Genomic DNA, 115343 nt, shown 5'->3' on the forward strand with positions numbered 1-115343 from the left:
CGTTCTTGGGCTTCTTCGGTCGACCCTCCAATATGCGGGGTCAGAATGACATTATCCAAACCTTGCAGCGGTGTTTCAAAACGCTCTTTGTTTGATGCCGGTTCCCTCGGGAATACGTCCACAGCCGCGCCTGCGAGATGTCCTTCTTTCAAAACCTTCGCGAGCGCTTCAAGATCCACCACGGTTCCGCGGGCATTATTGATGAAAATGGCTCCCTTTTTCATCCTGCGCAGTTCAGYTTCRGWTATCATGTTTTGCGTCGAGCTGGTCTCTGGAACATGCATCGTCACAAAATCTGAGATTTCGAGGAGCTCGCCAAGCGTTGCCATCGATTCTGAATTGCCGTGGCGAAGCTTGTCCGAAGGATCAAAATAGCGAACGTTCATACCCATGCTTTCGGCAAGAACGCTTAGCTGCGAACCGATATTGCCATAGCCCACGATGCCCAGCGTTTTCCCGCGCACCTCACGACTACCTTCGGCGGTTTTGTCCCATCCGCCGTCATGAGCGGAAGCCGAACGCGGGAAAATCCGCCTGGTCAGCATTATGATCTCGCCGATCACAAGCTCGGCGACCGAGCGCGTATTCGAATAAGGGGCGTTGAATACCGGGATCCCGCGTCGACGGGCCGCATCCAGGTCGACCTGATTTGTCCCCACAGAGAAACAACCGACGGCCATCAGCTTCTTGGCGGAGCTGAAAATCTCCTCAGTCAGCTGCGTGCGTGAACGAATTCCGACAATRTGGGCCTCGGCTATATGACTTTTGAGATCTTTGTCATCCAGAGCCTTCGGCAAATGGGTCAGGTTGACGTAGCCGGATAAAGCGAAGTAGTCCACCGCGCTCTGACTGATCCCTTCCATCAGAAGCACGGAAATTCGATCGCGAGGAAGAGAAAGGTCGGCAGGCATAAGGCTCCGTTGCCGCAATTCAGCATATGCCGACAGTCATGACGAGCGAACGGCGGGCTGTCAAAAAACAGCGGTCGCCGTTTCTCTACAATGATCTGCACATCTTTGATCATCAAAGGCCGGCTCGTCTTTGGTCCGCAAGCCGCGAGTATGAGCTCTCCATCTGAAGAGCCGTCTTCAGCATCTGCTACCGAGCACTTGCAATCGAAAGAAGGTTGGCAAATGGGGCCGTCTTCGATGATTATTCTCAAGTCAATTGATTGACGAGGTCATTGAGCAGCCGGCCAGAATGATCTCCCGCGACTGCGGCACAGGGACCGTTTTTCGAAGGCGGGCCCATCCGTCTAAGCGGATGGTCGGGGTGTTTCCAGGATGGCCGTCGGATTTGACCGAAGGATGGGGTGAAGATGCAAGGCTCTTTGTCGCAAAAGTCTGAGAAGTCAGCGGTTCGATTCCAGTCAAGGCGATCACCTTTCAGTCGGTAGACCTACACGTGATTTGCCTTCCGATCAGAGCGGGATAGCAAGCGCTCGACTTGATGTCTCGTTTCCGAATGACCGCCGCTCACGCCGTGATCTGATTTCGCAGCCGGCCCTCGTCGAGCAGGATCTTGACGGTCTGTGCTGCGTTGTGGCGCATCTCGATGGCTGCATGATCGGAGTAGAAGGCATTGTGCGGCGTTATCACCAGCCGCCCCTCAAGCCAGTCACTCCTATCGCGCCATGCTGTCAGCAGCGGATGATCGCGCGGCGGTTCCTGCGCCAGTGTGTCGATTGCCGCCGCCGCGAGATGGCCATTTCGCAGTGAGGCTTCGAGGGCATCGAGATCGTCGAGCAGTTCTCCGCGCGCGGTATTGACCAGGATGGCTCCGGGCTTCAGCCGGGAAAGTCCATCCGAGTCAAGAATACCGCGCGTGTCGTCGTTTGCCGGGCAATGCAGGGTGACGATATCCGCCTGGGCGAAGAGGTCATCTAGCCGGTCGGTGCGTTCATAGCCGACCGCCTTCTCATGGCCGGGCGGCTGGCCCGGATCATAGCCCAGGATGCGGAAGCCGAAGGGCTTCAGGCGGTTGACCACAGCCGTCCCGATCCGTCCGACACCTATCACGCCCACCGTGGTCCGGTTCGAGCGGGCAAGTGGCTTGAGGCTATGGACCTGCCATCCTGTCGTATAGCCACGGGCACGGGCATCATGCTCCCAGAGTCGCCGGTGCAGCGACAGCATCATCGCGAGCGCATGGTCGGCGACTTCCTCCGCGCCGTAATCGGGATTGTTGGCGAACGGGATGCCTGCATCAGCCAGAGCCGAAAGATCGATCTTCTCGTAGCCGACACCATAGCGGACGACGCCCCTGCAGCGTGAAAGATGGGCGATACTTTTCGGCCCGAGCCGTGCGCCCCAGACCATCAGGGCATCAAGCCGAGCCAAGCGCTCGGGCGAGAAAAGCGTTTCGTCGGTGGTGGCGAAGAAATCGATCTCGACATCGTCGCCGAGCACCTCGGCCTCGAGATCGGGCGCGCCGAACATGTGATCGGTGATGCCGACGACATATTTCTTTTGTGCTGTCATTTTGCCAGTCGACTACTTATTCCGCGGCAATTGCGTCTGCCGTCGAGCGGGCTTTCACAAGGACGGAGGCCTCAGCCAGCGCCTGGTTCACCCGACCGAGAATGGCCGTTGACGGAATGCCATCAGTGAAATCGCGGCTCGAGGCATAGATTGCCGTCGGCAGCACAAAAGCCTCGAAAAAAGCAAACAGCGGGCGAAGCTGATGCTCGACAACGAGGGAGTGTCGATCGCCACCGCCGGTTGCCGTCAGGATGACGGGTTTGCCGCGCAAGTCTGCCGGATCGAGTAGATCGAAGACGTGCTTGAACAGGCCCGTGTAGCTCCCTTTGTAGGTTGGCGAACCGATGACGAGCGCTTCTGCGTCGATGATTGTTTGGATCACCGCTCTTGCTGCCGGATCGAGGTCCGCGACCGATCTTGCGGCCGCCAGTGAGGTGCCGAGGTCTTCGACGTCGAACACCGCATGCTGCAGGCCGGCCTGCCTCGCTAGCGATTCCGTGACGCTCTCCACGAAACGCCTGGTGCTGGACGGGCGGGAGAGATTGCCCGAAAAGCCGACGATCAGATCGTTGCTCATCTAAATTCCTTTCGCGAGTTCGCCTCGATCATGCGAGGGAGGAGGGAGGCCATCGGACGAGGCGCTCTGTTTGCTATGCTGTTTTGAGGACCGTCAGCCCAGCCGGATAGCTCGAGCGGACACTTTCCTCTCTATTCCATCGATCAAAGGCAGCGCGGCCCAATATCGAAATAGAAGTATCTTCCTGCGGCGCGTGGACGAGCACGGATTGGATATCCCTGAAATGCCGTTCAAGTCCCAGGTCGGCACTAAGTCCCGGATTGCCGATGCCACGTACCGCGATCTGCACGGCTTCGCGCAGTTGTCGGCCTGCGATCAGCCGAGCCCTTATCATCTTTTCCGCGTCGCCATGGTTGGCGTCGAGCGCGCCGAAAATGATCTGCCGGGCGCCGGAGACAAGCAGGTCGATCTCACCTGAGAGCGTCACGAACCGCTCCGTGCGGGCGATGGGATGGCCCAGATTGGCGGGCACGCGCTCATGGGCGAAGCGGATGAAGGCAGCCTGGGCAGCCTCAGCCGCGCCGAGATAGATCGCGGTCAGCGCCAGCGTGATCGCCGCATGGGCGCGATTGTCCTGCTGAGCCACCGACGGATCAACGAGTTCCAACACGTTTTCCGTTGGGATCTCGACGTCGGTATATTCGACGTCGTGCGAACCTGTGGCGCGCATGCCCAGGCTGTTCCAGTTCTCGATCACGTGGATGCCGGGCAATCCATTCGGCACGACGAACGTTCCGACGCGCGCGGGCGTTTCGTCGGTATGCGCCCAGACAAGGAAATGCGTCAGACCGTATGCGCCGGTCACGAAGCGCTTGCGACCGGTGATCGACCAGCCGCTTGCCGTGCGGCGGGCGACAGTCGCGGGCAGGCCGCCGCGGGCCGGAGACCCCAGTTCCGGCTCGACGCGTGCGGCGTTGAGCAATAGCGGTCTCTGCTTAGCCTCTGCCAGCAGGCGCCGGTACAGATCATCAGGCCAATGGTTCTTTGCGGCTTGGCCGAGATGATTGAAGATCGTCATGGCGCTGATGAGCGCCACCGAGGGATCACCCCGCCCCAACGCCGCCAGAATGTGGGCCGCATCAGCGAGCGTCGCGCCTTGACCGCCATAGCGGATCGCAACGGTGCTCTCCAGGAGACCGCTCTGATGAACGGCCCGGATACCGATCCAGGGAAATTGACCGGTTCGATCCGCATCCGGTGCGGCGTCCGCGATAACGCGCACGGTTTCATCTGGAACGATTGTATCATGGGACATGCGGGTCGACGCTTTCTGGCTGTTAAGGCAGTCCTATCCCTAGGCAAAGGACGAGCAGATCCGGCTGCGTTGAGAAAAAGGGGACGTGCAGTCCGGCGCTCGGGCCAGACTGCACGCATCACGCAGCACTCTTCTTCTTGTTCGCCTCTTCCCGTTCGCGAATGCCTTCACGCACGAGCGGCAGGATGTAGCGGCCGTAGTCGACCGCATCATTGTAATTGTCATAGCCGCGGATCGAGATCAGATCGCAGCCGAGATCGATGTAGTCGAGGATGGAATCTGCAATGGTGCGCGGCGAACCGACAAGCGCAGTGGTGGCGCCGCCAGCATTGGTCGCGGTCACCGTCGGATACCATAGAGCGCGGTCATGGACATCGCCGCGTGCTGCGATGTCCAGAAGCCGCTGCGAGCCGACATTGGCCGGGCGTGCAGCATTGAGCGGCGCACGGGCCAAGCCTTTCTGGCGGTTTTCGTTCAGCTGGTCGAGAACTCTATGCGCCTTTTCCCATGCCAACTCGTCAGTTTCCGCCACGATCGGCCGGAAGGTAACCCATATGCGAGGGCGATCCGTCCGGCCTGCCCTTGCCGCTTCCGCGTAGATCCGTTCGATCTGCTGCTTTGTTTCTGCAAGCGGCTCGCCCCAGAGCCCGAAAATGTCGCCCAGCGAACCCCCGATGCGATACGCGGCATCCGACGAACCACCGACCGAAATCGGGATCACGCCACTGGTTGGGCGCACCGCGCTGCGGAATTGCTTGAACTGGTAGTATTTCCCATCGAAGTCGAAGGGTTCCTTGGACGTCCAGGCCAGACGAAGGATCCGGATATATTCTTCCTGGCGCTCGTAGCGCTCCTCTTTGTTGAGGAAGTCGCCTTCGCGGGCCTGCTCTTCGTCGCTGCCGCCTGCAATGAAGTGAACGACAACACGCCCGCCGCTCAATTGATCGAGGGTTGCAAGCGATTTGGCTGCGACCGTCGGATAGACGGTGTTCGGGCGCAAGGCGACGATGATCTTGATGTGCTTCGTGTGTGCCAGGACCGTGGCGCCGAGCGTGAAGGGATCGAAGGAGGCGGAGGAGTAGGGGATCAGCGTGTAGTTGAAACCATAGTCATCGAGGGCGCGTGCGTACCGCTCCAGGAAACGAGGATCCACAGGCGCGTCGGGAATGGGGTTGAGGTCGTTCGACGCGTTGGGAAAGCTTACGCTAATGAATTCCGCGGACATGTGAGCTCCTTCAGGTTGCAGACCATTGCATTGACGTTAAGGCGCGGCAGCGCCGCGAGGAAGACAGGTCATTCTCTTTCTATCGATTTTATAGAAAATATTCGCTATCGCGGCGGATGGAGTAGGACCCGCTCCCGGCCATGGCGTTGACACTTGATGTCTTCAACTGTCCTGGCATCGAGCCGTGTAGCCTGTGCATGGGTTACGAGGCAGGTGACCAGCCAAGTCCTGGAGCGACTGTCTCGGCCAGATCGGTCAGCAACCGTATATTCTCGGCGAGGCCGAAGGCGGGAGGCAGGAAGAGCACGACCTCGTCTGCGGCTGCGAGGCCCGGGTCGTTGAGCACTGCCTCAATCACTTGATCGGGCGTGCCTTGGAAGACAGGTGAAATCTGAGCGCCGGCTGGTTGGCTGGCGGGCGCGAGGGCACCTTTGGGACGCGACGCGGCAATTCCGATGGTGCGACGCTCGAGGTCATAGGCAGCATATTTCTCTCGAAGTTCGGCGGTGGTCCCGACCAGGATGGAGGCGGCGACTGCGACCGATGGCGGCTCCGTTCCCCAGGTCGTGCGCCAGGTGGCGCGGAACGCCTCGATAATGCGAGCCTGATACTGCCCGAAAGTCTCGCCCTCGGCATGGTCGTGCTGCACGGTTCCCGAGATAAGCCCGATCCCGAGCTCGGCCGCCTGCACCGCCGAGTTCAGGCTGGCTGACCCTTGTCGAATGCGCGAGCGCAGGGTCGGGCTATGCGGCGTTACGCGCAATTCGGCGCCTTGCGGGGCACCCTGGCCCGGCGAAACGACCGTATGGAGGACTTCGCCTGCGATCGCTGAGAGGAAGCGCGCCTGGCGCCGTTTCGCTTCCGTGCGAGCGTCGGTGTCGACTGCACCGAACACAGCGTCGAAGGCCGCGTTGGCACCAGTCGAGATGGCCAGCTCCAGCCGGCCATCGATGAGCAAGTCTGTCGTACCGGCCGCTTCGGCGAGCAGGATCGGGTCCTGATAGCGCATTGGGATGACCGCCGATCCCAGGTTGATGCGCTTGGTGTGCTGACCGGCCGCGGCAAAGAACGGAAGCGGCGAGGAGAGGTAATGGTCGAAGTGTCGCTGATAGGCCCATCCCGACTGGTAACCCAGCCGCTCGGCTTCCTTGAATAGTTCGATCCCGTCGCGCAGACCTTGCGCCGGTCCGGCCTCGTCATTGAACGATACCCGGGTGTTGAAGCCAAGCCGCTGCTTTGGTCGGAACGACGCGGGCTGAGGATTTACAGGCGCAGCGATGGTCATGCGATCTTTTCCTCGTTGAAGATCCGCCGAGGTTGCGGGTGTGGTGCACGGGCGATACCAGCGCCGCCCGATGGGATCGATTCCAGCAGCGACCGCGTATAGGGCTGCTGGGGGTTTCCGAAGATGTCGGTGACGCTCCCATGTTCGACGATGCGCCCGCGCTGCATCACCGAGACGGTGTGCGCGAGTTGGCGCACCAGAGCCAGATCGTGGGAGACGAATACATAGGTCAGGCCAAGCCTGGCTTGTAGCGAAAGCAGCACCTCGACGATGTCGGCCTGAACGCTGACGTCGAGCGCGGAAGTCGGCTCGTCGAGCACGATCACATCAGGCTTGAGGACCAGAGACCGAGCGATGGCCACGCGCTGGCGCTGTCCACCTGACAAGGCTTCCGGCTTACGCAAGAGCAGGTGCTCGCCGAGCCCGACATTGGCCAGCGCTTCGCGGACCCGCGCGGAGCGCTCCTCGCGGGTTCCGATCTTGAACCGGTCGAGCGGTTCTCGTACCAGCTGCTCGACTTTCCAGGTCGGGTCCAGCGACGTGAACGGGTTCTGGTAGACGAGCTGCAGGTGGCGCCATACCGCGCGCAGCGACTCGGGCGAGCGACCGTTGAGCTGCTCGCCGGCGACCGCAATGTTCCCGATGTCGGGTTGTTCGAGCCCAAGCAGCAGCCGGATTGCCGTCGTCTTGCCCGAACCGGATTCGCCGACCAGCGCGTGTGTGGTGCCAGCCTGGACGGCAAACGACACGTCGTTGACGGCCGTCAGAACCTTGCCGTCGACCGTGAAAGTCTTCGTGACGCCGCTAACCTCGATCTTCGGTGCCTTGTCGGTCTTGGTCCCGAGGAGATGGAAGGCGGGGTCTCGTAGCTTACGGTAACGATCGGGGTTGAGGGCTGGGACGTCGGCATGCAACTTCCTAGCGTATGCCGAAGCGGGCGCGGAGAAGACAGCCGTAGTGCTGCCGGCTTCCTGGACGATGCCGTCCTTGAGCACCACCAGAGAGTCCGCCCGCTCGGCGGCGATCGCCAGATCGTGGGTGATGAGGAGCAGGCTGATATCCAGTTCGTGCTGCAACTTGGAAAGCAAGTCGAGGATGCGCTTCTGGATCGTGACGTCGAGCGCTGACGTCGGCTCGTCTGCGACCAGCAGCAACGGCCGGGGGAGGACAGCAAGGCCGATCAGCACGCGCTGCAGCATGCCGCCGGACAGCTGGTGCGGGTAAGAGTCATAGACCCGCTGGGGGTTGTCGAGGCCGACCTGGGCGAAGGTCTCCAGGATGAGCGCCTTGCGGATTGCCTTATTGGGCTCGTCGACGAGTGCTGCCGCCTCCATCGCCTGGGCGCCGATCGTCCGCACCGGGTTGAGCGAGTTGCCGGGGTCCTGCGGGACAAACCCGATCGCACGTCCCCGCAAGGGCCGGAAACGACGCTCCGAGAGGCCCAATACCTCCTGGCCGTCGAACTCGACGCGGCCGTTAGCGCGTCCACCAGTGGCGAGCAGTCGCAACACCGCGCGAGCGATGGTCGACTTGCCCGAGCCCGACTCTCCGATGAGGGCGAGGCTCTTACCGCGGCCGAGTTCAAAGCCAACGTCACTGACGACTTGCTGCGGTCCGTAGGAAACCGACAGCCCGTCGATCCGGAGCAGGGGGGACGATCGCCGGAGCGCCGACCCGGTGACGTCAGTACGGGCGAAAAGCTCAGTCAGTCTGTCTTGCGAAGCCATCGGCTGATCCTGTTCACGGAGAGGACGGTTGCGATCGTGACGAATGCGGGCGCGTAAACCAGCCACGGCCATTTGAGGTAGTCCTTGCCGATCGAGATCAGCAGGCCCCAGTCGGAGGCCGGTGGAGGGTCGCCGTAGCCGAGAAAAGCGAGACTGGCGATCACCAGGATCGAGTCGCCGAACTGCAGCACCGCAAGCGGCAGCACCGAGCGCGAGGCGTTCGGCAGCACGTGGCGCCAAAGGATGTGCCAGCGCGATCCACCCAGTAGAAAGGAAGATTCGACGAATGTCGCTTGCCGGGTCTTGATGACCTCCGAGCGCATCACCCGGGCGAAGAGGGCCACCGCCGAGACGCCGGTTGCGATGGCGGCGTTCGTGGTGTCGAAGCCGATCGCGGTGACGACGATGACGGCCAGCAGGAATTTTGGAATTGCAAGCAGCACGTCGACCAGGCGGGCAAACAGGGTATCCACCCACCCGCCGAAGAAGCCGGCCAGCAGGCCGATGAAGCCACCGGCGAAAACGCCGATGACGACGGCGATCAGCGCGCTGGCGACCGAGGAAGATGTGCCATAGACGACACGGGTATAAAGGTCGCGGCCGAGGTGATCGGTGCCGAACCAGTGCGCCGCACTGGGGCCCAGCAGCTTTTGAGCGGGAACGCCGTTGACCGGGTCATAGCTCGTGAACAGGTTCGGGGCGAGCGACCAGGCGATCGCCAGCGCGACGATAGCGAAAGAGAGCGCGACGACCGGCGGTACGCGCAGCGCCGTCAGCCACCCGATCGCGGTGACGCGCGAGGTAGAGTAGGTGGAGGCGAGGGTCATGAGGTCACCACCTTGGAAATGCCGACGGAACCTTCGTCGGCTGTAGTTGGACGACGCTGGGGAGTGCCAAGCAGCTTCACGCGCGGGTCGAGCAGCGGGTAGGCAAGATCGGCGATCAGGTTGACGACCACGAAGACCACCGCTGCCAGAGAGACGACCGCCTGAAGCACCGGCAGGTCCTGAGTGCTCACCGACCGCTGTACCAGGCTGCCGAGACCGGTGCGTCCGAATACCGTCTCGGTGATCAGCGAGCCGCCGAGCAGTTCGCCGATGGTAAGCGCAATGACGGTAATGACCGGCAGCGAAGACGGCTTGAGCAGGTGCTTGGCGAACAGGCGCATTTGCCCGAGGCCGCGGCCCCGCGCGACGGCAGCGTATTCCTGCCCGGACTCATGATCGAGATTGGCGATGAGCACTTCGGCGATTTGCGCGGAGATGGGGATGCCGAGCGCGATGGCCGCGAAAAGGGTCGCCCAGAAGCTGTCGGGCTCGATCACGCGGAAGACGCCGAGCTGGAAACCGAAGAGGTGGATCAGCACCAGGCCGATCACGAAGTTGGGCACCGACAGGAACAATGACGGGAAGCCCCGCAGCAAGCCTTGGCCAAAGTGTTTTGGAAGAAACTGCGTGCCATAGGCGATCACCGCCGCGAGCAGCAGCGCGACGACGAGGCCTGCAGAAGCAAGGACCAACGTCGATGGGAGCACCTCGGCGATCAGCGTCGTGACGGGCCGGTTGGTCCGCATCGACAGGCCGAGATCGCCGGTCACGAAGCCGGAAAAGGATGTCCACAACTGGACCGGGATCGGCTTATCCAGGCCCTGGGCAGCGATGATCTCCTTGATCTCATCCGGTGTGAACCCATTCTGGGGGTTGTTCAGGACATTGGTGATCGGGTCGCCGGGCAGGATGCTGACGACGACGAAGGTGAAGACATAGGCCAATAGGATCACGACGATCGCCTGTACGAGGCGTTTTGCGGCGTAGTTTAGGTAGGCTTTGCTCATGCCGTCACCTTCTTACGTTGCTCGGTTGAATTGCGGGTTATTCGCTTTTCGTCGCCGTGTAGTAGCTGGCATAGGCGACGCCGTTATAGACTTCGCCCTTGAGCTTCGGGGATTGGACGTAGATCCGCTGGACGATTTGCGTGCGCGGGATGAAGTAGCCCTGATCGAGAATGTACTTCTGCAGTTCGTCGAGGAGCGGCTTGCGGCCTTCGATGGAACCGGCGCTGGCGATCTTGTCGCGGAGTTCGTTGAGCGTCTTGTCGCTCTCGTCGAGGGCGAACCAGTTCTCGCCGTTGTTGGCGTTCGTCAGGATACTGGCGACGGTGCCGGCGTCGATGAAGCTGCGCGTCACCTCATAGGCCGGCACTGCCGGACCGCCGTATTTGACCTTTTGGCCGAAGGTGACGACATCGTAGGCACGGATAGCGACTTTCCAGCCGATCTTGCCGAGTTGCTGGGCGATGAGTTCGTCGACCGATTTCGAGGTTGCGAGGTAGGGGTTGGAATGCAGCGTCAGCACGAGCGGCTGGCCGTTCTTGGTGCGGATGCCGTCTGCGCCCTTGACCCAACCCGCCTCGTCGAGAAGCTTCTCGGCCTTGTCGGGGTTGTAGGCCAAAAGCGCGCTTTGATCGGTCGCTCCCGGCACGTTGCTCTGGATGAAGGACGTCGCGAGCTTCCAGTCGGGTGTGTAGACGGTGTCGATGATCTCCTGGCGGTTGATGCCGGCCTGCAGGGCCTGGCGGACTTTCACGTCGTCATATGGTGCAAGCTTGGTGTTGATTGCCCAACCGTTCACGAAGCCGAGGTAGCGCGGTGTCGCGGTGGTGAATCCCTCTGCCTTCAAAGACTCCAGCTCCTGCGGCGAGGCGTTGTAGGCTACGTCGGCCTGGCCGGACTGGACAGCGGCCACGCGCAGCGAGGGCTCGGACACCAGCTTGTAGGTGATCGTGTCGAGATAGGCCGGACCGGTATGACCGACTGCCGCGGGCCCCCAGTTGTAGTCCTTGCGCTTGACCAGCTTGACGAAGTCGCCCTCCTTCCAGGAGTCGACCACGTAGGGGCCGCTGCCGGAGGTCTTACTGAGGTCGGCCTGCTGGGCGGCGGGCTGAGCGAGGGTCTTCGGGGAAATGAGGATCGAGCCGTGATAGCCGAGGGTCGGGATGAAACCGAGCGTCGGCGCCTTGAAGAAGACCTTCACTGTGGTCGCGTTCACCGCCTCGGCGTGGTCGTAGGTCTTCGGGAAGAGACCAATCGGGTTGATGCCTTCGCTCTTGCGGCCGGCGTACCAGATGTCGAGGTTGGCGACGACGGCCGACGCATCGAGCGCCGTGCCGTCGGAGAAAGTGACGCCGCTCTTCAGGTGCAGGGTGAACTCGGTGGCCTTGTCGTTCTGCTCCCAGCGTTCGGCGATCCAGGGGCTGACCTTGCCGTCAGCATCGACGTAAAGGAGCTTATCGGTCACATGGCCCCAGATGTGGCCCTGGAAGCTGGAAATGGCGCTGTTGTTCGGGATCCAGGTATCACCCAGCGAGTCAATCAGGAAGGTGATGTCACCGCCGTTGTGTGGGCTATCGGCACTCAGAGCCGGATTGAACTCAGCCGTTACCACCAAGGCGGCGATTGCCAACGCAGAGGTGGCGATCAGCAGACGCCGGGAAAGGGAGAACGGGGAAGAGCGTTCGATCATAATGCGGTCCTGTATTGTTTGCCAAGTAGATCACGACGCATAGCCTAAGCAGGGCAACAGGAGGGAGAAAGACCAGTTGTTCTTTTTCTACTAATTTTATGGATTATTTTGTTCGGTTTCTGGGTGTGTGAGGATCAGCTTTTCCGGGCGCAGTGCATCCTTCGCCGTGGTTGATGAAGCCGATCTACTGGTTGCTGGCCTTCGTGCTGGACCTCTCAGCCTCGTCTAAGAACGTCATCCCCTCGAATATCCGCACCGGAGGCAGTTCGCCGACGAACCGCTCTACCTCCACCCTGGTAAGCTGTCCGGTCGAGCCCTGGGCCAATTGCGAGGTTCCGACATCGCGGGTGAGGATGTTCGGATTGCCGTGGATGCACATGGCTTTGTCGGAGGCCGCATTGTCGGGTTCGAACCACGCACCCGTCGCAAGCTGCATCACGCTCTTTCGGACGTCCTCGCTGATCACCGCGGCTGCAAGGCAACTGCCGCGGGCGTTGAACAGCCTCACAATGTCGCCATCGGAAATGCCGCGTTCAGCCGCGTCAGCCGGGTTTATACGAACCGGTTCCCGCCCCTTTATCTTGGTGGAGCGGCTGAAATCGCCGTAGTCCAGCTGACTGTGCAGCCGCTGATGCGGCTGGTTGCAGACCAGATGGAGCGGGAAGCGGCTTTTATCGTCCTCCGCCTCCGCCCTTGGCGGATACCATCGCGGATGGCCGCGGCAGTCGTCGTAGCCGAAGCTCTCGATCGTCTGCGAAAAGATCTCGATTTTTCCGGATGGCGTTTGCAGCGGAGATGCAAACGGATCATGGCGAAAGGCACGCGCCGGTCCGCCATCGTCGGGTTTGAGCGGCAGGCGTATCTCTCCACGTTCCCAGAACGTCTCGAAGTCGGGAGCTTCGTGTCCACCGGCTACGAGCGCCTTGCGCGTTGTTTCGAAGAGGAAGGTTAGCCATTCCCGGCTGGTGCGGTTTTCGGTGAACTCTTCGAATTTGCCGAGACGGCACGCGATCTCAGAGAAGATCTCATAATCGTCCCGTGCTTCGCCGACCGGCTCGATCAGCTTCTTCATGGCGACCATCAGCGGATCGCGGTCCGCCGCACCGATATCGTCACGCTCGAGCGTGGTCGTCGCCGGCAGCACGATATCGGCGTGGCGCGCAGACGACGTCCAGGCCGTCTCATGCACGATGATGGTCTCCGGTTTCTTGAATGCCGCCCGCAGCCTGTTGAGATCCTGATGGTGATGGAACGGGTTGCCTCCCGCCCAATAGACGAGGCGGATATCGGGATAACGCATCGCGTGGCCGTTGTAGTTGTACTCGTGGCCCGGATTGAGGAGCATGTCGGCGATGCGCGCGACGGGAATGAAATCCGACACGGCATTCTTGAATTGGCTGAACGTCGGCAGCGGGACGGCGAGCTGGTGTTTGCCGATGTTGCCCAACGCTCCAAGGGAATAGGAATAGCCGCCGCCATCCAGCCCAATCTGCCCGAGCATTGCGGCGAGCACGATGCCCATCCAGACCGGCTGCTCGCCATGGTCGGCACGCTGCAAGGAATGGCTGACGGTGATCAACGTCCTGGCGCGCGCCATGGAGAGCGCGAGGGTCTTGATGGTGTCGACGCCGATGCCGCAGATGTGGGACGCCCAATCCGGGCCCTTTTCGACACCATCGATCCGGCCAAGCAGGTAGTCTTCAAAACGTTCGTAGCCGACCGTATATCGGTCGAGAAATTGGCGATCGTGCAATCCCTCGCTGACGAGCACATGCGCGAGGCCGAGCATCAGCGCGATGTCGGTGCCGGGTAAGATGGGCAGCCATTCGGCATTCACCTCAGCAGGAAAATCGTCTTTCAGGGGGCTCACGAGGACAAAACGCGCACCTCGCGCGTGCGCGCCGTTCAGCGTCCGGGGCACGATATGCGCGCTGATGCCGCCGCCATGCACATCGGTGTTCTTGATCGCCATCCCGCCGAAGGCGACGACCAGCTCGCTGCTCCGTTCGATGGCATCCCAGGTGACGCTCTTGCGGTCGAAATGATCGTATGGTCCCAACACGTGCGGGAGGATGACCATTGCCGCACCGGAGCTGTAGGTGTTGACGGAACCGACGTAACCACCCAGCACGTTGAGAAACCGGTGGATCTGGCTTTGTGCATGGTGGAAGCGTCCGGCACTCGACCAGCCGTAGGATCCCCCGAACACGGCTTCCGGGCCAAAGTTTCCGTAAACGCGCTGCAGCTCTTTTGCGACGAGGTCGGCTGCGCGCGGCCAACTGACCTCGACATAGTCGTCCGACCCGCGATTCTGCGCGTGATCCGGCGCGCCTTCGAGCCAGCCGCGCCTGATCGCCGGCCGCCTGATGCGCATAGGGCTATGGGCGATCGCCGGAATGTTGCCCAGCAATGGCGACGGATGCGGATCGCCCGGATGAGGCCGGACCTCAAGACCTCCGTTTTCGTATCGGCCTGAAAATGCCCCCCAATGGGAACTGTGGGTCTTGAAGCTATTCATTTGACAGTATCCTCGGCGATCAAGCCGTTTTCAGAGTACAGCGCCGCGCGTCTTTTAAGACGCGCCAAGGACGCTGTAACGCTTTGAAATGCTGCATAATTCCTTAAATCGATTCCGATTTAAGGAATTATGCAGTAGCCGGCGAAACATGGTCTGGAAGGACTTTGCCGGGATTCATGATGCCTTTCGGATCGATGGCATTTTTGATGACCGCCATGAGATCCACGGCATCTCCGTGTTCCTGACGCAAATATTTGATCTTGCCTGTGCCCACCCCATGTTCGCCCGTCGATGTGCCATCGACCGAAATCGCGTATTCCACCATCTTCTTGTTGATGGCGGCGACCTCGTCGAGTTCTGCCTGGCTCGTCGGATCGACGGCGAAGACAACATGGTAGTTGCCGTCGCCGACATGGCCGAGAATGGCGGCCGGCACGCTGCAGCTACGCAGCAGTTCGCGCGTGTCGAGAATGCAGGCACTGAGCTGCGATACCGGCACGCAGACGTCGGAAGACCAGCCCTTGGCATTCGCACGCTGGGAAACGACGGCATAAAACGCATTGTGACGCGCCTTCCACAGGCGGTTGCGTTCTTCCGGCGTATTGGCCCATTCGAAGTCCTTGCCGCCGTTGTCCCCGACGATGCCGGCGACCATCTCGACCTGTTCCTGCACGCTGGCCGGAGAGCCGTGGAACTCGAAGGCCAGTGTGTCCTCGATCTTCAAGGACAGGTTCGAATAAGCGTTGACGGCTTCAATCAGACCGCGGTCCATCAACTCCATCCGCGCGACCGGAATGCCGAGCTGCACGACTGCGATGGCCGCAGCAACCGCCTGTTCGACATTCTCGAACGAGCAAAGCGCGGCCGAGGTCGTTTCCGGAATGCCATAAAGCCGAAGCGTCACCTCGGTGATGATGCCGAGGGTCCCTTCGGAGCCCACGAACAGCCGCGTCAGATCGTATCCGGCCGACGACTTTCGTGCCCGCCCACCGGTTCGGATGATCTGACCGCTCGGCAGAACGACGGTTAGAGACAAGACGTTTTCGCGCATGGTTCCGTAGCGCACGGCATTCGTGCCTGATGCGCGGGTCGATGCCATACCGCCGATCGAGGCATTGGCGCCCGGATCGATCGGGAAGAACAGGCCCATGTCACGCAGATGAGCGTTCAACTGCTCGCGGGTCACGCCGGCCTCAACCGTGCAATCCAAATCCTCGGCGCTGATGCGGACGATCTGCGACATGCGGGAGAGATCGATGGAAACACCACCCCGTACCGCGCTCAGATGGCCCTCGAGGGAGGTACCGGCGCCGAATGCGATGACCGGCACGCCTTCGGCCGCGCAGAGCCGCACGGTTTCCGCTACGTCCTCCGTGTTTTCCGCAAAGACGATTGCATCCGGAATCGCGGCGATGTGGTGGGATTCACCGCGGCCATGCTGCTCCCGCAAGGGCTGCGATGTGGAGAAGCGGTCACCGAAACGGTCGTATAGCGCCTCGATAAGAGCAGGGGAGAGCGCGCTCACTTGTCCGCTCCGCGCGACATCGGTGTCGTGAAAGAGCCGTCAAGAATGACGTGGCCAGGATGATCGAGATGCGCCGCCAGCCATTCGGTGAAGACCAGGGAACCCGGCGAGCAAAGAGACATGAGAAACCCCGGAATTGCGATCTGAGGTTTGCGGCCCGGCTGCGTTCGAGCGGGCGCGCACCTCGACTTTACGACAGGATCAGGCGACCAGTTTTGCGCCCTTGAGATGACGTTCGAGGAAGGGCAGGCTGTCCTGCCCCCAGTAAAGCTCGTCCTCATAACGGAATGTCGGCAGCCCAAACACACCGGCGTCCTTGGCGGTCTTGTAATTGGCCTTCCATATCGACAACACGGCGTCGCTCTGGGCACGCTCATCCAGCGCTGCGCCATCGAAGCCCGCGGCATCCGCGATTGCGCGACGCACCTGTGCGTCACCGATATTTTCTCCGCGCAACCAGAAGGCCTCCTGCAGCGCTTTCGTCAGCTTGAACCAGTCTTTGCCCGCATCGATGGCGGCAAGGATCATGAAACCCGCCGGCGTTGGATCCGACAAGGCCGCGCGATTTTCGAAGTTCAGCGTTTTGCCCCGGACGGCCGCCCAACGCTTGAGATCCTTCGTCCAATAAGCTCGACGGGCCTCCGGTCGGTTACGAGAATAGATGGCGCCGTTATCCTCAATCAGGGGGATGACATAGGGGCGGATCGTAGCGTTTTGTTCGGAAGCCAGTGCCGCGAACGCGTCCAGACCGATGAAAGCCCATGGCGAGCCAATGCCGAAGAAATAGTCGATGATCTTTGTCATATTATAGTGCTCTCAAGATGTCCGGTCGCGTAGGATTGCGGCGTCGAATACAGAAAGTGCGCAGTCTCGGGCGACGAGAACCGCTGTTGGATCACGTCCGACTGCCACCGTCGCAAGCGCGCCTTCATAGAGAAGCGATAGATGAGCAGCCGTCTGGTCGGGCCCTAATTCGGCTTTGGAGATAATGGCACGGAAGATGTCGCTCACGGCCTTCTTATGCGTTCGGGCGACGGACACGACGCGTTCTGAGTCGCCATGCTCGGCCACCGCAAGAGCAAATGCGCAGCCCCGGAACTCCGGGCTGTCGGCCTTTTCATACAGGCGCTCGAAAATAACTCTCACCTGGTCTCTCGGAGCAGCCGTCGCGTCCAAGGCCTCCCGCAAGGAGCGAACAACACGTTCGTGGCGATCCTGGAGATAGGCCGCAACAAGATGATCCTTGGACGGGAAGTGTCGATATAGCGTTGCCTTTGCAACTTTCGCTTCTTCGATAATGCGATCTATCCCAACAGCCCGAATACCTTCGCTGTAAAATAGCCCGCCGGCTGCGGCGAGGATCTGATCTGATATGGGTTCTCTCATTGGATCGCTTCAGGTTGGTGGTTGCATCGTTGAACAATTAGACGGCGACAATCAGTTCGTTGCGGCGAGATCGGTGTTGCTCGCCCGATAGGGCCTGTCGACAAGTGATTGAATCGCGTCAAGCGCCAGTGCTTTGGTGAAGCCGCCTTGATGCTCCAATCTGCCAGCAAGATTCTGGACAACCTCATTGTAGGGTGTCGGAATATTGTGCAAACGACCCAGCAAGACGATTTCGCCGTTGAGAAAATCGACTTCACTCGAAGCGCCTCTGGTAAAACTCTGCCAGGTCGATTGTTGACCGGGATGGATGCCACTGTCCTGAGCTATACGCCACCCTGAAAGATCTGTGGTCCGTTCAGAGGGTGAGGCGAGGTTATAACCGGCAGCCTCGAGAGCCTGGCGAGCTTCATTGACCAGCGCCTCGGCGATGGAGACGCGGAGATCCTCGGCCCCAACGAACAATTCCAAGACGTTTCTGACGTTGTGAAGAAGTTTGGCTGATTTCCAACGGCGGATATCATTGCTGGTTTCCGCCAGATAATTAGCGCGGGTGAGGTCCGCCGCAATCTGCTCGGCTGTTTCATCAGAACCCGACGGGAAACGCCCTATGGTGACCACGCCGACCTGCGGATCACCCGCCACTGCAACGGAGCCGGTTTCGGTAAACCGTGCTGGCGTCAGAATACTAGCTCCGTAAACCCTGGCGAAAGTTCTGAGCGCAATCGCTTCTGTCGCCAAGCCATTTTGAAAGGTGACGACGGGGAGACTGGCAGCCGTTGCACCTCCCGAATCCGACACAGGACGCCATGACCAGGAGGCCAGGGAGCTTGCCGCGTCCTGAGTTTTGACCGTCAACATCAGGATATCATCGAGGGTCAATTTGGGCGGGTCGCTGAGGTCGAAAGCGTTAAGCCCGGTCTGTCGCTTGCCAGAGGGACGTTGGTAGCTCAAACCATACCTCTTTATATGGCCGATCTGTGCGCCACGTCCGACGAGCGCATATGTGATGCCGGAAAGTTCGAACTGCGCAGCGAGGCTCGCACCAACCGCGCCTGCCCCCACGATAACGTATCGTGTCATCTCTCTTCCCAAATCTGATTTATGACCAAGGCGGACTAGCGTGTGGCGTCAGCGAGAAGGTCGACAAGCCCACGTTTGAAACATAGGCATGTAAATGGGCCGAAGAAAGACAGGTCGTTCTCTTTCTACTGATTTCGTAGAAAATAGTTTGGAATTTGGACGTTTTACGGCCACCTTAATCTCCGCCGGCCATGGATCAAATAAGAAGCAAATTCTGGAAAATGCCTTCGGTAGATCCTGTAACGAGGGCGACTTTACCTGAAAGGTTGATGTTCAACTTGCTTCTCCTGGAAGGTTGGCCGGGCGGCGCATTCATCGCGCCGCCATCAGCTTGTGGACGGAGCCGGCGTTTCAGACCCGGTGATGCCGATGCTCGTCGGGCCGCGCCAGAGCGGCTTACGCCGCCGCGTTCAGGGTATTGAAGGCGGCCCGGTGCGAGGTGACGAAGTCCTGAACGGTCATCGGCGGCACGCCTGTCACTTCGGCGATGATCTTGTCGGCGCCCGAGAAGATGCCATTCTGGTAATCGAGGGCGATCGCGCAGAAATGCTGGATCAGAAATTCCGGCAGGCCGAACTTTTCCAGGCGATCGCGATAGGCGGGGATGGTCAGCGGCTGGTAGCTGATCTTGCGGCCGAGCACCTCGCTGATGGCCGCGGCGATGCCCGGCTGGTCAAGCTCGGTCGACCCATGAAGCGTGTAGGTCTTGCCGATATGGGCGGCCGGATCGGCCAGCAGCGAGGCGATCAGGCGGGCCTGGTCCTCGGCGGCGATCGGCGCATGACGGCCAGCGCCGTAGGGCAGATCAATGATGCTCTGCTCGACGATCGTCTTGCGTGCAAACGGGTAGAGCAGCCATTGCGAGAAGAAGGTCGGCCGCAGGTGGATGGTGGGAACACCCGACCAGTCGAAGACCCGCTCGGCGATCCAGTGATCGCGCGCCGCATGGCTCTTGGAGTCCTCGCGCGCGGAGATCTGCGACATGTTGATTACGGCCTTCAGCCCGGCGCGCCTGGCCGCATCGGCGAAATATGCCGTCGTCTGGATGATGCCGGGACGGACCGGATAGCAGAAATAGGCGGCAGTGGTGCCGGCGGCAGCGCGGATAACGTCGTCATGCTCGAAGAGGTCGCCAACCACGACCTCGGCGCCTTCGTTGCGAAGCGCGTCGGCGCGCTCGTCTTGCCTGTGGACCATAGCGCGGACGGAGTGGCCTTTTTCGAGCAGGCGTTGGACGGTGTAGCGGCCGGTCTCACCGGTTGCGCCGGTAACGAGGAACTTGTCAGTCATTTCTATCTCCTTGTGTTTGGCTGCATCATAAAGTGTGTAATTACACAGTTTTGGGTAAAAAGGGGAGCTACCCGCCGAGGTTCAGCTCCAGGATTTCATCGCGCATGCGCACGGCGCGGTCCTGTCCGACCTCCCGCTCAAACGCGGCCTGGGCGTTTTCCCAAAGGGGGACAGCCTCCGCCACCTTTGCGACGCCGGAGGGGGAGAGGGTGACATCGAAGGCGCGGCCGCTGTCGGCTCTCCCGGCGACAACCCATCCGGCTGCCTGCAGCGGCTTCAGCGCGCGGACGAGCGTCGTACGCTCCATGCTCAGCATATGGGCCAGACTGGTGATCTTGAGGCTCTGGTAGGCTTCTAGCAGCGACAGGATGGAGAACTGCGAGACCGACAGTCCGGCAGGCGCCAGATGATTGTCGTAAAGACGGCTCAGATGGCGCGCGTTCTGGCGGGCGGCGAGGGCGTAACAGAGATGGGGACCAGTGGGTGTCGGCATGGGGCACATCTAAATGTGCAATTGCACAGTGTCAAGCGCGAATCTCGGCGTTCGACGGACAAAGTAGAATGCTCGCCACATCCCGATTCCAAGGCTCATTGCTTGACGTGCAATTACACACTATATCCCGCAAGGTCGATGTTGAGTTTGGATCGCGCTCACGCGGCCACCCCAGAAATCACGCCTTCCGGAGAAACGTCATGACGGGCAGCAACGGAGAAAAGCACCCATTCCTCGATGATCTTGCCGATGACGCCGAACTGAGAGGGACGGTCCTGCGCCGTCCGGTTTCCGGCCGTGACAATATCAAGCGCCTGGTCGAGGCCGTCGGCACGCTCTATGCCTCGCAGACGCCGACCTTCTATGGGGCGATCGATCAGCGCCATTTCCTGCAATACAAGGCAACACTTCGCACCGGCCTCGATCTGGAAGCGGTAGGTGTCATCGAGCGCGACGAGACCGGGCTCGTTCGGCGCGTGACGATGACGTTTTTGCCTTTGGACGCTGCGCTGTCGCTGTCGGCAGGACTGGGCGGCATTGTCGGGGAGGAGTTTGGTGACGATCTCTTTTACGACGCGTCGGTCAACGAGATCACGGCGTCCTGATTGCCAGACTCGCATACGATCGCGCGCAATGGCGCCGGAGGCTGGGCTACAGCCAGCCCCCGGCCTTTTCCACGCCATCAGCCGCGAAGGAACGCCAGCAGATCGGCGTTCAATCGGTCCTTGTCGACATGCAGCAGCCCATGGGAGCCGCCTTCGTAGACAATGAGCTTGGCATGTGGAACGAGCCCGGCGGTCAGTTTCGCGGAGATTTCCAGCGGGACGATCTGGTCGTCGCTGCCGTGGACCACCAGCGCGGGAACGGTGATCTTCTTGAGGTCGTCGCGGAAATCGGTTTCGGAGAAGGCGCCAAGCGCGTGATAGGCGGCAAGAAACCCGGTTGCCTGTCCCTGACGCCAGTAGCTCTCCCTAAGACCTTCCGAGACGTGCGAGCCCGGACGGTTGAAGCTGTAGTACGGCATGGTGACGTCGAGATTCCACTGCGACCGGTTTGCCTGCACAGCGGCGCGGAACGTATCGAACAGCTCCTTTGGCGCTCCGTTTGGATTGGTCGCGGTCTTGAGCAGGAAGGGTGTCACCGAGGAGACGAAGGCGACCTTGGCGACGCGGCTCTGGCCGTGACGCGCGACATAACGCGCGACCTCGCCACCGCCCATCGAGTGGCCGACGAACGTTGCCTCGCGCAGATCGAGCGCTTCGACCAGTTGCGCCAGGTCGTCGGCGAAGGTGTCGTAGTCGTAACCGCCGGACGGCTGGCTCGACCGGCCAAAGCCCCGACGGTCATGGGCGATGACGCGATAGCCGTTCTGCAACAGGAAGAACATCTGGTCCTCCCAGGCGTCGGACGAGAGCGGATAGCCATGGCTAAATACCACGGCCGGACCGGTGCCCCAGTCCTTGAAGTAGAGGTCGGTGCCGTCTTTCGTGACCAGGCGGTCGCCTGTGAGCTTCCCGGCATGGACTGACGCGGGCGTTTTTGCTGCCGCCAAGTTCGCACTGGCACCGGCCGCCGCCAGTCCGACGCCGGCGATGGCAGCCCCTTTCAGCAGGTTGCGCCGGGAAGCGCTGTCGGGTGTTGAGATCGTAGACATGAGGAAACTCCGTGAGATTATGCCGCCTGGGCGGCGCGAGTGGGTAATGTGGTTGGACGTATCGGCGCGATGTTCAGGCCGGGTGCGGGGATCAGAAGCCGAGCCTGCGCAGATCCTCCGCGACGAACATCTGGCCGCTGCGATTCTTGACGCTCGGCAGCTCGGAGACTTTTGCGCGCCAGGACTTCAGCGCGGAATGATCTTCAGGGATGGCAATGCCGGCGGCGTCGGCAAACATCAGCCCGGCAAACACCGTGATGTCGGCCATCGAGAATGCATCGCCGGCGACGAACGACTGGTCCTGCAACAATCTGTCGAAATATGTCATGCCGGCGAGCGCCTTGTCGCGCTGGCGGTTGCCCCAGTCCTGGCGGCCAGCCCATTCCGGGCTCTTGAACACTTGTAGCTCGCCGCCGAGGCCGGGGGTCGCGTGGTGGAAATAGTTGCCGACCGCATCGAGCAGCTCGGTCTCGGCCCGCTTCTGCATCATGTGGATGACGGCCTTTTCCTTTGGCGTCTTGCCGGTGAGCCGCGGATCGCCGTCGAGATTGTCGAGGTATTCGGTGATGGCAGTGGCCTCCGCGATGTAGGTGCCGTCCTCGAGCTGGAGCACCGGCAGCACGCCCGAGGGGTTCTTTTGGAGGAAGGCGGGTTGCTTGTGTTCGGCACCGATAAGATCGACGGAAACAAACTCGACCTGCGGTTCGAGATCCTTCTCGGCGAGCACGATGCGGATGCGGGCCGGATTGGGAAACCCGGGGCGATCGAAGATTTTCATGGGAGACTCCTTTATCTGTCTATCGATAGATAGATTGCAGTCGTCGTTTATCCCTTCCCTTTTCCGGCGTCAACAACTATCTATCGAGTGATAGGTAAGGATCGATGATGGCCAAAACCAAAACGGATATGCGCGAGGCGGTCATGAGCGCCGCAAGAGCGACGGTGCAGGCGCACGGTTATAATGCGCTTAGCTTTCGTGAGCTCGCGAAAGAAGTGGGGATCAAGAGTGCCAGCGTGCACTACCACTTCCCGACCAAGGGCGCCCTCGGCGCCGCATTGGCGCGTCGCTACACCGAGGACGGAGCAGCCTATCTGACGGAGCTGCTGGCGACGTCCGAAAACGCGACCTGGTGCATGGACAGATATACTGAGATCTTTCGCTCAGCTCTGGCAAACGACAATCGCATGTGCCTGTGCGGAATCATGAGCGCCGAACTTGACGACCTTCCCACGGAGGTTCGGACCGAGGTCGATAAATTCGCCGCTATGAACGTCGGTTGGCTATCCAAGGTGCTCTCGCGGGCCAAGCCTTCCGCAAGCGACCAAGACCTGCAGGAGCACGCGATGGCGATCTTCGCAGCCATCGAGGGGGCCCAGCTGGTCGCGCGGGGCTGCCAGGACATCGGCATCTATGACCGGACGATCCGGGCTTACCGAGCGACAGGTCTCTTCCCGTAATTGGCCGGCGGCTCAAATGGGGGTGGCAGTTGACTCAAGTGAGGCGATGGTGTTTTGCGCAAGTCCGCCGGCCGACCTATCCGGCGAGCCACTTCAGCGGCATCTGCGGTCGAAATACCCCTCCTACTCAGTCAGTTGATACTGCTGGCCGCGGGCGTGGTTCAAAATCAGCAGCAATACAAGATCGTCGGGTCCATCCCCGTCAAGACCGGCAGGTTGGCAGTCGTCTCGGTGCGCACTTGGTCTCGCGCGCGGCAGAACCGCCTCCGTTGGCAATTTACCCGCACAGAAAGTTACGAGGCCTCGATTCTACGTGCAACCTGTTCGGGAGTGTTGAAGGCGTGGATTTATCGATTTAAAGGTGACTAAAATAATCATCTTATGTTGACAAGGCCAATTTCGCTCCATAGGTTCCGCCCGCATCCGTGGCGTAGGGACCAAGCAATGGCACGTGTTTTTTTGAATGTTTCTAATAATGTATCGCGAATTTATAGAGATAGCCTATTTGTCACGACAGCGATCGTCCTGATCGGCATTGCGGCATCGCCGGCTGCAGGCCAGAGCGCCACCGATGCCAGTGCGACAGCGCTGGAGCCGATCGTCATTCAAGGCGGCGCAGCCTCTGATAGCAAGGCTGACCGGACGTCCGTTGCCGCTAAGAACAGCTCGGCGGCGACCAAAATCAACACGCCGCTCGTCGAGACGCCGCGTTCGGTCTCGGTGACCACCGAGAAGGAAATCGAGCAGCGGGGCGCCCAGAGCATCATCGAGGCCGTGCGCTATTCGGCCGGCGTGACGACAGGACCGAACGGCTTCGATCCGCGCTTCGACCAAATCTTCATTCGCGGCTTCAACATCACGACGGTTGGCGACTATCGGGACAGCCTGCGCCAGCCCTATATCAATTACGGCATGTTCCGCACCGATCCCTATCAGCTGCAACGCGTCGAGGTGATCAAGGGACCGGTATCCGTTCTCTACGGCTCGGGATCGCCGGGCGGCCTCGTCAACAAGATATCGAAGCTTCCGACCGAAGAGCCGATCCACGAAGTCGGCATCTCCTACAGCACCAAGGATCGGGCTCAGGCGATGTTCGACTTCGGTGGACCTATCAGCGAAGGAAATGATGATTTCCTCTATCGCATCGTCGGCCTTGCCCGTCACGGCGACAACAATTTCGATATTGCCGACGATCGCTATTTCCTGGCGCCGTCCTTCACCTGGAAGCCCGACGAAGGCACGTCCTTCACGCTGTACGGCCTGGCGCAGTCCGACGAGACCGATGCCAATGTCGGCGCGATCACGACCGTCGACGGCAAAATTCTCGACATAAGGCAGAGCGATCCCGACTACGACTACCAGAAGGTCAAGCAGCAGCAGATCGGATATCAGTTCGAGCACGAATTCGACAACGGCCTGACGTTCCGCCAGAACCTGCGCTATTCGCATCTCGATCTCAGGGCTCGTTACCTCGGCGTTTCCAGCTGGACCGGGACTGTCGCTCATCGTAACGCGAGTTCGATCCGCGACGAGATGAACGTCTTCCAGGTCGACAACCAGCTCGAGGCGAAGTTCGATACGGGTCCCCTTGCACACACGATGCTGTTCGGCCTCGATTACACCAATCTCCAGTCGAACTGGGGCTACGGTATCGGCGCCGTCAACTCGGCCTTCGATTTCGATATCGCCAATCCGACCTATGGTGTCTCGGGCGCCACGCCGGACTATAACTTCATCGTTGCCGATGCCGATATGCGCCAAGTCGGCGTTTACGCCCTTGACCAGATCGAGGCTGGAAACTGGCGTTTCAACCTCGGCGGCCGCCAGACCTGGGTGAACCAGACGCGTGACACGACCTATCCCTCCTTCGGGTTGAACGACTCGGAAGACGTCAACAAGAACGCCTTCTCCTGGCAAGCCGGCGCGCTTTACCTCTTCGACAACGGCATTGCACCCTTCGTCTCCTATGCGACCTCGTTCGACCCGGTCACCAACCGGTCGGCATCCGGCAAGATCCTGGAGCCGACCGAGGGTGAACAGTACGAACTCGGCGTGAAGTACCAGCCGCCGGGCACCGACATCCTGCTGTCGGCGGTCGCCTATCACATCGTCGAAAAGAACAAGCCGGTGCTGGTCAATCCGCTGACCCTTGCCTACGACTCGCTTGGCGAAGTGACGGGAAAGGGCATCGAGCTTGAAGCGCGCGCGGCAATCGCCGACGGCCTCGACATCATTGCGGCCTACACCTACAACCATTCCGAGGTGACCGGAGGCGACAATGAGGGCAACACGCCGGCCTTCACGCCCGCGCATGTCGCAAGCCTCTGGGCAAACTATACTTTCCAGGAAACCAATCCGTTCAACGGCCTGTCGGTCGGCGCGGGCGTCCGTTATGTCAGCGAGAATTGGACGGATACCGCCAATACCTCGAAGAACCCGTCGAGCTTCTATGTCGATGCATCTGCCGCTTATGATTTCGGCGCGATCGACAAGAACTACGAGGGCCTGACGGCTGCCTTCAATATCCGCAACATTGCCGACCAGCGCGACACCGTGTGCAACGAGGGCTTCTGCTATCTCGGCCAAGGCCGCAACATGACGGCGACCCTGAAATACCGGTGGTAATAGATGGCGCCGGAGACGACCCGAGCGCTCCTGCCCGCGACGTTGGTCGCTGATCATCCCGTCGCCCACCAGGCCGTCGACGACGAAATCATTGGCCGATATGCGCAAAAGTTTCCGGACAGCGACCGTCGTGCGATCGTCTCCATGTGGACGCTCTACTATTTCAGCATGCTGACGATCGCCCCCAGCCTCCACATGTTCGTGCACCGGATCGGGCTGCCGTTGGAGATCGACGGGCTTTCGCTCGTCTGCAACGAGCATACGGGCGAGCCGGAAGCATTCGTGATGTCCGAAAGACCAGACGTTACCACCGAGCCCGCCGGCGAGCTTCACCGGCTGATGCGCCGCCACGCCGAACCGGTGATCGCGGCGATCGCCGTCAATGCCGGCGTCGCTCCGAAGCTTCTCTGGAACAATGTCGCGGCATATCTCTCCTGGATTCTCAAGGAGATCGCCCATCGTCACGAGCCCGGCCTCGTCGAAGGCGGCCTGGCGCCGCTTGAAGAAGCTGCATGGCCATGCGGCGGGCGCAATCCGATGTTCGGCATGATCCGCATTGCACGACAGCAATGCGGACTGGAGTTCGCTCGCCGAAAGGTCTGCTGCCTGCGTTACAATCTGCCGGGCGTGGGTGGCTGCGGCGAAGCCTGTCCGCTGCCGGACGGGCGCCATTAGCTCCTGTCGGCTCGCCAAGGTCCTGAAGAGACGATGGATGGCAGTCGGCGATGACGAGAAGGGCCGCTCCAATGTAGCGCGCTGGTCATTGCCAACGCGCCAGGCAGAAATTCCTGTCGCCTCAAAACACGGCTTCACCTGCCTCGACGTCGGCGAGCGGCTTGACCATGAACAGGCATGGATGATCCTCGTGCCAGAGCTTTGCAAAGACCTCCGCCCGCACAAAGCCGTTCCGGTCATAGAAGCGCCGCGTCGCCTCGAACTGCGGTTCGTCGCGGTCGCGCGGGGCGAGAGTCTTGACGGTCAGAAGTCGGGCACCCGATTCATGGCCGAAACGTTCGGCCGCATCGATGAGATGGCGTCCGGCGCCGCGACCGTGATGTTCGGGTCGTGTCGCAATCAGCGCGATCTCGACGGCGCCGGGCGGGTGGGGCTTCAAGGCCATCAACGCTGTCACGACGTCGGCTTCGACATAGCCGAACACCGGCAGGTCTTCGATCGCCTGGGCGCTCGCTTCGATGATCTCAGGTTCTGAAAACCAGTCGGGCAAAGCCCCCATGATCGATCGGCAGAGCTCCGCCTTGCCCGTCAGGATCTCCACTGTCCTTCCCATTTTTTCTCGCTTTCATCAGGTCGATTTAAACTTGACTCTTGTTATCACCTTAAAATAGACACTGCAATCAAATCGTGTACTTTCCTCGGAGAAGGAACGCCAAAACCGCATCGACCAGCAACGACAGAGCCTGATTTTCCATTTGTAAAAAGGGTACAGGACAATGCACACATTGCATCGTGATGTGAACGGAAATGCCGTGGTCAACGCCATGATCGAAAACAAGGAAAAACTCCTCAAAACGATTGAAAGCGTTGTCAAATCAAAGTCATATTCCGAGGATATATTTCAGGATGGAGTCATTAAAGCCTATGGGGTCAAAACTGACGGCATTCGTTGCCCGATCGGTTACGCCTTCCGGATGGTCTATAATCTCGCACTCGACGAGAGCCGCCGGCGACGTCAGCAGATGAACAACTATAGGTCGATCGACCAGGTTCAGGAGATCACGGCTCCCATCCCCACCGTGCTCGACCAGCTTGTCGCCGCCGAGACTTTGCGCAATGTGCTTGCCTCGCTCGAGGCGTTGCCGAAGCGAACCAACGATGCCTTCATTCGCCATCGCCTCAACGGCGTGCCGCAGAAGGATATTGCAGCCGAACTCGGCGTCTCAAGGACCCTCGTCAACTTCATGATCAAGGCGGCAGAGGAGCATTGCCATCTGGCAATTACTGAGCCTGCTTCCCGCCCCGACCATGCGCACCGACAGGACCCTACCGCTTCGCGGCGTGCAGCGCCTGCTGCAAATCACTCCACAACAATTCCGGCTCTTCCAGGCCAACGGCGAAACGAACCGTCTGCTCGCTCACACCGAACCGGATGAAGGAGGTCATCCGGTCGGGGATCTGCAACGCGACCTTGGCGGGGACCACCAGCGTTTCTGGTCCCCCCCAGCTGACACCGAGGCGGATATCGCGAAGGCTATTCACAAAACGGGCGACATCGATATCGGGATTGAGGTCGAAGGCGAACAGCCCGGCATAACCCGTGAGCGTTGCCCGTCCGGAATGCTCCTGGAATGCCGGGTGACGAACGCGTGCGATCGCAGAATGCTCCTTCAGCCGCCCGGCCAGCAAAAGCCCGCTGCGCTCGTGCTCCTTGAGACGGACACGCAGCGTGCGCATGCCGCGCAGCAGCAGCCAGGCCTCGAACGGTGACAGTTTGGCGCCGACATAGGGGTAGGATGTTGAATTGATCCTGGCGATGGCCTCCTTCGAGCCGACGACGACGCCGGCGACCGTATCGCTGTGACCGCCGAGATATTTCGAGGCGGCGTGAATGACGATATCGACGCCATGCTGGATCGGTTTTTGAAAGAGCGGCGTTGCCCAGGAATTGTCGATGATTGTGGTAACACCGGCCTCCTTTGCCATGGCCGACAGCGCCGCAATGTCCTGAAGCTCGAAGACGAAGGATGTGGGGTTTTCGAGGTAGAGCAGCTTGGCGCCCGACAGGGCCTTGCGGACCTCGTCGTGGTCGGCGGGATCGACGAAATCCACCGCGACACCGAGCCTGCCGAGCAGCTTCACCAGAAGGCGGTAGACATCGTTGTAGAGATGGCGAACGGCAACGACCCGGTCTCCCGCCTCAACGAGACTGAGAATTGTCGAAGTAATGGCGGCCGTTCCGCTCGAGAAAGCGCGCCCATCCTCTGCGCCCTCGAGGCGGGCGACCAGGAGTTCGAATTCGCGGACCGTCGGATTGTCGCCGCGCGAATAGATATAGTTGCGAGTGCGGCCGGCGAAGACATCCTCCATCGCCTCGTAACTGTCGTAGGTGAACAGCGACGTCTGGAAGATCGGCGGAGACACGGCGTTGAATGCCGCCGGATCGACAGGCGTAAAGAGATCGTCAGCGGCCGCATGGGCGCCAAGGTCGTGCGGGTTGATCGACTGGTTCATGGTCATCCTCTCATGGACAAAAGCTGGGATATGGACGGATGGAGGTCAGATGATCGGCAGCGCGCTGCCGGAGCGCGCGTAGCGTCCTCATCAGGCAGACGGCCGACAGCAGGCCGGTCAGGGCAGAGGCCAGGAACATTGCTGCCAGCAAGCCTGAAAAACCGAAGAACGGCGGCAGGAGAGCCAGCAGCGGAAACAGAGGATAGCCATTCTGCGCCAGACCGATGGCAACCGCCGCTTTCGCTCTGCCCTGAGCCTGGAAGAGGATCAGCACCGTTTGCCGCAGGCCGAACAGCAGAAGCGGAAGGTGGGTTGCGACGATCGCTTGCGCCGCGATCCCGATCACCGTCGCATCGTCGGTGAAAAACGAGGAAAGCTCTTCGGAGAAGGCGAGCGCGGCCAGCCCGTAAGTGCCACTCACCGCAGTTGTGACCGCTGTCAGGATGCGGGCGGCCGATAGCACTCGGGCCGTATCGCCTCGACCCCAGGCAAAGCTCAGGATCGACTGGGCCCCGAGTGAAATGCCGATGACCGGGAGCGTTCCCACCGCAAGCAGCCGCAAGGCAATCCCGACACCGGCAATGCCGGCTTCTCCGTGATATGTGCCGGCGAGCGACACCATTGCCGCAATCGCGCCTGCGGTCGCGAGACTGGTCAGCGTCGTCGGCGCGCCCACAGCAAGCACAGGCCTGAGATAGCCGATATCTCTCCACTGCCAGCCAAACGCCAGCCGGACCGTCCCAAGCCGCCTGGCGTGGTAAGCAGCATAAATGCAAAGTGCCACCAGTTGGGACAGGATGGTTGCGATCGCAACGCCCTGCAGGCCGAGGCCGAAGCCAAAGATCATGATTGGGTCGAGGATCATGTTCAGCGCAAAGCAGGCGACCAGCGTCCACATGCTGAAGCGGGCATTGCCCTCTGCAATCGCCAGGAAATCGAGAATGATCTGCGCCATCGTAAGCGGCACCGAGACCGCAATGATCATCAGATATTGCTGCGCGAGCGGCTGAAGGGCAGGCGTGGCGCCGAACAGCAGCAAATCTGGAAATGCGAGGATTGCGATGGCGCTTGCCGCGCCGAAGGCGACGCCGGCAGCAAGGCTGACGGAGGCAATGGCGCCAGCCCGGGATCGGTTGCCGGCTCCGAGCGTCCGCCCGACCTCGGTTGCGACACCGACGCCGATCCCTTCCCCGAAGGCCGCGACGAGCATGAGGACCGGCAGGACGATCATGATCGCCGCGATCTGATCTTCACCGATCATTCCGATGAAGATCATGTTGATCGTGTGATGGGCGGCGTTGATCGACAGGCCGAACATCGCCGGCAGTCCAAGCCGAAGCAGCAGCCTGAAAAGCTGGGGACTGGCAAGGTCCTCCGGTGCGAGGCGCTGCCGTCTCCGGAAGCTGCCGCTTGCGTCGCTCATGTCGTTCATGACGCGGGCACCCAGAGACGATCACCGAAGAAGCGCTCGCGGCCGAGCACTACGAGGAGCGCCCGCTTGTGCGGAAAATCGAAATGCTTGACCTTGGCAAAACCCGAGCGGTCGAGGTTGCGGATCTGCTGCTCGTGACTGGCGCGCGGCTCGCCGACGATACGCTTCGTGCGCGGATCGTCGAGGAAGATGAAATGCATCAGCGAAGGAAGCCATGCGCTGATCCATTTCTTGCCGCGATAATCGGGCTCGCCGATCGCCACATGCCATCCACGATCATAGTCGTCGGCGTCGTAAAAGGGACCGAGACGGTTCTCCTTTGCCCAGTAGACTTCGAAATAGCCGAAGGGGATATCCGCGAAACTGCCGATCAGCGGCAGGACATGCGGATCGGCGATCCTCTCCTCCAGAATCTCCCGATGTTTGTCGATCGAGCCTGCATCCTCCCAGATCATGTTGACCTGTTCGTCGTTCATCCAGCGATGAAAGACGGCAAGATCGGTCTCGGCATCGGCCACGGTGAAGGCGATTTCCCGTTCCAGCCAGGGGATGAAACGCTGGTAGACCGTGCCCTTCGGCTTTGCGGGTCGGCGCGGATGATACCGGCCCGCGGTCATCTCCTGCACGGGCGGCAGCGGATAGGACAGCTGCGGCAGCCAGAGCGATGGCCATTGCCATAGGATCGCCGAATCGAGCCTTCCGCCTGTGCCGGCAATGTGTCTGGGAAGGCTTGTCTGATGCCCTTCGAAGACGACTGATGTAATCGAGCGATCTTGTGCCGTCACCGCTTCGGCGGCCGCCATCAGAAGCTCCGGCGATTGCACCGGATCTCCATGGTAGAAGGTCACCGACGTTATGCCGGCTTCGACCTCGAATGCGGCTTCGTGGTGGCCGTAGGCGGTCTTGAGGTGAATGAGATTGGGTGCGAGGCTGATGTAGCTGCGCGACTGCAAAGCGCGCCTTTGTTTGACGGCGTCGAAATCCATGATGTTCTCCTTGGCCGGTTCGCGGGCCGGTCGGGCTCTCGGCGCTGCGAGCATGAAGCGTGCTCCTGTGCCGATTTAGTAGAATGACGATCCATCTCCCGCTGGGTTTAGGGGTAAGCGAAGAAAAAAATTCTCATCAATTTTCTAAACTGCAGCCTGCCGGATCCGTCACTTGCGCATGACCATCATCACCGCAGGAGCTGCGAATGGATAATCTTGAGCCTCACGACGATCTTTGGATCGCCGTCATCGACACCGAGCGTCGCTACTCGGTCTGGCCGCAGGACAAGCGGATTCCCTTGGGCTGGGAGCCGGCGGGCTTTGCCGGCTCGCGCCAGCAATGCCTGGCGCATATCCGTGACGTCTGGGCGGACCCGCGCCCTCTCTCTTTGCGCTCGGCAATCGCCGGCGACGCGCGTCTCTGAAAACGGCTGGATGGCACGGATGAACAAGCAGATCACAAACTTCGCAGATGCCTACCCGACCGATGTCGCAACGGACGCGGTCTTCGAGAGCTTTCCGCTGACGATCGCGCAGAAGCGTATCTGGTCGCTGGAGCAGATCGGCAACTACACGGTCTTTCCCGACCAGGTCATTTCGCTGCGATTGAGCCCGGCGGTCGACGTCAAGACGATTGCCGGCGCCTGCCGGACGCTGGTGGCGCAACATCCCTCCCTTGCCACCCGATTCCGACGGCTGGCGGGCGGTCGCGTCGAACAGTACTGCGGCACACTAAATGCTGTGCCGATCGAGATTGTCGGTGAAGGTGCTGCTCTTGCCGAGCCGGATGCTTGGGCCGAACAGAAAGCCTTCCGCGACAGACGCTTCGATCTCCTCAGCGGTCCGCCGGCACGTGTTCAGATTGTCTTGCTTGCCGACGGACAGTCGCTTCTGACGATCGTGCTTCATCCAATCATCTCAGACGATCGCGAGAAGTCCGTTCTCGCCGGCTCCCTAACGCGAATTCTCGATGGCGGACCCGCCGGCGACACGCAGCTGACAGATATATTGGCCGGAACACGAGAGGCCGAGTGGCTGCAGACAGAGCAGGCGCAGCAATCCCTCTCCTACTGGCGGCAAACGATCGGCCTCGACTACGCGGCCACGACCTTTCCCACCCGCTTCAACAGTGGCGGGCTGGCAGGCGTGGCACGCGCTCAGCATCGATTTTCGATCGAACCCGGTCTCTGGGAAAAGCTCGATCGACATGCGCAGCAAAAGGGATATCAAGTCGAGCGCGTGTTGCATGCCGCCTTTTGCGCGCTCCTGGCACGCTACAGCGGCAACTACGCCTTGCTGACCGGGCTCCTGATCGCGCGGCCGCAGAAGGAGCACCTTGCGATCCGCGGCCGTGCCGAACAGATCCTTCCCCTCACCCTATCGCTAACATCCAGAAATTCGCTCGACGATGTCATCACTGCGATCACTTCGGTAACGCAGGAGGGGCTTGCCCGGCTGGTTCCGCTGGAGCGCATCACCCAGGAACTGGTCGTCGACGAAGCGGCGGCCCAGGAAGCGGTGGTCAAGGCCCTGTTCGAATTCCGCGAGCCGTATGCGATCCCCAGGCACGCAACAAATCTGGCGCCCCTGGGCGCGCGCGCCGACAGCGAGCTTTCCCTGGTGATCGAAGCAGGTCTGGATGGTGCTGCATCCGGGCTGATCGATTATGCACACGATCTCTATGACAGCGCCCTGATTGCCCGTGTCTCCCGGCATTTCATCCTTGTGCTCGAGCAGATCGTTGCGCGGCCGAACGTGCGGATCAAGGACATCGAACTTGTGGGCAGCGACGAGCTCGACCAGTTGTCGGCGCCCTACGAAGATGAGGTGGTCAACGATGACAGGCCGGTCCACGAGCTGATATCAGCCCATTCGCGCCAGACGCCGGAGAAGACGGCGATTGTCTACGGTGACGAGGAATGGAGCCATGGCTGGCTGGAGGCCGGCACCAACCGTCTCGCACATCGGTTGCGTCAGCTGGGCGTTCGCGCCGAGGTGACGGTCGCCATCTTCATCAAGCGCTCGCCAGAGGCAATCGTCGGGATCCTCGCGACGCTGAAGGCGGGCGGCGCCTATATCCCGGTCGAGCCCGACCATCCGCCGGTACGCAACCATCACATTCTGCGCGATGGCGGTGTCAAAATCGTTCTGACCCACAGCTGGCTTCGCCATCGGCTGCCGGAAGAGCTCGACGCCATTATCCTCGACCTCGACAAGATCGACCTCGACGGCGAGCCGGATACGCCGCTCGATATTCCCACTCACAAGGATCAGCTGGCCTATGTCATGTATACCTCCGGATCGACCGGATTGCCGAAGGGCGTGGCCGTCGAGCACGGCCCGCTGACGCACCATCTGCAGAACACCTCGCGTGTCTATGGCATGAGCTCGGCGTCCCGTGAGCTGCCGTTCCTGCCTTTCAGTTCGGACGGCGGGCACGAGCGATGGATGAACCCGCTGATGGAGGGCGGCAGTATCATTCTTCCCGATCAGCCGCTGTGGACGCCGGAAGAGACATTGACGGCCATGCGCAAGCACGGCGCCAACAATGCCAGCATTCCCACAACCTATCTGCAGCAGCTGGCGGAATGGGCTGATATTTCAGACGGCGCGCCCCCAATGCGCCTTTATTCCTTCGGCGGCGAGGGGCTGGCGCAACCGACCTTCGATCTGCTGTCGCGGGCGCTGAAATCGGAATGGCTGATCAACGGCTACGGGCCGACCGAAACCATCATGACGCCGATGGTCTGGAAGGTGAGGGCGGGCACGAAGTTCCAGGGGGTCTATGCTCCCCTCGGTCGCGCTGTCGGGTTAAGGCGCGTCTATGTGCTCGACCCTGACCTCAATCCGTGCCCGATCGGCGTGACGGGCGAACTCTATATCGGTGGTGAGGGTATCGCACGCGGCTATCTCGGCAAGCCGGATACGACGGCGGACCGCTTCATCCCCGATCCGTTCTTCACGGAGGGCGGCCGGCTTTATCGTTCCGGCGATCTGACGCGTTGGCGTGATGACGGAACCGTCGAATTCGTCGGTCGTGTCGACCATCAGGTGAAGCTTCGTGGCTACCGGATCGAGCTCGGCGAGATCGAAGCGGCTCTCCTCCAGCAGCCGGGTGTCGGCGAGGCTCTGGTCGTCCTGCGCGATGACGATCCCGGCGGTGAAAAGGCGCTCGTTGCCTACGTCGTCCCGAAGAAAGACGAGACGCTTGACGTCGAGACGACCCGCGCCGGCCTCGAGCGCAGTCTGCCGTCCTATATGGTGCCGGCTGCCGTGGTAGAACTGGAAAAAATGCCGACCAATCCGAACAGCAAGCTCGATCGATTTGCGCTGCCGGCGCCGCAACCGGTTAAGCGCGCAATCGTCGAGCCGGCAACCGTGCTCGAAGAAGAGGTGCTGGATGTCTGGCGGCAGGTACTCAAGTTGGAAGCAATCAGCGTCGAGGACAATTTCTTCGCGATCGGCGGCAATTCGCTCGGAGCGATCCGTATTCTTTCCTTGCTCCGGCAGCGCCGACCGAAAACCCCGCTCATCGTCGCCGATATCTTCAACAACCCGACCATTCGCTCGTTTGCCGGCGTGATGGAGCAGGGGGATCAACGGGATCTCTCCGAGGTGATCGTGCTGCGCGCTTCCGGCGCCAAGCCGCGGCTCTACTGCTTCCCGGGGCTTCTCGTCAGCACCCGCGAATATGTCAAGCTCGTCGACTATCTCGGAGCCGATCAGCCGGCGACCGGCTTCATCTGCCACTCGCTCTCCGAGAAAAAGGCAGTCGGCGCTCCGGTCGAAGAGATCATCGAGAGCTATGTCGATTATATCAGGACACATAGTCAGGGCGCGCCCTGCTATTTCCTCGGCTGGTCCTGGGGCGGGCTTCTGGCCTACGAGGCTGCCCGCGCCCTCGGTGATCAAGTCGACGTCAGGATGATGGCGATGGTCGACGTTTGCGATCTCGGATCGGAATTCGCGATCGGCGCAAAGCCGAGGTTCCGGCCCGGCGAGCGCGATGAACTTCATCGAGACGTGCAGGCGTGGCTTGGAAGAACGGCGATGCGTCCCGAATGGGATCGGCTGCTGTCGACGATGGACGCGGATACCTACGACCAGTTCCTGCGTTTTGTCGGCGACGAAAAGGACCCGCTTCCAAACGACGGGCCTGATATCAGCAGTCGTGAGCATACGTTTTGGGTGCTTATCGACAATGCCCTGATCTTCCGCAAGCACCAGCTCGTTCCTCACGATGTACCGATCTATCCCTGGGCTGCCGACGACAGCCTCAACCGCGGCCTCAACCTGATCGACTGGCGCCGCCTGTCGCCGCGGGCGCATGCGGCCGAAATCATCACCGGCACCAACCATCTGCACATGATCGGGTCTCCCGCCTTCCACTCAAGGCTTGCCCTGCGTCTCAAGGAAACAGAGAAGGATATCGCATGACCGTCGCTTTCGCCCGCAGGGATGCCGAGCCGCTGGATATTGCCGGCATCGGCATCGGCCCCTCCAATCTGAGCCTCGCCTGCCTGTTCGAGTCGGTGCCCGAGATCAGAAGCCGCTTCTTCGAGCGACGAGACTCCTTCGACTGGCATCCCGGCATGATGATGCCCGGCGTCGAGCTGCAATCGTCCTTTCTGAAAGACCTCGTCACCCCGGTCCTGCCGACCAGCCGCTGGTCATTCGTCTCCTATCTGGTTGCCCATAAGAGGCTCTACGCTTTCCTTAACGCCAATTATGAGGCCGTTCCCCGGCAGGAATTTGCACGTTATCTCGCCTGGGTCGCCAACGGCGTGGACGGCCTGCGCTTTGGCACGGAGATCCGCGACGTCGAGCACCGCGACGACCGCTTCTTCCTGCGGTTCGACAACGGACAGGAAGAAGCGCGAAACCTGGTGATCGGCACGGGATCTTCACCCTTCGTGCCCGACTGGGCAAAACCGTTTCTAGGGGCCGATTGCTTTCATAACAGCGAGGCCAAATCGCGTCTCGGCGATCTCGGCACCGCCCGCATCGTCGTGGTCGGCGGCGGTCAAAGCGGCGGCGAGGTCGTCGAAGCCTTGCTTGGCGATCCCGGTTCCATGACGGAGCTGACATGGATCAGCCGGCGTCATAATTTCGAGCCGATCAACGATACGCCGTTTTCGAACCAGGTCTTCTCACCGGAATACGTCCAGGCCTATCTGAAGCTCGGCGGCGAGCAGAAGCAGGCCGCTTTGAAGAACTCGATCCTGACCAGCGACGGCCTGTCGATTTCGACGATTCACTCGATCTACCGCCGCCTCTATGCGTTGCGTTATCTGGAACCGAGCACGCTCAATGCCTCTCTGGCGCCCAATCGCGATGTGATTCAGATGGAGCGGAACGGCAATGCCTACCGGCTCATCGTCAGGAACCAATTCGACGGCGGGATCGAGGTGCTGCATGCAGATGCGGTGGTGCTCGCCACCGGCTACCGGTTCCGACTGCCGGATGCTCTCGGCTCGCTGGGCGAAAGGATAACGCTCGACAGAAACGGCTATCCGCTTCTCAATGACGACTACACGATGCAGTGGACGGGTCCGCGGACCAACCGGCTGTTTGCGCAGAATGCGGGGCGATATTCGCACGGTATCGCCGACTCTCAGCTCAGCCTCATGGCCTGGCGCAGCGCAACCATCGTCAATACGCTTCTCGGCCGGCAACATTTCGATGCTGAACCCGACAATGGGCAACTGGCCTGGGCGACGGAGACCGCTGCCGCAATGCCTCATCAGCTCCGAGCCGGCTATTCGGACGGCATGTTATCGTCCTGAAATAGGCGTGTCGAAATGCCGGGGAGCCCGGACTGAGAGCAAGCAGCCAGCGCGACGACGTGCTGGCTGCCGCTTTCGACCAGACGGTGATGCCATCGTCGATCGCGATCGCCGCCTTCGACCATGACGGGGATGCCATCCCTCCAGGAAAAGGCGACGTTGCGGGGATCCTCGCGTAGCCCGACGCCGAGTGCCTTTAGATGGCTCTCCTTAAGGGTCCAAAGTGCAATGGCCGCGCGCGCGCGTTCGGACGCAGGCAATTCCACGAGCCAGCGCCGTTCATCTGCGCTGCAATAGCTATCCATTGCCGCCTCTTCGATCTCGGCGTCGACGCGCTCGCAATCTATTCCCACGTAATCACATCCTGAAGCGACAGCGACGGCGACAAGCCCGTCAGCATTGGCGAGGCTGAATTGCGGCCTATCAGGACCCTCAAGCCTCAGCTTGCCGTGCCTGTCTGGAGACAATGGGACCTTGCTCGGCGATATCCCGGTCTGCAGGCTCAACAGTTGCCGCAAGAGATACCGGCCGGCAATGAACGATGCCCGATCTCGTTCAAACCGATAGCTCGCGGCGCGACCCCGTTCATCCGATGAAAGCGACTGCATCCAGCGGTTCCAGTCGCCTCCGCTCTCGGAATACTGCCAGAGCGCTATTTCAATGTCGGCAGGTTGGTTTTCTGATTGCTGCATGGACCCAGTATGTGTTCCGTGGATCGATTGGCAAGCATGCAGGTACTTGCCGCCGTTGCAGACAGCAGGAGAGTTGCGTGAACGGATCGGCGTTTCCCGTCTTGAAGGCGATCGGACATTCCAACGTTCGTTCTCCGTGGCGAAGATGACCAGATCGTGCCGATCCGAATCAATGTCGATCGATCCTCTTCTTGGTATCGAGACCTGATGTGGTGAGATTTTCGCTCGCCATGGCTGCTATTTCCTTGGATTTCCAGGAACTTTAAGTCGCAGGGCGCTGAATTGATCGCGGAAGTATGGATCTGCTTAGAAGATCTGAGGAAATAAAGCGGGATCATTGTTTAGTTAACACTAAATTATTGAATCTGGCGCGAGATCTTGCATCAACCGGCACGCCGGTCGTCCCACTACCTTCGAGGAGACCCGCATGAAGCGCCCGAGTATCAAGCAAGCCCTGATCTTAAAGCTGTCGATCATCAGTCTGTTCATGGTTGGCCTGTCCTATGTCTCGCTGAGCACGATTTCCACACTTCGTGCCAATACTGAGCAGATCGGGACCTTCTGGATGCAGCGGCTTGTGACGGCTCGCGAGATCAAGGATGACTTCCTCGACCTGAAATTGGTCTATGCCCAGTATCTCCTGGAGGATACAGCGGAGGAGCGGAAGGTCGGACAGCAAAAAATCGATGCCGCCGGCACAGCGGTCGAGAAAGTTGTCAGCGAATACGAAAAGGGCGTGCGCACCGAGCGTGGGCGGGAACTGATCAATCAGATCAAGCCGGAACTCGCCAAATATCGCGCGCTGTCAGAGCAAATGATCGCGTTTGAAAATGACGGGAAGACGCCTGAAGCAATCCGCCTCTTCAAGGAAAATATGGAGCCGCAAGCCGAGTTGGTGAACAAGGCGGTGGCGGATCTGGTCGCTTTCATTCTCAGCCAGGCCGAAGGCTTTGTGACCGCAAGCGGTGATTCTGCGCAATCCGCTTTCATGCTGACGGCCGCGATCGCAGGGCTGGCCGTGCTTCTTGCCATTGCCGGCATCTTCTTTGCGATATCGGGCATCGCCAACCCGATCCGAAGCATCGCTTCCGCCATGAGGCGCTTGTCGGATGGCGATCTTGACAGTGATATTCCCTATGCCGGTCGCGCCGATGAAGTCGGCGAAATGGCCGGCGCGGTCGAAATCTTTCGCCAGAATGCCCTCAACGTCGTCAGGCTCGAGAAGGAAGCCGCCGAATCTCGCAGCGAGAGCGAGGCAGCGCGCGCCGCCGCCCAGCAGCGCGCCGAACGCGAGGCGGAACAATTGCGCTTCGCGACCACGACATTGGGCGGAGGCCTCCGGCGGCTTGCAGCAGGCGACATATCCTTCCAGCTTTCGGAGCAATTTGCGGCCGAATACGAAGCCTTGCGCGAAGACTTCAACGCTTCGCTCCGGCAATTGGGCGCGACGATCGGCGCAGTGCTCCAGACGGTACACAGCATAGACAACGGTACCGGGGAGATTGCATCGGCGGCGCAGGATCTTTCCAAGCGTACCGAGCAACAAGCAGCCTCTCTCGAGGAGACGGCCGCAGCGTTGGACCAGATCACGTCGAATGTGACGATGGCGACCAAACGCACCGACGAGGCACGCAATGTGGCCAAAGAAGCCGATATCAGCGCTCAGCGGTCGGCAACTGTGGTCTCGGAGGCGGAACAGGCCATGCGACGCATCGAGGAAAGTTCACAGCAGATTTCCAACATCATTAGTGCAATTGATGAGATCGCCTTCCAGACGAACCTCTTGGCGTTGAATGCCGGCGTTGAGGCTGCCCGTGCGGGTGAGGCGGGCAAAGGCTTTGCAGTGGTCGCCCAGGAAGTCCGTGAGCTTGCCCAGCGCGCCGCTCAAGCGGCCAAGGAGATCAAGGGCTTTATTCAAAAGTCATCAACTGACGTGGAAAATGGCGTGAAACTGGTTCTCGAAACCGGAACGTCGCTGAAGTCGATCGGTGAGTACGTCGTGCACATCAACCAACTCATGGATGCGATTGCCACATCGGCGCGTGAGCAGTCGACGGGACTTGCCGAAATCAACACGGCCGTCAATCAGATGGACCAGGCGACCCAGCAAAATGCAGCGATGGTCGAGCAGTCGACGGCTGCCGTTGCCTCATTGTCCTCCGAGGCAGGCCGCCTGCGGGATCTGGTCAACCAGTTTCAATTGGACGGCGATAAAGGCGCGGCGGACGGACAGCGCAGCGGACGGGCCTTCGAAGGCAACCGGCCGATCCACTTGGTCGCTCCGCGGCGCGTGACGCAAAGATGACGCGCGGCGGACGTCAGATCGGGTGCCGAAGATATTGAACTGGCCCCAAGACGGTCGTCGGCTCGATCCGACGATCGTCCTGCCTCTTGTCGCAAGACATTATGGGCGGCAGCGATATTCTCATATCCCGCTGCATCTTGTAGGGTCGGCATCTGCAGACCTACGGGAAAGTTCAGCGATGAAGAAGACCTTCAATCCGGCGTCGGTACGCCGGCCTTTTGGAAATTATAATCACGGCCTGCTCGTGCCCCCCGGCGCATCGCTTCTCGTCACCTCGGGCCAGCTTGGTATCGGCCTCGACGATGCTGTTCCGAGCGACATCACTGCTCAGGCGGAACTCTGCTTCGAGGCGATCAAGGCGATTCTGCAGGAGGCGGAGATGAGTTTTGCCGATGTTATCCGCATTTCGGGCTTCGTCACCCGCCGCGAGGATTTCCCGGCCTACATGGCAGTCCGGGATCGCTATACGCTCGATCCAAAGCCGGTTTCCACCTTGCTCGTCATCGGCGGCTTTACGCGCCCTGAGTTCCTCGTCGAGGTCGAGGTGACGGCCGCGAAAATCTTGTAGAGCATTTCCGTTTTTCCTTCGAAGCACGGAGATGCTCTACATCTTTGTTTTCACGCAATTCCCGGCAAGAGCGCTTCGCGCTTTGCCTGTCAAAACCGCGGCACTCTTTTGCTCGAATTGCTCTAGAATCGCTCCATCGCGTCTCCGACGCGGGTGAGGAATTTTGCCCGCGTCTCTGGCGTGCAATTGTTCATATCGTAATGAGCGAGGAACGTCACCGGCCTCACCGGATTGATCTGCGCTCTCAGCACGCGCTTGACGATTTTCTTCGGCGGGTTGCCGGCGGCGAAGGCGCGGAAGGGCGTCGCGCCGTAAGTCAGGACGGCTGCGAGCTTGCGGATGTGGCGCAGCCGCGATTCTACCTTGCCGTTGACCAATTGGAAGGAAACACCCGGTAGCCACACACGGTCGAAATATCCCTTCAGGATAGCCGGAAAGCCGAAGTTCCAGATCGGGGTGCAGATCACCAGCCCCTCGGCCGCTTTGAGCCGGTCGACATGGGGCGCCACCAGCTTCAGATTTTCCGGATAGTCGTGATAGACGAGCCGGTCGTGGCGCGAGAGCACCGGATCGAACTGCTCTTCATAGAGGTCGCAGGCGTCCACCATATGCCCGGCCTTCTCAAGGCTCTCGACGGTCTGCCGGTAAAGCGCCTTGCCGTAACTTTCCTCGACCGGGTGAGAGTGGAGGACGAGAACCCTCATGAAGCCTCCATCAGGGCCGCCAGGCCGGGGAAGAGATAGTTCTTGCCGGCGTTGAAATCGAAATTGGGATTTTCCCACGCAATCATCTTGCCGGGATTGAGCAGGCCCTTCGGATCGGTTTCCTGCTTGAAGGCAAGCTGAACAGCGTCGGTGCGCTTCATGCCGCCTTCTTCAAGCGTATAGCGGTGCGGGTTGAAGATCGGGCATCCATTGTCCTGGTGGATCTTGATGATCTCTTCCAGCCGCTCTTCGGTGGTATAGCGGACCAGCGGCAGGCCGGAGCACTGGATCTGGCCGTCAAACTTGATGAATTCGAGATGCCCCGGCACTTCGTCACCGAAAATTTCGACCATCTTCCGCACCTTGGCGACATGGTCCGGGCCTGGATATTGCACCTGCAGATAGGTGAAGCTCGGGTCGACCTTCAGCGCACGCAATGTCGTGTGGTTCCAGGCAAGCTCATAGGCATGCGGAATGCCGCGCATGCTTTCCACTTTGTCGGAGCGGAACATGATCTCGCCCTTCTGCGCCGCCGTGAAGGCAAGAAAGGCATCCATGGAGTGCGGCGCAATCATCAGCACGACGATCGACTGGCCCTGACGGATGTAAGGCTTGTGGCGGGTGAAATAATCGTGAGGAATGGGAGCCGCGATCGGTGCGATCTCCTTGACGAGGATGCCGTTGCATTTCGCCAGCGCGTCGGAGAAGCGCACCGCTTCCATGAAGTCGTCATAGCCGACGAGCACATCGACCCAGTCATATGCAGGTGCCAGCGGCATCTCGATCTCGGTGATGATGCCGTTCGTGCCGTAGGCATGGCTCACTTTCTGGAGATCCCAGCCGGTGAGATCAAGGACGCGCGGTTCGGCCTCCATGGTGACGACGCGGAGCCGCAATATATTGCCGAGGTCACGCAAGCCGCCCCAGGTGATCGAGCCGACACCGCCGGAACCGCCGGCGATGAAACCGCCGACCGTCGCCGTCTGGGCGGTGGAGGGGTGGAAACGCAGCTCCTGGCCGGAATGGGCCTTGGTTTGCTTGTCGAGTTGGGCAAGCACGATGCCGGGTTCGCAGATGACGCGGCCGGGATGGATCTCCTTGATCTTGTCCATGGCGGCAAGGTTCAGCACGATGCCGCCGGAAAGTGGCATGGCCTGGCCGTAATTGCCGGTGCCGGCGCCGCGCGGCGTGACCGGCACGCCATGGGCATAGGCGACCTTCAGCGTCCGGATGACCTCTTCCTCGGTCTTCGGCGTGACGACGATATCGGCCGTCACATTGTCGAGCTGGGCTTTGAGGACAGGCGAATACCAATAGAAATCCCGGCTCTTCTGGCGAACCAGCGCGGGATTGTCCTCGACGGCGATGCCATCAAGTTCTTTTTTGATCTTCTGATAATCGGCCATGTCAGGCTCCAACGACGTTATCGAGTTCACGGTAATCCGGCAGGCTGCGGTCGATCACCTTGCCGCGGCGAAGCACGACGCGGTCAGACTGCGGACGGGACAGGAATTCACTCCAGCGCCGCGCGCTGAAGAGCACGAGATCGGCCGGATCGCCGGCGGCGATACGGCCCTTGTCCGACCGTCCGACGATGGCGGCGGGCGAGGTGGTGACGACGCGGGCGGCGGTATCGAGCGGATGGTCGAGATGCAGGATCCGCACGGCCTCACGGAAGACCTCCACTGGATCGAGATCACCATAAGCATAGAAGGGGTCACGCGTATTGTCGGATGCGACAGCGGTCGCGACGCCGGCGGCCGCAAGTTCCTTGAACAGCGTGACGCCGCGCCAGCGCGGGGTGCGGCCGGGATAGCGATCCTGTAGATACATGTTGCACATCGGCAGTGCGATGACCGCGATACCTGCCTTGGCGACCAACGCGACGGTGCGCGCGGCGGTGTCTTCATCCTGGCGGGCGAGCGAGCAGCAATGGCCGGCGGTCACCTTGCCCTCGAACCCGTTGCGCAGCACGGCCTCGGCAATTGCTTTCAGCGTCTCGGCGCCGCGATCATCCGTCTCGTCCACATGCAGATCGACATCCAGGCCATGCTCCGCGGCAGTCCTGAAGAGCGTGTCGAGCTGCCAGACGAGCTCCGGCCCCATCCGGGTGACGCCGCCAAGCAGGCCGCCGCTCTGTCTGACCGTTGTGACGAGATCGGCAAAGAAGATGCTGTCTGCCATGGCATCCAGCGGGAAGAGGGCGACCGCCTGCAGTGCAATCCTGTCTCTCCAGGCATCCCGGGTTTCGGCAAAAACCTCGAAGGAGATGCGATGCTGGGGCGCAAGCGAATCCAGGTGCGTGCGGATCAGGCTGGTGCCATGGGCATAGGCGGAGCGGAGCGAGAATTCCATGCGCCGTTTGACGTCTGCGGCCGACCAGTTGGCTTCCCGGTCGGCCCTGACGGCATCGAGCGCGCCCACGAAGCTGCCGTCGGGGTTGGCCTGGCGCGGCCAGATATGGCCTTTGTCGAGATGAGTATGGATATCGGCAAAACACGGCCAGACCATGCCGTCCTTGAGATCGATCCTGGCATAATCGGCGGGTGCGGCGCCGGCCGGCCGGATGGCTGCAATCATGCCGTCGCTGATGACGATATCGACCGTGGCCAGTCCCTCGGTGATTGGCACGTCGACATGCTCGAGGGTGACGGCGGGCACTGTCGCATTGCTCAGCACGAAGCGGGCCGCATTTGGCGGGGATATGAAGGAATAAGTCATCAGTTTTCCCGTTTGATGCTGCTTTCATGCCAGCGGTGAAGGCTCAGCCAGGCAATGAGGGTGGTGAGGCCGAAGATCGCTACCCCAAGCATGGAGAGCATCAACAGCGCTGCGAATAGGCGCGGGATGTTCATCCGGTACTGCGCTTCGAGCAGGCGGAAGGCGAGGCCGGAGCCGGCACCGGCCGAGCCTGCAGCAAATTCAGCGACGACGGCGGCGATCAGCGCGAGCCCGCCGCCGATGCGAAGACCGGTCATGAAATAGGGCTGGGCGGCCGGGATCTTCAGATGGATCAACGTCTGCCAGCGCGAGGCGCCATAGAGTTCGAAGAGGTTGATGAGGTTATGGTCGACACTCTTCAGGCCCTGCACCATGTTCGACAGGATCGGGAAAAACGCGACGAGGAAGGCGCAGATGAGGAGCGCGACCTGCGTGGAGGGAGCGTAGATCAGGATCAGCGGCGAGATCGCCACGATCGGCGTCACCTGCAGGATAACGGCGAGCGGATAGAAGGCGATCTCGATCCAGCGCGATTGCACCAGGAAGATCGCAAAACCCACGCCGCCGACAAGCGCCAGCATCAGCGAGATGAAGGTGATCTTGGTCGTGACCCAGAGGGCTGGAGCCAGCGTGCCCCAATCATTGACAAAGGCCGCGGCCACCGCGCCGGGGCCGGGGAGGATGTATGGCGGAACGCCCGAGAGCACCACGTAAAGCTCCCAGACGATGACGAGCACGGTGATGACGAGGAGAGGCACGGCGATGCGTAGCGCCAGCTCACGCCGCCGGGCATTCGCCGGTTGCGAGGCGGGCGGGGATACGGCTCCGGCGGTTTCGATGCTTTCGACGCTCATCAGTGCTCCTCCGATCCGCCCATCGCCTCGATCAGCGAACGGGACGCCTTTTCGCAGGCCTGCCGATATTGTTCGGAGGTTCGATAATGCGAATCCCGCTCGAGGCTGGTGGTCAGCGGAAAATCGGCATACACGCGGCCGGGCCTTGCCTTCATCACCACGATCCGGTTCGAGAGATAAGCGGATTCGAAGACCGAATGCGTCACGAAGATCACCGTAATCCCGGTCGTCTTCCATAGCCGCAGCACATCGTCGTTGAGCCTTTGGCGCGTGATCTCGTCGAGCGCGGCGAAAGGCTCATCCATCAACAGCAGCTTCGGCTTGGTCACCAGCGCCCGAGCGATCGATACGCGCATCTTCATGCCGCCGGAGAGTTCGCGCGGATAGGCATCGGCGAAATCCTGAAGACTGACGGTCGCCAGCGCTTCCGTGATCCGGTCGCGGGCTTCCGCCTTGGAGATCCCGCGGAGTTTCAGCGGCAGGTAGACGTTGCCGAAAACGGTCTTCCACGGCATCAGCGTCGGCTCCTGGAAGACGAAGCCGATATCGCCTTCAGGCAGGCCCTTGGAATTGATGCGTGAACTTGGCCAGTCGATCTTGCCCGCGGTGATGTCGCCAAGGCCTGCGATGATGCGCAGCGCCGTGGACTTGCCGCAGCCGGAAGGTCCAAGCAGGCTAATGAATTCGCCGCTTTCGACGGTCAGCGACATGCCCGAAAGTGCTGTGGTGCCGCTGGAAAAGACCTTTGACACCGACTGCATGACGACCAGCGGCCGCTTTCTCGCTTCCTTGGAAGGCGCCGCCTTGGTTTCGGCTAGGGACATTTTCTCACTCATTTATCGAAGGAGTGCGGTCCGCCGCCAGACGAGCGGCGGACCTGGCCTGGGAGGCTTATTTCTTCAGCGCAATTCCGGTGCCCTTGCATACGAACTTCGTCGTGAAGGCCTTGGTATAGTCGGTGTCGGTCTTGAAGACCTTGATGGCAGTCATCTCGTCGAAGAACTTCTTGTAATGGGCGTCGGTGATGCAGCCGATGCCCTTGTCGAGGCTGTCGCCGGATTCGATGATGCCGTATTCCTTCATCTTGGCGATCGAGTAGGCGAGCTGGCCATCCGTCATTTCAGGATTATCCTTCTTGATCAGCTCGTTCGCCTTGCTGTTGTCGCCATGGAGGTAGTTGTACCAGCCCTCGATCGAGGCATCGACGAAGCGCTGCACGACATCGGACTTGCTGTCGATCATCGCCTGTGTTGTCGTGATCATCGTCGAATAGGGCGAGTAGCCGTTGTCGGCGAGCAGGAAGACCTTCGGCTCGAAGCCTGCCTGCTTCTGGATCTCGTAAGGTTCGGAGGTCAGGTACCCCTGCTGGGCAGAGTCCTTGTCTGCGAGGAAGGGGGCGGGACTGAAGTTATAGGGCTTGTACTGCTCGTCCTTGAAACCTTTGAAGTTTGCCTTCATCCATTCGAAATAGGTGAGGTAGCCGTCCTTGCTGAGGAACAGCGTTTTCAGCTTGGCGAGATCCTCGAACTTGTCGACGCCATTGTCCGGATGGGCGATCAGCACCTGCGGATCCTTTTGGAAGATCGCGGCGACATCGACCAGCGGAATGCCCTGTTCGACGGCGGATATTTCGCCCTGAGGGCCGCCCATGTAGAAATCGAGCTTGCCGGAGATCAGCAGCGCGCTGTTTGCAGCATTCGGGCCGCCCTGGACGATGGTGACGTCGAGGCCGTATTTTGCATAGGTGCCGTCGGCAACGGCTTGGTAGAACCCGCCATGTTCCGCCTGGGCAAGCCAGTTCGTCCCGTAGCTCACCTTGTCGAGGGCAAGCGCCGGCGAGGCGGCGGCAAGCATCGAAGCGAGGCCGAGGCAGCTCAGGAATTGCGTCTTCATCAGTGCTGTCAACATGGTCGGCAGTTCCCCTTTTGTGGTCGAGGGACGCCTTGCTCGGCTCCCTTTTGAGGGAATTTGAGCCATTGCCATGCGCTTTGAAAAGCATCAAAATTCGTGCGCATTGATGCCTTTTCGGCATCTCTGGGAAAGCTGAAGATAATTTGTGCGTCCTGCGCAAAATTTATGCATTGGAGAGATCATGTTGCACTCCAGACGCCTTCTTTACATCAACGAGATCGCTCGTTGCGGTTCGATCCGCAAGGCGGCCGCGCGCCTCAACGTGGCGTCTTCGGCGGTCAACAGGCAGATTTTGGCGCTGGAGGAGGAGATCGGGGCGCCGCTTTTCGAGCGGCTGCCGCGTGGCTTGCGGCTGACGGCTGCCGGCGAACTCTGCATCGAGCATATCCGGGACGTGCTGAAGAATTACGAGCGCCTGGAGGGGCGCATCCGCAGCCTCAAGATGCAGCAGGCGGGAAAGGTGCGCATGGTGACGACCGTTGGGCTTGCCGCCGGGCCGCTGCCCGAAATCATCGCGCGCTTTCTTTCAGAACATCCGCGCGTCTTCGTCCAGCTGCGCAACGATACCGGCGGCACGACGGCCAGCCCCGTTGTATCAGGCGAAGTGGATATCGGTCTCGGCTTCAACATCCCCGCCACGCCGGGCATCCGCACGCTTGGAAATTTCGATATCCCGATCGGTGTCGTGCTGCCGCCGGGGCATCACCTGATCGGTCCCGGACCGATCAACCTCGCCGATGTCACCCAGGAAAAACTGGTTCTGGCGCAGCCGGGCACCAGCCTGCGCGAGGTGATCAACCTTGCTTTTGCGCGCCTGCCCATCCCGGTCGAGCCGGTGCTGGAAACCAATGCATCGGAGATGCTGAAACAGCTCGTCAAATGCGGCACGGGGCTGACGCTGCTCAATCCGCTCGACGTCATCACCGAATGCCGGCGCGGTGAACTGGTCTTCCGGCCGATCGCCGAGCCGCATGCGCGTTACCAGCAGATGAAGCTGTTTGCCCGCGCCCGCGCGCCCCTCGACGCGGCCACCAGCCTTTTCGTCGAATATCTGCTCGCCGAACTGCTCGGCCTGGTGCAGGAATTGCAGGCCAAGGGTCATATCCCACCGGATGTGAAACCCGCGGCTGAGCCTATTTCACATAGAGATTCGAAAGCGGATAGGCCTTGAGATCCTGGAGCAGCTCGACAAACCCCTTGACCTGATGGCGGCAGATCGCCTCGCCCTTTTCGGCTTTGGCGATCGAGGCATCGCCGACAACGCCGAAGGGATTGAGGTCATGCGCGATCCAGGCCAGCGAATGCGGCGGCAGAGGCTGAAGAAATTTGGATTGCTCCCGCATCCCTTCGGCCTTCGAGGTAAAATTTTGGGCCTTGTCCATGCGCACCAGTTCGGGGCGGAAGTGCAGCATCAACGACGTCTCGACATCGCCGCCGTGGATGCCGTATTTGCTCTCGTGATCGCTGACCATACCTTCCGGATGACCGAAACGGCCCCATTGGGTAGAGACCACCGCCATTTGATGGCGCACGCGCAGTTCGCGCGCGACGATGCTCATGATGTCGACATTGCCGCCGTGGGAATTGACGATCACCATCTTCCGCAGCCCGGCTTCGGCAACCTTCGCACCAATCGCCGTCCAGACGGGGATGAGCAGCTCGGCACTGAGCGACAGCGTGCCGGGGCCGTAGATGTGTTCGTTGGCCTTGCCGATCTCCTGTGTCGGAAGCACCAGGATATCCAGATCCTCCGGCCGCTGCCTCTTCAGCTCCGCCAGCATGCCGGTCGCGATGGCGACATCCGTTGCGATCGGCAGATGCGGGCCGTGCTGTTCCGTCGAGGCGATAGGCAGAACGGCAATCGTGGTCTCGGGGGAGAGGCCGGCAAAATCGTATGTATTGAGCTCGTTCCAGTAAAACGGCGTAGCCATGCGGTCTTCCCTTTTCGTCACCTGCTTCGATAGGGAGTAGGGAATAAAGATAAGCCGGAAAAGCATCATTTTTTGCGCATGGCGCTGCTTTTTTTCGTACGCATCAGCGGGCGTGACTCCTCCGGCGTAGGCACGGTCGGCAACCGCATCGACGAGACGCTGCGCCGACGCTTCCGCATCCAAGGCAACTTCATTGAATATGTGGCTCGCAGCCTCGACGTCGATACGCCAGACGATATCGTGGCCGCCGGTGGCGCAATGAAGAACTAACTCGCGGGATGGCAGCGAGATGGTTCGCCCTATCTGATGACCGTTGCATTCGATCTGGAAGCACCACGCCTAGAGCGCCGCGCGTCTTTCAGACGCGTTAAGGGCGCTCTATCTCTTTGAATTTGCGCATAATCCTCTCCGAAATTCGGTTCCGATTTTCGGGGTTATGCGCTTGAGTCTTATCTGGCCGCCATGCTCGCGACCAGATCGCTGAACCTCTCGCCCTGAATGCCGACGTGCCCCCGCAGCAGCCGGCGGGCCTCATCTCCATCTCCGGCAAAGATCGCATCGACGATGGCGCAATGCTCCAAGAAGGACGTCGACAGGCGGTTGCGCACGCGCAGTTGGAGGCGGCGATAAGGCCGCAGGCGCCGATGCAATTGCAGACATTGCTGCTCAAGGAAATCGCTTCGGCCGGCGGCGTAGATGGCCTTATGGAACTCCTCATTGTCGTAATAATAGGCATCACTGTCACCGGCAGCGGCTGATTGCTCACAGCGGCCGTGGGTGGCCGTGATCGCTTCTCGAGAGGTCTTGTCCAGCCGCCGTGCGGCGAGCGACCCGGCCAGGCCCTCCAGTTCCGCCATAACTTCGAACATCTCATAGACGCGGTGCGGCCCCGGATCGATGACAACAGCACCTCTGCGCGGTCGAATTTCGATGAGACCAATGGCATCGAGCTGCATCAGCGCCTCGCGCACCGGCGTGCGGGAGACCCCGAAACGCGTCGCAAGCACCGTTTCGTCGAGCCGCTCACCGGGAGAGAACTCGTTGGAAAGAATTGAATTTTCAATCTCATCCCGAAGCCATCGGCCGACATTCTCGGACATTCGTTTCACTTTCCTCATACACAAATGCTATTCTTGTATACACGATTGTTGACCTCGTGTACGAAGAGTGGCATTCTACATACTACCGGTGAAACCCGAGGATGGGAAGCAGCCGTCAAAAAGGTCCGCACCTGGCTGGCCGGCGGAAGAGAGGAGAAATGGCATGTCTGAGGCTTCCTTCTTCACCGACATGCTGCAGAGCATCACGGATCGCGGACGCCAGCTCCTGTTTTCCGGCGCGCGCGCCACGCAGGTCGCAGCCAAGGTCGATCTCCAGACACTCTGTGAAATGCTGCTGTCGAGCCGGGGCGAGGCCTCGGGCATGGCGCTTGCCGCCGAGATACTCGATCGCTGGGGCGCACTCGAGAGCGAGGGCGCGCAGAAATTCCTGCTTATGCTGCATGAAAAGTTCGGGCCCGACACGACCAAGCTCGACCAGGCAATTGAAAATTACCGCGCTGACAGAAGCTCTGCCGCGATCATTGCTCTCCATCAGGCAGCCGAGCCGCGGCGACAGGAGCTTTTGCGCCGATTGAACCACGCGCCGAACGGCACCGCCAAGCTGGTCCGGATGCGTCAGCAGCTGCTTGCTTCCAAAGACCAATCCGCAGGTTATCACGCGCTTGACGCCGACTTCACCCATCTGTTCGGCTCCTGGTTCAATCGCGGCTTCCTGACGCTGCGCCCGATCGACTGGACGACACCGGCTTACATCCTTGAAAAGATCATCAAATACGAGGCCGTGCACGAGATCGCCGGCTGGGAGGAGTTGCGCAGGCGGTTGGCGCCGGCCGACCGCCGATGCTTTGCCTTCTTCCACCCCCGACTGGCCGACGAGCCGCTCGTGTTCGTCGAGGTGGCGCTGACAAGATCGGTGCCGAGGGCGATCGGGGATGTGCTCGACGAGGGCAGGGAGCAGATCAATGCCGACGAGGCAACGACGGCTGTCTTCTATTCGATCTCCAACTGCCAGGATGGCTTGCGCGGAATCTCGTTCGGCAACTTCCTGATCAAGCAGGTCGTCGAAGACCTGCGCAGAGACCTGCCCGGTCTGAAGAATTTCGTCACGCTGTCGCCCGTCCCGGGCTTTGCCCGCTGGCTTGCCAAGGCGCGCCCGGAAACGCTGACGGCGCTGGACGATCCGAACTGGCCCGACGACAAGAAGACGGCGACCGAAGTGGAGCGCGTGCTGCTGCCTCTTGCGGCGCGCTATTTCCTGGTCGAACGGACGCCGGAGGGCCGCCCCGTCGATCCTGTCGCCCGCTTCCATCTCGGCAACGGCGCTCGACTTGAAAGACTGAATTTTCTTGGCGACCACTCGACCAAGGCGATGCAGCAGGCACACGGCCTGATGGTCAACTATCTCTACAAGCTCGACGACATCGTGGCCAACCACGAGGCTCTGGCGCAGCGCGGCGAGGTGATTGCCTCGCCTGCTGTCAAAAGCCTGCTCAACCAGAACGACGAAAGCCGCAGCGGCGGCAATGGCCAGCAAGGCTTCCGGCCATTCGCACAGATAGTGAATTCAACACTTGGAGGAGGGCGAAAGTGAGCAACCATCTTTTCGACGCCATGCGGGCCGCCGCGCCCGGTAACGCACCATTCATCCGGATCGATAACACGCGCACATGGACCTATGACGACGCCTTCGCTCTTTCCGGCCGCATTGCCGGCGCGATGGACACGCTCGGCATTCGCCCCGGCGACCGCGTTGCGGTGCAGGTCGAGAAAAGTGCCGAGGCATTGATCCTCTATCTCGCCTGTCTTCGAAGCGGCGCCGTCTACCTGCCGCTCAACACCGCCTATACGCTGGCTGAGCTCGATTACTTTATCGGCGATGCGGAGCCGCGTTTGGTGGTTGTTGCGTCGGCTGCTCGAGCGGGCGTGGAGACAATCGCCAAGCCCCACGGTGCGATCATCGAAACGCTCGATGCTGATGGCAGTGGCTCGTTGCTGGATCTCGCCCGCGATGAGCCGGCCGACTTTGTCGATGCCTCGCGCTCCGCCGATGATCTGGCGGCGATCCTCTACACGTCCGGAACGACGGGACGCTCCAAGGGGGCGATGCTCACGCATGGGAACCTGCTCTCGAACGCCCTGACCTTGCGAGATTTTTGGCGCGTCACCGCCGGCGATCGACTGATCCATGCCTTGCCGATCTTCCACACGCATGGACTGTTCGTCGCCACGAACGTCACACTGCTCGCCGGCGCCTCGATGTTCCTGCTGTCGAAGTTCGACCCGGAGGAGATCCTGTCGCTGATGCCGGAGGCAACGATGCTGATGGGCGTGCCGACCTTCTACGTGCGCCTCCTGCAGAGCCCGCGCCTCGACAAGCAAGCGGTCGCCAACATCCGCCTCTTCATTTCCGGTTCGGCTCCACTGCTTGCAGAAACACATACCGAGTTCCAGGCACGTACCGGTCACGCCATTCTCGAGCGCTACGGCATGACGGAAACCAATATGAACACGTCCAACCCTTATGAGGGGAAACGGATTGCCGGAACGGTCGGCTTCCCGCTGCCTGATGTGACGGTGCGCGTCACCGATCCCGCCACCGGGCTCGCGCTGCCGCCCGAACAAACCGGCATGATCGAGATTAAGGGGCCGAACGTTTTCAAGGGCTATTGGCGCATGCCCGAAAAAACCGCGGCCGAATTCACCGCCGACGGTTTCTTCATCAGCGGCGATCTCGGCAAGATCGACCGCGACGGTTATGTCCACATCGTCGGCCGCGGCAAGGATCTGGTGATTTCCGGTGGATACAACATCTATCCGAAAGAGATTGAGGGCGAGATCGACCAGATCGAGGGTGTAGTTGAGAGCGCTGTGATCGGTGTGCCGCATCCCGATTTCGGAGAAGGCGTAACGGCCGTCGTCGTGCGCAAGCCCGGCGCTGCCCTCGATGAAAAGGCCATCGTCAGCGCCCTCCAGGACCGGCTCGCGCGCTACAAACAACCCAAGCGCATCATCTTTGCCGAAGACTTGCCGCGCAACACGATGGGTAAGGTTCAGAAAAACATCCTGCGGCAGCAATACGCCGATCTTTATACCAGGATGTAAGGCGACCGCGCTCTCTGGGAGGAGGAGAGTGCGTCGACATCCCGCATCAATCTTGAAAACAGCAACTGCGACGCGGAGGCGTCGGAGGGAGGGGAATCATGGGTATTGAATTACTGTCCATAGGCCTGCTGATCGCCATGTTCATCATTGCGACGATCCAGCCAATCAACATGGGTGCGCTCGCTTTTGCCGGCGCCTTCGTGCTCGGCTCCATGATCATCGGGATGAAAACCAACGATATATTTGCCGGCTTTCCGAGTGATCTGTTCCTGACGCTCGTCGCCGTCACCTACCTCTTCGCCATAGCGCAGATCAACGGCACGATCGACTGGCTCGTCGAATGTGCGGTCCGCCTGGTGCGTGGGCGGATCGGCTTGATTCCCTGGGTGATGTTCCTTGTCGCCGCCATCATTACTGGCTTCGGTGCACTTGGGCCTGCTGCGGTCGCCATTCTCGCACCCGTCGCGTTGAGCTTTGCCGTGCAGTACCGCATTCATCCGGTGATGATGGGTCTGATGGTGATCCACGGCGCGCAGGCAGGCGGCTTCTCGCCGATCAGCATCTATGGCGGAATCACCAACCAGATCGTTGCGAAGGCCGGCTTGCCTTTCGCTCCGACCTCGCTGTTTCTTTCCAGCTTCTTCTTTAACCTGGCAATCGCGGTGCTGGTCTTCTTCGTTTTCGGCGGCGCGAGGGTGATGAAGCACGATCCCGCATCACTTGGCCCCTTGCCCGAACTCCATCCCGAGGGCGTATCGGCGTCGATCAGAGGCCACGGCGGCACGCCTGCAAAACCGATCAGAGAGCATGCCTATGGTACGGCGGCCGATACCGCGACGACGTTGCGTCTGAACAATGAGAGAATTACCACCTTGATCGGCCTGACGGCGCTCGGCATCGGCGCCCTGGTTTTCAAGTTCAATGTTGGCCTCGTCGCCATGACCGTCGCCGTCGTCCTCGCGCTGCTGTCACCGAAGACCCAGAAGGCCGCAATCGACAAGGTCAGTTGGTCGACCGTGCTGCTGATTGCCGGCATCATCACCTATGTCGGCGTCATGGAAAAGGCCGGTACGGTCGACTACGTGGCGAATGGCATATCCAGTCTCGGCATGCCGCTGCTGGTAGCGCTCCTGCTTTGCTTTACGGGCGCCATCGTCTCGGCCTTTGCTTCCTCGACCGCGCTGCTCGGCGCGATCATCCCGCTTGCCGTTCCGTTCCTCCTGCAAGGGCACATCAGCGCCATCGGTGTGGTCGCGGCGATCGCCATCTCGACGACGATCGTCGACACCAGCCCATTCTCCACCAACGGCGCCCTTGTCGTCGCCAATGCGCCGGACGACAGCCGTGAGCAGGTGTTGCGACAGCTACTGATCTACAGCGCCTTGATCGCTATCATCGGTCCGATCGTTGCCTGGTTGGTGTTCGTCGTGCCCGGGCTGGTTTGACGACGGGCTGCTCCCAGCGAAAAGTGTGCCGAGCCCTGTTCGGCACACTTGGAGACCGTGGATGTCCCCGATCACGGAAACGGGGAAAAACGTTTTCAAGGGAGAGCGATCCCTTCTGCCGGCGTGAAGCGGGCGGCCAGCTCATGCCAACTAGAGGGACGTCTTATCATTCGGCGCCTTAGCGCAGTTTCTCAACGGCGACGGCAAGACACGCCTTGAACGCCGTGAGATCCGTATAGAGCGCATCCCGCGCCGCGTCTCCGATGATGAGGACGCCACCGCGCCGCTCAATCCCGGCGTGCAGCATCAGATTGTCGGCCAGGCCGAAATCCTCGATCGCAATTCCATTCGGGTCCCGCAGTCGACCTTCAGCATCATAGGCGACGGCCCCGCCATAAAGATCGCTCACCCGCCCGCTGTGATCGCGGGCCACATTCGTATAGGCGAACACAGGCTTACCGCTTGCGCACATAAAGCCGAGTTCGAAGGCCGTCCCTGTATCCGCGGCAATGCCACGAAAGGGCGTCAGATTGGCGATGATCGCGTCAGCCTCAATCATCATCTTCTCGTCCACCGCGTTTATCGCAGCCGCCCGCTCTCGCTTCGAGTTCGTGTGCGGGATTTCCAGATCGCCGGGCGAGAGGGGGATAAGTCCCGCCTCACGGGCAAGTGCCGCCTTGCGGTCGAGCATTTCACGGGCGTTGGGAAGGAAGACCTCCGGACCGGCGAGATAAACTTTTTTTGTCATAGAATCGCACCTAAAAGGGATGGGCTTGGCATCAAAATACCTCCCTCGCTCTACAGCGAAGTAGGATCACAATCCAGTGGGCGAAACCGCCCATGCCGCAGCGCGTATCTGCACGCGTAGAGATCACGCCGCCGTGCTGCAGATTGTAAGTGCAGCATAGGCAACGCGGTGCCATCGCCACGTCAGGCCTGCTCGTGCTCGATGTCGATGTTGGCGGCGCGGCCCCGCTCGACGTCAACACGGTGCGCAATGAACTGCCCGCGGCGACTGAGCGGGGAATCAAACACCTCATTCCTGTCTGCGTAGGCTCCCCAACATAGCCTTGAACCCCGCGACCGCCCGCTTCGAAACCGCCTCCGGATTCTCCGCATTGGCGATCCACAGCGCCATATGGCTGCTGGCGCCGTTGATGAGGCGAGCGGCGGTTTCGGTGTCGATGTCGATGATCTCGCCATCGGCCTTGAGACGGTCGAGGCTGCGAGAGAGGGCGGCGATACAGCCGGGGGTGTTCTGCCATTGCGAGATATCGCCGAGTACGGCAGGGCCATCGCGAAACATGATGCGCTGGATTTCGGGCTCAAGTGCCATTTCGATATAGGCGGAGCACTCATCGACAAAGCCCTGCCAGCGCGTGGGAGCGGCGGCCGAGACCTCATTCAGCCGTTCAGTCATTTCCGCGTCGATTTCCATGATGACGGCCTGGAGCAGGCCCCTCTTGTCACCGAAATGGTGATACAGGGCCCCGCGCGTCAGTCCCGCTTCGCCGGTGAAATCGTCCATCGAAGCTTCCGCGTAGCCGATCGTGCCAAAGGCGCGCCGCCCCGCTGCGATAAGTTTGCCGCGGGTCTCTGCGATCATCTCCTGGCGCGGTTTGCGCATGGCTACTCCTTTGACATACGCCGCGTATCTTTTTCATTGACATACGGGACGTATGCATTATCTAGACACATACGCTTCGTATATAAGTGTTCTATCCGATAGCTGGAAGGATCGTCCCATGTCAAATCCGTATAAACAGATATTCGCGGCACCTGGGGCCAAGGGCTTCTCCGCAGCCGGCTTTTTCGCACGCCTTCCCATCGCCATGGCGCCGATCGGCATCGTCGCCATGCTCTCCCAGGCACATGGCGAATATTGGCTGGCAGGCGCCGTGTCGGCGACCTATGCGCTCACCAATGCGGTGATCTCGCCGCAGATTTCGCGAGCGGTCGACCGGCTGGGCCAGACGGCAGTGGTCGTTCCCACAACCATCGTGTCAGTACTGGCGTTCATCGCGCTGATAGCCGCTGCCAACCAGAATTGGCCGGTGTGGACGCTGTTCGCCTCGGCCTTCCTCGCGGCGGCCATGCCAAGCATCCCGGCGCTGATGCGGGCGCGCTGGACGGAACTCTTTCGCAACAAGCCCGAGCTCAACACGGCCTTCGCGTTCGAAAGTGCCGCGGACGAACTAGTCTATATCGCCGGCGCCTCGCTGTCCGTCGGGCTTGCCGTCGCCCTATTCCCGGAAGCCGGCATGATGGTGAGCACAGCTTTTCTAGCGCTAGGAACGGCCGCCTTCATCGTGCAGCGCGGCACCGAGCCGAAGGTGCGGCATGTCGCCGGCGCAGCTCCGGTCGGCTCCGCGATCCGGCAGCGTCCGGTGCAGATGATCACACTCGCGCTGATCTTCGTCGGCGCGATCTTCGCAACCGCTGAGGTGAGTGTTGTCGCCATCACCAAGGAGCTTGGTCAGCCGAATGCGGCAAGCCTGGTCATCGGTGTCTATGCCCTCGGTTCCTTCCTAGTGGGTTTGACCCTCGGCGCGCTTAATCTGCGCATCCCCTTGCATCGTCAGTTGCTGATCGCTGTTGCGATCCTCGCACTGACCTCGTTGCCGCTTCTCGTCGCCGGCAGCTCGGTAATGCTGCTTGCTGTCGCTGTCTTCGTCAGCGGCATCGCGATCTCGCCGACCTTTATAACTGCCTTCGGACTGATTGAGCGTCGCGTACCGGAATCGGTGCTGACGGAGGGCGTCACCTGGGTCATGACCGGCATCGGCATCGGTATGGCGCTTGGTGCCTTCGTCTCGGGCTGGGTCGTCGACAGCTACGGTCCCCAGAGCGGATTCTGGGTGTCTGCGGCGGCCGGGATGGCGACCGTCCTTATCATTGCGCTTGGTCAGCGTACCCTCTCGGGAGAGTGCACCGACGGGGAAGATTGCGCGATGCTGGAACCGGCGCAGTAGCAGGGCGGGCGGTAGACAGGAACGAAGCAGGAGGGTTCACCGGCCAACGGTTCGAGACCGTTCAAGGCGGAAGGCAGTGGGTTAAGCCGCTTTTCGGGAGAACTCACGAGCTAAGTCGAGAAATGCTCTGACGCCAGCCGATAGATTTCGGCGTCCAGGATAGTAGAGGCATAGGCCTGGATAGGGCGGCGTCCAATCTTCTAGAACACGAACAACGCGCCCCGCCTTTATCTCCGAGAGTATGTCTTGTTCAAAGAGGTAGCCCACGCCGGCGCTTTCGAGCACGGCAGTCCGCGTAAGGCTGGCCTCATCGAGTGCGATTGGCCCCCGTACATCTATCTGCACCGGCTCGCCGTCTTTTTCGAACCGCCATCGAAATAAGGAGCCGTCAGGCAGCCGCACGCGGATGCATCTGTGATTGAGAAGATCCGGAGGCACTATGGGCCTACCGTGCTTCTTGAAATACTCAGGAGACCCGACGACAGCGTGTCGCTGAGGCAGCCCGAGCGAAACGGCAATCATGTCGGTGGGAACGAGGCCTTCAACCCTGACGCCCAGATCGAACCCGTCCTTGACGATATCGACCATTTTCCCCTCGGTAACGATATCGACATTCATGTCCGGATAGCGGCGCAGGAACTCCAGCACGAGCGGTGAGATGATGGCGCGCGCCGCAAATGGCGCTGCGTTGATCCGTATTGTTCCGGAAGGAGTCTCGCGATGGGAGCGCACCAGATCCAGAGCAGCATGGAGCTCCTGAAGCGAGGGCGCGACCTGCTGCACAAACAACCGGCCGGCGTCCGTCAGCGAGACACTGCGGGTGGTGCGGTTGAACAACCGCACGCCAAGTCCCGCCTCGAGCCTGCTTATCGTGTGGCTCAACGCGGTCGTGGACATGCCGAGATCAATGGCCGCTGCTCGAAAAGTCCCGCGCCTAGCAATTGCAATGGCCGCTTCAAGTTCCTTCAGGCTGGCTAGCTCCATTGTCCCGACCTGTTCATCATCGCATGCCGGTTTATCCCACTTATTTATGCAATGGTCGAGGGATAAGTATCGGTTAGGTTATGAGGAGAACACAATGGATATGCCCGGTATCATTAACACGTACTTTGAAGCAGACCGTCGCAATGACGCGAATGCGCTGCTGGACACCTTTGCGGTCGAAGCCTTCGTCGAAGACGAACGAGCGCGCCATCAAGGCGTCGCCGCAATCCGAGAATGGTGGGTGGCTGCGAACAAGGCGGCTCAGTACGTTGCTGAACCTTTGGAATGCACGGTCGACTGTGACAAAGCGCTCATCCGAGCCAAGGTGAGCGGCCAGTTTCCCGGTAGCCCGGTGACCCTCACCTACGACTTTGCCATCAAAGACGGCAAGATCGTCAGCCTGGAGATCCAATAATGACTGACTTTCTCAATTTGGAAGGCAAACGCGTCCTCATCACGGCTGGGACCAAAGGTGCCGGCGCTGCGACCGTCAGCCTGTTTCGGGAGCTCGGCGCAGAGGTGCTGACGACAGCGCGGGCCCGTCCGGAAAACCTACCGGAAGAACTGTTCGTCGAAGCAGATCTGACCACCGAGGAAGGCTGCGCAATCGTCGCAGGCGCCGTGCGTCAACGTCTCCGCGGCGTCGACGTCATCGTCCATATGCTAGGCGGCTCTTCAGCAGCCGGAGGTGGATTTTCTGCACTGTCGGACGACGACTGGCATAAGGAGCTGTCGCTCAATCTGTTTCCGGCTGTCCGACTGGATCGGCTGCTCGTTCCGGACATGGTCACCCGAGGAAACGGTGTGGTCGTGCACGTTACATCCATCCAGAGGGTCCTGCCGCTTCCGGAATCGACGACTGCCTATGCTGCAGCCAAGGCAGCACTTTCCACATACAGCAAGGCGATGTCGAAGGAAGTGTCGCCAAAAGGTGTCCGGGTCGTTCGGGTGTCGCCTGGCTGGATCGAAACGGAAGCCTCGGTCCGTCTTGCCGAGCGTCTGGCGAAGCAGGCGGGAACTGACCTTGAGGGCGGCAAAAAGATCATTATTGATGGGCTGGGCGGCATTCCGCTCGGTCGTCCGGCAAAACCGGACGAGGTCGCAAACCTAATTGCCTTCCTCGCCTCCGACCGCGCTGCGTCGATCACTGGTACTGAATATACGATCGATGGAGGGACAGTGCCAACAGCCTAGGCGCCGACATGCACGGCAACTCAGGTCGGCGCATCCCACCCGCCGATCTGGGAATAGATCGCGTTGCGGAGATGACGGACGTCGCGGTTCAGAGCGCCCAATTCCTGTGGCGTCTGGGTCGAGGCAGCAAGCAAGGTGTCGCTGAGACAACCAGCCTTGTGCTGCAATGCCCGGCCTTCGTCGGTCAACGCAATCAACACCTGGCGCTCGTTGCTCAGGTTTCTGGTCCTGCGCAGCAACCCGGATGTCTCAAGGCGCTTCAATAGCGGCGTCAGCGTGCTGGATTCCAGGGCAAGGGCGTTGGCAATGGCACCGACCGTCTGCCCATCTTCGCTCCACAACACATTGAGCACGAGGTACTGCGGGTACGTCAGGCCCAACTCGTCGAGAAGAGGTTTGTAGGCGCGCTGGATTGCAATTCCGGCAGTGTAAATCGCGTAGCACAGTTGGTCGTGCAGGGGGGGTGGGTCGTTATGGCGTTTGGTCATTCTGAACTCCTGTAGATCTCCATATACCCTATGCAATAGCAAAATTAAATATCGCGATAAGAATTATCTTGACGCGCAATCTGAAGTCTGCCAGCTTATATATACCGCGATAACAGTTATCGCAATTACCGAGGAGACAGCCATGCCACGCAAGACCACGACCACCATAGCCGCAATTGCTACTGCAGCCTCACTGTCCGCCGCCGCATTGCCGGCGAACGCCGCGGACACCATCTCTCAAGGCCAATCCGTCAGAAATGTTGTGCTCGTCCACGGCGCCTTTGCGGACGGTTCTGGCTGGAAGGGTGTTTATGACAACCTCACCAAGCGGGGCTATCGCGTTACCATTGTCCAGAACCCCCTGACATCTCTCGAAGACGATGTCGCAGCCACCAAACGTGCGCTGGAACGGCAGGATGGTCCGGTCATTCTCGTTGGACATTCCTGGGGCGGCACGGTCATCACGGAAGCTGGCATTGATGCAAAGGTTGCAGGCCTCGTTTACGTCTCGGCTCTCTCTCCTGATGCAGGCGAGACGACGGCTCAACAATACGAAGGATTTGCTCCCGCATCGGAATTCGTCATCGAGACGACGAAGGATGGTTTTGGATATGTCAGCCCGGAAAAGTTCAAGGCTGGCTTTGCTCATGACGTCAGCGATGCTGATGTTGCGTTCATGAGAGACGCGCAAGTCCCGATCAACATGTCGGCGTTCGGCACGAAGCTCGAACATGCTGCCTGGCACACCAAGCCCAGCTGGGCTGTGATTGCTACCGAGGATAGGGCATTCGATCAGGCCATGCTGATCCACATGGCCGAACGCATCAAGGCGAAGATCACCAAGGTTTCGGCAAGCCACGCCCTGTTCATGACGCAGCCGAAGGTGGTCGCGGATACCATTGATCAGGCCGCCAAGGCCTTCTCGGCGAAGAAGTAGTGACAGACGCAGTTTCATCGGGACAGCCGGCACTGTCCCGATGGCGAAGAGCAGCGCCCGTCGAACCGAGCGAGGTCGGGCCGAGCAGATGAAGGCCGCACGATCTCGGCCTAGGATCCATTGCCCGCATTCGCCCCGGGATCCTCAGCACTTTCGCTATTATTTTGAATCCATTCACGGAGGTAGTCACGTGAAGCTGAAAAGTCATGACCAGAATGCACCCAAAAATCCGCCCATTCCTCAGAGCGAGGTCGGTGATGTTTTCGACTTCATCGTCTGCGGCGCCGGGTCCAGCGGCTCCGTTGTTGCCGCGCGACTGGCAGAGGATGGAAACGCAAGCGTCCTACTGCTCGAGGCAGGCGGGGACGATGCGGCCGAGAGCGTTACAAACCCTACGCAGTGGCCGCTCAATCTCGGCTCGATCCGGGACTGGGGTTTTGTCGGACAACCGGCACCTGGCCTGGACGGTCGACGTCTTCCTCTCAGCATGGGCAAAGGGCTCGGTGGCGGTTCGAGCATCAATGTCATGGTGTGGGCCAGAGGACACAGGGGAGATTGGGACCACTTTGCCGCTGAAGCCGGCGATGACGCGTGGGGCTATCAGTCAATCCTCGGCTACTATCGCCGGATCGAAGATTGGCAGGGCGCTCCGGACCCAACGCGTCGCGGCGTGGGAGGACCCGCCTACGTAGCGCAGCCGCAGGCGCCCCAACCGATCGCAGAGGCCTTGTTGAGTGCGGCATCCACTATCGGCATTCCCGTCTACGATAGCCCGAACGGTGAAATGATGGAGGGGCCAGGAGGGGCATCGATCGCTGAACTGCGGATCCGGGATGGCAAGCGGGAATCTGTGTTCGGATCCTATGTCCGTCCGCTCATGTCGCGCCCAAACCTGACTGTGCTGACCTACGCACTGGTCACGCGCCTCATCTTCGATGGCAAGCGCGTGACGGGGGTCGAGGTTCTCGTCGATGATCAGCGACGTCAATTCACGGCGCGTTGCGAAACGGTACTGTCGCTAGGCGCGATCAACACTCCGAAAGTGTTGATGCAGTCGGGCATAGGTCCGGAAGACGAGCTGCAAGCCCATGGCATTCCCGTGGTTCAACACTTACCTGGCGTTGGGCGCAATCATCAGGATCACCTCGCATTCGGCTGCACCTGGGCATATCGAAAATCAGAAGCCGTCGGTGGTAGCGGCTGCGAAGCAAAACTCTACTGGAAAAGCGACTCGCGTCTTGCGCAGCCGGACATTCTTCAGTGCCAGTTGGAGTTCGCTGTGCCGTCGCCGATCGAGACGGGCCTCGAAACGCCGGAACATGGCTGGACGATGTTTAACGGTCTCGCCCAGCCAAAAAGCCGTGGTCGATTGCGGCTCTCCGGCCCCAATACGAATGACCCTATCCTGATCGAACCGAATTCACTCAGCGCGCCGGAAGACATGGCGGCCGCCTTGGCTGCGGTGGACTTGTGTCGCGAACTCGGAAACAGCGATGCTTTCACGCCACTGGTGACAGGCGAGGCGGCTCCGGGCGCGCGCGACAGATCAGGGATGATCGACTTTATCCGGCGTTCGGCGGTCACCTACTGGCATCAGTCCTGCACAGCCAAAATGGGACGTGACAGCAGGTCTGTGGTCGACAGTGAGCTCAAGGTGTACGGTATCGATGGCCTTCGCATCGCAGACTCCTCGATCATGCCGCGTATCACCACCGGCAACACCATGGCGCCTTGCGTTGTCATCGGAGAGCGGGCGGCCGATCTGATCCGGGACATGCATGGCCTTACGGACTCGAGCGGAGGGTTCAATCAGCCCATCTGACGAAGAGATTTATGTGGAGATCGGCGGCCAGCATACGTGGGCCGCCGAGCTTTTTGTTCGCCTCGCGCCATATTGGTGCAAGGCGACCAACCTCACGGCACCTGCGCCCCACTCACCGCAACGTACACCGCATAAACCGACCGCGTCGCCGCAATAAACAGCCGGTTGCGTTGGGGGCCGCCGAAGGTGAGGTTGGCGACGGTCTGCGGTACGCGGATCTTGCCGATCAGTTTGCCGGTCGGGTCGAAACAATGGACGCCATCGGCAGCACTCGACCAGAGGTTTCCGTTGACGTCTGTGCGAATGCCGTCCGGAATGCCGTTGTCGATCAGGCAGAAGACGCGGCCGTTCGCGAGCCTTTTGCCGTCGATCACATCGAAAGCGCGGATGTGACGCGGCAGGCTTTCGTCATGGCTGGCGGCCGAGTCCGCCACGTAGAGGATTGTCTCATCGGGCGAGAAGGCGAGGCCGTTTGGCTGAATGAAATCCGTGACGACAGCCGCAATTTCGCCGGTCGTCGAATCGAGCCGGTAGACGTTGCGGGTCGGCTGCTCCGGCTCGGCGCGATAGCCTTCATAGTCCGACATGATGCCGTAGGTCGGATCGGTGAACCAGATCGTGCCGTCGGATTTTACCACCACGTCGTTCGGCGAATTGAGCCTGGCGCCTTCGAAACGGTCGGCGAGCACGGTGATTGCGCCGTCGACCTCGGTGCGGGTGACGCGGCGCGTTCCATGTTCGCAGGAGATCAGCCGACCCTGCCGGTCGCGCGTATGGCCGTTGGTGAAGTTGGAGGGTTGGCGATAGATTGAGACGCCGCTCTCAGGCGTCCATCGCAGCATGCGCTGGTTGGGAATGTCGCTCCACAGCAGCTGGTTCGCGTCGTTGAACCAGACGGGACCCTCCGCCCAGCGGCAGCTTGAATATAGCTCGTCGAGACCGGCGCTGGTCACGATCATCTGCCGGAAGCGCGGGTCGTGGATTTCGTAGATGCTGGCCTCGGCCATGGCGGTCTTTCCGTTTATCGCATGCCGGCCCGGCGGCCGCCGGCGAGCATGATGACGCTGATGATGATGAGGCCGGTCATGATCAGGCGGATGCCCGCGCCGAGCCCGTAAGTGTTGAGCATGGAGACGACCAGGAACATGAAGAGCGATGCGCCCCAGATGCCCGGTACGTTGGAATCACCGCCGGCGACCGCCGTGCCGCCGATGACGACGACGGCGATCGACATCAAGAGATATTCCGAGCCCATGTTGAGCGCGGCGCCGCCGGAAAAGCAGGCGAGCAGATAGCCCGCGACCGAGGCAAGAACGGCGCAGAAGAGGTACGTGACGAAACGCGTGCCGTCGACCGGAATGCCGGCCATGCGGGCTGCCGGCATGCTCTGGCCAATCGCCGAGATCCAGCGCCCGTAGATCGTCTTTTCGAGCAAGAACCAGGCCAGCAGCGAGATCAGGAGTGCTGCGATCGCCACATTCGGCACGCCGAGCGTGTGCGACGTGGTGAATTCCGCCAGCACGCTCGGAGGCTTGATGCGCAGTCCCCGGTTCGTCCAGATCGCGGCGGACTGCGCGATGAAGCTCATGGACAGTGTGGCGATGATCGGCGGAATGCGCAGCGCCTTGATAAGTGCATAATTGCCGAGGCCGACGACAAGGCCGATGACGATGGCGACGAGAAGGCCGGGCAGGATCATGCCGTTTTCGACATTCATCAGCTTCAACGCCACCGTGCCGGCAAGCGTCATGGTGGCGGGAACCGAGAGATCGATGTTGCCGGGGCCGAGCGTGATGACGAACATCTGGCCGATGCCGACGATGACCGAGAAGGCCGCGAAGGTGAGGGCTGCCTGCGACAGGCCAAGCGTGCTGGCGCCGAGCGTCACCATGATCGTCAGAAACCAGACGACAAAGGCGGCAAGCCACGACCAGATCCAGGGTTTGCGAAAGAGGCGAAGGAGAGGGGTCATCGGCGCTTTTCCCGCTTCTCCAGGCGGTTCAGCATCAGACGAAGTGCGAGCACGATGATCAGGATCGCGCCCTGGGCCCCGATCTGCCAGTCCGGCGAGATCCGCAGGAAGGACAGGAACGAGCCGGCGAGCGTCAGCGTCAGCGCGCCGATGACGGCGCCGATCGGGGAGACGCGGCCGCCGATGAACTCGCCGCCGCCAAGGATCACGCCGGCGATCGACAGCAGCGTGTAGCGCAGTGCGATATTGGCATCGGCCGAGGTGGTCAGGCCGACAAGGGCAATGCCGGCGAGCACAGCAAAGAGGCCGGCAAGCCCATAGGCGGCAGCGCGCGCCGCGACAATCGACCAGCCGGCGCGCTCGACCGAGCGCTGGTTGCCGCCAATGCCGCGCATCAGCACGCCGAGCGAGGAGCGCATGATGAGGAGATGGGCAACCACGGCGATGACGATGCTGGCGACGATCGCCATCGGCGCCAGCGGCGGCTTGACGGTCATCAGCCAGCGGACCCAATCGGGCGCCTGCCCGCCCGGTGCCGGCAGCAGCAATACGGCAAGGCCACCCCAGACGAAGCTCATGCCGAGGGTCACGACGATGGAGGGCAGGTCGCGCAGATAGATGACGACGCCAAGCGCCGCATAGGTTGCGATCGCGCCGGCAAGGATCAGCACGCCGGTCACCGGGGCATCCCGCAGAAAGGTTGCGGTGACGCAGGCGACGAAGCTGACGAATGTGCCCATCGAGAGATCGAGATCGTTGACCGCCATCACGATCATCTGGGCGATCGTCGCAAGCGCGATCGGCACAGCCAGGTTGAACAGCAAATTGAGCCCGACATAGCTCATGGCGCGCGGCTGCAGCCAGAAGACGGCGGCGAGCAGCAGCGTCAGCGACAAGGCGGGAATGGCAAGACGCATGGCGTCGGACGACAGCCGGACCGTCATGCGGCGACCCCTTCGAAGGAGGCGGCGATGATATTCTTCTCGTTGACGGCGTCGCCGGCGAGTTCGGCCGTGATGCGGCCTTCGCGGAAGACATAGACGCGGTCGCAGAGGCGGACCTCGTCCATTTCGGTCGAGTACCAGATGAAGGTGCGGCCATGCGCCGCTTCCTCGCGGATGATCGCGTAGACCTCCTGCTTGGTGCCGACATCGACGCCGCGCATCGGATCGTCCATCAAGACGACAGGCGCGCGTGTCGCCAGCGCCCGGGCAAAGAGCACCTTCTGCTGGTTGCCGCCGGAAAGCGAGAGGATACGATTGTCCATGTCGGGCGTGCGGATCTCGATCCGCCGCTTCCAGTCAGCGCCCTTCGTCTCCTCTTCGCCCGCGAGGATGAGGCCGCGCCGGGACAGGTCACCGAGCGAGGCGATGGAGAAATTGCGCAGGATGCTCCACAGCTCGAAGACGCCGTTGAGGCGTCGGTCGCCGGCGACGAAGGTGACGAGCGGATCGCGCTCCGGCAGCCAGTTGCCGGATTTGGCGGCATGCAGGGCGAGCAGCAGCTCGGTCTGCCCGTGGCCGGCCAAACCCGCCAGTCCGATGATCTCACCCTTGCGCGCCGCAAAGGGCAGGCCTTTCGCCTGATGGGAGAGAATGAGCTGGGCAGTGGATTGTTCGCGCGCCGAGCGCTGCTTGGTCTCCTCTTTCGCAACGGTGCCCATCGCTTCCACCAGGCCGTGATGGTCGAAGCCCTGCGCCGGGCGCTCGGCGACGACACGGCCATCCTTCATGACGACGATGCGATCGGAGGTTTCGAGGATCTCGTGCAGGATATGCGAGATGAAGATGACGGACCCGCCGGTCGCGATGAAGCGGCGAACATAGTCGAGCATCTGCCGGGCAAGGCTTGCATCGAGCGACGAAGTGGGTTCGTCGAGGATCACCAGACGGGGTGCAATGCCGGCGTCGGAAAAGGCCATTGATATCTCGACCATCTGCCGCTCGGCGATCGAAAGATCGCCGACGGTCCGGCTGCTGTCGATGCCGTGGCCGGGAAAGACGGCATCGAGGCTTTTCTCGATGATCTCTGCGGCGCGCCTGCGCCAGCCGAAGCCGCCGAGATGGCGATGCATGATGCGCGTGTTCTCGACGATCGAAAGGTTGGGGCAGAGCGAAAGCTCCTGGAAGACGCAGCGCACGCCGCGGGCACGCGCCGCGTTGATACCGTAGCGCTCCAGCCGCTCGCCGTCGCTTGCCACACTTCCTTCGTGCGGCGTGAGGCCGCCGTTGATGACGCTGACGATGGTGGACTTGCCGGCTCCATTGTGCCCGACGAGCCCGACGCATTCGCCCGGCATGACGCGGAGGGTCACGCCATCGAGTGCCCTGACCGCGCCGAAGCTCACCTTGGCGCCATCGACGGCGATCACCGCCTTCAAAACCTCATCCATGCTGCCCGCCATGCCTGCTTGCAAAAAATGCCGCGCGGCCATCTGCGGCCGCGCGGCAGTCGCCGGGAGATTTACTTTGCCGACTCGATGACCTTGATTGCGTCTGCCTGCGTGTATTCCACGTTGGCGACGCCGCCGGCCTGGGTATTGGCGAGATTGGTTTCTAGATTATCCTGGTCGATGCGCAGGAAGGGCACGACGAGGTCCTTTTTGACTTCCTTGCCGTCGAGGATCTGCTGCGCCACCCAGAAGGCAAGCGTCGAGACGCCGGGCGCGATGGACACCGACATGGTCTCGTAGCCCTTCGCGTCCTTCTGCTCCTTCCACCATTTCAGCTCGTCTTCGCGGTTGCCCATGATGATGATCGGCATCTTCCGATCGGTCGCGGCAATCGCCTGAGCGGCGCCATAGCCGTCGCCACCCTGCGTCACCACGCCGGCGATGTCGGGCAGGCTCGGCAGGATGCCGGCAACAGCCTTCTGCGCCACGTCCTGCGCCCAGTCGCCGTGAACGGAGCCGACAATCTTGAACTGCGGGAACTGCTTGACGCCGTCGTGGATGCCGGCCGAGATCTCGTCGTCGACGAAGACACCGGCAAGGCCGCGGATCTCGAGCAGGTTGCCACCGTCCGGGATCTTCTTCGACAGGTACTCGACTTCGCTGCGGCCCATTTCCTTGAAGTTGACGGCGATGCGCCAGGCGCAGGGTTCGGTCACGATGCCGTCGAAGGAAACGACGGTGATGCCGGCGTCGCAGGCTTCCTTGACCGCACCATTCAGCGCCGTCGGCGAGGCGGCGTTGAGCACGATGGCGTCATAGCCCTGCAGGATCATGTTCTGGATCTGAGCGGCCTGTTCCGTCGCCTGGTTCTCAGCAGTGGTGAAAGGGTCGGCTGCGGCAACGGTGCCAGCCTTCACGGCTTCACCCGTCACCTTGCCCCAGCTCGTCAGCATGGCCTGGCGCCACGAGTTGCCGGCATAGTTGTTGGAAAGAGCGATCTTCTTGGCCGACGTATCGGCAAAGGCGGAAACGGGCATCGCGGCGCAAGCAATAGCGGCCGATGCCAGAAGCATCTTACGGATTGTCATGTCTTCCTCCCTGATGATCGCGCTGGTCGGCGGATCGCTTCACTCCTGCCGGCCCAATTGGGTCCGAGTGAAAATTGTTCTTGCACTGAGCTTCCTCCTCTCAGTAAGGGCAGGATGCGGGAGATCGATCGGCCTGTACAGGGGCAAGGCGGCAAGTCGTTTGCGGGATTTGCGCAACAAGCTGCGGGTTTACGCAAGACGGCGACGCGTCCGCGGGCGCTTACTGGGAAGGAGACGCTGCGGGTTGAGGAGCCTGCTGCGGCCTCGGGGAGGAACTGACGATGCTGCATCTCGTACCCGCAGCCATGTTCGACCACTATCTCGGCATTTCCCGGCTGCTCGCGGGCCAGCTCGACTTCCGCTCGGCTATCCGTTCCGTTGCGGCCGAGGTCGCCCATATCATCCCGCACGACCATCTCGATGTTTGCGTGCTGCTTGAGGGCGGCAACTACCACACGGCCTATGAGACGGGCATCGAGACCGCCTGGGGCGGCCTTGCCGGTGCTCCTGTTGTCAACAGCCCCATCCGCTCGCTGCTCTGGGGCGAGGTGGATTTTCTGCTGGCGGACGACGCCATGACCGACCCGCGTTTCCACTTCGAGGGCGCGTTCAAGCGGCCGATCGTCGAACAGTCGCTGAGGAGCCGCTTGCATGTGCCCATGAAGGTGCAGGGCACGATCATCGCGGCGCTCTCCTGTTCGTCGCACAGGGCGGGCGTCTATACGATGGAGGATATCGAACGCGCCCGTATTATCGCCGACCTGCTGACGCCCTATTTCTTCGCGCTGCAAGCGGCTGAGCAGGCGCAACGCTCGGCCATTGTCGAGGCAGAAGCCCGCGCCCGCGAGGAGGGCTTGCGGCAAGGTGCGCTGAAGCTTACCGAAGCCCTGGAGCAGGAACGCCAGCGCATCGGCATGGACTTGCACGACCAGACGCTCGCCGACCTGACGCGGCTCGCCCGCCGGATCGATCGGCTGTCGCGCAACGGAGAGGTGGCGCCCGAGGCGCTGGAGCCGATCTCCCGTTCCCTGCAGCATTGCATGCAGGATCTGCGGCAGATCATCGAACAGGCAAAACCCTCGGTGCTCCAGCTCTTCGGCCTCGCCCAGGCGATCGAGCATCATCTGGACCGATCGACCCGCGACAGCGGATCGGGGATCGAATGGGGCCTTGTCGACGAAACGCACGGCGCACTGGAGCGACTGGAACCGACCGTCAGCGTCGCGCTGTTCCGAATCGCGCAGGAGGCGATCAACAATGCGGTGCGCCATGCCGCCCCGCTCGCCGTCACCGTGCGGCTCGAGGCCGATGACGACCGGCTATCGATCGAAATCTCCGACGACGGAACCGGCCTCACCAAAGCGCGGGGACGGATCGGCGGTGGCATCGACAATATGAAGACCCGTGCGCGGCTGATTTCGGCGCGGTTCACGACCGGGCCGGGCCACAACAATCGCGGGACTGCGGTGCGCGTCGTGCTGCCACTCGTACCGCACGACCCGGCAATCGGGCCAAACTGAGGAGGAGGGCACCATGAAGGTTCTGATCGTCGAGGACGACCCGCTGCACCGGTCCTATCTGCACGAGGCGGTCAACGCAGCTCTGCCGGAATGCGACACGGTGATCGAGGCGGAGAACGGAACCGTCGGCGAGAAGCTCGCCCGCGACCACAAGTCGGCGCATATCGTCATGGACCTGCAGATGGCGAACCGCAACGGTATCGAGGCGGCGCGCACCATCTGGAAGGAGCGGCCGGAAACGCGCATCCTGTTCTGGTCGAATTACTCGGATGAGGCCTATGTGCGTGGCGTCTCCCGCATCGTGCCGGATGGCGCCGCTTATGGCTATGTGCTGAAATCCGCCTCCGATGAGCGGCTGAAGCTTGCGCTGCGCTCGATCTTCATCGAGAGCCAGTGCGTCATCGACCGCGAGGTGCGGGGCCTGCAGCAGAAGAGCCTCGGCCAGACGAACGGCTTCACCGATTCTGAATACGAGATCCTCGTCGATATCGCGCTCGGCCTCACCGACCGGGCCATCGCCAAACGTCGGGGCCTGTCGCTGCGCAGCGTGCAGAACCGTCTGCAGCAGCTTTACGATAAGCTCGACGTCTACCAGAGCGCCGGTGACGACCACGAGGACGGCCGCTTCAATCTGCGCGCCCGCGCCGTCACCGTCGCTTTCCTGCGCAAACTCCTGAATTACAGCGCTCTGGAGCGGGCGGAGGCAGAGCTGCAGGAATGGCTTGAGGGAAAGTAGTTTCCGGACTTGCGCGAAATGACAGGGGATCAGAGACGTGGGCTGCGGCCACTGCCTTTCACGGCGCGTGAGCCAGCGCGATTGCATCGGCAGCTTCCTCGCAGCGATCGCTGAGTGTGCTCGTCGCCACTCGAATATGACTGCTTGGCAAGACGGAGAATTTGTTGCCCGGGTTGACGGCGATGTTGCGTGCGGCGAGCGTCACCATCGCGAATGGTTCGGAGACGACGGGCACCCAGAGGCACAGGCCCTGGCCTGGCGGTATCGGTATTCCCCGTTCGCTGAGCGCTTCGGCAAGAGCGTCGCGCCTCTGCTGATAGATCTCGCGCGCCTCGCCGATAAGCTGCCAGGTTGCCGGATCGCGCAATAACCAGGCGGCGGCACTTTGCAGGATACGGCTGGTCCAGCCGGCACTGAAGGAGCGGTAAGACTGGATCTGGTCGACGATAGCCGCGGAACTCGACAGGACCGCGAGACGCAGATCCGGGCCGAGGCTTTTCGAGAGTGACAGGATATGGATCGTCCGCTCCGCAAATCGGCCACCGAGCGACTGCGGAGGTGCCGCCGACACGTCGCCGACGCCATCGTCCTCGATGACAAGCGTATCGCTGTCTTCCAGCACATCTCCGAGCTGATCGAGGCGGGATGAACTGACCGTAACGCCGGTCACGGAATGCAACCGCGGCTGGAACAGGAAGGCCGCGGGACGTTGCCGCAAAGCTTCGCGCAGCGAATCCGGCAGGGGGCCTTCGCCGTCGCAGGCGACAGGAATGATTTTCACGCCGAGATCTTCCAGAATATCGAGCAGTCGCATGGCGGTCGGATGTTCGATCGCGACCGCCGAGCCCGAGGAGACCAGCGCATGCAATATCGTATAGACGGCGTTGTAACCGCCATTGGTGGCCAGAAAGGCTTCCGCCTCATAGGGCCATCGCTCTGAAACGGCGTCCTTCAACTCAGGTACGATCCGGCTCCGCTCATAGCTGTTGAGATCGTCGACGGACGCGCCATAGGCCATTGCTTCGGCCAGGCGGGGAAGAAGTGCTGCATCCGGCCCGGCTAAGGTAAGGTCGAGCACACCTTCCCTATAGTTTCCCGAGCTGGCGAGGCGTTCCGGCTTGGCGACAAAGCGGTCGCCGCTGACCCAGGTGCCGTTGCGCCCCCGGCCGCTGATGATCTTCTGCCGCCGCAATTCGCTCCAAGCTTCGGAGATCGTCGCCGGACTGACATGCAATTCGTAGGCGATATCGCGGATCGCCGGCAGGCGCGTGCCGATGGGCAGGACACCGGCACGGATCAGCGCGCTTGTTTCGAGAGCGATCCCCCTGATGCTGCGATCGGCTATTTTTTCGGCAAACCAGGAGGCTTCGACCGCGTCGCCCATTTTTTTCTCACTTTAAATGTTCAATAACGTAATAACATTTGTGCTCGTTATTTTGAACATTTAATTTGCCCCTCGTCGAGCCATTTCAGTGAGTTTTTTGCATGCCTGTAACGCTTCGCATCGCCCTTAGAGACTGGGATTACATGACACCGCTGGTGCTCGGTGACGTCAGTTCTTCCCGTCTCCATATCAAAGTGGATCGTGTAGGCACGCTGGTCTCCAGCCTCGCCGATGACGCGGCGCATGACGCCGCGGAAATGTCCTTCAGCCGCTATTCGCAGATGCGTCATGATGGCGATGATCGGATCGTCGGCATGCCGAACTTCATCATGCGCGGCTTCCGCCATCGCTGCATTATCACCACCAAGGATAGTCCGATCCGCACGCTGTCCGATCTCGGCGGCAAGAAGATCGGCGTAACCGGCTGGCGCGATTCCGGAAATACCTGGACCCGTGCTGCGTTGCGCCGGGAGGGCGTCGGCGTTGAGGATGCCATGTGGTATGCCGGGCGCCTGACGGAAGCTCACCCGATCGTCGACCGGCTCGATGGCTTTGGACGGCCTGGCCGCATCGAGGCTGTCCCCGGCGAGCGTCCGATGGTCGATCTTTTGCTGGATCGCGGGCTCGACGCCGTGTTCACGCCTTTCATGCCGAAGGGTTTCTTCGATCAGGAATCGCCCCTGCGACAGGTGCTGGATGATTTCCGCGCCGCTGAAGTCGCTTACCTCAATGAGGTCGGCTATATCCCGGGCATGCATCTGATCGGCTTCAAGGCTGATATCGTCCGGGAGCATCCCTGGATCATGGATGAACTCAGCGAGTTGATCGACGAGTCCCAGCGTCTGTGGCTGGAAAAGCGTGAGAAATACGCCGACACAACACCGTGGATGATCGACGAACTGCGCCGCTGCGCGGCCGATCTGCCGCCGACCTGGAGGGCCAGCGGGCTTGCCGAGAACGAGGCAATGATCGCCGACTTTGCCGAGGAACTTTACGAACAGAAGATCATGCCGCGCCTTTTGACACCCGCCGAGCTGTTTCCGTGGCACGCCAAGGCCCGGTGAAACTCTTCGCGTCATGTTGAACTACCATTTTCGCAAAACCAAAAAGGGGAATGACATGCATTCGAAATTGATCGCTTCCGCCGCCCTGCTGGGCCTGATGATGACGACGTCGGTGTTCGCTGAGGAGGCGGCCGTACCAAAACAGACCGTCAACGACGCGCTTCACGCCCGCCTGCCGGAGAAGATCCGCACGGACGGCAAGATGATCTCCGTCAACAATGGTTCCTTTCCTCCCTATGAGATCGTCACCGGCACGAAATTGACGGGCGCCAGCGCCGATCTGACCGATGCAATCGGCCAGATGCTCGGCGTTACGATCGAGCACGAAACCGTCAGCGGACTGACCGCATTGCTCGCCGGCATCAATTCCGGCCGATACCAGTTCGCCTTCGGCCCGATCGGTGACTTCAAAACCCGTGAAGAGGCCAATGATTTCATCGACTGGGTTCAGGAATACGTGGTCTTCTCCGTTCAGAAGGGCAATCCGAAGGCCATCGATTCGCTAGATAGCGCCTGCGGCAATCGCATTGCAGTCATGGCCGGCGGCTCCGCCGAAAAGGTGATCCAGGCCCAGGTCGAAAAGTGCAAGGCGGGCGGCAAGCCCGCGCCCGAAGTGCAGTCCTACACCGACCAGCCGAGCTCGATCCTGGCAGTCCGCTCCAAACGCGCCGATGCCTTCTTCTCCTCGCAGGCACCGTTGACATATTTCGTGTCTCAGGCAAACGGCCAGCTGGAACTGAGCGGCGTTGGCCAGAAGAATGGCTTTGACGATCTCTACCAGGGCGCCGTCGTGCCGAAAGGTTCCCCGCTCGGCCCCGTTCTGCTCGACTCGATCAAGGCGTTGATGGATAACGGGACCTATGCCGCCATCATGAAGAAGTGGGGTCTTGAGAACAACATGATCAAGCAGCCCGGCCTCAATCTTGGCGGAAACCTGCCGAAATGAGCGATCACCATTCGATTGGCGCACCGCCTTTGGGCGGTGCGGACTTCCGCGATGTTGCCCACGCCCACAAGCCCTTTCAAACGGGCAGGCTCATCCTATGGGTGGTCGTGCTCCTGATTGCCGCGAACTTCTTGTGGATCGTCGCTCATAACGAGAATTTTGGCTGGCCTGTCGTCGCGGCCTATTTCTTCGATCCGACTGTGATCAGTGGCCTTTACGTCAGCTTGGGCCTGACGGTGGTCGCTATGGTCATCGGTATCGTTCTCGGCCTCGGACTGGCGATCGCCCGGCTGTCTAATGACCGGCTCGCCCGTTCACTGGCATCGCTGTTCATCTGGTTCTTTCGCGGCACGCCGCTCTTGGTGCAGCTGATCTTCTGGTACAATCTCTCGACCCTTTTTCCCGAACTTTCGCTCGCCATTCCGTTTGGTCCGGCGCTCGCAAGCTGGGAGACCAATTCGGTGATCACGCCGATGACGGCGGCGATCGTCGGCCTTGCCTTGAACGAAGCGGCCTACATGGCCGAAATCATTCGCGGCGGGCTGCTCTCGGTCGATCGCGGCCAGTTCGAGACGGCGGAAGCCTTCGGCATGACCAAGGCGAGGGCGCTGTGGCGGATCATCATTCCGCAGGCGATGCGCTCGATCGTGCCGCCGACGGGCAACCAGCTGATCAGCATGATCAAGGCAACGTCGCTCGTCAGCGTCATCGCCATGGCCGATTTGCTCTATTCCGTCCAGTCGATCTACAATCGCACCTTCGAGATCGTGCCGATGCTGCTGGTTGCCGTCCTCTGGTACCTCTTCATCACCTCGATCCTCAATCTCGGCCAGAGCTATATCGAAGCCTATTACGGGCGCAGCGAACGTCGCAACAACGCCGCTGCCGCCAAATCCGAGACCCTTGCCGAGGAGGCAAGCCATTGACCGGTGCCGAAATTGCAAAACCTCTCGTCAGAGCCCGCAACGTCCACAAATCTTTCGACCGGCTCGAAGTGCTAAAGGGGATCGACCTCGACGTCATGCCGGGTGAAGTCGTCGTGGTGCTTGGCCCGTCCGGCTCGGGAAAATCGACCTTCCTGCGCTGCATCAACCATCTCGAAGCGATCAATAAGGGGTTCATCGAAGTCGATGGCGAACAGATCGGCTATCGCCTTCGTAAAAACCGGCTGGAAAAGCTGTCCAGCAACGGGATCGCCAGCCAGCGGCGCAAGATCGGCATGGTGTTCCAGCAGTTCAATCTCTATCCGCATATGACGGTGCTGCAGAACATCATCGAAGCTCCGATCGGTGTGCACGGAGAAAGCCGCAAGGCCGCAACCGAGAACGCCATGCGGCTTTTGGAGCGGGTCGGCCTGTCGGAAAAGGCGGGTAGCTATCCCCGGCAACTCTCCGGCGGTCAGCAGCAGCGCGTTGCCATCGCCCGCGCCCTTGCGATCAAGCCGAAGCTGATGCTGTTCGATGAGCCCACCTCTGCGCTCGACCCGGAACTGGTCGGCGAAGTTCTCTCCACCATGCGCGATCTCGCCAAACAGGGCCTGACGATGATCGTCGTGACCCACGAGATCGGTTTCGCCCGTGAGGCGGCCGATCGGGTGGTGTTCATGGATGGCGGCAATGTCGTTGAAATGGGCAAGCCCGAGGATGTCATCGGCAATCCGCAACATCCCCGAACCCAGGCTTTCCTCGCCCGTTTTCTCTGACTGGTGTCACCTCGCTGCTTCGGCCCTCGGGTCGGAACAATCGTCCTTTTCGACCAATACTGGATGTTTTCATGCCCACGCTCGACAATGCCTATGCCCGCCTTTCCGACTTCGAAGCCATGGAGGGGGACCTGAAGGCGACCCGCCAGTATCTGCATGCCCATCCGGAACTCTCCTTTGAAGAAGCGGAAACGGCACGTTACGTCGCGGAAAAGCTGGAAGGCTGGGGCTACGACGTGACCCGCAATGTCGGTGGCCATGGGGTTGTTGCGCGGCTCAGCGCCGGCAAGGGTGGCAAGGGCATCGCCATCCGCGCCGATATGGATGCGCTGCCGATCGTCGAGGAAACCGGGCTTGCCTATGCCAGCGGCACCCCCGGCAAGATGCATGCCTGCGGCCATGACGGCCACACCACCGTGCTGCTCGGCGCCGCCGAATATCTCGCCCGAACCCGCCGCTTCAACGGCACGGTGACGCTGATCTTCCAGCCGGCGGAAGAGGCGGGCAAGAATAGCGGCGCCCAGGCGATGATCGCCGACGGCCTGTTCGAGCGATTTTCGTTCGACGCAATCTTTGGCCTCCACAACCACCCCGGCGCTCCCGAAGGCACCATCCTGCTGCGATCCGGCCCGATGATGGCGGCGTCGGATACCGTCGAGATTACCATCAAGGGCAAAGGCGGCCATGCGTCGCGGCCGCACCTGACCATCGATCCCGTGGTCGTGGCGTGCAACCTCGTCGTCTCGCTGCAGACGATCATCTCGCGCAACCTCGATCCGACCCAGACAGCGGTCATCACCGTCGGCACGATCCATGCCGGCGACGCCGTCAACGTCATTCCGGAATATGCCAAGCTCGCATTGAGCGTGCGCTCCTTCGAGCCTGGCATTCGCGATCTCCTGCAGGAACGCATCACGAAGCTAGCCCGCGCGGTGGCCGAGGGTCACAATGCTTCGATCGAGATCGACTACGATCGCGGCAATCCTGTCGTCGTCAACTCCCCTGCCGAGACGGATTTTGCCCGCATCGTTGCGGCAGAACTGATCGGCGAAGACAAGGTCGCGACGTGCCCGCTCATTCCCGGCAGCGAAGATTTTTCGCACTTTCTCGAGCACAAGCCGGGCAGCTTCCTGCGCCTCGGCAATGGCATGAATTCCGCCATCCTGCATAGCCCCAAATATGACTTCGCCGATGCCAGCCTGACGGTAGGTGCGGCCATGTGGGCTAGGCTCGCGGAGCGCTACCTGCAGGACGACGCCTGAAGTCCCGATCGCCGGGCTTGACCGGGTCGCATTTGAGCTTGCACTTTCTGTAGCGCAAAAGGATTTTGTAGCCCCTTTTCAAGCGAGAAGATCACTTCAAGATCTCTCGCCGCAATTCAGGATGGGCAGCATGACTGCCAACTATACCGACGCCGGCCTCAACTTGTCTTACGATCTCGAATTTTACGCACTGATGGCGGAAAGCTTCGAACGAAGCGTAGGACGCAGCCTGACGCCCAAGGGCCAGGGTGCCGAATGGCTTTACGAGCAGTCGCCGGCGGTTGTCCTTGCCCACAACACTGACGCCGATCCGCGCTTCATCTACGCAAACCGCGCTGCTCAGGCCTGCTTTGAATATTCGTGGGACGAGTTCATCACTTTGCCATCGCGTCTTTCGGCGGAGGCACCCGATCGCGCGGAACGTGACAGGTTGTTGAATGCCGTAGCGGCCAACGGCTTTATCGCCGACTACCGCGGACTTCGCATCGCCAAGTCAGGACGGCGTTTCTATATCGAGAAAGCCATCGTCTGGGATCTCGTCGACCGCAGCGGACACCGTCGTGGTCAGGCTGCGACATTCGACTCCTGGCAAGACGTGCAGGCGGATTGAGCGCCGGCTGCGGAGACGCCGACCACGCGCCGGATATGTTTCCGCGGCTTTGCAAACCATCGTTTGCCACTTGGTTGCCAAAAAACCATGATTGCGTCACATAGATCGCACATCGACATCAGGCATAAAGAATTGGATCAACGCTGCATGCGCATAGCCTACGTTTTCCTTGGTGCATTTCTTGCAATTGCACAGTCCGCATATGCTGAAGTCGCATCACCGCCTGTTTTGGCGCCGCTAAAGCGACAGGCGCAAGCCGCTGAGTTGAGCGCACAATTTCTTTCGCGGTATAGCTACAAGCCCGTTCCACTCGACGACGCCTTGTCGGCCAGGATCATGGATGGGTTCATCAAGTCACTTGATCCGGACCGCATGCTCTTCCTGCAAGCGGATATCGACAGGTTTATGTCAGATCGCAACGAGATCGACGATGCGATAGAACGGAAGGACTTGAAGATCCCGTTTGCGATTTTCAACGCCTATGAACAGCGCGTTGTCGACCGCATGAACTACGCGCGCAGCCTGCTGAAGCAGGGCTTCGATTTCAGTACGCAGGAAAATTATGCGGTGCTGCGCGATAAAGCGCCGTGGTCGCAGTCGGAAGCCGAAAGCAATGAGCTTTGGCGCAAACGCGTCAAAAGCGACTGGTTGCGGCTGAAGCTCGGCGGCAAAACCGACACGGCTATTCGCGAAACGCTCGACAAACGTTACGAAAACACACTCGAGCGCGCCTACAAGTTCAAAAGCGACGACGTGTTCCAGTCGTTCATGGACGCCTATTCGACGTCGATCGATCCGCACACGGACTATTTCGGCGCGGCCGCTTCAGCCGACTTCAATGTCTCGATGAAGCTTTCGCTGTTTGGTATCGGAGCTGTGCTGCAGGAACGCGACGACTACACGACGATCCGTGAGCTCGTGCCTGGCGGGCCGGCGCAACTGTCCGGCAAGCTCGCGGTCGGAGACCGCATTACCGGTGTTGGTCAAGGCAAGGATGGGGCGATCAAGGAAGTGGTGGGCACGCGCCTTGATGAAGTCGTGCAGATGATACGCGGAAAAAAAGGCTCCGTCGTGCGGCTGGACATCCTGCCGGCAGATGCCGGAGCAGATGGCACGCACCGCGTCATCAGCCTGGTGCGCGATAAAATCAGTCTCGACAAGCAGGCCGCCAGGAAGACTGTGCTGTCCGTGAAGGCGGGCGACGCCACGCGTAAAATCGGGATCATCACGCTGCCGGTATTCTATGAGGATTTTGAAGCCAAGGGCAAAGGCGACAAGGATTACAAAAGCGCAAGCCGCGATGTCGCCAAGCTTCTCGACGAACTGAAGCAGGAAAAGGTCGACAGCGTTCTCATTGACCTGCGCAACAATGGCGGCGGTTCATTGGACGAGGCAATTGATTTGACCGGTCTCTTCATCGGCAATGGACCGGTCGTTCAGCAACGTCGCAGCGACGGCAAGATCGAGGTTAAAAGTGCTGAGTTTGCAGCGCCTGTCTGGACAGGTCCGATGGGTGTCCTGATCAATCGCGGCTCGGCGTCGGCTTCGGAGATTTTTGCCGCGGCAATCCAGGACTACGGTCGAGGCGTAATCGTCGGTGAACCCAGTTTCGGCAAGGGCACCGTTCAAACCGTCATCGATCTTGACCAGATCGTCCGCAACAGCAAACCCGAGTTCGGGGAGCTGAAAGTGACAATTGCCCAGTTTTTCCGGGTCAACGGCGGTACGACGCAGCTGCGCGGCGTGACGCCTGATATCGGCTTGCCGGGACTGTCCGATCCGACTGTTTTCGGGGAGACCAGTTATGACAATGCGCTGCCGTGGGCTGAGATCAAGCCCGCGAACTACACGCCCGCTGACACTGTCACGACGCTGCTGCCGACATTGCAAAGCCGCCATGATGCGCGGGTTGGCAGCGATCCGGACTTCCAACGCCTGTTGAAAGACATTGCCGACCTCAAGGCCCAGCGCGAAAAAGGGGTCATCTCCCTCAATGAAGCCGAGCGTCGCAAAGAAGCGACGGCTCGCGAGAAACGCTTCAAGGATCGAGCGGAAGCAGGGGATGGCGAGGATCTTGGAGATGATGGCCTTGAGGCCGGCGAGCGCAGCCTGAGCGCTGATATTGCCATCGAGAATGCCCGCAAGAACGCCAAAGACGTCCTGCTGGATGAGGCGGCCGCCATTCTTGCCGACGAGGTGGACTTGCAGGAAGGCATGCTAAAGGCAGCCACGAAACAAACGGGAAAAACGGACGGAAAATAGTCATTCGACACCTAGAGGGCGAACGCCGTCCACTGGGGTTGCTGCTTGACGCTCGACACACGCGACTTCACACTTGCAGTGTTGAAGGTGAGTCGGACAGACTGTACCGTTTTTCATATCCGTTGCTCGCCTGAGAAGGAGTCGCCAGCAGGGCTGATTGGTCCACGCGCCGACCCGTACCGGTTGGTCGCAAATAGGATCGAGGTTGATTGAGTTCGAGCTCGCAGCCGCTCCTGTTTTTCTCGTGAGGTCGCGCCGTGGACAAAGTGCTATCAGCAGTCGATCCTCCTCGCGACAGCCCGCTTTGGCACCGGAATTTCCCGTTGCTGAGCAACCGCCGGTCTCTGCTTTTGGGGCTTTTGATACCCGTTTTGCTTCTTGCAGGCATCGTTGTCTTTTATCGCGAAATCCACCACCTCAAAGAGCCGGTCAGGCCCTATGAACATCGAGCTCTCAATAAGGCTGTCCGATCATCTCGCATAGCCGCCCGCCCTGATCCGGCGGCTCCTTCTACCCTCCCGCCGATGTCGATATCGCTGCAGCTGATCGAGGTCCCGAAGCTGGAATTGGCAAGTCAGTTTCTGCGGATATGGCGCGTCTCGGGGCCGAATATTTGCGGTGCTCTTCGAGAGGCCGGCATCGAGATGAGCGAATGGAAAGCCGCATCGATGCGCAATCGCAGCTATGAATGCTATTTTCAGCGCATCTACGAACGGGACGAGGTGCGTCCGCTCAGCTCGACCTTCCTGAAGGTTCGCGGAGATGAAATGGGCGACATTCTTGAGATCCGCGCCAAGATCATTGGGCCAACGACCGACGCCCAGGGACGCCTCGCCCCGGCCGTCCTACGCATTTTCGAGATCATTGTGAAGCAGGCGTGCTGGCGTGATTTCGAGGATACTCTTGCCTCGATCCAAAACCTTCAAAATGTCGAATACGAACGATTCGGCTCCTATCTCAGCTTCACACGTGAAGCCGGCAGCGCAAATATCTTTAATTTTGTTCTTGGCCTTAAGGCGACTTCAGGTTCGCAGGTGAGGACCAAGATGTATTTTTCGACTGAGCGCTGGCTACAAATGCCCGCAGTGCTCCTGCCAGCTTCATCTTCAGGGAGCGCTTGGGGGCATCCATATCAGCCAATTGCGCTCAATGACGTCGCAAGCCCCCGTCAAAGTCCAAGATCAATTTGGAACTGTGGCTAAACATCGACGGCTTCATCGTTTTGAGCGATGAAAGCGTCACGCCGAGCAGCCAAACAGACCGCCGTGGTGATTTCGGCCATGAATGCTGCGATCATCCTTAAACCTTCTTGTACACATACTATGTGTACGTTATATTGAGATCAAGGAGATAGTTATGCCGAGAACCGCGGACAATAAATCCGAACGCTACCAGCTGCGCATCCCGCCAAAGCAGAAGGCAATGATCGCGCGCGCAGCTGCCCTTTCGAACAAGGATATGGCCGATTTCATTCTCGATAAGATAGTACCTGAAGCCGAAGCCGTCATCCAGGCTGCTGAAGTTGAGACCGTTTCGAGCCGCGATTTCATCCGCATCCTCGACCTGCTTGAACGCCCGCCCAAACCAAACGCGAGACTACGCGCCGCGATCTCTGCTCTACCGGATGCCTTGTGACCCTCCCCGTCTGGCATGAAGAGCCGATCGCTAAGTCGCATGATCGGGCCTCATTCGGTTGCGGTGATGCGGCAATGAACGAATTCATTCGGCGCTTCGCCCGGCAGAGCCATGAGCAGAATGCGGCGAAAACCTTCTGCGCTATCGACAAGGCCCACCCTGATCGCATCCTCGGATTCTACACAGTCGCGCCCTCTGCCGTTACGCATGAGGCCGTGCCTCCGAAGATGACGAGAGGCCTCGCACGCCATGAAGTCGCAGGCTTCAAGCTCGCGCGCTTGGCAACCGACGTAAAGGTGGCGGGAAAAGGTTTAGGCGGTCAGCTCATCGCTGCTGCAGCGCTCCGTTGCCTGCGGCTCGCCAGCGAGGGCGGCGGGATCCTGCTAATCATCGATGCCAAGAGCGAGCGCGCCGCCCATTGGTATGCCAGCTACGGCGCCGAACCGCTGCAAGGGAAACCGCTCACCCTCGTTATGCCGCTTGCCACCTTCGCCGCCGACTTCAAGGCCAAGGGGCTCCTGTAGCCGTTTAGCCGCCAAGCCATTGTGCTGCCGGCCCGAACCGCGACACCTCACATCATCAGTCAAAGCTGTTTGCCAGCAGAACTGCGGAGAGCTTTTTTATTCCCGCGCCAAATCCTATCTACAAACTCTCACCGGGATTGAGGACAACCGCCGATGCCGCCGAACGCATGGACAGGCCCGGAAAAGAACATATCTTCGAAGGGTCCTTCCTTTTGAAGCCTCGAATCAAACAGCACGGGCACACATCCATGACCAAAGGCTCCGATCTTCTAGTGGCAGCGCTTGAGAACGAAGGTGTCGAGCGCATCTTCGGCATTCCCGGCGAAGAGAATCTCGACGTCGTCGAATCCATCCGCAAGTCGTCGATTGAGCTCGTGCTCACCCGACACGAGCAGGCGGCGGCGTTCATGGCCGCGACCTATGGCCGCCTGACTGGCAAGCCCGGCGTCTGCCTGACGACGCTTGGGCCGGGTGCTCTCAACCTCTCGACGGGTGCGGCATACGCCTTGCTCGGTGCGATGCCGATGGTGATGATCACCGGTCAGAAAGGGATCCTCTCATCCCGCCAGGCGCGTTTCCAGGTGGTCGACGTCGTCGCGTCGATGAAGCCGCTGACCAAGCTCGCAAGGCAGATCGTATCGCCGCAGATGATCCCGACGACGGTCAGGGAGGCGTTCCGCATCGCCCAGGAGGAAAGGCCGGGGCCGGTGCATCTGGAGCTTCCGGAAGATATCGCGGCCGAAGAATGCCAGGAGGTGGCGCTGATTGCGCCGCACCAGCTCGAACTGCCGACGGCAAGTGAGGCGGCGCTTAACCGCGCAGCCGCGCTCATCACCGCGGCCAAGCGTCCGCTTCTGATGTTCGGGGCCGCCGCCTCGCGTCCGCGCTCGACCTCCGACATCGCGCAATTCGTGATCCGCACGCGCATCCCGTTCTTCACGACCCAAATGGGGAAGGGAACGGTTCCGGGTGGAACCGAACTTTACATGGGCACCGCGGCGCTGTCGGAGCGCGACTATGTCCACGAAGCCATCGAACAGGCCGACCTCATCGTCACGATCGGCCATGACACCATCGAGAAGCCGCCGTTCATCATGGGCAAGGGCGGTCCGAAGGTCGTCCATATCGGATATCAGCCGGCGACCGTCGAGCAGGTCTATTTCCCGCAATCCGAGGTCATCGGCGACATCGGCCCCTCTCTGAAGGCGCTGGCCGATCGCCTCGAGGGCAAGCTGCCAAACGCGCAGGCGCTTCTTCATCTCCGCGAGCGCATTCTCGAGCGCATCGCCGCGCGGGCGACGGAGGATCGCTTCACGCCACAGCGGCTGGTCCACGATATAAGAGAGGTGATGCCGCATGACGGCATACTGGCGCTCGACAACGGCATGTACAAGATCTGGTTCGCCCGAAACTACCGGACGCGGATGGCGAACACGCTGCTGCTCGATAATGCTCTTGCAACGATGGGAGCCGGGCTGCCGTCGGCGATGGTTGCCTCGATGCTCTACCCGGAGCGGCGTGTCATGGCGATCTGCGGCGACGGCGGCTTCATGATGAACTCCCAGGAGCTCGAGACGGCCGTCCGGCTGAAACTCAACCTCGTCGTTCTTGTCATCGAGGACAATGCTTACGGCATGATCCGCTGGAAGCAGGCGGTGGATGAGTTCCCGGATTTCGGGATGACCTTCGGCAATCCCGACTTCGTGAAATATGCCGAATCCTACGGCGCCAGGGGAACCAGGGTCGACGATATCGGCCAGTTCAAAAAGGTCCTCGAAGAGGCATTCTCTGGAGGTGGCGTCCATCTGGTGAATGTGCCGGTCGACTACTCGGAAAATGAACGCGTGCTGGTGAAGGAGCTTCGCGAGCGGCTCCCCGCGATACTGGAGGCCTGAGATGCAGTCTACCATGAAGGTCTATCAGGCGTTCGACCGCGTGCCGATTGCAGAGCTGCCGGCAGACGACGCATCCGCGCTCGAGCGCAAGCTTCAGGTCGCCGCAAAGACCTTTGCCGATCGCGACGGCTGGCTGCCCGCGCATCAGCGGATGGCAATCCTCAGGAAGGCGTCGGCGCTTCTGCAGGAGAACCGCGACCGCTTTGCGATGATGATCGCCAGCGAAGGCGGCAAACCGCTGACCGACGCAATCATCGAGGTAACGCGCGGGATCGACGGCCTGGTGAACGCGGCAGACGAACTGCGCAATTTCGGCGGCAAGGAAATCCCCATGGGGCTGACTGCGGCCAGCGCGAACCGATGGGCTTTCACCACCAAGGAGCCGATCGGGGTCGTGGCGGCGATATCGGCGTTCAACCATCCGCTCAATCTCATCATCCATCAGATCGCGCCGGCGATTGCGGTCGGTTGCCCTGTGATCGTGAAGCCGGCGGCAACGACGCCGATTTCCTGCATCGAGATCGTCAAGCTGTTCTGGGAGGCCGGTCTCCACGAACGCTGGTGCCAGACCCTCATCACCGAGGACAATGCGCTTGCCGAAGCCTTCGCAACCGATCGTCGCGTGGCGTTTCTGAGTTTCATCGGCTCTGCAAAGGTCGGCTGGTACCTCAAGAGCAAGTTGCCGCCGGGCACCCGATGCGCGCTGGAACATGGCGGAGCGGCACCCGTGATCGTCGACCGCAGCGCCAATGTCGATGCGATTGTCGGCACCATCGTCAAGGGCGGCTATTACCACGCTGGGCAGGTCTGCGTGTCGGCGCAGCGTCTTTTCGTGCACGAAGATATTCTGGCTTCCTTCACCGAGGCTCTCGCCGCCAAGGTTGCGGCCCTGCATGTCGGCGATCCCAAGCTTGCACAAACCGAGGTAGGGCCGCTCATCCTGCCGCGCGAGGCGGACCGCGTCACGAGCTGGATCAAGGAGGCGACGGATGCCGGGACCAAGCAGATCGGCGGCGGGCGGATGTCCGATACGACGCTTCTGCCTTCGGTTCTGCTGAACCCGCCTGTCGAAGCGAAGGTGTCGGTGCTCGAGGTCTTTGGACCGCTGACTTGCGTCTTCGGCTACCGCGACCTCGACGAGGCGATCCGCATTGCCAACTCGCTGCCCTATGCCTTCCAGGCAAGCGTCTTTTCCGCCGACATAGCGGTTGCTCTCAAGGCGGCAAAACATCTGGATGCATCGGCCGTTCTCGTCAACGACCATACGGCGTTTCGCACCGACTGGATGCCTTTCGCCGGACGCAGACAGTCCGGATACGGGGTCGGCGGCATTCCCTCAACGATGGAAGAGATGGCCGACGACAAGATGGTCGTGTTCAACCAGGTTACTTAAGATCAGTCGGTACTCCGTCGCCGTTGGCAGCCGACAAAGACAATGGACGACCCTTTCGCCAGCGTGCTGGACCAGCGGCATTTGCATCGAGGCTGCTGGGCGATGCGATGTCGAGTACCGCTGAGAGTTAGACAAGCATTGGATAACAGCTCGCTCAGCCAGGATCGACTTGCCTCGCCTGTTATCGGGAGGCATGGTCTGTCATGGAACAACGGAATCACGAAACTACGGACGAGAGGTCCTTGGCCATGCTCGAAAGCTCGCAGCGCATCGCAAACATAGCTGATTAATGTTTTCCTTCCTGCACAGTTCGGACCTTCATATTGGCAAACGATTTGGCAATCTTCCGGAGGATTTGAGAGGGCGCCTGCGCGAGGCGCGGCATGGCGTGATCGCTAGGCTCGCCGCGGCGGCACGAGAGCATGGCGCTGGTGTCATCCTGCTCGCGGGCGACACCTTCGATACCGAGACGCCGACGCCTGCCGTGCTTCGGCAAGCGCTTGGCGAGATGGCCCGGAATACGCCGCTGCGCTGGGTCCTGCTTCCGGGCAACCACGATTCACTGCTGGCGGACCAGCTCTGGAGTGCGGCGCGCGGCGTTGTGCCCGACAATGTCATCCTGGCGACGGAAGCGGTGCCCCTTCCGCTTGGACCTGATGTCATCCTGCTGCCGGCGCCTTGCACGACCAGGAGGCCTGGCCGCGACCTGACCGAATGGATGACGGGTGCCGCCACACCGGACGGCGCTATCCGCATCGGCCTCGCCCATGGCCCTATCCAGGAATTTTCGGAGGATGCCACGGCGACCAACGTGATTGCGCCGAACCGCGCGGCGCTGGCCGGCCTCGACTATATGGCTCTCGGCGATTGGCACGGATCGGTGGCGGTGGACGCCAGGACGTATTATAGCGGTGCGCCCGAGCCGGACCGTTTCAAGCATGACAGGCCGGGGCAGGCGATGGTCGTTTCCATTGCCGGGCAGGGGGCGATGCCGACGACGGCGGCGGTGACGACCGCCAGTTTTTCTTGGCAGACATTGCACTTTCCTCTGCTGGCATCGGAAGACGGTGTTGAAGTGCTGAAGGCCGCGTTGCCGGAACCGTTCGCGCGCCGACAAACCCTGTTGCGCATCGCGCTGTCCGGCCGTGCCCGGTTGAACGGGCGCACAGCAATGATCAGCCTGCTGGAGCAGGTCGCGCCGGAATTTGCGCATCTGGAGATCGATACCGCCCTTCTGGGGACCGACTGCGAGAGCGATGATCTCGAGACCATCGATCGAGCCGGTGCGCTGCGCGATGCTGCGGACTTGCTGCTTGCCGAAAGCCTCGACGAGGCCCGTTCCGGCGACGACAGGAACGTGGCGCGCCTAGCGTTGATCCGCCTGTTTTCCTATTGCGAGGCGATCGATCGATGAAACTCACCGCCCTTCGCCTCCACAATGTCAAACGTTTCGCCGGCCGCGGCATATCAGTCGAAGGAATCACCGACGGCGTCAATGTGCTGAGCGCCGCCAATGAACACGGCAAATCAACCTGTTTCGAGGCGCTGCATGCCCTGTTCTTCCAACCGCACAGCGGCAATCCAAAGAGCGTGCAGATGCTGCGCCCCTATAGCGGCGGCAATCCGATCGTCGAGGCCGATATCACGATCGAAGCCGGCCGCTACCGCCTGACCAAGCAGTTCCATAGCGGACGGCGTGCCAGCGTCACCGATCTCGGCAGCGGCCGGATCGTCGCCCAGGCCGACGAGGCCGAGGCGTTCATCGGCGATCTCATTTCCGGCGGAACCTCCGGCCCGGCAGGCCTGCTCTGGGTGCGTCAAGGCGTCACCGGCATCGAAAATCGCAGCAAGAGCGAGGAGGAGAACGACAAGCGGGTGCGCGAAAGCCTGCTGTCTTCGGTACAGGGCGAGGTGGAGGCGCTGACGGGCGGACGCCGCATGTCGGCGGTGCTCGAAGCCTGCGAGGACGAACTCAATCGCCTGGTCACCGCGACGCTCCGGCCGAAGGCAGGAGGCCGCTTTGCCGCCGCTCTCGAGGAGCGTGACCGGCTGCAGGAGGAGGAGGCCCGGCTGGCCAAGGAGGTCGAGATGCTGCACGGCGCACTCGACCGCCGCCGCTCAGTGCAGGCGAGACTGAGCGAACTGGAAAACCCTGATGAGGAAGCCGGCCGAAAGACGGCGATTGCCAATGCCGAGGTGGTGCTCGAAGCCGCTAAACTGCATGACAGGGAACTCAAAGCGCTCGATGCCGAGGCCACCTTGGCCGCCAGCCGCCGCGATGAGGCGCAACAGGTATTCGACCGCTTCCACACGGCATTGAACCGCAGCGGCGAACTCGCGCGGCGTTTCGCCTTGGCGGAGAAAGAACTCTCGAGTGCAGCCAAGCGACGCACGGCATCGCTGGCCGAAAGCGAGGCGGCAACGGCGGAGGTGCAGGCGGCCGAAGAGGAGGAGCGGATAGACCGTCAACTGCTTGCGCGGCTGGAGGCAGCGCTCCGTTCACGCCACGCCGCAGAGCGACTGGCCGAGGTCCGTCTGCGTCTCGAACAGGCGGAAGCGGCGCGCCAGCAGATCGAGGACGGGGAGGCGGCGCATGCATTGCTCGCCATTCCAGCCGATGCGGTCGAGCGGCTTGAAGCGCTGGATCTCAAGATCGTCGGCTTGCGTGCAGCCGCCGAGATCGGTCTTCCCACGCTCAGGGTCGATTACCTGAAGGATGCCTCCGGATCGGTGAGCATGGACCGCCAGCCCTTGATTGGGGGTGAGGACAGAAGCTTTGCCGGGATCGCGAAGCTCGACATAACAGGTGTCGGCACCCTGACCATCCACTCCAGCCGGCAGGCAGATCAGGACGGAGCGCTGGAGACTGCGGAAGCCACGCGCCAAACATTGCTTGCCAAGCTCGGTGTCGACAGTCTGCGAGCGGCGCGACAGCGCGATATTGCCGCGCGGAACAAGCAGGAGGAACTCGTGCGGGCGCGCCAGCGGCTCGCGGATCTCGCCCCGAATGGCATTGACAAGCTTCACCTCGACGCCGCACGCTTTGCCGAACTCAGCCAGGATCCGGTCGAACTCGAGGCCGACCCGGAAGAGGTGCGCGCCCGTCTCGCGGATGCGACGCGGCGCATCGAACTATCGCGGAACCGGGCGCGGGAGGCGTCAGTGATGCGCACGGAAGCCGGCGAGGCCATATTGCGCGCGCAGACGGAGCACACCAGGCTTGGCCAGGAACTCGAGGCCATCGAGGCGGTCATCGGCCCCGAAGCCGGCCGAACTGAATTGCAACAGGACCTTGCTCTCAAGCTTTCCAGGGCCAAAGAGCAGGTCGATGCTGTCGAACTGCGGGCCGAGCCTTTGCGCAGGACAGGGCGGGACCTCGCAGGCGCAGAGGCCGCCCTTGCCAGGGCGCGCTCGGTCGCCGACGCCGCAGGCCGCGAAATTGCCAGGCTTCGCGAAGAGCTTGCCGATCTCGGCGGTCAGATCCGCACCCGCTCGGACGGTGCGGTGGAAGAAAACTGGTTGGAAAGCCGGGATTTGCTGGCAGCGGCGCGCGAGCAGGTGAAGCGTTTCGAGACGGAGGTCGGCGTGCTCGATCGCCTGCGCAAGGCACTGACGGCGACGCGGGCGGCCGCGCGCGACCTCTATCTCAAGCCTGTTATGAACGAACTCGCCCCGCTGCTCGGCCTGCTGTTCGACGACATCTCGATCACGTTTGACGGCGACACCTTGCTGCCGCAGATCGTGCGCCGCAACGGCCTGGACGAGGATGTCGACCGGCTGAGCGGCGGCATGCGGGAGCAGCTCTCGGTGCTGACCCGCCTCGCATTCGCAAGGCTGCTTGCCCGCGACGGCCGGCCGGCGCCTGTCATCCTTGACGATGCGCTTGTTTATTCCGACGACGACCGGATCGAGCGGATGTTCGATGCGCTGCACCGCCAGTCCCGCGACCAGCAGATCCTCGTCTTCTCCTGCCGCCAGCGCGCCTTCGCCAAGCTGGGCGGCAATGTGCTCACCATGCAGCCATGGCAGCCGGATTGATGAGGATCGATGCTCAGGCGACGCCGACGCCTCGCTCAAGCCACAGATAGGCGGCAGCCGTCCAGGAAAAGCCGAGGCCGCCGCATCCTTGGCCGGTGACCGGGTCGAAATATTCGGCAAAACCTTCCGTTTCGATCGCCGCGATGGTGGATCGCCGCAGCTCTTCGGCGACATCCGCGTGGCCATTGCGATTCAGTCCGTCGATCAGAAGCCAATTGATGATCGCCCAGGCAGGGCCGCGCCAGTAACGCTTCGGCTCCCAGCTGGCGATGCCCGGCCTCGTCGTCGGAAAGGCGACCTTGAGATCCTTGGACCAAGCTTTCATTTCCGAAACCAGGGCGTCGGCAACCTGCTTGTCGAGGTCCAGCGAGAGGAGGGGGATGAAACCGGCTTGCGTTGCGGCTTCGATATCTTCACCGGAGATCAGGTCTCTCGAGACGAAGCGCGAAAGGTCCGGCCGCCATTGGGCCATTATCGCCTTGCGAGTGCGGTTGTTGAAGGCAGCGATCTCGATCGCGTCCTCGGTCCGGTTGAACAGGCGGGCAAGGTACTCGAGGTCTTCGCCGGCCTTGAGCAGGATGGCGGTCGTCTGGATCTCGGCGACCTTGAAGGACGCCTTTTCCCATTGTTTCGCTGGATCCCAGCCACAGGCGGCATAGGTGTCGACCAGATGAATGAAGCGGCGGTAATCCTCGTCGCGCGGGCGCATGTCGGCATCGACATGGCCGGTGTCCTTGCGCACGACGGGGGTATCGGTGGTGGTGGGTACACGAGCGAGCGCGATGTCCCAGGCGGGAGAATTATCGCTGCCGCTTTCCCAGGGATGCAGGAGCGCAACGAGCCCGGTGCCATCGGGATCGCGGGCGGAATACCACCAGCGGTGCCATCTCAGCGCCGCCTCGTAGAGGGGCAGGGTGCGCGTCTCGGCATCGTTGCCCGCGGCTTCATGCAGCTTGCGCAGCGCGATCGCGAAGACCGGCGGCTGGGTTATGCCGGAGGTCGGGATCGTGTGCGTCGTTCGCCAGACGTTCGGTCCCGGGAAATAGGTTTCGCTTGGCGCGTGGAAGAGGATATGCGGGATCATCCCGTCCGCCCACTGGCCCTCGACCAGCCGTTCCAGCTCGCGATAGGCGCGATCGATGTCGTAGAGCGCGAAGCCCATGGCGACGAAGGCTGAATCCCAGTTCCACTGGAAGGGATAGAGCCGGTCTGTCGGCACAGTATAACCGCCGCGATCGTTGGCGGCGAGGATGCGCTTCGCCTGGTCGATATGCATATTCATGTCGGATACTCCGGTATTCTTAGGCCAAGACGGCCGGAAGGGACTTGCCGCTTTCGGGCGAAAGCCAGGTGATGCGCTTCTGGTCGAGCTTGAGACCGATCGTGTCGCCGCTCTTGACGGTTTCCGAGGCCGGCAGGATGACGCGCACCGGCTGGTCGTGGATCGAGCCGGTCAGAAGCAGGTGCGAGCCCATCGGTTCAGCAACGCGTACCCTCATTTCGAGACCCTGCGGCAGCGGTGCAAGTTCGACGGCTTCGCCGCGCAGGCCAAGGATCACTTCATTGCCGGACCCCTGCGGCGCGGCAAGCTGCTCGGCGCCTGCCGCCACGTGGCTGTTCGTCACCGGCACCTTGATGAAATTCATCGGCGGGTTGCCGATGAAGCCGCCGACGAAACGTGTTGCCGGGTGATTGTAGATCTCGACAGGATGGCCGACCTGCTCGACCACGCCGCCATGCATGACGGCGATGCGGTCGGAAAGGCCCATGGCTTCGGTCTGGTCGTGGGTGACGTAGATCGTCGTGGTCCCCGCCGATTGCAGCACGGTCTTGAGTTCGGTGCGCATTTCGAGGCGGAGCAACGCGTCGAGGTTCGAAAGCGGCTCATCCATCAGGAGAACCTTCGGTTCGACGGCAAGGGCACGAGCGACCGCGACGCGCTGGCGCTGGCCGCCAGAAAGCTTGTTCGGGTAGCGGTCGAGATATTGCTCGATATGCAGGAGGCCGGCGGCCTTCTCGACCTGCGCCTTCACCCTGGCGTCGTCGGCCTTCTGCATCCGCAGCCCGAAAGCGACGTTCTCATAGACCGTCATGTGCGGAAAGACGGCGTAGTTCTGGAAGACCATCGCAAGGCCGCGATCCTTGGGAGGCAAGCCGATCACCGACTTGTCGCCGATGCGGACATCTCCCGACGTTGCGGTCTCGAGGCCGGCGATGATGCGCAGCAGCGTGGTCTTGCCGCAGCCGGACGGACCGAGCAGCGAGACGAATTCGCCGTCGTCGATCGTCAGCGAGACCTCTTTCAGCGCCTGGAAGGCTCCGAAGCTCTTGCGGATGCGGTCGATGACAATATTGGCCATATCTCTGGTCCCGTTATTTGGAGGAAATGCCCCAGATCGCGAAGAGGTAACGTCTGACCGCGAAGATGAAGACAACCGAGGGAAGGATGAGCATCAGGCCCCCGGCAAAACGGTAATGCATCGGGCTTTCCGACAGCACGGTCAGCAGGTAGGCGGTCAGCGTGCGGTTGCGCACCGTCAGCACCGAGGCGGCAAAGACCTCGTTCCACGAGATGACGAAGGCAAAGACCGCGGTTGCGACGATGCCGGGCAGCGCCAAGGGTGCCACCACCTTGAAGAAGGCCTGGATGCGGGTGCAGCCGAACACCCAGGCGGCTTCCTCCAACTCCTTGGGCACGCCGAGGAAAATGCCCTGCGTAACGAGTGCCGCGAAAGGCAGCGCCAGGACGGTATGGATGAGACCGACGCCGACGATCGTGTCATAGAGGCCGAGCCGGATGAAGGAGACCGTCAGCGGCAATGCCAGGATTGCCAGCGGGAAGGCGCGGGTCAGCAGCACCAGGAGGCGGTAGCTGTCCTTGCCGCGGAAATCATAGCGGGCGAGCGCATAACCGGCCGGCGCGCCGAGCAGGATCGAAAGCGCCACCGTAATGCCGGCTGCCCCCAGCGAATTGAGGAAGGACTGGGCGACGCCTTCGGTCTTTAGGAAGAGAATGAAGGGCTCCAGCGATATGCCAGTGGGAAGACCGGTCTTCGGCCAGATATAGACGCCTTGGCGACCGCCAAGTGCGCCGAGTGCCACCAGATAGATCGGCACCAGCACCCAGGCGCAAAGCGCTGCGATGCCGCTCCAGAGAAGCCAACGGCGTGAAGAGACGAAGCCGGCCGCTTTGGGTGTGTCTGCGGCCGTGCTGATGGTGTCCGTGGTCATGGCAGGCGCTCCGGATCGACTTTCAAGGCCTTCAGATAGATGAGCGTGGCGGCAAGCGAGATGATCATGATCAGCACCGCATAGGCGGCAGCGACGCTGTAGTTCTGGTTCTGGTTCTGCCAGTTGTAGGCCTCGCCGACGAGGACCGGGAAATTGCGTCCGCCGAGCGCATAGACCACCGCGAAGACTTCGAAGGCGAGCACGGTGCGCAGGATCAGCGCCGATTGTAGAGCCGGGCGGATCAGCGGCAGGGTGATGCGCCAGAAGCGCGTCCACGGGCCAGCACCGAAGATCTCGGCGGCTTCTTTGAATTCCTTCGGCACCTGGTTGAGACCGGCGACGATGATGACCATCACGATGGCCGTGCCGCGCCAGATTTCGGCAACCGCAATCGCAATGAAGAGCGCGACCGGCGTCTGGTAGGAAAGCCAGCTCGCTTGCCTGCCGATGATGCCGAGGCCGAAGAGCAGCGAATTCAGATAGCCGGTATTTTGCAGGATCGACAGCCAGACGAGACCGGCGGCGAGATCGGAAATGCCGAGCGGGATCGTCCAGATCCACAGGATCGTCTCGCGCCCGCGGCCGACCTTGGCGACCATGGTGCCCATAGCAAGCGCAATGGCGATCTGCACCGGCACGACAGCGATCGTCAGCAGGAAGGTGTTCTTCACCGAGCGCGTGAAATTGATGTCGGTGACCATCCGCTCGGCATTATCAAGCGACAGCACACCATTATCCGAAACCGCCAGCCAGATCGTCTGCACCAGCGGCACGACGAAGAGCAGCGCCAGAAAGGCGACGGATGGCAGGATCAGCAGATAGGGGATCCAGGGTCGGCTATTGGTCATCGACTCCCGCCTTGACGAGCAGAGTGGTGAAGGAGCGCCCGGGCATTTCGCCCGGACGCGTCTCGGGCGGATTTATTCGACCGGGCAGGGGCCGTCGCTCTTGGCATCGGGCGCCCAGCAGGCAGCTTTCGTGTCGGTCATCAGCTTGGCCATCGTGGCGCCCTGGGTCTTCAGCACGTCTGCAACGGGCTCGTTCTGCAGCACGATGCGCTGGAAACTGTCCATGTAGACCTTGTTAAACTCGCCGCCCTTGTCGCCGAGGCCGACCGGGAGCAGCGAGATGACCGCGTCCTTGGAAGCCTGGGTGGCGGTAACCGCACCGGCGAGAAGGGCAACGCCCGCGTCGAGATCCGGCGGCAGCTTGACGTTCAGGGTCGGGAAGAAACCGACCTTGGAGGCGGTCAGGAGCTGCGTATCCGGCATCGACAGGTGCTCGATGATTTTTTCTGCGCCGGCCTTGTCAGGCGCGCCCTTCGGAATGGCGAGACCAGCAACGACTGGCATGTAGCCGCGGCCCTTGGGACCAGCGGGAGCGGGGAAGACCACATAATCATCCGGTGCGGCAGAAATGGCATTCTTCAGCCGGGCGATATGATCCCAGGCGACCATGACTTCGCCGGCAGCGAGCGGCTCCTGCATGAAGTCGTAGCTGGTCGAATTCGGTGTCACATAGGCCCACAACGCCTTCAGTTTCTCCCAGCCAGCAGCAGCATCGGCACTCTGGAAGGTGCGCACGACACCCCCCGTGAAGGACGGATAGAAATAGCCCTGGAAATAACGCGCCATCAGCCCTTTCGGGCCGGCCGGGAAACCGATCTGCGGCTGGCCCGTCGCCTCCTGCATATTCTTGCCCCACTCGATCAACTGATCGTAGTTCAGCGCGTTCACGTCGGCGCCATCAGGCAGGTATTGCAGCGCTTCCTTTTTGGCAGCCATCACATAGGTCGCCTGCATCCAGGGAATGTACTGCTGGGTCGGCTTGCCGAGCTTGCCGAGGTCGAGCAACGACTGCGGCATGCCGCTCGCTGCCAGCTTCTTGGCGAGATCGTCGAGTGGCTCGAGCGTGTCCTTGTCGGCAAGCGGCGAGAGCTCGCCATGTAGCGCACCGACGAGGCTGACGGTGCGCTTGCCGGCCTGACGTTCGGCCTCCATGCGGACAGCAAATTGCGGCGGCTCCTCGACCACGTAATCAACCGAGCCGACATCCTTCAACAGCTCCTCGCGGACGACGGTCGCCTCTTCGATCGGGCGAAGCTGGGTGGACACGAAAACCGTCTGGGCAAGCACCGGCGAGGCGAAGGCCAGCACGGTGGAAGCCAGAATTCCAAATGACATGATATGTTTCATCTTCTCCTCCTTCATTGTTCTTTGTTTGAGATGCACTTCTGTCTATGCCGCCTTGGCGGGACGGCGATGGCTGTCGCGATCGACGAATTCGATCGCGTGAAGTTCCTGGAGTTCTTCGGCGGGCTCTCCGGCAATGGCGCGCAACAGCAGCGAGGCGAAGCTCGCGCCGAGGTTTTCGCCGGTCATGCGCATGGTCGAGAGCGGAGGGCTGGTGAAGGCGCCCATCGGCAGATCGTCATGGCCGACAATGCTGATCTGGTTGCCGCCATCGACCTCGCGCAGCGCCCTCAGTGCCCCGATCGCCATTTCGTCGGTGGCACAGACGAGTGCAGTCGGACGTGATGGTTGGCGCAGAAGTTCCAGCGCCGCGAGGTAGCCGCCCTGTTCCAATGGCGCACCTTCGGCGCACAGGTCGGTCGCAAGGCCGCATTCCTCCATCGCCGCCCGCCAGCCACGGCAGCGGTCATGCGCGAAATAATATTCCTGCGGGCCGGCGATATGGCCGATACGGCGGTGGCCGGCGGCATGGAAGCGCAGCGTCGCGGCTCGGAAGCCAGCAAAGCCGTCGCCGTCGATATAGGGATGGGGCAGCAGGCTTTCGGTGCGGCCATTGGTGACGAAGGGAATGCCGCGCGACTGCAGAAAGTCGACGCGCTCGTCCTTCCGCTTGGTGCGGACGAGAAGCATGGCGTCGACGCGGCGGCCATCGACGAAGCGGCGGCAGATGTCGAGTTCACTCTCGCCGCGCGGCACCGGTGCAACCACCAGATTGAGGCCGGCAGCGGCAAGATGTTCGGCACAGCCGGACAACATATCGAGGAAATGCGGAGGGCCGATATGGCCAGGATCGCTTGGCAGCGTGACGGCAACCAGCTCGGCGCGCTGCCTGCGGAGGCGACGGGCCGAAGCATTCGGCCGGTAGCCAACCTTGTCGGCAGCCTCGCGCACCCGTTCTCGCGTGGCGGCCGACACATCGGCGTAACCGTCGAGCGCACGCGACACCGTGGTGATCGACAGTCCCAGCGATTGCGCAAGCTGTTTGAGATTGGCCAAGATCTTCCTCCCGAAGTGAGAAAAAGATTCTCCAAAACGTTTTGGGAGTCAAGCCAAAACGTTTTGGATTCGTGCAGATGTCGCACGCATGATCTTTCAAGACGAGCAGAGACGTCATAGAGATATGCGAAGGGGCGGGTCTTTTCAGCGCAGCCTAGGCGGGACCACTATCTTGTGTATCTGGATACGCTCGGGAAGTTCGCAAAGTAGCTCCGCGTCCCGCTCCCGATGCGGCGGGGATAACCGAAGTCTTGCTTTGGGCAGGGAGGTGGCTTCGAATTAGCTCTCGCTCAATCGGTAAGCTTGAGGGTTGCCGTAAACTGCGTTCCTTCCAGGCGATTGTATCTCGCCTCGCCATGCAGTTGATTTACGAAGGCTTTAATCAGCCGCGTCCCCATCCCGGCGCTGTCCGATCGGCCATCAAAACCAATCCCGTCGTCGGCGACGGTCAGTTGGGATTCCTCTCCTTCAGTCGCGTGCAGCATGACGCGAATATTTCCGGATGCCCGGCCGTCGAAGGCGTATTTCATGCTGTTGGCAATCAACTCGTTGAGCAGGAGGGCAAACGGCGTTGCCTTGTCGGCCGCAATCACGATGTCGTCGATTTCAAAGTCAACGGAAACGGCGCGACCATGGACGTCTACGAGTGTCCTAACGAATGATGGAATGAATTCCCGAGCAGATATTCCGCTAAACTGGTCGAAGCCGTACATCTGCTCGTGAACTGCGGACATCGCAGAGATGCGCTCGTTTAATTTTTGAACGGCTTCCGGTTCAAAACCCTGCAAGCGCAGCAGGGCCATCACCGTCTGCAGGTTGTTCTTCACTCGATGGTGTATCTCGCGCATGAGCGTTTCATTCGATCGCAACGCATCCGCAAGCTGCCTGGTGTGCAATGTGTCCACCTTGATGAGGTTCTGAATCCACAATGCAGCTGCCAAAGCCCCGACGAGGGCGAAAGCGACCAATAAAGCCGCGATTTTGGCATCCTCCCAAAAGGGCTGCATGATTACGTTGATATCTGCCGAAGCAATGGCCACAAAAGGGGTGCGTTCGAGGATTCGGTATGCGACCAGGCGATCTTCATTGTCGACTGGCGACACGGAGCGATATGTGCCTGATGTCGCCTTCCTCATATAGTCGGTAAACAGCTTGTGGTTTCGCATATCGACTGGTCCGGCGGGTTCCGGGTATCGGGCGATAAGTTGCCCGTCGCGCCTGATGAGGCCGACAATCGAGTTCTCGCCTATCGCGACCGCGTCCCATATTGGCCTTAGGATGCTCGCGTCGAAGGCAATCACGGCGGCGCCAGCGAACACGCCATTGCGTTCGAGCCTGCGGCTGAAGACGAATATCTGCCGCTGGGAAAGGCGGCTGATGATCAGCGGGGATGTATATTCGTCAGCGCCGTTTCTCAACCGAACGAAGTAGTCGCGGTCCGTAACGTTGATCGGCTTGATATCGCGATCGTTCGAAAAGAGCGTTTTTCCATCTGCCCCGATGACATAGGCTGTCGCCTGAGGAGGAAGGTCATAGACGGCAGCGTCGAGATCGCGCACCCGATCGGGGCCGGGCAAAGATGTACTCGGCCCCAGAGCATCATCAATTCGGTGCAGGGTCTCCCGAGCAAGGGAATTCAACCAATTCGCGTTCGCTGCAACGATTTTGGAAGCGGCGCTGACACGCTCATCGCCCCGGCGAACAGCTGTCTCGTAACTGGATATGAGCCAGATCGACAAGAGGGTGGTGAATGACAGGAACATCAGCGCGATGATCGCGAGCGATGCTTTGCCTACCGAGCCAACGTATTTATCGCCACCGATCATCTTTTTGGGCCAATTTCCATAGTGCGGCGACGGCCAGACGGGGACATTGCAACGCATTCCGAACCATATCCGATAAGCTGATTTCTGACTCTCGAAAATTATGCAGTGCTCACTACTCGGCGTCCTCAAAAGTACGACTGAGGATTGTATGTTCACAGTCACCTTTAGAGAATGACCGCGACATTCGGTCAATCCCACTCCGTTCGAGAAGGAGATCCGAATGATGGATAAAACCTTTCGCACGCGAGGCTCGGCACGACGGGGTTCTTAACTGATCATCGGCGTCTATTCGATCAAAATCTAATCAACCGCGTAACCTGATCTGAAAGTCGGTTTGCTAGGGAGGGTCTCCTTCCGGGAAGTGACGTCATGATCCTTGAGTTGCAGAATGCCATTCTGGAAATGATTGCCAAAGGGGAACCGCTGGCAGCAACGATGGAGCAACTTTGCCTCGAGGTTGAGGCCGCCGTTCCTGGGATCATCGCTTCGGTGCTGACGTTCGACGGGAGCCGTCTTCACACACTCGCTGGACCTTCCCTACCGCCTCACTATTCAGCGGCTGTCGACAATCTTGAGGCCAGTCCTCTTGCGGGCTCCTGTGGGGCTGCTGCCTATTTCGGTGAAGCGGTCATTGTCACCGATATCTCGACTGATGCTCGTTGGCAGGACTTCAAGTCCCTGGTCCTTCCACTGGGATTGAAGGCTTGCTGGTCCAGCCCGATCAAGCGTGGCGAGCAGGTGATTGGTAGCTTCGCCTTCTACTATCGAGACCACCGCGGTCCGAAGGCCATCGAACGGGACCTCGTCGACGCCTGTGTCCATCTCTGCATAATCGCCATCGATCGCGAAGAACGTGTAATGGAACGTCAGCGGCTGACATACAGTGACGCTTTAACAGGACTGTCGAATCGCGCTCGTTTCAACCAGCTTCTAGCCGAGGAGCTGCCTCGATCCCGGCGCGCCTGGGGCATCTTGCTGGTGGACATCGACAACTTGAAACTCGTGAACGACACGTTCGGGCACGCAGCCGGCGACGCATTGATTCAAGTGGTTGCAGACCGGATCGCCGCGACAGCAGGCCCCAAAAACACGTTTAGGCTCGGTGGAGATGAGTTTGCTGTCATTGTGTCGGACGACAAGGACCTTGATCTGAATGTCAGGGCAACCGACATCTTGAAAGCACTGTCCTCTCCGTCAACCTGCGACGGTCATGTCGTCTTTCCCGCCGCGACGATTGGCGGTGCGCTGGCTGAGATGGAACCAAACCCTAACCAGATCCGCCAGAACGCCGATGTGGCGCTCTATCATGCGAAAGAACACAATCGCGGCCGGTACGTGCAACACTATCCCGGCCTGGGCACCGCCCTGACCCGACGCTTCAGGGCGGTTCGCGATGTGGGCGTCGCCCTGGAAGAGGATCGGATCGACGCGCATTACCAGCCGATATTGCGCCTGGATACTCGCGAAATTGTCGGTTTCGAAGCCTTGTGTCGAATGACCACGCCTTCCGGCGAAATCATAGCCGCAGCGCATTTCCATGAGGCCACGAAAGACGCCCATATTGCTGCTGAGCTGACACAACGGATGTTACTGAGGGTTGCAAGGGACATCCGGAGCTGGCTCGCCCGAGGCCTTCCTCTTCAACATGTCGGCATCAACCTGTCTGCCGCAGATTTTCGTGGCGGTAATCTGCAAGACAGGCTGTGCCGCATTTTCGGGGAAGCGGAGGTTCCTCTTAAGCACATCATCCTCGAAGTAACGGAATCGGTTTACCTCGGACAACGGGACTATGTTGTGGCGGAGGAGATAAAGGCTCTTCGGTCCAAGGGCTTACGGGTTGCCCTCGACGACTTTGGCACGGGCTACGCGTCTTTGACCCATCTGCTGACGGTGCCGGTCGACATCATCAAGATCGACAAGTCCTTCATCGATCGCATGGTGCCCGGCGATGCAGGAACTTTCATCGTTGAAGGCCTGATCGGAATAGCTGACAAGCTGGGAATCCGGGTTGTCGCAGAGGGGATTGAGACAGAATCCCAAGCTGCTCAGTTGAGCCAGCTCGGCTGCAAGCTCGGACAGGGCTACCTCTTTTCGAAAGCAGTCGATCGAACGGCTGCCGCAGCCATTTTAGAGCAGCATGGACAATGGCCCAACAAAGACAAGACCCGTGCCGGAGCCCGATAGCCTCCCTGGGCGAGGTTTTCGCGCTCGGGCCAGACCCGATACCTGAGACAACACATGAGTACCAAGATCATTTTGAACGGATCAGAGATGCGAAAACGGATACATGTCAGCCAATTGCGGGTCGGAATGTATGTCGAGGACGTCGAGATTGAGGGGGAAGACAGGACACGCCGGTTCAAGCCGTTCCTGATCTCGGCGGCCGGTCAGGTCGAGAGTTTGATGGCAAGCCGCCTGATGACGGTCGTGATCGACGTCGGAAAAGGCGCGGATGTCGACCCGGGTGCGACACAGGACATCGACCGGGCTGCGTTTGACGCCCAGCTTCGTGCCGTGTTTTCGGCGAAGGACATCAAGCAGGCGAGGGAATGCGTAGAGGATACGAGACCGCAGATCCGCCAAATGCTTGCCCACGCTAGGATCAAAGCCTCCTTTGCCAGCGATGCGGCAAGCTCGGCTGTGGAGCGGATCATGTCGGCAGCCTTCGACAATGCCGGTGCGCTGATCGCGGTCGCGAAGCTGAAAGAAAAAGATGAGCTGACGTTCCTCCACTCGCTGGCGGTTAGCGCGCTGATGATCACCCTGGGGCGCAGCCTCGGTCATGGAGAAGAGGAGGTACGGGTCCTGGGACTCGGTGGACTGGTTCACGATCTTGGAAAAATGGCGCTGCCGGACGAAATTTTGACGAAACCCGGTAAACTGACGGCCGAGGAAATGGATCTTGTGCGCGGGCATCCTCAGCGAGGATATGAGCTGGTCTCTCATGTCGCGCATGTTCCCAAGCAGGTGCTGGACATTTGTCGCTACCACCACGAAAAGTTCGATGGCTCTGGCTATCCTGGTCGGCTCGCCGGAAAGAAGATCCCTTACGTAGCCCGGCTTGCGGCGATTTGTGACGTTTACGAAGCGTTGACCACAATCAGGCCGTATAAGCGCGCCTTCTCGCAAGCGGAGGCAATCAACATGATGATGAATTCGCCGGGCCATTTCGACAGCCAGCTTCTTTCCGCATTCGTATCAAAAATGGTGATCAGCGGCACGCTCCACTAGAGCCGACATTTGTCGGACGGCGCGTCGCAGCGGCCAAACGTCAATTGCAACTCCGCTCCGAATCGGCAGTCACTCCGGCAGCAGCGGCCAAGGGCACAAGAGCGATCTCCACCTCGTCGGTTTGAATCCCATCAAGGTGCTGGAGTGTTCCTGGAGTTCACCGCTTCTCGGAAATGACGGGGGGTCGTGCCCGTTCGCTCCTTGAAAATCTCGTAGAAGCGACTGCTGGAACCAAACCCGCAGTCAAAACCGATCTGGAGGACAGGATCCTCCGTGTCTGTCAGAAGCTGCATCGCCCGGGCAATCCGATGTCGGGTCAGGTATTCGTTGACTGATATTCCCAGAACCTTTCGGAAAGCGCTGTTGGCGGTGCTTGGATGCATGCCCGCAAGCCTGGCGAGATCGGGTACGCTTATCGGATCTGCGTAGCGGGAATTGATGAGGTCGATCAGCAGCTCGACGTGGCGCACCGCGTGGCCAGCCAACGATGTCGGAGAGACATGGCTTGGCGAATTGTCGATTTCAGCATTGTCCAGGATCAGACGTCGTATTCCCAGTCGTACTTCCTCGACGATCAATTTCCGTCTTGCCGCACTGCCGCCCTGCCATTCCTTTTCCCATCGTGGGAGTGTCAACGCATCCATCGTTTCCTGATTTGCTTGCGCCAGAAACCTCCCCTGCATGATCGACTGCCTCGCCTTTCTGTCCACCGGCAGACCAAGGAAATCGATAAGGGGAAGATAGAGACATACGAGCGGCGCGTTTTCGGCAACAGCGATCGTCTGATGGGGAATTGCGGCCCAGAATAAAACCAGGCGGCCGGCCTCAACCTGTTCCAGCCTTCCATTGAAAAGGTAGGTCATCTGGCCTGCCATGAGCAGGTTTAATTCAACGTGGTCGTGCCAATGCGGTGCGGCCATCGCATCAGCGATGTGACGCTCGATCAGGAACTGCCCTCTGGATCCAATCCATTCGCCGCGGCTTTGGCTATGTTTCATTTGTAGGAGACTCGAATCCCGGAATTAATAGGCCGATGTCAGGAAGAAATTCTGATCTAGAAGGAGCAATAAGCAATCACAACCCATGGGGAGATTGCAATGCCGAAGATTTGTCTGGTTGGCGCTGGCAGCACCGTTTTTGCCCAGAACATTCTGGGAGATGTCCTGTCCACGCAGAGAGGGAGCGACTACGTCATCAGCCTCTTCGATATCGATCCAGAGCGACTGAAGACGTCAGAAATCGTCGCTCGCCGGATCTGCGAGTCGCTTAAGCTTTCAAGCGTCAGGATCGACGCCACGCTCGACCGGCGGGAAGCACTACGCGGGTCTGATTTCGTGATCCTCATGATGCAGGTCGGTGGCTATAAGCCGGCTACCGTCACGGACTTCGACATTCCGAAAAAATATGGCTTGCGTCAGACGATCGCCGACACCCTTGGCATCGGGGGTATTTTCCGCGGTTTGCGGACGATACCAGTCCTTGAGGCGATCTGCCGAGACATGCAGGAGGTTTGCCCTCGGGCTCTTCTGATGCAGTACGTCAACCCGATGGCCATCAACTGCTGGGCGATCAAGGATCTGGCCCCGGAAATCCGGACCGTCGGCTTGTGTCATAGTGTGCAACACACAGCCGGGCATCTCGCGCAATGCCTTGGCGAGGACATTGCCGACGTAAACTACGTTTCGGCTGGGATCAATCACGTCGCCTTCTTCCTGAAATATGAGAAAGTTCACAGCGACGGACGGCTGGAAGATCTCTATCCGAGACTGAACGCTCTCGCCGCCGATGGCCGCGTTCCGCCGGACGATCGGGTGCGGTTCGATGTGCTCAAACGGCTCGGCCACTTCGTCACCGAATCCAGCGAGCATTTCTCCGAGTATACCTCCTGGTACATCAAGGAGGGACGAGGGGATCTGATCGATCAGCTCAATATTCCGTTGGACGAATACATCCGGCGCTGCGAAGTGCAGATCAAAGAGTGGCATGCCCTGCGCAAGGAACTGGAAGGCGACAAGCCGATCGAGGTGTGCCGCAGCAATGAATACGCGGCCGGCATCATTCATGCCGCGGTAACCGGCAACCCGGCGCTGATATACGGCAATGTGCCAAACAACGGCCTGATCGAGAATCTGCCCGATGAATGCATCGTGGAAGTGCCTTGCCATGTCGACAGAAACGGAATTCAGCCGATCCGGGTCGGTCGGATCCCCTCGCAGCTTTCCGCCGTCATGAACTTGAGCGTTTCTGTTCAGCAGTTGACGGTCGAGGCGGCTCTCACAAGAAACCGCGAGCGCATCTACCAAGCCGCTCTGCTCGATCCGCATACATCTGCGGAATTGTCGCCAGACCAAATCTGGAACCTTGTCGACGACCTGATCGATGCGCACGGCGATCTGCTGCCGAGATATCAGTGAGATCCCGCGGATAAGCCAGCCACAAGCGCTGCTGCGCATGGCAGTTCATTCGTTATTGGCGCGCCGTGAATTCACGGCGCGCCTCTTCTCATTCCGGCTCCCATCCAATAAATCAAAAAACGTCAGAAAATTGATTGACACTGATCATATGAAATGAAAATGTGATCGAAATTGGGGTGGATCGTGAGGGAGAATTTCGTTGAGCCAAGCAGTCGGAGTAAAGGTCGATCGGCTGGATGCCATTCGCAGCCACCTCTACGCGAACGGCTTTTCGACCATCCAGGCGCTTGCCGATGCGATCGGCGCATCGCTTGCCACGGTTCGTAGAGATCTGCAGATCCTTGAGCAGGAGGGGGCCATTGATCGCGTGCATGGTGGAGCGCGCATTGCCGAAGGATCATCGGTTGAGGTTGCATTTCAGGAGCGGGAAAAGCGCCATCTATCGGCCAAGCGGGCGATTGCAACCGCGGCCTACGATCTGCTTCATCCGCGTACGGCAATCTTTCTCGACGCGGGAACGACCGTCCTGCAGCTTGCGCGCCTCGTTCGCATCAACCCCCTGCCGCTCAGGATATTCACCAACGGCCTGACGGTAGCGCAGGAATTCCTGAATATTCCGAATTTGGAGGTGGTGCTTCTCGGCGGTCAGCTCCGTAGCGAGAATGCGTCGCTTGTCGGACCTCAGGCGGAGGCAATGCTGGAAACTTTATGGTTCGACCAGCTCTTTCTTGGCGCCAGCGCCATTAGTTCCGACGGTGCGATCTACAGCGTGGACAGTGCGGAAGCGAGCCTCAACCGGCGTATGCTGGCTCGGTCAGCCAATCGTTTCGTCCTGGCCGATTCCTCGAAATTTGGAACCACGGCGACCTACAAGGTCGCGCCGCTGGACACCGCGAAAGTCATTACCGATTCCGGGCTTTCGCGGCATTGGCGCGACGAGCTTGTCAACTTCGGCGTCGACGCAACGATCGCCGACCTGAGGGCGAAAGAGTGAGCGACGCGCTGATCCTCGGCATCGACGGTGGCGGAAGCAAGGTGCTGGTTGCCCTCGCGGACAAGCGTGGCCGGATATTGCGGCGTTCCCGCGGCCACGGGGTCAATCCCATGGACAATCCGAATTGGCTCCAGGAGCTGGAGCAGCATCTCCTTCCCTTTCGCGATGAAGGAAATCTGGCGGCCGTCGCCGCAGCGCTGCCCGCCTACGGGGAGGTTGAGCGCCTGTCGGTTCTACAACGGGATGCGATCGAGCGCCTGTTCCCAAACGTCCACCGGCGCGTCCTCAACGACGTCGACGCGGCGCATCTCGGTGCTTTTGCGGGTGAGCCGGGTATCCTCATTCTTTCCGGCACAGGTTCAATGGCATGGGCGCGTAATTCCAAAGGCCAGTCGGCGCGCACTGGCGGCTGGGGAGATCTCGTCGGCGACGAGGGCAGCAGTCATTGGATCGGGCAGAGGGCGCTCAACCTCGTCAGCCAAAGCTTGGATGGGCGTGCTCCGGCAACGGATCTCGCAAAGGCCTTGTTTGACCACCTTCACATCGACCCGAGCAATCCCATGAATGGCCTCGGCGATTGGGCCAGCTCCTTGGCGAACCCACGGGCAGACATTGCAGCAATTTCGGCCCTCGTCGATCAGGTCGCACTTGGCGGCGACAAAGGGGCGATCGGGTTGATCGAGCAGGCCGCCGATGAATTGGCGAAACATCATGCGGCAATTGCCGGCCATTGTGATCCGGATGCCGACTGGACTTATGCTGGTGGTACTTTTTCGAGCCGGCTACTTCTGGAGGCGCTTGAACGCCGTATTGGCAGGCCTCCGGCTTTGCCGAAACTTCCCCCCATTGGCGGCGCGCTTCTGGCTGCCGCCCAGCTTCTCGACTGGCCGTTAGACGACGGCTGGTTCGGGGCAAATCGTGGCCACGGCCGAAGGCGGTGACTGCGCATCCCAGTGAATTGAGCTCAAGAATAATGAAGGATGGGAACATGCATAAATTGATCTTGCCTCTACTTGCATCAGCAGCCCTGGCAATCGCCGTACCCGCTCTTGGCCAGGACGCCAAGCCGCTTGCCGGCCAGTCGATCACGGTGCTCATGCCATCGCCGCAGGGACCGAATATCGCCTCTGACTTCGAGGTCGAAACCGGCATTCACGTCGACCTGCAGACCTTGTCTTGGGACGACATCCGCCCGAAGCTGGTGACGGCTTTGGTTGCCGGGACAGCGCCGGCTGATGTGACCGAATTCGATTGGTCCTGGACCGGTCAGTTCAGCGCCGCCGGTTGGTATATGCCGCTTGACGATGTGATCGACGCCGACACCGTGAAAGATATCGGTGTTGCGAAGATCTTCACCGTCGACGGCAAGTTATTGGGTATCCCCTACACCAACGACTTCCGGGTGATGCTCGTCAACAAGAAGCATTTCGCGGATGCAGGCATCACCGAGATGCCGAAAACATTGGATGCGCTGGTCGCTGCAGCCAAGAAGATCAAGGAAAAGGGCATTGTCGAGTATCCGATCGGCCTGCCGGTTTCAGCAACCGAAGGCGCGTCAACGAGCTGGTACTTGCTGACCAAGGCCTTCGGTGGCGAACTCTTCGACAAGGACTTCAATCCGCTCTTCACCTCGCCGGATTCGGCTGGTTACAAGGCGCTTGCTTTCGAGCTGATGCTCCTCAAAGAAGGGCTGGTCGATCCGGCGTCTACCGGCTTGAAAGACAGCCAGATCAATGAGAGCATGTTCGGGCAGGGCATCACCAGCATCATGATCTCCGGTGAGCCCGGTCGTCTCGGCCAGATGAACGACCCGAAGCAGTCGAAAGTCGCCGGCCAGGTTGAAGCGATCCTCGTGCCGACGGCGAGTGGTGAAACGCGCAGTTTCGGCCTTCCAGAAGCGCTGGCTATTCCAAACGTCTCTCCCAACAAGGAGGCTGCGATCGCCTTCGTCAAATGGTTCACCAGCAGGGACTTCCAAAAGAAGAATGCCGTGAACGGCTTCCTGCCGACCCGCACGTCGGCGCTTTCCGAACTCAACGAGTCTGGAAAGCTAAACAGCGGCGATGCTCTCGTGGCACAGTCCAAAACCGTTGAGCCGCTCTTCCCGCAAGGCACGCCGCCTTGGTATCCGCAATTTTCCAGCGGCGTAAACACAGCGATCAATAGCGCTGCCAAGGGACAGATGAGCGTCGACCAGGCGATGGAGGCTATCGCTTCCGCCGCCAAGCAGGCAATGGCGCAATGACCGCTTTGGCGTCCGAAGAGGCCACGAGCAAGCGTGGGGTCGGCTTCAACGCCGACGCCACACTCGGCTTGCTGTTGGTGTCGCCCATCGTCATCACGATGGCAGCTTTGGTCTTCTACCCGATGGGAAGAACCGTCTGGGACAGCCTGCACAGGGTCAACCCCATGCAGGCCGGCACTCCATTCATCGGCCTGGAAAACTACAGCCGAATGCTATCGGATGGCCAGCTCGCGACCACCTGGAGCAACACGCTCACATACGTTGTTCTGGCCGTCGTCGCCGAAACCGTGTTCGGCGTTCTTGCCGCCGCTCTCATCAATCAGATCAAGGTCGGGCGGCAGTGGGTTCTCGCAGCAGTGATCTTGCCCTGGGCGCTGCCCGGCGTTGTAAATTCGGTCATTTGGCTTTGGATTTATCAACCTGGTGCGGGTCTGTTGAACGGCATTCTTTCGGCGCTCGGGCTCCCCTTCGAAAATCACGTCTGGTTCAACGATCGCACCAGCGCCATCGTCGCCGTAACAATCGTCCACGTCTGGCGCATGATGCCTTTGACGATCGTCATCGTCCTTGCGGCGATGCAGAGTATCCCTGCTCATCTCTATGAGGCTGCGCGAATCGATGGAGCGACGCGCGTTCAGATGTTCGGATGGGTAACCCTTCCGCTGGTTCGCAGTGCGATCGCTGTCGCCATGACGAACGCAACCGTGAATGCTTTCAATCTCTTCGACGAGGCCTGGGTTCTGGCGGGTGCCAGCCTCGAGACCCGACCGGTGCTCGTCCAGATCTACCTCGAAACCTTCCAGAATCTCCGCTTCTCGTATGGCATGGCGCTATCGGTCGTGATCACTCTCGTGTCTCTGCTGATTTCGCTCGTCTACGTCCTTCGTGTCTATCGCAACACACGGTTCGACTGATGAGATCTACTATTGCCTATCGAATGATGATTTGGACCGGTGTCGTCGTCCTGTTGATCTGGTCTCTAGGGCCGATCTACTGGACCATCGCGAGTTCGGTTACGCCCAGCGAAGACTTTTCGACCCGACCGATCAACTTCTTTCCGCAGCACTTTACGCTCGATCACTACTCCCGGCTGCTCGGCATCAATATTGCGCGGATCGGGGGTGTGGAGGTATTCAAACAGTTCCGTGCCGCGTTGCTCAATAGCGTGGTGACATCAATCGCCGCCACCCTGCTTTGCGTCGCGATATCCTCTCTTGGCGCGTACGCTTTCACTAGGCTTCAGTTTCCTGGCCGCAAAGTGCTTTTTGTCGCCGTCGTCGCGACTCTGGCCATTCCTGCCTACGCGGTCTTGATCCCACTCTATCAGATCATGATCAAGCTGCATCTCGTCGATACCTATGTGGGCGTCTCGCTGATCTATGTCTCGGCCTTCCTGCCCCTGTCGTTATGGCTGCTGCGCAGCGTGTTCGAAGCTCTTCCGATCGCACTGGAAGAGGCAGCGCAACTCGACGGAGCCGGCCGGCTCTACATCTTCTTCAATATCGTCCTGCCGCTGGCCGGACCGGGTCTGACGGCAGCGGCGATCCTTACCTTTCTTGGTGCATGGGGACAGTATCTCGTACCGCTCATTTTTTCGCCCCAGGCAACGAAGCCCTTGACCGTTCTGATCCCGGAATTCGTAACCAAGAACTTCATCGACTACGGCCTCATCACGGCGAGCGGCTCGATCGCGATCGTCATTCCCGCCCTCGTCGTCATTTTCCTCAACCGTTACCTCGTCAGCGGCCTGTTGGCTGGTTCTGTCAAATAATCGGAGACTTCATGAGCACGACCGAAAAGGTTATTTTCGAGCAATTTCCTTACTGGGAGAAGGCCATTGAATTGAATTCAGCCGACGACCGCGCGGAGCTGCTCGTCTTCGTCGGCTGCGGCACGTCTTTCAATCTTGCACTTTCGCTGGCAGCCTATGCCAATATGGCCGGGCGAAAGGCAATCGCGGTCCCCGGCGCCGAATGGCAAAACCGCCCCTCGGCCTTCTGGCCGGAGTGGCGCAACACGCACGTCGTCGCGCTGTCCCGGAGCGGCGAGACGACAGAGACAGTCGCCGCAGCAAAGGCAAGCCGGGCCGCCGGCGCCTTCGTGACGGCGATAACGGTCGAACCGGAAAGCTCTCTTGCGAAAAATTGCGATCGGATGGTCGCGACCGAAACCCATCCGGACGAAGGTATCGTCATGACGGTATCGGCGAGCCTCATGGTCCTGCTCGGTTTGCAGATGATCGGGCAGAAGGTTCCTGCCTCTGTCGTGAATTCGGCCCGCCAGCTCGCGAGCGCTCTCGATGCCGCGCTGCCTGGAATTATCGCCGACCGGTCGCACTTCGTCTTTCTCGGTGGGGGACCGCTCTTCGGCGTCGCCCTGGAAGGAGCGCTCAAGCTCATGGAAATGAGCCAGATCATGACCCAGGCCTTCCATCCGCTGGAATACCGGCATGGGCCGATCAGCCTCGTTGACGGGAAAACGGTTGCGGTCATGCTGTACAGCTCCGACCAGAGGGAGGCGGAGACGAAACTGGTAGGAGAACTGAGGGAAAAAGGCGCGGTTGTCATTGGTGTAGGTGGTCCGGGCGATCTGGAACTCGCCGTTGATGTCGATCTTTCGCTTGCGGGTCTCGTTGTCCTTCCGGCGCTGCAGATCCTCGGCGAACGGGCCGCGCAGGCTCGGCAAATCGATACGGTCTCTCCCCGCCACCTGACGAAGGTCGTGACGCTCGCATGACGAGGATCGAAGAGAAGCGGCAGATCGCGCTGCGAAAGCTTTTCGGTGCCAGGAACCTGCCTTTTCCACATGGCGTCACTTCGGTCTGCTCGGCTCATCCGCTGGTCATTGAGGCAGCCCTTCGGCGGGCCGGCATGGAGCACCGGGCGGTCCTCATCGAAGCCACCTGCAATCAGGTCAATCAGGAGGGCGGCTATACCGCGATGACGCCGGTGGACTTTCGCCGGTACATCGAGAACGTCGCCGCAGCGACTGATTTTCCAGCCGAACGCATCATCCTGGGAGGCGATCATCTCGGCCCCAACCCATGGAGGACGTTGGCGGCCGAGGAGGCAATGTTGCGCGCCATGGCTATGGTGACGGCCTATGTCGAGGCAGGGTTCGAAAAGATTCACCTGGACACGTCGATGGGCTGTGCCGGTGAACCAACGGCGCTCGATGACGAATTGACCGCGGCGCGGGCCGCTCGATTGGCAAAAGCCGCCGAAGAGGCCGCTCTTCGTTCAGGCCGCCGTCCGCCGGTCTATATCATCGGAACCGAGGTGCCGCCTCCGGGTGGTGCAACGCACGCACTCGAAGAGATCGAAATTACGCGAGCCGATGCGGCGATGAAAACCCTCGCGGTTCACCGGGCGTCGTTTGCCGAGGCAGGTTTGGCGTCGGCGATGGAGCGGGTCATTGGGATAGTGGTTCAGCCGGGTGTGGAATTCGGCAACACGGACGTGGCGCTCTACAAGCCTGAACGGGCCAAGAGCCTCATTCGTTCGCTCGACGACATGCCGGGCTTGGTTTTCGAAGCACATTCCACCGACTACCAGCCGGCCGAAGCCTTGTCTGCTCTCGTTGACGGCGGCTTTGCAATCCTCAAGGTCGGACCAGGGCTGACGTTCGCGCTGCGCGAAGCCCTCTACGGTCTCGATGCAATCGCTGATGTGCTTGCAGGGAAGACGCCACGAACCGGACTGATGACGACCATGGAAAAAATCATGGTTGAGCAACCGGCAAGCTGGGCGGGCCACTATGGCGGCAGTCCCGATGAGCAGCGACTGCAACGGCATTTCAGCTATAGTGATCGAATTCGCTATTACTGGCCGGATCCTCGAGCATCCGCCGCGGTCGGTGAATTGTTCAGCCGGCTTCCTGATGAAATTCCCGAAACTCTGATCAGCCAATATCTCGGCCGACTATATTCTGACGTGGTGTCAATGCGGGTCGCTCCGAAGGCCCGCGAGCTCTGCCTTGCTGCGGTCGACGCGGTATTGGCGCCTTATTCAGCCGCCACGGCAAGCCCATGAGCAATCGACAGCCGTGTCACACGAGCGGCTGCGTCCCGAAGATATCAATATTCAGCCGGAGAAAGTTATGGCGTCAGTAAGTGTGGCGAATGCCCGCAAGAGCTACGGTCACTTCGAAGTTCTGCATGGGGTGGATATTGATATCCAAGACGGCGAGTTCGTTATCCTGGTCGGCCCGTCCGGGTGCGGGAAGTCGACATTGTTGCGGATGATCGCCGGCCTCGAAGAGATTTCAGCTGGTCGGATTTCGATCGGCAGCAAGGTCGTGAACAATGTCGCGCCAAAAGAACGCGATATCGCGATGGTTTTCCAGTCCTATGCGCTCTACCCCCATCTGACAGTCGAGGCGAATATGGGTTTTTCGCTGAAGCTGGCGAAAGCACCCAAGGAACAGACCAGGCAGCGTGTTCGAGAGGCCGCTGAAATTCTGGGGCTCGAGCATCTGCTCGACAGATATCCGAGAAATCTGTCGGGTGGCCAACGCCAACGCGTGGCGATGGGCCGTGCCATCGTTAGAAATCCGCAGGTCTTCCTGTTTGACGAACCATTGTCGAACCTGGACGCGAAGCTGCGTGTGCAGATGCGTTCAGAAATCAAGCAACTGCATCAGCGACTGAAGACAACGACCATTTATGTCACCCACGATCAGATCGAGGCGATGACGATGGCCGATCGGATTGTTGTGATGCGGGACGGCTTCGTCGAGCAGATAGGCTCGCCGTTGGATCTCTACGACCGACCGGCAAACCTTTTCGTGGCCGGCTTTATCGGTTCGCCGGCGATGAACCTTATTCGAGGGCAGGTCAGCACTTCGGGGCCGCTGGAGTTGATCGCGGACGGCGGAGGTAGGTTACCACTGCCCGAAGCAGCGTCATTGGAACGCGGCGCGCAGATTATCTACGGCATTCGCCCTGAGCATCTCACAATCGGACAAGGTCCTGCTACAGCTGAGGTCGTCCTCGTTGAACCTACTGGTGCTGAGATCCAGATAACCACGAAGTTTGGCGCCGATCACCTCGTTGCGACGGTAAGAGAGCGCCTTGATCTGCGCGCCGGCGACCAGATCGTCATTGCCCCAGATCTCAGCAAACTGCATCTGTTCGACGCGAGAACCGAAAGGCGGTTGAGGTCCGTCTAACCTGATGATTTCCGGCAGAACGTGACATGGAGTTCAAGCTGATGACAAGTCGGAGAGTCGCCCTCATTCGACATCATCCAGCAACGCTGGCGGACGATTCGGTGCGGGTCAGTGTCCAGGGCTGCCAGCGGCGGCGATGATCTCGGCCGCGGTCGGGAAGATGGAGAGGCTGTTCGGTCCGTCGAGCGCCTCGATTTGTACCCAGCCGATGGTGCCGTTCGCATTGACCAGGAAGTGCCCGACGAGCTGGGTAGCATGGTTCGCGAAAATCGCATTATCGGCTTCGTCAAGCTCAAAGCCGTCCTTGGCGTTGAGTATCGTGTTGGCTTCCATCGGGTGCAGCGGTTCCGGCAGCTCGCCCGTGGGGTTGATGCGTGCCGCCAGGAACTGCGCCATCGTTGCGCCATAGGGCCATTCGGGCTGCTCGCAACTCCCTTCGGGCAGGAACTCACCATGCGGCACACCGTAGGCTCGATGCGTGCGGCAGTCGGGGTCACACAGAAGCGTTATTGGCGTCGGCCGGTGGCGGAAATACAGGCGGGCACGTTCCACCGGCGTGTTGATAACGGCCACGGTCTCCACACCGGCGGCGCGCAAGATCGGCTGTACGCTGGCAAGCTGTTCTAACTGGCGCCGGCAGAACGGGCAGTGCAGCCCGCGAAAGAACCCGATGACGAACGGGCGACCGCTCAAGTCGGCGAAAGAGACGGTTCCGTCGAAGTTGGCCGTGGCAAGTGCGAAGGCGGGGGCGGTTTCTCCTGGTTGCAGCGGGCGTTTCTGGTCTCCCATGGAATAATTCCTTTGTCGTATCGTCCAGGTGGACGACCGAAATTTGACTATACCACTTGTGTCGCAAGAAGGCCCAGTGTTCGATGTTGAGATCGCCGAATGTGGTTCGGCATGGCATTTGCCGCTCTGACCGGCGTCGAAGCTGACCCTTTCATTGAACCGCCTGACGTCGTCGAGAGCTTGCCGGTATCGATCGCCGCTCCTATCTTATTTAGAACAGACTAATGGAGCAATGAGATGGCGGAACTTGTGGCTGACACTCTATTCGACACGACGATCGAGATCATTCCTCCGGAAGACATAAAAGAACAACCAGACGGTGCTGCTTGCCTTTGCTGCAAGCGCCGGCGTCGGTGGATGGATGATGACGGCTGCGGCATCTGTGAGGAATGCCTGGCCTCGTGATCGACACAAGAGGGGCACAAGGCGATGGTCATCCGTAGCGCCGGACTTTTGATATACCGGCGTGTTTCCTGGGACATCGAAGTCCTTCTCGTCCATCCGGGCGGCCCTTTCTGGGCTAGGAAAGACGAGGCTGCGTGGTCGATCCCGAAAGGGCTGGTCGAGGCTGGAGAAGACGAGCTCGCGGCGGCAATAAGGGAGACTGCCGAAGAGCTTGATATCGCGGTCAATGGCAGGTTCACACCGTTGGGCGAATACCGACAACCTGGCGGAAAGATAGTTATCGCTTGGTCGATCGAAGCCGATCCGGTACTGGACGTGAATGCGATACAGAGTTCCGAATTTCAAATGGAATGGCCGCCACGGTCAGGGCGGGTAAAGAGCTTTCCAGAGGTTGATCGTGCGGGATGGTTTTCCCTGCCCGACGCAGCCATAAAGCTCTTGAAAGGGCAGCGACCAATGCTTCCCGACCTCCTGACGCATCTGGAACGAGCGGCCCGAAGTTATTGATCGAGCCGTCATCTCACTGCACTCATGCGTGAGGTGCGCGGCAGCCATGAGTTGCTTCTGAAGACAGCAATCCTATCTGACAGTCACGCCATGTGACTGAAATCGAGAAATTGGAGCTGCGATCCGCCTTGGGCACGCGCGAGGAGACAATCATGAACGGCATTTCCAAAACCCTGAACGACATGACGCTTGTCGAACGCTCGAGCCTGCTCGACACCGTCGCCGACGCCTTGGAAGCAACGGCCGAGGAGGCAGAAGGTGAGGGCGACGCCCGCTTTGTCGCCAACTCCATCTGCGTCGCGAATACGATTCGCGGACTATCCGGCGATCTCACGCCGCGCGATCTGCAGGCGGCCGAGTTGCTGCTTGAGCAGGGCATCATGCTCGTCCACCAATTCTCGAACCGCGCGAAACCGAACCGAGTGGTCCACTAGCCGAGGGCGAGGGCGGCCCTGTCAGCAATGCGCTCTGTCAGTGTGGACGGCGGTTGATGGATTGAGATAAAGCCGTTAATCCGCGCTGTGGATAACGGATGCTGCCGGACCCTAGGAGAACGAGCGGTCTGCGCCGCGGCACCGTTGGGAGCCCGGAGATTAGCAGACACGCCAGGAAGGCTTTATTTCTCATGGATTGCCGGTTCAACGCGCAGCCGTATCGAATGGTCGATATGGCGGGGTTCGCCTTTCTTCGATCAGGGGAAGCGTGATGCAGCCTGGTCGCACGGGCCTTGCCGTATGCATGATGGTGGCCGCCGCTTTCTTAAATAGTCTCGACGCAGTCATCGTACGCTTGCTGGCCGGCGACGTGCATCCATTGATGATCGGCTTTTTCCGGTCGTTTTTCGGACTTCTTGTCGTCACGCCCTGGATCGTGTCACGGGTCGACCTGAAAGCCTCACCCTATCGTGTTCTGCATGTCGTGCGCGCGGGTCTGAAGCTTGCCTCACTGGTCGCATTGTTCGTCGCCTTTGCGCACGCACCACTCGCCGATGCCACGGCGATCAATTTCACCATGCCCATGTTTCTCGTTCTCGGTGCGTGGCTGGTGCTCAAGGAACATGTCGGCATCTCCAGCGTGGCCGGCATTGTCGCAGGTTTTGTCGGCGTCATGATCATCATTCGCCCTGGAGCGTCCGGTTTCGACCAATGGCTGCTTTTTGCACTGGCAGGAGCGGTCTTGACGGCGGCCAGCCAATTGATGCTGCGGCGGATGGCATTGAGGGATAGTGCGGACCGGCTGGTTGCATGGAATCTGATAGCGACGGTGCCGCTTGGCGTAATCCTCATGCTGCCGGTCTGGTCAATGCCGACCTGGAGCCAACTCGGGCTGCTTGCTATGCAAGGAGCCCTCGGAGCACTGAACATGACGCTGATCACGCGTGCCTTCGGCATGGCGCCAGCAAGCGTTCTGGCACCGCTCGACTTTCTCCGACTGCCCGTCGTCGCCCTGATGGCCTTCTCATTTTTCTCGGAAGTTCCGGCCGCACAGACGTGGATCGGCGCGGCGGTGATCATCGGCGCGGCCTTTATTGGAACCCGCGGTATCACATGGCGACGCAAGCCGCCGGTTGATTAGCCCTGATCATTTTTGGGGTTCACAAAAATTTTAGATGAACTAATATTTCAGTTGTAGCGACTGATTTTGAAGTCGTGCCTGTTGCCGGAGGGCATGACAGGTG

The 115343-nt window shown here is 60.5% G+C and carries 102 protein-coding genes and 1 pseudogene; 51 read left to right on the forward strand and 52 right to left on the reverse strand.

All coding sequences use genetic code 11. The features are described 5' to 3' along the window. The 18 genes from serA to AC1D2N_RS12325 all read right to left on the reverse strand — a co-directional run. On the reverse strand, positions 1-911 hold a 911-nt coding region (serA, locus tag AC1D2N_RS12240; RefSeq protein WP_477981338.1), incomplete at its 3' end, for a phosphoglycerate dehydrogenase. A 564-nt stretch (positions 912-1475) separates the two neighbouring features. Next, positions 1476-2480 (reverse strand): C-terminal binding protein, encoded by a 1005-nt coding sequence (locus AC1D2N_RS12245; protein ID WP_477981340.1) that lies wholly within the window; start codon positions 2478-2480, stop codon positions 1476-1478. Positions 2481-2496: 16 nt separating this feature from the next. Further along, the gene (msuE, locus tag AC1D2N_RS12250; RefSeq protein WP_018516845.1) at positions 2497-3057 is read right to left on the reverse strand and encodes an FMN reductase; all 561 of its coding nucleotides are present in this window, start codon (positions 3055-3057) and stop codon (positions 2497-2499) included. Positions 3058-3130: 73 nt separating this feature from the next. Beyond that, positions 3131-4312, reverse strand: coding sequence for an acyl-CoA dehydrogenase family protein (locus AC1D2N_RS12255; protein ID WP_018516844.1), 1182 nt, complete (start codon positions 4310-4312; stop codon positions 3131-3133). Between the two features lie 118 nt (positions 4313-4430). Next, positions 4431-5537 carry an LLM class flavin-dependent oxidoreductase gene (locus tag AC1D2N_RS12260; protein ID WP_018245534.1) on the reverse strand — a complete coding sequence of 369 codons (1107 nt, stop codon included), beginning with the start codon at positions 5535-5537 and terminating at the stop codon, positions 4431-4433. A 202-nt stretch (positions 5538-5739) separates the two neighbouring features. Further along, positions 5740-6822 carry an LLM class flavin-dependent oxidoreductase gene (locus tag AC1D2N_RS12265; RefSeq protein ID WP_018516843.1) on the reverse strand — a complete coding sequence of 361 codons (1083 nt, stop codon included), beginning with the start codon at positions 6820-6822 and terminating at the stop codon, positions 5740-5742. Continuing rightward, a complete protein-coding gene (locus tag AC1D2N_RS12270; protein WP_018516842.1) occupies positions 6819-8549 on the reverse strand; it encodes a dipeptide ABC transporter ATP-binding protein in 1731 nt (576 codons plus the stop codon). The genes AC1D2N_RS12265 and AC1D2N_RS12270 overlap by 4 nt, the downstream gene beginning before the upstream one ends. Next, positions 8528-9376, reverse strand: coding sequence for an ABC transporter permease (locus tag AC1D2N_RS12275; RefSeq protein ID WP_018516841.1), 849 nt, complete (start codon positions 9374-9376; stop codon positions 8528-8530). The genes AC1D2N_RS12270 and AC1D2N_RS12275 overlap by 22 nt, the downstream gene beginning before the upstream one ends. Continuing rightward, entirely contained in the window at positions 9373-10383 is a 1011-nt protein-coding gene (locus AC1D2N_RS12280; RefSeq protein ID WP_018516840.1) for an ABC transporter permease, read from the reverse strand. Before AC1D2N_RS12280 ends, AC1D2N_RS12275 begins: the two co-directional genes overlap by 4 nt. 37 nt (positions 10384-10420) lie before the next feature. Next, positions 10421-12070, reverse strand: a complete 1650-nt coding sequence (locus AC1D2N_RS12285) for an ABC transporter substrate-binding protein (RefSeq protein WP_026242334.1) — start codon at positions 12068-12070, stop codon at positions 10421-10423. Between the two features lie 184 nt (positions 12071-12254). Next, a complete protein-coding gene (locus tag AC1D2N_RS12290) occupies positions 12255-14588 on the reverse strand; it encodes a molybdopterin guanine dinucleotide-containing S/N-oxide reductase (protein ID WP_018516838.1) in 2334 nt (777 codons plus the stop codon). 127 nt (positions 14589-14715) lie between these two features. Beyond that, complete coding sequence (locus AC1D2N_RS12295; RefSeq protein ID WP_018516837.1) at positions 14716-16113, reverse strand: FAD-binding oxidoreductase; 1398 nt, start codon at positions 16111-16113, stop codon at positions 14716-14718. After that, positions 16110-16235, reverse strand: a complete 126-nt coding sequence (locus tag AC1D2N_RS12300) for a rhodanese-like domain-containing protein (protein WP_018245542.1) — start codon at positions 16233-16235, stop codon at positions 16110-16112. Before AC1D2N_RS12300 ends, AC1D2N_RS12295 begins: the two co-directional genes overlap by 4 nt. Positions 16236-16314: 79 nt before the next feature. Further along, the gene (locus AC1D2N_RS12305) at positions 16315-16917 is read right to left on the reverse strand and encodes a 2-hydroxychromene-2-carboxylate isomerase (RefSeq protein WP_018516836.1); all 603 of its coding nucleotides are present in this window, start codon (positions 16915-16917) and stop codon (positions 16315-16317) included. Between the two features lie 12 nt (positions 16918-16929). Next, positions 16930-17499: a TetR/AcrR family transcriptional regulator gene (locus AC1D2N_RS12310; protein WP_018516835.1), complete on the reverse strand. Its 570-nt coding sequence runs from the start codon at positions 17497-17499 to the stop codon at positions 16930-16932. Between the two features lie 51 nt (positions 17500-17550). After that, positions 17551-18579, reverse strand: coding sequence for a ketopantoate reductase family protein (locus tag AC1D2N_RS12315; protein ID WP_018516834.1), 1029 nt, complete (start codon positions 18577-18579; stop codon positions 17551-17553). A 396-nt stretch (positions 18580-18975) separates the two neighbouring features. Next, positions 18976-19869 carry an NmrA family NAD(P)-binding protein gene (locus AC1D2N_RS12320; RefSeq protein WP_018516833.1) on the reverse strand — a complete coding sequence of 298 codons (894 nt, stop codon included), beginning with the start codon at positions 19867-19869 and terminating at the stop codon, positions 18976-18978. A 67-nt stretch (positions 19870-19936) separates the two neighbouring features. Next, positions 19937-20362 (reverse strand): MarR family winged helix-turn-helix transcriptional regulator, encoded by a 426-nt coding sequence (locus tag AC1D2N_RS12325; protein ID WP_018516832.1) that lies wholly within the window; start codon positions 20360-20362, stop codon positions 19937-19939. Between the two features lie 200 nt (positions 20363-20562). On the opposite strand from AC1D2N_RS12325, the gene AC1D2N_RS12330 reads away from it, so the two are divergent. Then, a complete protein-coding gene (locus AC1D2N_RS12330; protein WP_018516831.1) occupies positions 20563-20967 on the forward strand; it encodes a hypothetical protein in 405 nt (134 codons plus the stop codon). Between the two features lie 77 nt (positions 20968-21044). On the opposite strand, the gene AC1D2N_RS12335 is transcribed toward AC1D2N_RS12330, so the two are convergent. Together AC1D2N_RS12335 and AC1D2N_RS12340 are read right to left on the reverse strand one after the other, a co-directional pair. Then, positions 21045-22016: an alpha/beta fold hydrolase gene (locus tag AC1D2N_RS12335; RefSeq protein WP_018245549.1), complete on the reverse strand. Its 972-nt coding sequence runs from the start codon at positions 22014-22016 to the stop codon at positions 21045-21047. 91 nt (positions 22017-22107) lie between these two features. Further along, the gene (locus AC1D2N_RS12340; protein ID WP_018516830.1) at positions 22108-22794 is read right to left on the reverse strand and encodes a glutathione S-transferase family protein; all 687 of its coding nucleotides are present in this window, start codon (positions 22792-22794) and stop codon (positions 22108-22110) included. A 104-nt stretch (positions 22795-22898) separates the two neighbouring features. Here AC1D2N_RS12340 and AC1D2N_RS12345 point away from each other — a divergent pair, with 104 nt between their 5' ends. From AC1D2N_RS12345 to fhuF, 3 genes are all read left to right on the forward strand, one after another. Then, a complete protein-coding gene (locus AC1D2N_RS12345) occupies positions 22899-23474 on the forward strand; it encodes a TetR/AcrR family transcriptional regulator (RefSeq protein WP_018516829.1) in 576 nt (191 codons plus the stop codon). A 444-nt stretch (positions 23475-23918) separates the two neighbouring features. Continuing rightward, a complete protein-coding gene (locus AC1D2N_RS12350) occupies positions 23919-26099 on the forward strand; it encodes a TonB-dependent siderophore receptor (protein ID WP_018516828.1) in 2181 nt (726 codons plus the stop codon). A gap of 3 nt (positions 26100-26102) precedes the next feature. Beyond that, a complete protein-coding gene (gene fhuF / locus AC1D2N_RS12355) occupies positions 26103-26774 on the forward strand; it encodes a siderophore-iron reductase FhuF (protein ID WP_477981349.1) in 672 nt (223 codons plus the stop codon). A 121-nt stretch (positions 26775-26895) separates the two neighbouring features. Here the strand turns inward: fhuF and AC1D2N_RS12360 are convergent, their stop codons facing one another. After that, on the reverse strand, positions 26896-27387 hold the full coding sequence (locus AC1D2N_RS12360) for a GNAT family N-acetyltransferase (RefSeq protein ID WP_018516826.1): 492 nt from the start codon (positions 27385-27387) through the stop codon (positions 26896-26898). 163 nt (positions 27388-27550) lie between these two features. On the opposite strand from AC1D2N_RS12360, the gene AC1D2N_RS12365 reads away from it, so the two are divergent. Then, entirely contained in the window at positions 27551-28210 is a 660-nt protein-coding gene (locus tag AC1D2N_RS12365) for a sigma-70 family RNA polymerase sigma factor (protein WP_080646133.1), read from the forward strand. On the opposite strand, the gene AC1D2N_RS12370 is transcribed toward AC1D2N_RS12365, so the two are convergent. Genes AC1D2N_RS12370 through AC1D2N_RS12380 form a run of 3 tightly spaced genes read right to left on the reverse strand, consistent with a single transcriptional unit; the run spans position 28101 to position 31706 of the window. Further along, a complete protein-coding gene (locus tag AC1D2N_RS12370; RefSeq protein ID WP_026242333.1) occupies positions 28101-29288 on the reverse strand; it encodes a PLP-dependent transferase in 1188 nt (395 codons plus the stop codon). The genes AC1D2N_RS12365 and AC1D2N_RS12370 overlap by 110 nt on opposite strands. 10 nt (positions 29289-29298) lie before the next feature. Then, entirely contained in the window at positions 29299-30720 is a 1422-nt protein-coding gene (locus AC1D2N_RS12375) for an MATE family efflux transporter (RefSeq protein ID WP_477981352.1), read from the reverse strand. Beyond that, positions 30717-31706 carry a GNAT family N-acetyltransferase gene (locus tag AC1D2N_RS12380; RefSeq protein ID WP_026242332.1) on the reverse strand — a complete coding sequence of 330 codons (990 nt, stop codon included), beginning with the start codon at positions 31704-31706 and terminating at the stop codon, positions 30717-30719. The genes AC1D2N_RS12375 and AC1D2N_RS12380 overlap by 4 nt, the downstream gene beginning before the upstream one ends. Positions 31707-31912: 206 nt before the next feature. Between AC1D2N_RS12380 and AC1D2N_RS12385 the strand changes: the two genes are divergently transcribed. Genes AC1D2N_RS12385 through AC1D2N_RS12395 form a run of 3 tightly spaced genes read left to right on the forward strand, consistent with a single transcriptional unit; the run spans position 31913 to position 37492 of the window. Next, positions 31913-32131, forward strand: a complete 219-nt coding sequence (locus AC1D2N_RS12385) for an MbtH family protein (protein ID WP_018071314.1) — start codon at positions 31913-31915, stop codon at positions 32129-32131. Between the two features lie 19 nt (positions 32132-32150). After that, entirely contained in the window at positions 32151-36143 is a 3993-nt protein-coding gene (locus tag AC1D2N_RS12390; protein ID WP_026242331.1) for a non-ribosomal peptide synthetase, read from the forward strand. Further along, positions 36140-37492, forward strand: coding sequence for a lysine N(6)-hydroxylase/L-ornithine N(5)-oxygenase family protein (locus tag AC1D2N_RS12395; RefSeq protein WP_113543040.1), 1353 nt, complete (start codon positions 36140-36142; stop codon positions 37490-37492). The genes AC1D2N_RS12390 and AC1D2N_RS12395 overlap by 4 nt, the downstream gene beginning before the upstream one ends. Here AC1D2N_RS12395 and AC1D2N_RS12400 read toward each other — a convergent pair. Further along, the gene (locus tag AC1D2N_RS12400) at positions 37465-38184 is read right to left on the reverse strand and encodes a 4'-phosphopantetheinyl transferase family protein (protein ID WP_018516819.1); all 720 of its coding nucleotides are present in this window, start codon (positions 38182-38184) and stop codon (positions 37465-37467) included. The genes AC1D2N_RS12395 and AC1D2N_RS12400 overlap by 28 nt on opposite strands. 427 nt (positions 38185-38611) lie before the next feature. Between AC1D2N_RS12400 and AC1D2N_RS12405 the strand changes: the two genes are divergently transcribed. Beyond that, complete coding sequence (locus tag AC1D2N_RS12405; RefSeq protein ID WP_018516818.1) at positions 38612-40489, forward strand: HAMP domain-containing methyl-accepting chemotaxis protein; 1878 nt, start codon at positions 38612-38614, stop codon at positions 40487-40489. 178 nt (positions 40490-40667) lie between these two features. Next, positions 40668-41057, forward strand: a complete 390-nt coding sequence (locus AC1D2N_RS12410) for a RidA family protein (protein ID WP_018245570.1) — start codon at positions 40668-40670, stop codon at positions 41055-41057. A 122-nt stretch (positions 41058-41179) separates the two neighbouring features. Here AC1D2N_RS12410 and AC1D2N_RS12415 read toward each other — a convergent pair whose 3' ends face one another. The 6 genes from AC1D2N_RS12415 to AC1D2N_RS12440 form a co-directional block, all read right to left on the reverse strand. Then, positions 41180-41761, reverse strand: coding sequence for an NAD(P)H-dependent oxidoreductase (locus tag AC1D2N_RS12415; protein ID WP_018245571.1), 582 nt, complete (start codon positions 41759-41761; stop codon positions 41180-41182). Continuing rightward, positions 41758-43167: an FAD-binding oxidoreductase gene (locus AC1D2N_RS12420; protein WP_018444699.1), complete on the reverse strand. Its 1410-nt coding sequence runs from the start codon at positions 43165-43167 to the stop codon at positions 41758-41760. Before AC1D2N_RS12420 ends, AC1D2N_RS12415 begins: the two co-directional genes overlap by 4 nt. A 1-nt stretch (position 43168) precedes the next feature. Then, positions 43169-44482 (reverse strand): cytosine deaminase, encoded by a 1314-nt coding sequence (locus tag AC1D2N_RS12425; RefSeq protein ID WP_018516817.1) that lies wholly within the window; start codon positions 44480-44482, stop codon positions 43169-43171. Beyond that, the gene (locus AC1D2N_RS12430) at positions 44482-45336 is read right to left on the reverse strand and encodes an ABC transporter permease (protein WP_018516816.1); all 855 of its coding nucleotides are present in this window, start codon (positions 45334-45336) and stop codon (positions 44482-44484) included. The genes AC1D2N_RS12425 and AC1D2N_RS12430 overlap by 1 nt, the downstream gene beginning before the upstream one ends. Further along, a complete protein-coding gene (locus AC1D2N_RS12435; protein ID WP_018516815.1) occupies positions 45336-46160 on the reverse strand; it encodes an ABC transporter ATP-binding protein in 825 nt (274 codons plus the stop codon). The genes AC1D2N_RS12430 and AC1D2N_RS12435 overlap by 1 nt, the downstream gene beginning before the upstream one ends. 67 nt (positions 46161-46227) lie before the next feature. After that, the gene (locus AC1D2N_RS12440) at positions 46228-47244 is read right to left on the reverse strand and encodes an ABC transporter substrate-binding protein (RefSeq protein WP_018516814.1); all 1017 of its coding nucleotides are present in this window, start codon (positions 47242-47244) and stop codon (positions 46228-46230) included. 184 nt (positions 47245-47428) lie between these two features. Here AC1D2N_RS12440 and AC1D2N_RS12445 point away from each other — a divergent pair, with 184 nt between their 5' ends. Further along, positions 47429-48418, forward strand: a complete 990-nt coding sequence (locus tag AC1D2N_RS12445; protein WP_018516813.1) for a LysR family transcriptional regulator — start codon at positions 47429-47431, stop codon at positions 48416-48418. Here the strand turns inward: AC1D2N_RS12445 and AC1D2N_RS12450 are convergent. Further along, positions 48381-49247, reverse strand: coding sequence for a creatininase family protein (locus AC1D2N_RS12450; protein WP_020572897.1), 867 nt, complete (start codon positions 49245-49247; stop codon positions 48381-48383). The two genes, AC1D2N_RS12445 and AC1D2N_RS12450, sit on opposite strands and share 38 nt — an antisense overlap. 9 nt (positions 49248-49256) lie before the next feature. Between AC1D2N_RS12450 and AC1D2N_RS12455 the strand changes: the two genes are divergently transcribed. After that, positions 49257-49448 (forward strand): hypothetical protein, encoded by a 192-nt coding sequence (locus AC1D2N_RS12455; RefSeq protein WP_018516811.1) that lies wholly within the window; start codon positions 49257-49259, stop codon positions 49446-49448. A 179-nt stretch (positions 49449-49627) separates the two neighbouring features. On the opposite strand, the gene AC1D2N_RS12460 is transcribed toward AC1D2N_RS12455, so the two are convergent. Continuing rightward, positions 49628-50278, reverse strand: a complete 651-nt coding sequence (locus tag AC1D2N_RS12460; RefSeq protein WP_026188687.1) for a GntR family transcriptional regulator — start codon at positions 50276-50278, stop codon at positions 49628-49630. A gap of 163 nt (positions 50279-50441) precedes the next feature. On the opposite strand from AC1D2N_RS12460, the gene AC1D2N_RS12465 reads away from it, so the two are divergent. The 3 genes from AC1D2N_RS12465 to AC1D2N_RS12475 all read left to right on the forward strand — a co-directional run bounded on the left by AC1D2N_RS12465 (position 50442) and on the right by AC1D2N_RS12475 (position 54786). Beyond that, complete coding sequence (locus AC1D2N_RS12465) at positions 50442-51830, forward strand: malonyl-CoA decarboxylase (RefSeq protein ID WP_477981359.1); 1389 nt, start codon at positions 50442-50444, stop codon at positions 51828-51830. Further along, positions 51827-53341 carry a malonate--CoA ligase gene (locus AC1D2N_RS12470; RefSeq protein WP_018516809.1) on the forward strand — a complete coding sequence of 505 codons (1515 nt, stop codon included), beginning with the start codon at positions 51827-51829 and terminating at the stop codon, positions 53339-53341. The genes AC1D2N_RS12465 and AC1D2N_RS12470 overlap by 4 nt, the downstream gene beginning before the upstream one ends. Positions 53342-53439: 98 nt before the next feature. Continuing rightward, positions 53440-54786, forward strand: coding sequence for an SLC13 family permease (locus AC1D2N_RS12475; protein WP_018245582.1), 1347 nt, complete (start codon positions 53440-53442; stop codon positions 54784-54786). Between the two features lie 178 nt (positions 54787-54964). Here AC1D2N_RS12475 and AC1D2N_RS12480 read toward each other — a convergent pair whose 3' ends face one another. Together AC1D2N_RS12480 and AC1D2N_RS12485 are read right to left on the reverse strand one after the other, a co-directional pair. After that, positions 54965-55534 (reverse strand): nucleoside 2-deoxyribosyltransferase, encoded by a 570-nt coding sequence (locus AC1D2N_RS12480; protein WP_018516808.1) that lies wholly within the window; start codon positions 55532-55534, stop codon positions 54965-54967. A gap of 288 nt (positions 55535-55822) precedes the next feature. Beyond that, entirely contained in the window at positions 55823-56413 is a 591-nt protein-coding gene (locus AC1D2N_RS12485) for a TetR/AcrR family transcriptional regulator (RefSeq protein WP_026188688.1), read from the reverse strand. Between the two features lie 118 nt (positions 56414-56531). On the opposite strand from AC1D2N_RS12485, the gene AC1D2N_RS12490 reads away from it, so the two are divergent. After that, positions 56532-57758 carry an MFS transporter gene (locus AC1D2N_RS12490; protein WP_018516807.1) on the forward strand — a complete coding sequence of 409 codons (1227 nt, stop codon included), beginning with the start codon at positions 56532-56534 and terminating at the stop codon, positions 57756-57758. An 81-nt stretch (positions 57759-57839) separates the two neighbouring features. On the opposite strand, the gene AC1D2N_RS12495 is transcribed toward AC1D2N_RS12490, so the two are convergent. Beyond that, positions 57840-58742: a LysR family transcriptional regulator gene (locus tag AC1D2N_RS12495; RefSeq protein WP_018516806.1), complete on the reverse strand. Its 903-nt coding sequence runs from the start codon at positions 58740-58742 to the stop codon at positions 57840-57842. Between the two features lie 94 nt (positions 58743-58836). Between AC1D2N_RS12495 and AC1D2N_RS12500 the strand changes: the two genes are divergently transcribed. Both AC1D2N_RS12500 and AC1D2N_RS12505 read left to right on the forward strand, forming a co-directional pair. Further along, positions 58837-59157 carry a nuclear transport factor 2 family protein gene (locus AC1D2N_RS12500; protein ID WP_018516805.1) on the forward strand — a complete coding sequence of 107 codons (321 nt, stop codon included), beginning with the start codon at positions 58837-58839 and terminating at the stop codon, positions 59155-59157. Further along, positions 59157-59936, forward strand: a complete 780-nt coding sequence (locus tag AC1D2N_RS12505; RefSeq protein WP_018516804.1) for an SDR family oxidoreductase — start codon at positions 59157-59159, stop codon at positions 59934-59936. The genes AC1D2N_RS12500 and AC1D2N_RS12505 overlap by 1 nt, the downstream gene beginning before the upstream one ends. Before the next feature lie 20 nt (positions 59937-59956). Here the strand turns inward: AC1D2N_RS12505 and AC1D2N_RS12510 are convergent, their stop codons facing one another. Continuing rightward, positions 59957-60424, reverse strand: a complete 468-nt coding sequence (locus AC1D2N_RS12510; protein WP_018444716.1) for a MarR family winged helix-turn-helix transcriptional regulator — start codon at positions 60422-60424, stop codon at positions 59957-59959. A gap of 142 nt (positions 60425-60566) precedes the next feature. Here AC1D2N_RS12510 and AC1D2N_RS12515 point away from each other — a divergent pair, with 142 nt between their 5' ends. Together AC1D2N_RS12515 and AC1D2N_RS12520 are read left to right on the forward strand one after the other, a co-directional pair. After that, on the forward strand, positions 60567-61361 hold the full coding sequence (locus tag AC1D2N_RS12515) for an alpha/beta fold hydrolase (protein WP_018245590.1): 795 nt from the start codon (positions 60567-60569) through the stop codon (positions 61359-61361). 190 nt (positions 61362-61551) lie between these two features. Then, positions 61552-63183: a GMC family oxidoreductase gene (locus AC1D2N_RS12520; RefSeq protein WP_018516803.1), complete on the forward strand. Its 1632-nt coding sequence runs from the start codon at positions 61552-61554 to the stop codon at positions 63181-63183. 92 nt (positions 63184-63275) lie between these two features. Here the strand turns inward: AC1D2N_RS12520 and AC1D2N_RS12525 are convergent, their stop codons facing one another. The 5 genes from AC1D2N_RS12525 to AC1D2N_RS12545 all read right to left on the reverse strand — a co-directional run bounded on the left by AC1D2N_RS12525 (position 63276) and on the right by AC1D2N_RS12545 (position 68635). Next, positions 63276-64190 carry an SMP-30/gluconolactonase/LRE family protein gene (locus tag AC1D2N_RS12525; RefSeq protein ID WP_018516802.1) on the reverse strand — a complete coding sequence of 305 codons (915 nt, stop codon included), beginning with the start codon at positions 64188-64190 and terminating at the stop codon, positions 63276-63278. A gap of 14 nt (positions 64191-64204) precedes the next feature. Beyond that, entirely contained in the window at positions 64205-65155 is a 951-nt protein-coding gene (locus tag AC1D2N_RS12530; protein ID WP_018516801.1) for an ABC transporter permease, read from the reverse strand. Next, complete coding sequence (locus tag AC1D2N_RS12535) at positions 65152-66099, reverse strand: ABC transporter permease (RefSeq protein ID WP_018516800.1); 948 nt, start codon at positions 66097-66099, stop codon at positions 65152-65154. The genes AC1D2N_RS12530 and AC1D2N_RS12535 overlap by 4 nt, the downstream gene beginning before the upstream one ends. After that, on the reverse strand, positions 66096-67547 hold the full coding sequence (locus AC1D2N_RS12540) for a sugar ABC transporter ATP-binding protein (RefSeq protein WP_032990289.1): 1452 nt from the start codon (positions 67545-67547) through the stop codon (positions 66096-66098). Before AC1D2N_RS12540 ends, AC1D2N_RS12535 begins: the two co-directional genes overlap by 4 nt. Positions 67548-67618: 71 nt before the next feature. Continuing rightward, positions 67619-68635, reverse strand: coding sequence for an ABC transporter substrate-binding protein (locus AC1D2N_RS12545; protein WP_018245596.1), 1017 nt, complete (start codon positions 68633-68635; stop codon positions 67619-67621). 281 nt (positions 68636-68916) lie between these two features. On the opposite strand from AC1D2N_RS12545, the gene AC1D2N_RS12550 reads away from it, so the two are divergent. Then, positions 68917-70155 carry a GAF domain-containing sensor histidine kinase gene (locus AC1D2N_RS12550; RefSeq protein ID WP_018245597.1) on the forward strand — a complete coding sequence of 413 codons (1239 nt, stop codon included), beginning with the start codon at positions 68917-68919 and terminating at the stop codon, positions 70153-70155. Between the two features lie 13 nt (positions 70156-70168). Continuing rightward, a complete protein-coding gene (locus tag AC1D2N_RS12555; RefSeq protein ID WP_003562390.1) occupies positions 70169-70891 on the forward strand; it encodes a response regulator transcription factor in 723 nt (240 codons plus the stop codon). A 58-nt stretch (positions 70892-70949) separates the two neighbouring features. On the opposite strand, the gene AC1D2N_RS12560 is transcribed toward AC1D2N_RS12555, so the two are convergent. Further along, the gene (locus AC1D2N_RS12560) at positions 70950-72275 is read right to left on the reverse strand and encodes an aminotransferase-like domain-containing protein (protein WP_026242327.1); all 1326 of its coding nucleotides are present in this window, start codon (positions 72273-72275) and stop codon (positions 70950-70952) included. Between the two features lie 101 nt (positions 72276-72376). Between AC1D2N_RS12560 and AC1D2N_RS12565 the strand changes: the two genes are divergently transcribed. The 14 genes from AC1D2N_RS12565 to AC1D2N_RS12630 all read left to right on the forward strand — a co-directional run bounded on the left by AC1D2N_RS12565 (position 72377) and on the right by AC1D2N_RS12630 (position 89606). Further along, on the forward strand, positions 72377-73339 hold the full coding sequence (locus tag AC1D2N_RS12565; protein WP_018516798.1) for a substrate-binding domain-containing protein: 963 nt from the start codon (positions 72377-72379) through the stop codon (positions 73337-73339). A gap of 55 nt (positions 73340-73394) precedes the next feature. Beyond that, on the forward strand, positions 73395-74285 hold the full coding sequence (locus AC1D2N_RS12570; protein WP_026188692.1) for an ABC transporter substrate-binding protein: 891 nt from the start codon (positions 73395-73397) through the stop codon (positions 74283-74285). Further along, positions 74282-75211, forward strand: coding sequence for an amino acid ABC transporter permease (locus AC1D2N_RS12575; protein ID WP_018516797.1), 930 nt, complete (start codon positions 74282-74284; stop codon positions 75209-75211). The genes AC1D2N_RS12570 and AC1D2N_RS12575 overlap by 4 nt, the downstream gene beginning before the upstream one ends. Then, positions 75208-75987, forward strand: coding sequence for an amino acid ABC transporter ATP-binding protein (locus tag AC1D2N_RS12580; protein ID WP_018245602.1), 780 nt, complete (start codon positions 75208-75210; stop codon positions 75985-75987). The genes AC1D2N_RS12575 and AC1D2N_RS12580 overlap by 4 nt, the downstream gene beginning before the upstream one ends. A gap of 71 nt (positions 75988-76058) precedes the next feature. Then, positions 76059-77249 (forward strand): M20 aminoacylase family protein, encoded by a 1191-nt coding sequence (locus AC1D2N_RS12585; RefSeq protein WP_113543036.1) that lies wholly within the window; start codon positions 76059-76061, stop codon positions 77247-77249. A gap of 130 nt (positions 77250-77379) precedes the next feature. Then, positions 77380-77859, forward strand: a complete 480-nt coding sequence (locus AC1D2N_RS12590) for an MEKHLA domain-containing protein (protein WP_165403373.1) — start codon at positions 77380-77382, stop codon at positions 77857-77859. A gap of 147 nt (positions 77860-78006) precedes the next feature. Then, positions 78007-80121: a carboxy terminal-processing peptidase gene (locus AC1D2N_RS12595; protein WP_113543034.1), complete on the forward strand. Its 2115-nt coding sequence runs from the start codon at positions 78007-78009 to the stop codon at positions 80119-80121. A gap of 323 nt (positions 80122-80444) precedes the next feature. Continuing rightward, positions 80445-81323, forward strand: coding sequence for a DUF6030 family protein (locus AC1D2N_RS12600; RefSeq protein WP_113543033.1), 879 nt, complete (start codon positions 80445-80447; stop codon positions 81321-81323). A 154-nt stretch (positions 81324-81477) separates the two neighbouring features. Continuing rightward, the gene (locus AC1D2N_RS12605; protein WP_018245607.1) at positions 81478-81756 is read left to right on the forward strand and encodes a type II toxin-antitoxin system TacA family antitoxin; all 279 of its coding nucleotides are present in this window, start codon (positions 81478-81480) and stop codon (positions 81754-81756) included. Next, on the forward strand, positions 81753-82280 hold the full coding sequence (locus AC1D2N_RS12610; protein WP_113543032.1) for a GNAT family N-acetyltransferase: 528 nt from the start codon (positions 81753-81755) through the stop codon (positions 82278-82280). Before AC1D2N_RS12605 ends, AC1D2N_RS12610 begins: the two co-directional genes overlap by 4 nt. Before the next feature lie 248 nt (positions 82281-82528). Beyond that, a complete protein-coding gene (locus tag AC1D2N_RS12615; protein WP_018245609.1) occupies positions 82529-84175 on the forward strand; it encodes an acetolactate synthase large subunit in 1647 nt (548 codons plus the stop codon). A 1-nt stretch (position 84176) separates the two neighbouring features. Then, on the forward strand, positions 84177-85568 hold the full coding sequence (locus AC1D2N_RS12620) for an aldehyde dehydrogenase family protein (protein WP_113543031.1): 1392 nt from the start codon (positions 84177-84179) through the stop codon (positions 85566-85568). A gap of 289 nt (positions 85569-85857) precedes the next feature. Beyond that, a complete protein-coding gene (locus AC1D2N_RS12625) occupies positions 85858-86982 on the forward strand; it encodes a metallophosphoesterase family protein (RefSeq protein ID WP_113543030.1) in 1125 nt (374 codons plus the stop codon). Further along, entirely contained in the window at positions 86979-89606 is a 2628-nt protein-coding gene (locus AC1D2N_RS12630) for an AAA family ATPase (protein WP_018516790.1), read from the forward strand. The genes AC1D2N_RS12625 and AC1D2N_RS12630 overlap by 4 nt, the downstream gene beginning before the upstream one ends. A 13-nt stretch (positions 89607-89619) precedes the next feature. On the opposite strand, the gene AC1D2N_RS12635 is transcribed toward AC1D2N_RS12630, so the two are convergent. The 7 genes from AC1D2N_RS12635 to AC1D2N_RS12665 form a co-directional block, all read right to left on the reverse strand. After that, positions 89620-90888 (reverse strand): MGH1-like glycoside hydrolase domain-containing protein, encoded by a 1269-nt coding sequence (locus tag AC1D2N_RS12635; RefSeq protein ID WP_018516789.1) that lies wholly within the window; start codon positions 90886-90888, stop codon positions 89620-89622. Between the two features lie 19 nt (positions 90889-90907). Next, entirely contained in the window at positions 90908-91966 is a 1059-nt protein-coding gene (locus tag AC1D2N_RS12640; protein WP_018516788.1) for an ABC transporter ATP-binding protein, read from the reverse strand. Positions 91967-91979: 13 nt separating this feature from the next. Beyond that, entirely contained in the window at positions 91980-92837 is an 858-nt protein-coding gene (locus AC1D2N_RS12645) for a carbohydrate ABC transporter permease (protein ID WP_018516787.1), read from the reverse strand. After that, positions 92834-93685: a carbohydrate ABC transporter permease gene (locus AC1D2N_RS12650; RefSeq protein WP_018245616.1), complete on the reverse strand. Its 852-nt coding sequence runs from the start codon at positions 93683-93685 to the stop codon at positions 92834-92836. Before AC1D2N_RS12650 ends, AC1D2N_RS12645 begins: the two co-directional genes overlap by 4 nt. A gap of 72 nt (positions 93686-93757) precedes the next feature. Further along, positions 93758-95032, reverse strand: a complete 1275-nt coding sequence (locus AC1D2N_RS12655) for an ABC transporter substrate-binding protein (RefSeq protein WP_032983656.1) — start codon at positions 95030-95032, stop codon at positions 93758-93760. A gap of 42 nt (positions 95033-95074) precedes the next feature. Continuing rightward, positions 95075-96085 carry a LacI family DNA-binding transcriptional regulator gene (locus AC1D2N_RS12660; RefSeq protein ID WP_018516785.1) on the reverse strand — a complete coding sequence of 337 codons (1011 nt, stop codon included), beginning with the start codon at positions 96083-96085 and terminating at the stop codon, positions 95075-95077. Positions 96086-96375: 290 nt separating this feature from the next. Then, positions 96376-97911: a sensor histidine kinase gene (locus tag AC1D2N_RS12665; RefSeq protein ID WP_018245619.1), complete on the reverse strand. Its 1536-nt coding sequence runs from the start codon at positions 97909-97911 to the stop codon at positions 96376-96378. A gap of 369 nt (positions 97912-98280) precedes the next feature. Between AC1D2N_RS12665 and AC1D2N_RS12670 the strand changes: the two genes are divergently transcribed. Both AC1D2N_RS12670 and AC1D2N_RS12675 read left to right on the forward strand, forming a co-directional pair. Beyond that, positions 98281-100095, forward strand: a complete 1815-nt coding sequence (locus tag AC1D2N_RS12670) for a putative bifunctional diguanylate cyclase/phosphodiesterase (protein ID WP_018516784.1) — start codon at positions 98281-98283, stop codon at positions 100093-100095. Positions 100096-100182: 87 nt separating this feature from the next. Next, positions 100183-101142 carry an HD-GYP domain-containing protein gene (locus AC1D2N_RS12675; protein ID WP_312864638.1) on the forward strand — a complete coding sequence of 320 codons (960 nt, stop codon included), beginning with the start codon at positions 100183-100185 and terminating at the stop codon, positions 101140-101142. Positions 101143-101273: 131 nt separating this feature from the next. On the opposite strand, the gene AC1D2N_RS12680 is transcribed toward AC1D2N_RS12675, so the two are convergent. Beyond that, positions 101274-102140 (reverse strand): helix-turn-helix domain-containing protein, encoded by an 867-nt coding sequence (locus AC1D2N_RS12680; RefSeq protein ID WP_018516782.1) that lies wholly within the window; start codon positions 102138-102140, stop codon positions 101274-101276. 99 nt (positions 102141-102239) lie between these two features. Between AC1D2N_RS12680 and melA the strand changes: the two genes are divergently transcribed. The 9 genes and pseudogenes from melA to AC1D2N_RS12725 all read left to right on the forward strand — a co-directional run bounded on the left by melA (position 102240) and on the right by AC1D2N_RS12725 (position 111964). Then, positions 102240-103556, forward strand: a complete 1317-nt coding sequence (gene melA / locus AC1D2N_RS12685; protein ID WP_018245633.1) for an alpha-glucosidase/alpha-galactosidase — start codon at positions 102240-102242, stop codon at positions 103554-103556. A 199-nt stretch (positions 103557-103755) separates the two neighbouring features. Then, positions 103756-104550, forward strand: coding sequence for a DeoR/GlpR family DNA-binding transcription regulator (locus tag AC1D2N_RS12690; RefSeq protein WP_018516781.1), 795 nt, complete (start codon positions 103756-103758; stop codon positions 104548-104550). Next, a pseudogene (locus AC1D2N_RS12695) lies at positions 104547-105507 on the forward strand (N-acetylglucosamine kinase). Before AC1D2N_RS12690 ends, AC1D2N_RS12695 begins: the two are co-directional and overlap by 4 nt. A gap of 31 nt (positions 105508-105538) precedes the next feature. After that, positions 105539-106795, forward strand: coding sequence for an ABC transporter substrate-binding protein (locus AC1D2N_RS12700; protein WP_477981376.1), 1257 nt, complete (start codon positions 105539-105541; stop codon positions 106793-106795). Further along, positions 106792-107709: a carbohydrate ABC transporter permease gene (locus AC1D2N_RS12705; protein WP_018516778.1), complete on the forward strand. Its 918-nt coding sequence runs from the start codon at positions 106792-106794 to the stop codon at positions 107707-107709. Before AC1D2N_RS12700 ends, AC1D2N_RS12705 begins: the two co-directional genes overlap by 4 nt. 23 nt (positions 107710-107732) lie before the next feature. Further along, positions 107733-108566: a carbohydrate ABC transporter permease gene (locus tag AC1D2N_RS12710; RefSeq protein WP_020572896.1), complete on the forward strand. Its 834-nt coding sequence runs from the start codon at positions 107733-107735 to the stop codon at positions 108564-108566. 11 nt (positions 108567-108577) lie between these two features. Next, complete coding sequence (locus AC1D2N_RS12715; RefSeq protein WP_018516776.1) at positions 108578-109531, forward strand: SIS domain-containing protein; 954 nt, start codon at positions 108578-108580, stop codon at positions 109529-109531. Continuing rightward, positions 109528-110826, forward strand: coding sequence for a D-tagatose-bisphosphate aldolase, class II, non-catalytic subunit (locus AC1D2N_RS12720; RefSeq protein WP_018516775.1), 1299 nt, complete (start codon positions 109528-109530; stop codon positions 110824-110826). The genes AC1D2N_RS12715 and AC1D2N_RS12720 overlap by 4 nt, the downstream gene beginning before the upstream one ends. 67 nt (positions 110827-110893) lie before the next feature. Further along, complete coding sequence (locus tag AC1D2N_RS12725; RefSeq protein ID WP_018516774.1) at positions 110894-111964, forward strand: ABC transporter ATP-binding protein; 1071 nt, start codon at positions 110894-110896, stop codon at positions 111962-111964. Between the two features lie 108 nt (positions 111965-112072). Here AC1D2N_RS12725 and AC1D2N_RS12730 read toward each other — a convergent pair whose 3' ends face one another. Next, a complete protein-coding gene (locus AC1D2N_RS12730; RefSeq protein WP_018516773.1) occupies positions 112073-112753 on the reverse strand; it encodes a redoxin domain-containing protein in 681 nt (226 codons plus the stop codon). A 237-nt stretch (positions 112754-112990) separates the two neighbouring features. Between AC1D2N_RS12730 and AC1D2N_RS12735 the strand changes: the two genes are divergently transcribed. From AC1D2N_RS12735 to AC1D2N_RS12750, 4 genes are all read left to right on the forward strand, one after another. Then, positions 112991-113158, forward strand: coding sequence for a hypothetical protein (locus AC1D2N_RS12735; protein WP_018245644.1), 168 nt, complete (start codon positions 112991-112993; stop codon positions 113156-113158). A gap of 24 nt (positions 113159-113182) precedes the next feature. Beyond that, on the forward strand, positions 113183-113665 hold the full coding sequence (locus tag AC1D2N_RS12740; protein ID WP_018245645.1) for an NUDIX hydrolase: 483 nt from the start codon (positions 113183-113185) through the stop codon (positions 113663-113665). Between the two features lie 152 nt (positions 113666-113817). After that, positions 113818-114099: a hypothetical protein gene (locus AC1D2N_RS12745; protein ID WP_018245646.1), complete on the forward strand. Its 282-nt coding sequence runs from the start codon at positions 113818-113820 to the stop codon at positions 114097-114099. Between the two features lie 271 nt (positions 114100-114370). Next, positions 114371-115240: a DMT family transporter gene (locus tag AC1D2N_RS12750; RefSeq protein WP_018245648.1), complete on the forward strand. Its 870-nt coding sequence runs from the start codon at positions 114371-114373 to the stop codon at positions 115238-115240. Positions 115241-115343 lie beyond the last annotated feature (103 nt).

This window comes from Rhizobium sp. P1_B8 (assembly GCF_056406515.1).

Bases quoted from the DNA above. Each gene is read 5' to 3' on its own strand.
- AC1D2N_RS12245 (WP_477981340.1), bottom strand. From the start codon at position 2,480: ATGACAGCACAAAAGAAATATGTCGTCGGCATCACCGATCACATGTTC.
- msuE (WP_018516845.1), bottom strand. From the start codon at position 3,057: ATGAGCAACGATCTGATCGTCGGCTTTTCGGGCAATCTCTCCCGCCCG.
- AC1D2N_RS12255 (WP_018516844.1), bottom strand. From the start codon at position 4,312: ATGTCCCATGATACAATCGTTCCAGATGAAACCGTGCGCGTTATCGCG.
- AC1D2N_RS12260 (WP_018245534.1), bottom strand. From the start codon at position 5,537: ATGTCCGCGGAATTCATTAGCGTAAGCTTTCCCAACGCGTCGAACGAC.
- AC1D2N_RS12265 (WP_018516843.1), bottom strand. From the start codon at position 6,822: ATGACCATCGCTGCGCCTGTAAATCCTCAGCCCGCGTCGTTCCGACCA.
- AC1D2N_RS12270 (WP_018516842.1), bottom strand. From the start codon at position 8,549: ATGGCTTCGCAAGACAGACTGACTGAGCTTTTCGCCCGTACTGACGTC.
- AC1D2N_RS12275 (WP_018516841.1), bottom strand. From the start codon at position 9,376: ATGACCCTCGCCTCCACCTACTCTACCTCGCGCGTCACCGCGATCGGG.
- AC1D2N_RS12280 (WP_018516840.1), bottom strand. From the start codon at position 10,383: ATGAGCAAAGCCTACCTAAACTACGCCGCAAAACGCCTCGTACAGGCG.
- AC1D2N_RS12285 (WP_026242334.1), bottom strand. From the start codon at position 12,070: ATGATCGAACGCTCTTCCCCGTTCTCCCTTTCCCGGCGTCTGCTGATC.
- AC1D2N_RS12290 (WP_018516838.1), bottom strand. From the start codon at position 14,588: ATGAATAGCTTCAAGACCCACAGTTCCCATTGGGGGGCATTTTCAGGC.
- AC1D2N_RS12300 (WP_018245542.1), bottom strand. From the start codon at position 16,235: ATGTCTCTTTGCTCGCCGGGTTCCCTGGTCTTCACCGAATGGCTGGCG.
- AC1D2N_RS12305 (WP_018516836.1), bottom strand. From the start codon at position 16,917: ATGACAAAGATCATCGACTATTTCTTCGGCATTGGCTCGCCATGGGCT.
- AC1D2N_RS12310 (WP_018516835.1), bottom strand. From the start codon at position 17,499: ATGAGAGAACCCATATCAGATCAGATCCTCGCCGCAGCCGGCGGGCTA.
- AC1D2N_RS12315 (WP_018516834.1), bottom strand. From the start codon at position 18,579: ATGACACGATACGTTATCGTGGGGGCAGGCGCGGTTGGTGCGAGCCTC.
- AC1D2N_RS12320 (WP_018516833.1), bottom strand. From the start codon at position 19,869: ATGACTGACAAGTTCCTCGTTACCGGCGCAACCGGTGAGACCGGCCGC.
- AC1D2N_RS12325 (WP_018516832.1), bottom strand. From the start codon at position 20,362: ATGCCGACACCCACTGGTCCCCATCTCTGTTACGCCCTCGCCGCCCGC.
- AC1D2N_RS12330 (WP_018516831.1), top strand. From the start codon at position 20,563: ATGACGGGCAGCAACGGAGAAAAGCACCCATTCCTCGATGATCTTGCC.
- AC1D2N_RS12335 (WP_018245549.1), bottom strand. From the start codon at position 22,016: ATGTCTACGATCTCAACACCCGACAGCGCTTCCCGGCGCAACCTGCTG.
- AC1D2N_RS12340 (WP_018516830.1), bottom strand. From the start codon at position 22,794: ATGAAAATCTTCGATCGCCCCGGGTTTCCCAATCCGGCCCGCATCCGC.
- AC1D2N_RS12345 (WP_018516829.1), top strand. From the start codon at position 22,899: ATGATGGCCAAAACCAAAACGGATATGCGCGAGGCGGTCATGAGCGCC.
- AC1D2N_RS12350 (WP_018516828.1), top strand. From the start codon at position 23,919: ATGGCACGTGTTTTTTTGAATGTTTCTAATAATGTATCGCGAATTTAT.
- fhuF (WP_477981349.1), top strand. From the start codon at position 26,103: ATGGCGCCGGAGACGACCCGAGCGCTCCTGCCCGCGACGTTGGTCGCT.
- AC1D2N_RS12360 (WP_018516826.1), bottom strand. From the start codon at position 27,387: ATGGGAAGGACAGTGGAGATCCTGACGGGCAAGGCGGAGCTCTGCCGA.
- AC1D2N_RS12365 (WP_080646133.1), top strand. From the start codon at position 27,551: ATGCACACATTGCATCGTGATGTGAACGGAAATGCCGTGGTCAACGCC.
- AC1D2N_RS12370 (WP_026242333.1), bottom strand. From the start codon at position 29,288: ATGAACCAGTCGATCAACCCGCACGACCTTGGCGCCCATGCGGCCGCT.
- AC1D2N_RS12375 (WP_477981352.1), bottom strand. From the start codon at position 30,720: ATGAACGACATGAGCGACGCAAGCGGCAGCTTCCGGAGACGGCAGCGC.
- AC1D2N_RS12380 (WP_026242332.1), bottom strand. From the start codon at position 31,706: ATGGATTTCGACGCCGTCAAACAAAGGCGCGCTTTGCAGTCGCGCAGC.
- AC1D2N_RS12385 (WP_018071314.1), top strand. From the start codon at position 31,913: ATGGATAATCTTGAGCCTCACGACGATCTTTGGATCGCCGTCATCGAC.
- AC1D2N_RS12390 (WP_026242331.1), top strand. From the start codon at position 32,151: ATGAACAAGCAGATCACAAACTTCGCAGATGCCTACCCGACCGATGTC.
- AC1D2N_RS12395 (WP_113543040.1), top strand. From the start codon at position 36,140: ATGACCGTCGCTTTCGCCCGCAGGGATGCCGAGCCGCTGGATATTGCC.
- AC1D2N_RS12400 (WP_018516819.1), bottom strand. From the start codon at position 38,184: ATGCAGCAATCAGAAAACCAACCTGCCGACATTGAAATAGCGCTCTGG.
- AC1D2N_RS12405 (WP_018516818.1), top strand. From the start codon at position 38,612: ATGAAGCGCCCGAGTATCAAGCAAGCCCTGATCTTAAAGCTGTCGATC.
- AC1D2N_RS12410 (WP_018245570.1), top strand. From the start codon at position 40,668: ATGAAGAAGACCTTCAATCCGGCGTCGGTACGCCGGCCTTTTGGAAAT.
- AC1D2N_RS12415 (WP_018245571.1), bottom strand. From the start codon at position 41,761: ATGAGGGTTCTCGTCCTCCACTCTCACCCGGTCGAGGAAAGTTACGGC.
- AC1D2N_RS12420 (WP_018444699.1), bottom strand. From the start codon at position 43,167: ATGGCCGATTATCAGAAGATCAAAAAAGAACTTGATGGCATCGCCGTC.
- AC1D2N_RS12425 (WP_018516817.1), bottom strand. From the start codon at position 44,482: ATGACTTATTCCTTCATATCCCCGCCAAATGCGGCCCGCTTCGTGCTG.
- AC1D2N_RS12430 (WP_018516816.1), bottom strand. From the start codon at position 45,336: ATGAGCGTCGAAAGCATCGAAACCGCCGGAGCCGTATCCCCGCCCGCC.
- AC1D2N_RS12435 (WP_018516815.1), bottom strand. From the start codon at position 46,160: ATGTCCCTAGCCGAAACCAAGGCGGCGCCTTCCAAGGAAGCGAGAAAG.
- AC1D2N_RS12440 (WP_018516814.1), bottom strand. From the start codon at position 47,244: ATGTTGACAGCACTGATGAAGACGCAATTCCTGAGCTGCCTCGGCCTC.
- AC1D2N_RS12445 (WP_018516813.1), top strand. From the start codon at position 47,429: ATGTTGCACTCCAGACGCCTTCTTTACATCAACGAGATCGCTCGTTGC.
- AC1D2N_RS12450 (WP_020572897.1), bottom strand. From the start codon at position 49,247: ATGATGCTTTTCCGGCTTATCTTTATTCCCTACTCCCTATCGAAGCAG.
- AC1D2N_RS12455 (WP_018516811.1), top strand. From the start codon at position 49,257: ATGGCGCTGCTTTTTTTCGTACGCATCAGCGGGCGTGACTCCTCCGGC.
- AC1D2N_RS12460 (WP_026188687.1), bottom strand. From the start codon at position 50,278: ATGTCCGAGAATGTCGGCCGATGGCTTCGGGATGAGATTGAAAATTCA.
- AC1D2N_RS12465 (WP_477981359.1), top strand. From the start codon at position 50,442: ATGTCTGAGGCTTCCTTCTTCACCGACATGCTGCAGAGCATCACGGAT.
- AC1D2N_RS12475 (WP_018245582.1), top strand. From the start codon at position 53,440: ATGGGTATTGAATTACTGTCCATAGGCCTGCTGATCGCCATGTTCATC.
- AC1D2N_RS12480 (WP_018516808.1), bottom strand. From the start codon at position 55,534: ATGACAAAAAAAGTTTATCTCGCCGGTCCGGAGGTCTTCCTTCCCAAC.
- AC1D2N_RS12485 (WP_026188688.1), bottom strand. From the start codon at position 56,413: ATGCGCAAACCGCGCCAGGAGATGATCGCAGAGACCCGCGGCAAACTT.
- AC1D2N_RS12490 (WP_018516807.1), top strand. From the start codon at position 56,532: ATGTCAAATCCGTATAAACAGATATTCGCGGCACCTGGGGCCAAGGGC.
- AC1D2N_RS12495 (WP_018516806.1), bottom strand. From the start codon at position 58,742: ATGGAGCTAGCCAGCCTGAAGGAACTTGAAGCGGCCATTGCAATTGCT.
- AC1D2N_RS12500 (WP_018516805.1), top strand. From the start codon at position 58,837: ATGGATATGCCCGGTATCATTAACACGTACTTTGAAGCAGACCGTCGC.
- AC1D2N_RS12505 (WP_018516804.1), top strand. From the start codon at position 59,157: ATGACTGACTTTCTCAATTTGGAAGGCAAACGCGTCCTCATCACGGCT.
- AC1D2N_RS12510 (WP_018444716.1), bottom strand. From the start codon at position 60,424: ATGACCAAACGCCATAACGACCCACCCCCCCTGCACGACCAACTGTGC.
- AC1D2N_RS12515 (WP_018245590.1), top strand. From the start codon at position 60,567: ATGCCACGCAAGACCACGACCACCATAGCCGCAATTGCTACTGCAGCC.
- AC1D2N_RS12525 (WP_018516802.1), bottom strand. From the start codon at position 64,190: ATGGCCGAGGCCAGCATCTACGAAATCCACGACCCGCGCTTCCGGCAG.
- AC1D2N_RS12530 (WP_018516801.1), bottom strand. From the start codon at position 65,155: ATGACCCCTCTCCTTCGCCTCTTTCGCAAACCCTGGATCTGGTCGTGG.
- AC1D2N_RS12535 (WP_018516800.1), bottom strand. From the start codon at position 66,099: ATGACGGTCCGGCTGTCGTCCGACGCCATGCGTCTTGCCATTCCCGCC.
- AC1D2N_RS12540 (WP_032990289.1), bottom strand. From the start codon at position 67,547: ATGGATGAGGTTTTGAAGGCGGTGATCGCCGTCGATGGCGCCAAGGTG.
- AC1D2N_RS12545 (WP_018245596.1), bottom strand. From the start codon at position 68,635: ATGACAATCCGTAAGATGCTTCTGGCATCGGCCGCTATTGCTTGCGCC.
- AC1D2N_RS12550 (WP_018245597.1), top strand. From the start codon at position 68,917: ATGCTGCATCTCGTACCCGCAGCCATGTTCGACCACTATCTCGGCATT.
- AC1D2N_RS12555 (WP_003562390.1), top strand. From the start codon at position 70,169: ATGAAGGTTCTGATCGTCGAGGACGACCCGCTGCACCGGTCCTATCTG.
- AC1D2N_RS12560 (WP_026242327.1), bottom strand. From the start codon at position 72,275: ATGGGCGACGCGGTCGAAGCCTCCTGGTTTGCCGAAAAAATAGCCGAT.
- AC1D2N_RS12565 (WP_018516798.1), top strand. From the start codon at position 72,377: ATGCCTGTAACGCTTCGCATCGCCCTTAGAGACTGGGATTACATGACA.
- AC1D2N_RS12570 (WP_026188692.1), top strand. From the start codon at position 73,395: ATGCATTCGAAATTGATCGCTTCCGCCGCCCTGCTGGGCCTGATGATG.
- AC1D2N_RS12575 (WP_018516797.1), top strand. From the start codon at position 74,282: ATGAGCGATCACCATTCGATTGGCGCACCGCCTTTGGGCGGTGCGGAC.
- AC1D2N_RS12585 (WP_113543036.1), top strand. From the start codon at position 76,059: ATGCCCACGCTCGACAATGCCTATGCCCGCCTTTCCGACTTCGAAGCC.
- AC1D2N_RS12590 (WP_165403373.1), top strand. From the start codon at position 77,380: ATGACTGCCAACTATACCGACGCCGGCCTCAACTTGTCTTACGATCTC.
- AC1D2N_RS12595 (WP_113543034.1), top strand. From the start codon at position 78,007: ATGCGCATAGCCTACGTTTTCCTTGGTGCATTTCTTGCAATTGCACAG.
- AC1D2N_RS12605 (WP_018245607.1), top strand. From the start codon at position 81,478: ATGCCGAGAACCGCGGACAATAAATCCGAACGCTACCAGCTGCGCATC.
- AC1D2N_RS12615 (WP_018245609.1), top strand. From the start codon at position 82,529: ATGACCAAAGGCTCCGATCTTCTAGTGGCAGCGCTTGAGAACGAAGGT.
- AC1D2N_RS12620 (WP_113543031.1), top strand. From the start codon at position 84,177: ATGCAGTCTACCATGAAGGTCTATCAGGCGTTCGACCGCGTGCCGATT.
- AC1D2N_RS12625 (WP_113543030.1), top strand. From the start codon at position 85,858: ATGTTTTCCTTCCTGCACAGTTCGGACCTTCATATTGGCAAACGATTT.
- AC1D2N_RS12630 (WP_018516790.1), top strand. From the start codon at position 86,979: ATGAAACTCACCGCCCTTCGCCTCCACAATGTCAAACGTTTCGCCGGC.
- AC1D2N_RS12635 (WP_018516789.1), bottom strand. From the start codon at position 90,888: ATGAATATGCATATCGACCAGGCGAAGCGCATCCTCGCCGCCAACGAT.
- AC1D2N_RS12640 (WP_018516788.1), bottom strand. From the start codon at position 91,966: ATGGCCAATATTGTCATCGACCGCATCCGCAAGAGCTTCGGAGCCTTC.
- AC1D2N_RS12645 (WP_018516787.1), bottom strand. From the start codon at position 92,837: ATGACCACGGACACCATCAGCACGGCCGCAGACACACCCAAAGCGGCC.
- AC1D2N_RS12650 (WP_018245616.1), bottom strand. From the start codon at position 93,685: ATGACCAATAGCCGACCCTGGATCCCCTATCTGCTGATCCTGCCATCC.
- AC1D2N_RS12655 (WP_032983656.1), bottom strand. From the start codon at position 95,032: ATGAAACATATCATGTCATTTGGAATTCTGGCTTCCACCGTGCTGGCC.
- AC1D2N_RS12665 (WP_018245619.1), bottom strand. From the start codon at position 97,911: ATGATCGGTGGCGATAAATACGTTGGCTCGGTAGGCAAAGCATCGCTC.
- AC1D2N_RS12670 (WP_018516784.1), top strand. From the start codon at position 98,281: ATGATCCTTGAGTTGCAGAATGCCATTCTGGAAATGATTGCCAAAGGG.
- AC1D2N_RS12675 (WP_312864638.1), top strand. From the start codon at position 100,183: ATGCGAAAACGGATACATGTCAGCCAATTGCGGGTCGGAATGTATGTC.
- AC1D2N_RS12680 (WP_018516782.1), bottom strand. From the start codon at position 102,140: ATGAAACATAGCCAAAGCCGCGGCGAATGGATTGGATCCAGAGGGCAG.
- melA (WP_018245633.1), top strand. From the start codon at position 102,240: ATGCCGAAGATTTGTCTGGTTGGCGCTGGCAGCACCGTTTTTGCCCAG.
- AC1D2N_RS12700 (WP_477981376.1), top strand. From the start codon at position 105,539: ATGCATAAATTGATCTTGCCTCTACTTGCATCAGCAGCCCTGGCAATC.
- AC1D2N_RS12705 (WP_018516778.1), top strand. From the start codon at position 106,792: ATGACCGCTTTGGCGTCCGAAGAGGCCACGAGCAAGCGTGGGGTCGGC.
- AC1D2N_RS12710 (WP_020572896.1), top strand. From the start codon at position 107,733: ATGATGATTTGGACCGGTGTCGTCGTCCTGTTGATCTGGTCTCTAGGG.
- AC1D2N_RS12715 (WP_018516776.1), top strand. From the start codon at position 108,578: ATGAGCACGACCGAAAAGGTTATTTTCGAGCAATTTCCTTACTGGGAG.
- AC1D2N_RS12720 (WP_018516775.1), top strand. From the start codon at position 109,528: ATGACGAGGATCGAAGAGAAGCGGCAGATCGCGCTGCGAAAGCTTTTC.
- AC1D2N_RS12725 (WP_018516774.1), top strand. From the start codon at position 110,894: ATGGCGTCAGTAAGTGTGGCGAATGCCCGCAAGAGCTACGGTCACTTC.
- AC1D2N_RS12730 (WP_018516773.1), bottom strand. From the start codon at position 112,753: ATGGGAGACCAGAAACGCCCGCTGCAACCAGGAGAAACCGCCCCCGCC.
- AC1D2N_RS12735 (WP_018245644.1), top strand. From the start codon at position 112,991: ATGGCGGAACTTGTGGCTGACACTCTATTCGACACGACGATCGAGATC.
- AC1D2N_RS12740 (WP_018245645.1), top strand. From the start codon at position 113,183: ATGGTCATCCGTAGCGCCGGACTTTTGATATACCGGCGTGTTTCCTGG.
- AC1D2N_RS12745 (WP_018245646.1), top strand. From the start codon at position 113,818: ATGAACGGCATTTCCAAAACCCTGAACGACATGACGCTTGTCGAACGC.
- AC1D2N_RS12750 (WP_018245648.1), top strand. From the start codon at position 114,371: ATGCAGCCTGGTCGCACGGGCCTTGCCGTATGCATGATGGTGGCCGCC.